The organism is Paenibacillus puerhi (assembly GCF_009846885.1).
Lineage (GTDB): Bacteria > Bacillota > Bacilli > Paenibacillales > NBRC-103111 > Paenibacillus_G > Paenibacillus_G puerhi.
This window is the reverse complement of sequence record NZ_WUWM01000012.1, coordinates 57672-173014: the sequence shown is the minus strand read 5'-3', so window position 1 is coordinate 173014 and position 115343 is coordinate 57672. Positions and strand designations below refer to the sequence as shown.

Annotated in this window: 112 protein-coding genes (2 of these 112 cut by a window edge); 33 read left to right on the top strand and 79 right to left on the bottom strand. The window is 55.1% G+C overall.

What is annotated here, in order from left to right:
- The 4 genes in view from GSF01_RS13335 to GSF01_RS13320 are tightly spaced (at most 28 nt apart) and all read left to right on the top strand, a layout consistent with a single transcriptional unit that may run on beyond the window.
- Positions 1–883: the 3' portion of a spore germination protein gene (locus tag GSF01_RS13335; protein WP_235941453.1), read on the top strand. It extends 731 nt beyond the left edge of the window; only the last 883 of its 1614 coding nucleotides appear in the window; its start codon lies off the left edge, out of view; the stop codon is at positions 881–883.
- Positions 883–2052, top strand: coding sequence for a Ger(x)C family spore germination protein (locus GSF01_RS13330; RefSeq protein WP_159884716.1), 1170 nt, complete (start codon positions 883–885; stop codon positions 2050–2052). Before GSF01_RS13335 ends, GSF01_RS13330 begins: the two co-directional genes overlap by 1 nt.
- Positions 2053–2054: 2 nt before the next feature.
- A complete protein-coding gene (locus tag GSF01_RS13325) occupies positions 2055–2291 on the top strand; it encodes a hypothetical protein (protein ID WP_159884714.1) in 237 nt (78 codons plus the stop codon).
- 28 nt (positions 2292–2319) lie between these two features.
- On the top strand, positions 2320–3735 hold the full coding sequence (locus GSF01_RS13320; RefSeq protein ID WP_159884712.1) for a GerAB/ArcD/ProY family transporter: 1416 nt from the start codon (positions 2320–2322) through the stop codon (positions 3733–3735).
- Positions 3736–3747: 12 nt separating this feature from the next.
- On the opposite strand, the gene GSF01_RS13315 is transcribed toward GSF01_RS13320, so the two are convergent.
- Positions 3748–4125 (bottom strand): hypothetical protein, encoded by a 378-nt coding sequence (locus tag GSF01_RS13315; protein WP_235941446.1) that lies wholly within the window; start codon positions 4123–4125, stop codon positions 3748–3750.
- A 115-nt stretch (positions 4126–4240) separates the two neighbouring features.
- Between GSF01_RS13315 and GSF01_RS13310 the strand changes: the two genes are divergently transcribed.
- From GSF01_RS13310 to GSF01_RS13300, 3 genes are all read left to right on the top strand, one after another.
- Complete coding sequence (locus GSF01_RS13310) at positions 4241–5245, top strand: M23 family metallopeptidase (protein WP_159884710.1); 1005 nt, start codon at positions 4241–4243, stop codon at positions 5243–5245.
- Positions 5242–5751 (top strand): bactofilin family protein, encoded by a 510-nt coding sequence (locus GSF01_RS13305; RefSeq protein ID WP_159884708.1) that lies wholly within the window; start codon positions 5242–5244, stop codon positions 5749–5751. The genes GSF01_RS13310 and GSF01_RS13305 overlap by 4 nt, the downstream gene beginning before the upstream one ends.
- Before the next feature lie 163 nt (positions 5752–5914).
- Positions 5915–6724 (top strand): HAD family hydrolase, encoded by an 810-nt coding sequence (locus GSF01_RS13300; RefSeq protein WP_159884706.1) that lies wholly within the window; start codon positions 5915–5917, stop codon positions 6722–6724.
- On the opposite strand, the gene GSF01_RS13295 is transcribed toward GSF01_RS13300, so the two are convergent.
- Together GSF01_RS13295 and GSF01_RS13290 are read right to left on the bottom strand one after the other, a co-directional pair.
- Positions 6670–8370, bottom strand: a complete 1701-nt coding sequence (locus GSF01_RS13295) for a DUF4153 domain-containing protein (protein WP_235941444.1) — start codon at positions 8368–8370, stop codon at positions 6670–6672. The two genes, GSF01_RS13300 and GSF01_RS13295, sit on opposite strands and share 55 nt — an antisense overlap.
- On the bottom strand, positions 8342–8776 hold the full coding sequence (locus tag GSF01_RS13290) for a hypothetical protein (RefSeq protein ID WP_159884704.1): 435 nt from the start codon (positions 8774–8776) through the stop codon (positions 8342–8344). Before GSF01_RS13290 ends, GSF01_RS13295 begins: the two co-directional genes overlap by 29 nt.
- Positions 8777–8928: 152 nt before the next feature.
- On the opposite strand from GSF01_RS13290, the gene GSF01_RS13285 reads away from it, so the two are divergent.
- From GSF01_RS13285 to GSF01_RS13260, 6 genes are all read left to right on the top strand, one after another.
- Positions 8929–10737 (top strand): ABC transporter substrate-binding protein, encoded by a 1809-nt coding sequence (locus GSF01_RS13285; RefSeq protein ID WP_159884702.1) that lies wholly within the window; start codon positions 8929–8931, stop codon positions 10735–10737.
- A 60-nt stretch (positions 10738–10797) separates the two neighbouring features.
- The gene (locus GSF01_RS13280; RefSeq protein ID WP_159884700.1) at positions 10798–11301 is read left to right on the top strand and encodes a hypothetical protein; all 504 of its coding nucleotides are present in this window, start codon (positions 10798–10800) and stop codon (positions 11299–11301) included.
- A 274-nt stretch (positions 11302–11575) separates the two neighbouring features.
- Positions 11576–13417 carry a PAS domain-containing sensor histidine kinase gene (locus GSF01_RS13275; protein WP_159884698.1) on the top strand — a complete coding sequence of 614 codons (1842 nt, stop codon included), beginning with the start codon at positions 11576–11578 and terminating at the stop codon, positions 13415–13417.
- 311 nt (positions 13418–13728) lie between these two features.
- Entirely contained in the window at positions 13729–15768 is a 2040-nt protein-coding gene (locus tag GSF01_RS13270) for a methyl-accepting chemotaxis protein (protein WP_159884696.1), read from the top strand.
- A 166-nt stretch (positions 15769–15934) separates the two neighbouring features.
- The gene (locus tag GSF01_RS13265) at positions 15935–16507 is read left to right on the top strand and encodes a thymidine kinase (RefSeq protein WP_159884694.1); all 573 of its coding nucleotides are present in this window, start codon (positions 15935–15937) and stop codon (positions 16505–16507) included.
- Between the two features lie 196 nt (positions 16508–16703).
- Positions 16704–18137 (top strand): hypothetical protein, encoded by a 1434-nt coding sequence (locus GSF01_RS13260; RefSeq protein ID WP_159884692.1) that lies wholly within the window; start codon positions 16704–16706, stop codon positions 18135–18137.
- 47 nt (positions 18138–18184) lie between these two features.
- Here GSF01_RS13260 and hisC read toward each other — a convergent pair whose 3' ends face one another.
- Positions 18185–19333 carry a histidinol-phosphate transaminase gene (gene hisC, locus GSF01_RS13255; protein WP_159884690.1) on the bottom strand — a complete coding sequence of 383 codons (1149 nt, stop codon included), beginning with the start codon at positions 19331–19333 and terminating at the stop codon, positions 18185–18187.
- 179 nt (positions 19334–19512) lie between these two features.
- Between hisC and GSF01_RS13250 the strand changes: the two genes are divergently transcribed.
- A complete protein-coding gene (locus GSF01_RS13250; protein ID WP_159884688.1) occupies positions 19513–20013 on the top strand; it encodes a hypothetical protein in 501 nt (166 codons plus the stop codon).
- A 477-nt stretch (positions 20014–20490) separates the two neighbouring features.
- Here the strand turns inward: GSF01_RS13250 and GSF01_RS13245 are convergent, their stop codons facing one another.
- A complete protein-coding gene (locus tag GSF01_RS13245) occupies positions 20491–20697 on the bottom strand; it encodes a hypothetical protein (RefSeq protein ID WP_159884686.1) in 207 nt (68 codons plus the stop codon).
- 219 nt (positions 20698–20916) lie between these two features.
- On the opposite strand from GSF01_RS13245, the gene GSF01_RS13240 reads away from it, so the two are divergent.
- Entirely contained in the window at positions 20917–22566 is a 1650-nt protein-coding gene (locus GSF01_RS13240) for a hydroxysqualene dehydroxylase (protein ID WP_159884684.1), read from the top strand.
- A gap of 6 nt (positions 22567–22572) precedes the next feature.
- On the opposite strand, the gene GSF01_RS13235 is transcribed toward GSF01_RS13240, so the two are convergent.
- The gene (locus GSF01_RS13235; protein ID WP_159884682.1) at positions 22573–23226 is read right to left on the bottom strand and encodes an HD domain-containing protein; all 654 of its coding nucleotides are present in this window, start codon (positions 23224–23226) and stop codon (positions 22573–22575) included.
- A gap of 210 nt (positions 23227–23436) precedes the next feature.
- On the opposite strand from GSF01_RS13235, the gene GSF01_RS13230 reads away from it, so the two are divergent.
- Positions 23437–23532 carry a YjcZ family sporulation protein gene (locus tag GSF01_RS13230; RefSeq protein ID WP_159884680.1) on the top strand — a complete coding sequence of 32 codons (96 nt, stop codon included), beginning with the start codon at positions 23437–23439 and terminating at the stop codon, positions 23530–23532.
- 94 nt (positions 23533–23626) lie between these two features.
- On the opposite strand, the gene GSF01_RS13225 is transcribed toward GSF01_RS13230, so the two are convergent.
- The 5 genes from GSF01_RS13225 to GSF01_RS13205 all read right to left on the bottom strand — a co-directional run bounded on the left by GSF01_RS13225 (position 23627) and on the right by GSF01_RS13205 (position 26586).
- The gene (locus GSF01_RS13225; protein ID WP_159884679.1) at positions 23627–24262 is read right to left on the bottom strand and encodes a stalk domain-containing protein; all 636 of its coding nucleotides are present in this window, start codon (positions 24260–24262) and stop codon (positions 23627–23629) included.
- A gap of 145 nt (positions 24263–24407) precedes the next feature.
- Positions 24408–24737, bottom strand: coding sequence for a DUF2325 domain-containing protein (locus GSF01_RS13220; protein WP_159884677.1), 330 nt, complete (start codon positions 24735–24737; stop codon positions 24408–24410).
- A gap of 306 nt (positions 24738–25043) precedes the next feature.
- Entirely contained in the window at positions 25044–25169 is a 126-nt protein-coding gene (locus GSF01_RS29650; protein ID WP_159884675.1) for a sporulation protein YjcZ, read from the bottom strand.
- A gap of 128 nt (positions 25170–25297) precedes the next feature.
- Positions 25298–26095: an undecaprenyl-diphosphate phosphatase gene (gene bacA / locus GSF01_RS13210; protein ID WP_159884673.1), complete on the bottom strand. Its 798-nt coding sequence runs from the start codon at positions 26093–26095 to the stop codon at positions 25298–25300.
- Between the two features lie 290 nt (positions 26096–26385).
- Complete coding sequence (locus GSF01_RS13205; protein ID WP_159884671.1) at positions 26386–26586, bottom strand: copper ion binding protein; 201 nt, start codon at positions 26584–26586, stop codon at positions 26386–26388.
- Positions 26587–27178: 592 nt separating this feature from the next.
- On the opposite strand from GSF01_RS13205, the gene GSF01_RS13200 reads away from it, so the two are divergent.
- A complete protein-coding gene (locus GSF01_RS13200; protein ID WP_159884669.1) occupies positions 27179–29749 on the top strand; it encodes an HAD family hydrolase in 2571 nt (856 codons plus the stop codon).
- 307 nt (positions 29750–30056) lie between these two features.
- On the opposite strand, the gene GSF01_RS13195 is transcribed toward GSF01_RS13200, so the two are convergent.
- The 11 genes from GSF01_RS13195 to GSF01_RS13145 all read right to left on the bottom strand — a co-directional run bounded on the left by GSF01_RS13195 (position 30057) and on the right by GSF01_RS13145 (position 44494).
- A complete protein-coding gene (locus tag GSF01_RS13195) occupies positions 30057–31580 on the bottom strand; it encodes a methyl-accepting chemotaxis protein (RefSeq protein WP_159884667.1) in 1524 nt (507 codons plus the stop codon).
- A gap of 289 nt (positions 31581–31869) precedes the next feature.
- Positions 31870–32487, bottom strand: coding sequence for a molybdenum cofactor guanylyltransferase (gene mobA / locus GSF01_RS13190; protein WP_159884665.1), 618 nt, complete (start codon positions 32485–32487; stop codon positions 31870–31872).
- On the bottom strand, positions 32484–33008 hold the full coding sequence (gene mobB, locus GSF01_RS13185) for a molybdopterin-guanine dinucleotide biosynthesis protein B (protein ID WP_159884663.1): 525 nt from the start codon (positions 33006–33008) through the stop codon (positions 32484–32486). Before mobB ends, mobA begins: the two co-directional genes overlap by 4 nt.
- Positions 33009–33027: 19 nt before the next feature.
- Positions 33028–34314 carry a molybdopterin molybdotransferase MoeA gene (locus tag GSF01_RS13180; RefSeq protein WP_159884661.1) on the bottom strand — a complete coding sequence of 429 codons (1287 nt, stop codon included), beginning with the start codon at positions 34312–34314 and terminating at the stop codon, positions 33028–33030.
- A gap of 160 nt (positions 34315–34474) precedes the next feature.
- On the bottom strand, positions 34475–36142 hold the full coding sequence (locus tag GSF01_RS13175; protein WP_159884659.1) for a glycerol-3-phosphate dehydrogenase/oxidase: 1668 nt from the start codon (positions 36140–36142) through the stop codon (positions 34475–34477).
- A 206-nt stretch (positions 36143–36348) separates the two neighbouring features.
- Positions 36349–37851, bottom strand: a complete 1503-nt coding sequence (gene glpK / locus GSF01_RS13170) for a glycerol kinase GlpK (protein WP_159884657.1) — start codon at positions 37849–37851, stop codon at positions 36349–36351.
- Between the two features lie 12 nt (positions 37852–37863).
- Positions 37864–38430, bottom strand: coding sequence for a glycerol-3-phosphate responsive antiterminator (locus tag GSF01_RS13165; RefSeq protein ID WP_159884655.1), 567 nt, complete (start codon positions 38428–38430; stop codon positions 37864–37866).
- A gap of 169 nt (positions 38431–38599) precedes the next feature.
- Positions 38600–39631: a FecCD family ABC transporter permease gene (locus GSF01_RS13160; protein WP_159884777.1), complete on the bottom strand. Its 1032-nt coding sequence runs from the start codon at positions 39629–39631 to the stop codon at positions 38600–38602.
- 8 nt (positions 39632–39639) lie between these two features.
- Positions 39640–40698 carry a FecCD family ABC transporter permease gene (locus GSF01_RS13155; RefSeq protein WP_159884653.1) on the bottom strand — a complete coding sequence of 353 codons (1059 nt, stop codon included), beginning with the start codon at positions 40696–40698 and terminating at the stop codon, positions 39640–39642.
- 908 nt (positions 40699–41606) lie between these two features.
- Complete coding sequence (locus tag GSF01_RS13150) at positions 41607–43082, bottom strand: (Fe-S)-binding protein (RefSeq protein WP_159884651.1); 1476 nt, start codon at positions 43080–43082, stop codon at positions 41607–41609.
- The gene (locus tag GSF01_RS13145; protein WP_159884649.1) at positions 43079–44494 is read right to left on the bottom strand and encodes an FAD-binding oxidoreductase; all 1416 of its coding nucleotides are present in this window, start codon (positions 44492–44494) and stop codon (positions 43079–43081) included. Before GSF01_RS13145 ends, GSF01_RS13150 begins: the two co-directional genes overlap by 4 nt.
- A gap of 145 nt (positions 44495–44639) precedes the next feature.
- Here GSF01_RS13145 and GSF01_RS13140 point away from each other — a divergent pair, with 145 nt between their 5' ends.
- Both GSF01_RS13140 and GSF01_RS13135 read left to right on the top strand, forming a co-directional pair.
- Complete coding sequence (locus tag GSF01_RS13140) at positions 44640–45359, top strand: FadR/GntR family transcriptional regulator (RefSeq protein WP_235941442.1); 720 nt, start codon at positions 44640–44642, stop codon at positions 45357–45359.
- A gap of 27 nt (positions 45360–45386) precedes the next feature.
- Entirely contained in the window at positions 45387–45686 is a 300-nt protein-coding gene (locus tag GSF01_RS13135) for a hypothetical protein (protein WP_159884647.1), read from the top strand.
- An 82-nt stretch (positions 45687–45768) separates the two neighbouring features.
- Here GSF01_RS13135 and GSF01_RS13130 read toward each other — a convergent pair whose 3' ends face one another.
- From GSF01_RS13130 to GSF01_RS13110, 5 genes are all read right to left on the bottom strand, one after another.
- A complete protein-coding gene (locus GSF01_RS13130) occupies positions 45769–46278 on the bottom strand; it encodes a metallophosphoesterase (protein ID WP_159884645.1) in 510 nt (169 codons plus the stop codon).
- A gap of 67 nt (positions 46279–46345) precedes the next feature.
- Positions 46346–46798, bottom strand: a complete 453-nt coding sequence (locus tag GSF01_RS13125) for a DUF1284 domain-containing protein (protein ID WP_159884643.1) — start codon at positions 46796–46798, stop codon at positions 46346–46348.
- A gap of 410 nt (positions 46799–47208) precedes the next feature.
- Positions 47209–47520, bottom strand: coding sequence for a hypothetical protein (locus GSF01_RS13120; protein ID WP_159884642.1), 312 nt, complete (start codon positions 47518–47520; stop codon positions 47209–47211).
- A gap of 114 nt (positions 47521–47634) precedes the next feature.
- Positions 47635–48408: a single stranded DNA-binding domain-containing protein gene (locus tag GSF01_RS13115; RefSeq protein WP_159884640.1), complete on the bottom strand. Its 774-nt coding sequence runs from the start codon at positions 48406–48408 to the stop codon at positions 47635–47637.
- A 222-nt stretch (positions 48409–48630) separates the two neighbouring features.
- Positions 48631–48927, bottom strand: coding sequence for a hypothetical protein (locus GSF01_RS13110; protein WP_235941441.1), 297 nt, complete (start codon positions 48925–48927; stop codon positions 48631–48633).
- A gap of 219 nt (positions 48928–49146) precedes the next feature.
- Between GSF01_RS13110 and GSF01_RS13105 the strand changes: the two genes are divergently transcribed.
- Both GSF01_RS13105 and GSF01_RS13100 read left to right on the top strand, forming a co-directional pair.
- Positions 49147–49578, top strand: a complete 432-nt coding sequence (locus tag GSF01_RS13105) for an SRPBCC family protein (protein ID WP_159884638.1) — start codon at positions 49147–49149, stop codon at positions 49576–49578.
- Positions 49579–49583: 5 nt separating this feature from the next.
- Positions 49584–49976 (top strand): ArsR/SmtB family transcription factor, encoded by a 393-nt coding sequence (locus tag GSF01_RS13100; protein WP_159884636.1) that lies wholly within the window; start codon positions 49584–49586, stop codon positions 49974–49976.
- Between the two features lie 158 nt (positions 49977–50134).
- Here the strand turns inward: GSF01_RS13100 and GSF01_RS13095 are convergent, their stop codons facing one another.
- Positions 50135–50440 carry an AzlD domain-containing protein gene (locus tag GSF01_RS13095; protein ID WP_235941439.1) on the bottom strand — a complete coding sequence of 102 codons (306 nt, stop codon included), beginning with the start codon at positions 50438–50440 and terminating at the stop codon, positions 50135–50137.
- Positions 50441–50451: 11 nt separating this feature from the next.
- Positions 50452–51195: an AzlC family ABC transporter permease gene (locus tag GSF01_RS13090; RefSeq protein WP_159884632.1), complete on the bottom strand. Its 744-nt coding sequence runs from the start codon at positions 51193–51195 to the stop codon at positions 50452–50454.
- A gap of 284 nt (positions 51196–51479) precedes the next feature.
- Here GSF01_RS13090 and GSF01_RS13085 point away from each other — a divergent pair, with 284 nt between their 5' ends.
- A complete protein-coding gene (locus GSF01_RS13085) occupies positions 51480–52229 on the top strand; it encodes an MgtC/SapB family protein (RefSeq protein ID WP_159884630.1) in 750 nt (249 codons plus the stop codon).
- Positions 52230–52391: 162 nt separating this feature from the next.
- On the opposite strand, the gene GSF01_RS13080 is transcribed toward GSF01_RS13085, so the two are convergent.
- Positions 52392–52805, bottom strand: a complete 414-nt coding sequence (locus GSF01_RS13080) for a hypothetical protein (protein WP_159884628.1) — start codon at positions 52803–52805, stop codon at positions 52392–52394.
- 36 nt (positions 52806–52841) lie between these two features.
- Complete coding sequence (locus GSF01_RS30045; RefSeq protein WP_268893711.1) at positions 52842–52964, bottom strand: hypothetical protein; 123 nt, start codon at positions 52962–52964, stop codon at positions 52842–52844.
- A gap of 258 nt (positions 52965–53222) precedes the next feature.
- Here GSF01_RS30045 and GSF01_RS13075 point away from each other — a divergent pair, with 258 nt between their 5' ends.
- The gene (locus GSF01_RS13075; protein WP_159884626.1) at positions 53223–53942 is read left to right on the top strand and encodes a 3-ketoacyl-ACP reductase; all 720 of its coding nucleotides are present in this window, start codon (positions 53223–53225) and stop codon (positions 53940–53942) included.
- Positions 53943–53989: 47 nt separating this feature from the next.
- The gene (locus GSF01_RS13070) at positions 53990–55003 is read left to right on the top strand and encodes an LLM class flavin-dependent oxidoreductase (RefSeq protein WP_159884624.1); all 1014 of its coding nucleotides are present in this window, start codon (positions 53990–53992) and stop codon (positions 55001–55003) included.
- 127 nt (positions 55004–55130) lie between these two features.
- Here the strand turns inward: GSF01_RS13070 and GSF01_RS13065 are convergent, their stop codons facing one another.
- The 16 genes from GSF01_RS13065 to GSF01_RS12990 all read right to left on the bottom strand — a co-directional run bounded on the left by GSF01_RS13065 (position 55131) and on the right by GSF01_RS12990 (position 73315).
- Positions 55131–55643: an SRPBCC family protein gene (locus GSF01_RS13065; RefSeq protein WP_159884622.1), complete on the bottom strand. Its 513-nt coding sequence runs from the start codon at positions 55641–55643 to the stop codon at positions 55131–55133.
- Positions 55644–55685: 42 nt separating this feature from the next.
- A complete protein-coding gene (locus tag GSF01_RS13060; RefSeq protein WP_159884771.1) occupies positions 55686–56024 on the bottom strand; it encodes a DUF1801 domain-containing protein in 339 nt (112 codons plus the stop codon).
- Between the two features lie 8 nt (positions 56025–56032).
- A complete protein-coding gene (locus tag GSF01_RS13055) occupies positions 56033–56647 on the bottom strand; it encodes a TetR/AcrR family transcriptional regulator (RefSeq protein WP_159884620.1) in 615 nt (204 codons plus the stop codon).
- A gap of 225 nt (positions 56648–56872) precedes the next feature.
- Positions 56873–58090, bottom strand: a complete 1218-nt coding sequence (locus GSF01_RS13050) for a WD40/YVTN/BNR-like repeat-containing protein (protein ID WP_159884618.1) — start codon at positions 58088–58090, stop codon at positions 56873–56875.
- A 242-nt stretch (positions 58091–58332) separates the two neighbouring features.
- Positions 58333–59715: an NADP-specific glutamate dehydrogenase gene (gdhA, locus tag GSF01_RS13045; RefSeq protein ID WP_159884616.1), complete on the bottom strand. Its 1383-nt coding sequence runs from the start codon at positions 59713–59715 to the stop codon at positions 58333–58335.
- Positions 59716–60554: 839 nt separating this feature from the next.
- The gene (locus GSF01_RS13040; protein ID WP_159884614.1) at positions 60555–61046 is read right to left on the bottom strand and encodes a DinB family protein; all 492 of its coding nucleotides are present in this window, start codon (positions 61044–61046) and stop codon (positions 60555–60557) included.
- Positions 61018–62226, bottom strand: coding sequence for a CaiB/BaiF CoA transferase family protein (locus tag GSF01_RS13035; RefSeq protein WP_159884612.1), 1209 nt, complete (start codon positions 62224–62226; stop codon positions 61018–61020). Before GSF01_RS13035 ends, GSF01_RS13040 begins: the two co-directional genes overlap by 29 nt.
- A gap of 43 nt (positions 62227–62269) precedes the next feature.
- Entirely contained in the window at positions 62270–62860 is a 591-nt protein-coding gene (locus GSF01_RS13030) for a cysteine dioxygenase family protein (protein ID WP_159884610.1), read from the bottom strand.
- 171 nt (positions 62861–63031) lie between these two features.
- Positions 63032–63889, bottom strand: a complete 858-nt coding sequence (locus GSF01_RS13025) for a CoA-transferase (protein WP_159884608.1) — start codon at positions 63887–63889, stop codon at positions 63032–63034.
- Positions 63886–64776: a CoA transferase subunit A gene (locus GSF01_RS13020; protein WP_159884607.1), complete on the bottom strand. Its 891-nt coding sequence runs from the start codon at positions 64774–64776 to the stop codon at positions 63886–63888. The genes GSF01_RS13025 and GSF01_RS13020 overlap by 4 nt, the downstream gene beginning before the upstream one ends.
- Complete coding sequence (locus tag GSF01_RS13015) at positions 64773–66155, bottom strand: LLM class flavin-dependent oxidoreductase (RefSeq protein WP_235941438.1); 1383 nt, start codon at positions 66153–66155, stop codon at positions 64773–64775. The genes GSF01_RS13020 and GSF01_RS13015 overlap by 4 nt, the downstream gene beginning before the upstream one ends.
- 18 nt (positions 66156–66173) lie before the next feature.
- Positions 66174–68225, bottom strand: coding sequence for an ABC transporter ATP-binding protein (locus tag GSF01_RS13010; RefSeq protein ID WP_159884605.1), 2052 nt, complete (start codon positions 68223–68225; stop codon positions 66174–66176).
- A gap of 162 nt (positions 68226–68387) precedes the next feature.
- Positions 68388–69323 carry an ABC transporter permease gene (locus GSF01_RS13005; protein WP_159884603.1) on the bottom strand — a complete coding sequence of 312 codons (936 nt, stop codon included), beginning with the start codon at positions 69321–69323 and terminating at the stop codon, positions 68388–68390.
- 20 nt (positions 69324–69343) lie between these two features.
- Positions 69344–70267, bottom strand: a complete 924-nt coding sequence (locus GSF01_RS13000) for an ABC transporter permease (protein WP_159884601.1) — start codon at positions 70265–70267, stop codon at positions 69344–69346.
- Between the two features lie 18 nt (positions 70268–70285).
- Complete coding sequence (locus tag GSF01_RS12995; protein ID WP_235941437.1) at positions 70286–71929, bottom strand: ABC transporter substrate-binding protein; 1644 nt, start codon at positions 71927–71929, stop codon at positions 70286–70288.
- 36 nt (positions 71930–71965) lie between these two features.
- Positions 71966–73315, bottom strand: a complete 1350-nt coding sequence (locus GSF01_RS12990) for an LLM class flavin-dependent oxidoreductase (RefSeq protein ID WP_159884599.1) — start codon at positions 73313–73315, stop codon at positions 71966–71968.
- Between the two features lie 287 nt (positions 73316–73602).
- Between GSF01_RS12990 and GSF01_RS12985 the strand changes: the two genes are divergently transcribed.
- Entirely contained in the window at positions 73603–74487 is an 885-nt protein-coding gene (locus GSF01_RS12985) for a LysR family transcriptional regulator (RefSeq protein WP_159884583.1), read from the top strand.
- Between the two features lie 31 nt (positions 74488–74518).
- Here the strand turns inward: GSF01_RS12985 and sbnA are convergent, their stop codons facing one another.
- A complete protein-coding gene (sbnA, locus tag GSF01_RS12980; protein WP_159884581.1) occupies positions 74519–75508 on the bottom strand; it encodes a 2,3-diaminopropionate biosynthesis protein SbnA in 990 nt (329 codons plus the stop codon).
- Positions 75505–76773, bottom strand: a complete 1269-nt coding sequence (locus GSF01_RS12975; RefSeq protein WP_235941436.1) for a phenylacetate--CoA ligase family protein — start codon at positions 76771–76773, stop codon at positions 75505–75507. Before GSF01_RS12975 ends, sbnA begins: the two co-directional genes overlap by 4 nt.
- A gap of 196 nt (positions 76774–76969) precedes the next feature.
- Between GSF01_RS12975 and GSF01_RS12970 the strand changes: the two genes are divergently transcribed.
- Both GSF01_RS12970 and GSF01_RS12965 read left to right on the top strand, forming a co-directional pair.
- Positions 76970–77770: a YheC/YheD family protein gene (locus tag GSF01_RS12970; protein ID WP_159884579.1), complete on the top strand. Its 801-nt coding sequence runs from the start codon at positions 76970–76972 to the stop codon at positions 77768–77770.
- Between the two features lie 162 nt (positions 77771–77932).
- Positions 77933–78694, top strand: a complete 762-nt coding sequence (locus GSF01_RS12965; protein ID WP_159884577.1) for a sugar phosphate isomerase/epimerase family protein — start codon at positions 77933–77935, stop codon at positions 78692–78694.
- Positions 78695–78952: 258 nt separating this feature from the next.
- On the opposite strand, the gene GSF01_RS12960 is transcribed toward GSF01_RS12965, so the two are convergent.
- From GSF01_RS12960 to GSF01_RS12920, 9 genes are all read right to left on the bottom strand, one after another.
- Positions 78953–79975, bottom strand: coding sequence for a leucine-rich repeat domain-containing protein (locus GSF01_RS12960; protein ID WP_159884763.1), 1023 nt, complete (start codon positions 79973–79975; stop codon positions 78953–78955).
- Positions 79976–80006: 31 nt separating this feature from the next.
- Positions 80007–80843, bottom strand: a complete 837-nt coding sequence (locus GSF01_RS12955) for an undecaprenyl-diphosphate phosphatase (protein ID WP_201305381.1) — start codon at positions 80841–80843, stop codon at positions 80007–80009.
- Between the two features lie 59 nt (positions 80844–80902).
- Positions 80903–81637, bottom strand: coding sequence for an ABC transporter permease (locus GSF01_RS12950; protein WP_159884575.1), 735 nt, complete (start codon positions 81635–81637; stop codon positions 80903–80905).
- On the bottom strand, positions 81630–82553 hold the full coding sequence (locus tag GSF01_RS12945; RefSeq protein WP_159884573.1) for an ABC transporter ATP-binding protein: 924 nt from the start codon (positions 82551–82553) through the stop codon (positions 81630–81632). Before GSF01_RS12945 ends, GSF01_RS12950 begins: the two co-directional genes overlap by 8 nt.
- Before the next feature lie 87 nt (positions 82554–82640).
- Positions 82641–83696, bottom strand: coding sequence for a sensor histidine kinase (locus GSF01_RS12940; protein WP_159884571.1), 1056 nt, complete (start codon positions 83694–83696; stop codon positions 82641–82643).
- Positions 83686–84402 (bottom strand): response regulator transcription factor, encoded by a 717-nt coding sequence (locus GSF01_RS12935; RefSeq protein ID WP_159884569.1) that lies wholly within the window; start codon positions 84400–84402, stop codon positions 83686–83688. Before GSF01_RS12935 ends, GSF01_RS12940 begins: the two co-directional genes overlap by 11 nt.
- Positions 84403–84648: 246 nt before the next feature.
- Positions 84649–84864, bottom strand: coding sequence for a hypothetical protein (locus tag GSF01_RS12930; RefSeq protein WP_159884567.1), 216 nt, complete (start codon positions 84862–84864; stop codon positions 84649–84651).
- 26 nt (positions 84865–84890) lie between these two features.
- On the bottom strand, positions 84891–85352 hold the full coding sequence (locus tag GSF01_RS12925; RefSeq protein WP_235941435.1) for an SRPBCC family protein: 462 nt from the start codon (positions 85350–85352) through the stop codon (positions 84891–84893).
- A 141-nt stretch (positions 85353–85493) separates the two neighbouring features.
- On the bottom strand, positions 85494–87131 hold the full coding sequence (locus tag GSF01_RS12920) for an S-layer homology domain-containing protein (RefSeq protein WP_159884565.1): 1638 nt from the start codon (positions 87129–87131) through the stop codon (positions 85494–85496).
- 229 nt (positions 87132–87360) lie between these two features.
- On the opposite strand from GSF01_RS12920, the gene GSF01_RS12915 reads away from it, so the two are divergent.
- The gene (locus GSF01_RS12915; protein WP_159884563.1) at positions 87361–87672 is read left to right on the top strand and encodes a hypothetical protein; all 312 of its coding nucleotides are present in this window, start codon (positions 87361–87363) and stop codon (positions 87670–87672) included.
- 214 nt (positions 87673–87886) lie between these two features.
- Positions 87887–88315: a hypothetical protein gene (locus GSF01_RS12910; RefSeq protein WP_235941434.1), complete on the top strand. Its 429-nt coding sequence runs from the start codon at positions 87887–87889 to the stop codon at positions 88313–88315.
- Positions 88316–88409: 94 nt separating this feature from the next.
- Here the strand turns inward: GSF01_RS12910 and GSF01_RS12905 are convergent, their stop codons facing one another.
- The 5 genes from GSF01_RS12905 to GSF01_RS12885 all read right to left on the bottom strand — a co-directional run bounded on the left by GSF01_RS12905 (position 88410) and on the right by GSF01_RS12885 (position 92108).
- Positions 88410–88721, bottom strand: coding sequence for a KGG domain-containing protein (locus tag GSF01_RS12905; RefSeq protein ID WP_159884561.1), 312 nt, complete (start codon positions 88719–88721; stop codon positions 88410–88412).
- Between the two features lie 80 nt (positions 88722–88801).
- Positions 88802–89728: an S-layer homology domain-containing protein gene (locus GSF01_RS12900; RefSeq protein WP_235941433.1), complete on the bottom strand. Its 927-nt coding sequence runs from the start codon at positions 89726–89728 to the stop codon at positions 88802–88804.
- 154 nt (positions 89729–89882) lie between these two features.
- Positions 89883–91100: a CynX/NimT family MFS transporter gene (locus GSF01_RS12895; RefSeq protein WP_159884753.1), complete on the bottom strand. Its 1218-nt coding sequence runs from the start codon at positions 91098–91100 to the stop codon at positions 89883–89885.
- Positions 91101–91105: 5 nt separating this feature from the next.
- A complete protein-coding gene (locus GSF01_RS12890; protein ID WP_159884559.1) occupies positions 91106–91795 on the bottom strand; it encodes a FadR/GntR family transcriptional regulator in 690 nt (229 codons plus the stop codon).
- Positions 91796–91928: 133 nt separating this feature from the next.
- Positions 91929–92108 (bottom strand): hypothetical protein, encoded by a 180-nt coding sequence (locus GSF01_RS12885; RefSeq protein WP_159884557.1) that lies wholly within the window; start codon positions 92106–92108, stop codon positions 91929–91931.
- A gap of 182 nt (positions 92109–92290) precedes the next feature.
- Here GSF01_RS12885 and GSF01_RS12880 point away from each other — a divergent pair, with 182 nt between their 5' ends.
- Together GSF01_RS12880 and ypfJ are read left to right on the top strand one after the other, a co-directional pair.
- Positions 92291–92701, top strand: a complete 411-nt coding sequence (locus GSF01_RS12880; protein WP_159884555.1) for a VOC family protein — start codon at positions 92291–92293, stop codon at positions 92699–92701.
- An 85-nt stretch (positions 92702–92786) separates the two neighbouring features.
- Positions 92787–93629 (top strand): KPN_02809 family neutral zinc metallopeptidase, encoded by an 843-nt coding sequence (ypfJ, locus tag GSF01_RS12875; RefSeq protein WP_159884553.1) that lies wholly within the window; start codon positions 92787–92789, stop codon positions 93627–93629.
- Positions 93630–93723: 94 nt separating this feature from the next.
- Here ypfJ and GSF01_RS12870 read toward each other — a convergent pair whose 3' ends face one another.
- The 6 genes from GSF01_RS12870 to GSF01_RS12845 form a co-directional block, all read right to left on the bottom strand.
- The gene (locus GSF01_RS12870; RefSeq protein ID WP_159884550.1) at positions 93724–94467 is read right to left on the bottom strand and encodes an ABC transporter ATP-binding protein; all 744 of its coding nucleotides are present in this window, start codon (positions 94465–94467) and stop codon (positions 93724–93726) included.
- A 25-nt stretch (positions 94468–94492) separates the two neighbouring features.
- Positions 94493–95152, bottom strand: a complete 660-nt coding sequence (locus tag GSF01_RS12865; protein WP_159884548.1) for a hypothetical protein — start codon at positions 95150–95152, stop codon at positions 94493–94495.
- Positions 95104–96156 carry a hypothetical protein gene (locus GSF01_RS12860; RefSeq protein WP_159884546.1) on the bottom strand — a complete coding sequence of 351 codons (1053 nt, stop codon included), beginning with the start codon at positions 96154–96156 and terminating at the stop codon, positions 95104–95106. The genes GSF01_RS12865 and GSF01_RS12860 overlap by 49 nt, the downstream gene beginning before the upstream one ends.
- Before the next feature lie 93 nt (positions 96157–96249).
- The gene (locus GSF01_RS12855) at positions 96250–97044 is read right to left on the bottom strand and encodes a hypothetical protein (protein WP_159884544.1); all 795 of its coding nucleotides are present in this window, start codon (positions 97042–97044) and stop codon (positions 96250–96252) included.
- Positions 97022–97582: an RNA polymerase sigma factor gene (locus tag GSF01_RS12850; protein ID WP_159884542.1), complete on the bottom strand. Its 561-nt coding sequence runs from the start codon at positions 97580–97582 to the stop codon at positions 97022–97024. Before GSF01_RS12850 ends, GSF01_RS12855 begins: the two co-directional genes overlap by 23 nt.
- 194 nt (positions 97583–97776) lie before the next feature.
- On the bottom strand, positions 97777–98613 hold the full coding sequence (locus GSF01_RS12845) for a helix-turn-helix transcriptional regulator (RefSeq protein WP_159884540.1): 837 nt from the start codon (positions 98611–98613) through the stop codon (positions 97777–97779).
- Between the two features lie 153 nt (positions 98614–98766).
- On the opposite strand from GSF01_RS12845, the gene GSF01_RS12840 reads away from it, so the two are divergent.
- On the top strand, positions 98767–99870 hold the full coding sequence (locus tag GSF01_RS12840) for a glycoside hydrolase family 88/105 protein (RefSeq protein ID WP_159884538.1): 1104 nt from the start codon (positions 98767–98769) through the stop codon (positions 99868–99870).
- Positions 99871–99925: 55 nt separating this feature from the next.
- Here GSF01_RS12840 and GSF01_RS12835 read toward each other — a convergent pair whose 3' ends face one another.
- The 6 genes from GSF01_RS12835 to GSF01_RS12810 all read right to left on the bottom strand — a co-directional run bounded on the left by GSF01_RS12835 (position 99926) and on the right by GSF01_RS12810 (position 108087).
- Positions 99926–100903 carry a glycosyl hydrolase gene (locus GSF01_RS12835; RefSeq protein WP_159884536.1) on the bottom strand — a complete coding sequence of 326 codons (978 nt, stop codon included), beginning with the start codon at positions 100901–100903 and terminating at the stop codon, positions 99926–99928.
- 97 nt (positions 100904–101000) lie between these two features.
- Positions 101001–102674, bottom strand: a complete 1674-nt coding sequence (locus GSF01_RS12830; RefSeq protein WP_159884534.1) for an ABC transporter substrate-binding protein — start codon at positions 102672–102674, stop codon at positions 101001–101003.
- A 66-nt stretch (positions 102675–102740) separates the two neighbouring features.
- Positions 102741–103643, bottom strand: a complete 903-nt coding sequence (locus GSF01_RS12825; RefSeq protein ID WP_407945762.1) for a carbohydrate ABC transporter permease — start codon at positions 103641–103643, stop codon at positions 102741–102743.
- A 15-nt stretch (positions 103644–103658) separates the two neighbouring features.
- Positions 103659–104600, bottom strand: coding sequence for an ABC transporter permease (locus tag GSF01_RS12820; RefSeq protein WP_159884749.1), 942 nt, complete (start codon positions 104598–104600; stop codon positions 103659–103661).
- Positions 104601–104645: 45 nt separating this feature from the next.
- Positions 104646–106823, bottom strand: coding sequence for an alpha-galactosidase (locus tag GSF01_RS12815; protein WP_235941449.1), 2178 nt, complete (start codon positions 106821–106823; stop codon positions 104646–104648).
- A 211-nt stretch (positions 106824–107034) separates the two neighbouring features.
- A complete protein-coding gene (locus GSF01_RS12810) occupies positions 107035–108087 on the bottom strand; it encodes a LacI family DNA-binding transcriptional regulator (RefSeq protein WP_159884532.1) in 1053 nt (350 codons plus the stop codon).
- A 359-nt stretch (positions 108088–108446) separates the two neighbouring features.
- On the opposite strand from GSF01_RS12810, the gene GSF01_RS12805 reads away from it, so the two are divergent.
- The gene (locus tag GSF01_RS12805) at positions 108447–110792 is read left to right on the top strand and encodes a glycosyl hydrolase (protein WP_159884530.1); all 2346 of its coding nucleotides are present in this window, start codon (positions 108447–108449) and stop codon (positions 110790–110792) included.
- A 216-nt stretch (positions 110793–111008) separates the two neighbouring features.
- On the opposite strand, the gene GSF01_RS12800 is transcribed toward GSF01_RS12805, so the two are convergent.
- From GSF01_RS12800 to GSF01_RS12785, 4 genes are all read right to left on the bottom strand, one after another.
- Positions 111009–112622 (bottom strand): extracellular solute-binding protein, encoded by a 1614-nt coding sequence (locus GSF01_RS12800; protein ID WP_159884528.1) that lies wholly within the window; start codon positions 112620–112622, stop codon positions 111009–111011.
- Positions 112623–112669: 47 nt separating this feature from the next.
- Positions 112670–113569 (bottom strand): carbohydrate ABC transporter permease, encoded by a 900-nt coding sequence (locus GSF01_RS12795; RefSeq protein ID WP_159884526.1) that lies wholly within the window; start codon positions 113567–113569, stop codon positions 112670–112672.
- Positions 113570–113584: 15 nt separating this feature from the next.
- Positions 113585–114469 (bottom strand): ABC transporter permease, encoded by an 885-nt coding sequence (locus tag GSF01_RS12790; protein WP_235941432.1) that lies wholly within the window; start codon positions 114467–114469, stop codon positions 113585–113587.
- A 370-nt stretch (positions 114470–114839) separates the two neighbouring features.
- Positions 114840–115343: the final stretch of a helix-turn-helix domain-containing protein gene (locus tag GSF01_RS12785; RefSeq protein ID WP_159884525.1), read on the bottom strand. 1767 nt of this gene lie beyond the right edge of the window; 504 of the gene's 2271 nt are visible here — the last part of the coding sequence; the start codon falls outside the window, past its right edge; its stop codon occupies positions 114840–114842.

Sequence of the window (115343 nt, the reverse complement as noted above, 5' to 3'; positions counted from 1 at the left end):
TATGGTCGCGGCCGCCTTGCTGCAAGGCCGCATAGGAATCATCGTGGACGGGACGCCTTTCGTTCTGCTGGTGCCCTTTGTCTTTACCGAAATCCTTCAGACCAGCGAGGATTACTACGAGCGCTTCCAGATCTCCACGCTGATCCGATGGCTGCGTTACCTGCTGCTCTTTTTATCCCTGCTCACGCCTGGCATGTATGTCGCCGTCACCACTTACCACCAGGATCTGCTGCCGACGTCCCTTCTTCTATCGATAGCAGCTGCCAGGGAAGCTATTCCTTTTCCCGCTGTTGTGGAGGTGCTGATCATGGAAATTACCTTCGAGGCGCTTCGCGAGGCCGGCATCCGGCTTCCCAAAACGATCGGCTCCGCCGTCTCCATTCTCGGAGCTCTCGTCGTCGGACAGGCGTCCGTGCAGGCCGGGATCGTGTCGGCCCCGATGGTTATCGTAGTTTCGATTACCGGGATCGCTTCATTTACGATCCCCCGGTTCAATGGAGCCATCGCGATCCGAATGCTGCGTTTCCCCATCATCATCGCGGCATCGCTGTTCGGCATCTATGGAATATTGACGGCTCTGATGCTGATCATCGGCCATATGGCCAGCCTGCGCTCATTCGGCATTCCTTACTTGTCCCCGCTTGCTCCGCTCACCGGATCAAATATGAACGATATCCTGATCCGCGCCCCGTTGTGGGCGCTGAAGGAGCGACCCGCTTTCATGCCGGTCCAGGAGCATACGAGGATGAGCAATGCTTTGCCGGACGAAATCATGCAGCAATCCGGTCAGCGCGGCATAACCATCTCTCATGACGATGATGGAGACAAGAAGAACCAACAGGATCATTCAGATAAGGATAAACAGGATAAGGAGGAATCTTGATGACGGCCATCAGGCGGCTAGGTCTGGCAGCGGCTGCACTGCTGCTGCTGTCCGGCTGTTGGGACCGGACAGAAATTAATGATTTGGCCTTTATTCTATCTACAGCGATCGATCTGGAGAAGGACGGCAGCGTCCGCTATACGGTGATGCTGCCGCTGCCCGGGTCCATGGGGGGAGCCTCGGGAGGCGGGGGCGGTACCGTTTCGGGCGGAAACAAAAGCTATTACCTGGATTCCGAAACCGGAAAAACCTTCCGGGAAGCTCAAGCCAAGCTGCAAAAACGGATGGCCCGCCGGATGACGCTGGCTCACCGCCGTACGGTGCTGGTCGGCGAAAGCGCAGCGCGGGAGAGAGGCGTGCTGGACATCTTCGATGGGACTCCGCGCTCTCCCGAAAGCCGGATGACGACCTATTTCATCATAACCAAGGGCAATGCCTATGAATTGCTGCAGGCCACTCCACAGTTCGAGCGGTTCCCCTCCGAGGCTATACGGGAACTGGCCAAATCGAGAATGGTCACGGATCTGAATCTGAAGGACTTTGCGCTCGCGCTAAGTATGCCGGGAAGCGATCCTGTCGCCATCCATATGGGGGTGAAGGAATCCTCCAAGGGACTCAAAAGCTCGAAGGAAATTGAGGTGCTGGGCTACGGTCAATTCAAGAGAGACAAGCTCGTCGGCATCTTCGAGGAACGGGAAGCTGCCGGGTTAACCTTGTTGAGGCCCGGCAGCATCAACCTCTCCACTATGCTGCAAACGGAAGGACAGTATTTCGATATAAAGATGTTCGACACCGACACTTCTATCAAGGCCAGACTGAAAGACGAGCAGCTTAGCTTCCATATCAACATTGAAACGAAAGCCAAGGTTTTGGAAAGCAGCAAATTTTACGACTTCAGTCAGCCCAGAAAAATTTCCGAAATCGAAGAGAAGCTATCCGCCTACATTCGGCAGTGCATCGAAGAAGCCTTTAAGCGCATGCAGGAAAAAGAAACGGATTCTGCACAGCTTGGCCAATATGTCCGGGATACCTACCCTCGACTTTGGAAAGAAAAATACGAAAAATCATGGCCGCAGCCCCTAAAAACGGCCAAGTTCGATATCAAGGTTCACAGCGAGCTGACCGAAACAGGTCTGATCTACAACAACATTACGAAAGCGATGGATTGACCATGAACACTAGCGAGTTTCTCATCTGCTTTATTCTGCTGGCCGTTCTGCTGATTTTCCTGAATATGAAGCATTGGAACGTCATGTCACGCAGCATCAGACGCTTCACTGTATTCCTGTATATCGTGACCTTCGTTCTGTATGCGGCTGTGGTGTTTGGCTATCAAGTCCCGATGCCGACCCGTTTTTTTATCGACAAGGTTTCGCCCTGGGTGTTCACTATTATTCACCCGGACTGACCCTGATCTCCAGGAAAGGAAGTGCACCGTGTCCGCCAACCTACAGATTATCAGCCACAAGCAGTTTGCCTGGCTCATCTGCTCGCTGCTCACAGGCGGAGGCTTGCTCAGCATTCAGCATGAGATGTTCCGGATCGCGAAGCTGAACGCTTGGATGACCTTCTTATTACCGGCCTTGTATGCCTTGCTGGTCGCCTGGGTTTTGACGAAGCTCGCTATCCGATTTCCGCGCAAGCATCTGTTCGAGATAACCAGCATCATCTTCGGCCGCTTCTTCGGCACCCTGATTAACCTGATTATCTTGGTACATATTTGGTTTATTCTGATGCGCAATCTCAAATCATTCAGCCAGTTTATCGGTACGACCTTGCTGCCCAATACGCCCCCTGGTATTTTGATCATGCTGTTCATGCTGCTCCTCATCTTCTACGGCAGGAGCAGCGTTGAGGTGGTCGCTCGGGTCAATGAGCTTTTTTTTCCGTTTTTCTTCCTGCAAATTATTTTATCGCCTATTGTTTTGTCCAATGAGATCGACCGCAGACTGATCACGCCCATCGTCACGCTTGATTTGACCAACTATTCCTTTGCCAGCCTGCTGGGGTTCGGATGGTTCGGAGATATTCTGGTGGCAGGCGCCTTTTTGCATACCTTATGGAGCGCCAGACAAGCCCGTTCGGCCCTGCGGCTGGGGATCATTACGTCCGCGGTCCTGCTGAGTCTCTCCATGTTCATGCAGTTGATCGTACTGGGTCCCATCATATCGGGCAACATGACCTATCCGAATTACAGCCTGGTACAGCATATTCATATTACCGATTTTCTGGATAGGATGGATCTGTTCATTCTCAGCATCTGGTATCCCATAAACGCGTGCAAGATCATTGCAGTCTATCTGGCCTTCCTTATCGGGTTAGCCAGTCTGTTCAAGCAGCGTGAATATACGCTGATCAATTCGCCTGCCAGCCTCTTTCTGCTGTTGACTACTACGCTCGCCTTCACCAGTACGACCGAGGTGCTAAGCTTCGAGAAATTCAGCACGCCTGTGATCGTAGCCTGCTACCAGCCTCTGCTGCTGATCGGCCTCATGATCGGAGCTCGGCGCTTCCCTCCGCCCAGGCAGGAAAGAGCGGGCGGCGGGGCGCATAGCCCGCCTGACGGTCACTCGGAGCAGGCGGATACCGGGCAAAAAGCCGAAGCAGGCAACCGGAGGAACGGGCGGCTATCCCGGGTACCGGCTTCCGTGTGGAAGCTTGTCGGTAACGGATTACTCCTGTTGTGCATCATCTTTTCGGCGACAGGCTTGTTCCTGGGTACGGACTATGCCAGCGTCGGGATCATATGCGGCTCCGGCTACGCGCTATGTCTGATAGCCGCTGCCGCCACCTCCCTGATCGAGCTGAAGAAGACGGACAAATTCAATCCAAGGCCTCCCTCCAGCAGGTAGCCGGCAGGCTAGCTATCCGACCTTCTCAAGACTAATCACCTGGCGGAAAGGAATGAGCATCCACAGCTCCTCCTCCTCCCCCTCGCGATTGACAAGCAGCTCGACAAAGTCAAGCCCGGTACGAACCAGCTTAGCCTCGAACAGGCCCGTATGTACGGTCCTCACTCGGGCATCCGAGCCCGTGCTCTTATGCGGGAGACCGAGCAGTACGATCTCCTGGACCCCACCGGGAACGAAATACTGATCGCTGACACGCATGAATCGCTTGCCTACCTTCTGCAGCACGCCGGGCCCCCCGGCGAAGCCTTGAGCCTGGATGGCCACCTCGTAGCCGATATGCTGGGCAAGCCGCTCTTCGAGCGTCATGCCGTTGGTACGTAAAAACGACATTGAAATTCCTCCCGTTCTTCATAGTCGGTTTGTAACCAATCTATGACGGGATAAGCAAATTCTTGACCATAGAAGAAGCAAAGCGAGAAAGAAAACTATAGAGAAGGGAGTCATCATGAATCTCAAGTGGTTTCACGACAAGCTGACGTTCCTCATTATTCCGGATGCGAACGCAAGCGTTGTTCGATTCAAGCTGTCCCGGGGAGCTGTCTGCTGCGCGGTTCTGGCCGCTCTCGCAGTTGCGGGCACAGCTGTCTGTCTGTATGCCAGGCAGCTGTACGCCACAGCGGCCACCTTCCACCGGACGCATGAGCTGGACGGGAAAACCGTGAGGCTGGAGCAGGCGCTGCTTAGCAAAAATCGCCGCATCGAAGAGCTGCAAAGCGAGGTACTCTCGTTATCCAAGCAAGCTGCACAGGTACGGAGCCGGGTGGAAGAAATGAAGAAGCTGGAGAAGGATCTGCAGCTGCTTGCTCCTCGCCCAAGCGGAGAAAAGGCCGGCTCCACATCCCCACCCCCATCTGTCCCGGCCTTCTTCGGTATGGGAGGACCGAGTTTTCCTGCCAAGCCCGAGGATATAAGGCGTCTGGCAGCCGACGCCGGCCGTACCTTTGCTTGGCTTGAGCTGGAGATGGATAGGCTAGCGGAAGGATGGACCGAGGCCAGAAGCAAGCTGCTGGAGAGGCAGGACCGGCTTCGCCGCACGCCAAGCCTGTGGCCGACGGTTTCCCGCGTTGTAACCTCTCCCTACGGTTACCGGAAGGACCCCTTTACGCGGAAGCTCAGCTTTCACCGCGGCATCGATATCGCCGGCAAGCTGGACGACCCGATATTTGCCGCAGCCGGCGGAACGGTATATACGGTAGGCTACGATAAGCTGCACGGCCATCACGTTATCATCGAGCATGCTGAGGGACTGCGCACCTGGTACATGCATCTGAACCATGTAGCCGTAGCCGAGGGACAGCAGCTAGACAAGGGACAAACGATCGGGGGACTAGGCACGACGGGCAGAAGCACAGGCCCTCATCTTCACTACGAGATTTTACGGGAAGGCAAGAGCACCGATCCGGGTAAGTATTTGCCGGGTGATAACACGGAAGGGAGCCTTGAATCATGATCGGACTCTGGAACCAAAACAGGCTGCGCGCAAGGGCAACCCGCACGGTGACTCTTATCGGCGAGGGCTGTCGCATACAAGGGAATCTGACTAGTGAAGCGGACCTTCGAATCGAAGGAGAGTTCGTAGGGACGATCCACGCGGCGGGGGAGGTTGCCATCGGCGAACGGGGAATCGTCCGCTGCCGAAAGCTGGAGGCGGCGGATGTGGTCGTGGCCGGCACGCTGGAAGGCTCCGTTCAGGCAGAAGGCATCGTTCGTATAACGCCTACCGGCCGGCTGGAAGGTCGGCTAGCGGCCGGTACGCTTATCATCGAGCAGGGCGCCGTGTTCGAAGGCCATAGCATGATGGCCGTTGATCGTTTGCCAGTCGACCCGCAAGCTAACGAAGGTCCCGACAGGCATAGTCTCGGGGAAGGGGAAATGATCGCGCCTACGGGAGAGGCTTCTCCCGCCGCTCTGCTGGCGGGTTCGCCGTCGCCGTCAAGCCTTCTAAAGGAGCTTTGATTTCACAGCTCGAAGCGGCCCTGCCTCTTCTGACCCGAGGCTTCTCCCGCATGTTTCCCGTCTTCGAAATACGGGTCTGCCTGCAGCCGGCATGCAGGCCCGTACGACAGCGTGGTATAATGAGGACAAACTGCGACAGCGCAAGCGACAGGAGACAAGCCCTATGATCAAACAAACGATTCTTTTCGATATGGACGATACCTTGATTTACTGCAACAAATTTTTTGATATGGTGATGGATCAGTTCGCCGATCAGATGGAGGCTTGGTTTCACGGCTACCATCTGTCGATTCAGGAAGTTAAGAAAAAACAGGCGGAGCTCGATCTGAGCCGTGTGCTCGTGAGCGGCTTCTCGCCCAGCCATTTCCCGGAATCCTTCGTGGAAACCTATGAATACTATTCCGATCTGACCGGACGGCAAAAGAGCTCTTCCGAGATCGAACGCCTGACGGAGCTCGGTTCCTCGGTTTACGGGCACAGCATCGAGCCCTACCCCTATATGGAGGAAACGCTGCTTGCTTTGGAGGGCGAAGGTCATGAGCTGCATTTATATACCGGCGGCGACCCTGCGGTTCAGATGCGCAAGGTCAAGGAAGCCGGATTGGAGCGGTTTTTTCACGACCGGATCCATGTCACCCGGCATAAAAACACAGAGTTTCTGGAGGGCATCCTGACCTCGCACAGTCTAGACCGCTCACGGACCTGGATGATCGGCAACTCGCTGCGGACCGATATCATTCCTGCACTCACCTGCGGCATTCATGCCATCTTCATGCCGGCGGAGCTGGAGTGGTCCTACAATCAAGTCGAGGTAAACGTGCAGCCTGCGGGCGCCTACTTCACGCTTTCCTCGCTGCACCTGATCCCCGAGACGATCCGTACCTATGTGGAAGCGAACTCACAGACGCCCGCATCACTTCACCTGTCTCCTGCTTCGGAAGACACCGATACGCCGGGCGGCGTCAAGGAATAACTTTTATTGTCTGCAAGCTTCTGTCGGGCTCTCCACTTGGACCAGTTGAATTCGGTCCAGGAAGGGGAGCTTTTCCGTTGCAGCTCGCTGCGGAATCTCGACAGCGCTTCATCCGGCAGATCGGGATGCTTCTCCTTTAAGGCCACGATATGCGGCACCGCCTCATATCCCAAGGAGCCCAGATAGGCGACATCCAGCTCCCCCGTCTTCTCATAGCGAGCCGCATTGTTCCTGACAATCATGGCATCGATGCCGATGTAATTCATCAGCACGTAAGCCATGACCGCTGCGATAAGATAGCTGCGCAGGAGCGGGAGACGATCGTTCCACAGCTTGACGAGCGCTATCGCAAAGAGCACCCCTAGGAAGATCATAAAAGCATGCACAAGCAGGCGGGTAGTCGTATAGCCATATGCCTCCTCATACATGGAAAGCCGCAAGTATGCGGAGCTTAGCATGATGCCCGTGCAGACGATCAGCAACGCCAGCAGCGCGCGCATCCCTGACCAGGCGGACGGAGATGGTCGTCTGACTCCGTACAAAGCCGCGACCAGTACCGACAGATTGATCACGGTGACGACGACCAGCTCCGCAAAGCCTTTCCTCGCATAGGCCGCATACGTCATACCGTCCGGAAGCTCGGCAGCCCCTCCTCCAAAGAAGTAAGAGAACTGTACGAAAGCAAACAGCAAATAGACGGCATTCAGCGCGATAAGAACCGTCGATGCTACGGTCGCGTCCAGCTTCGGCGGCGCCGTCTTCGGGCGAACATCGGCAGCGGGCAAGCCAGGGTCCCAGACAGGCTGCGCGGCCGGGGCAAGCTCCCCTTCCGTCTGCGATCCTCCGGGCGACGGGCCGACCTCGATCGGAGAGCCTTCCACCGCTCCGGCCGCTCTAGTATCCTGCAATCGAACGGAGGCAACCCCTCTGCCAGCCGCCTCCCTCTCCGCATAGGGCGGCGGCCATTCCTTCGGCTTTAGCAATCCGGCGATATAAGCGAATAAGCCTACCGCTACGAAGATCACCCATAAGCTGCGAACGATAGCCTCGAGTACATGGATGCCGTCCCATATATCCGGCAGCTGCGAGAGCGAGCGGTTAAACATCGCATCCGCCGAAGCCAGAAGACCTATGACGGCAGCCAGCAGGGGAGCCGCGATCAGCAAGCCGAGAGCCACCTTCCCCATTGTCCGAGAGCTGCCCTTGCCCAGCAAGGACGATAGCCAGCCGGCAGCCACCGTTATCGGCCTCGGCACATAGAGCAGACACTGTACGAGCGCTTGCTCGATCATGGTCCCCACTAGACCCAACCGGCTTTCCCGGCGGTAAGCCGCTGTGGTATGAAGCACCACAAGGAACGGAATCGCCAAAGCGTTCAATACGCCAAATACCGGGTTCGTGTACAGCGCATAGGTGAACGAAAGCAGCGCGATCGGAAGCAGCCAGATGGAGGCCGGGTTTGCACGCAGTTCCTTCATGCCGGTGCCGGCGATCCCGTAGAGCAGGACATAAAAAGCAAGCGCAAACAGCGGGAAGGAAACACCCGGGCTTTTGTCGTAAAAGAAAAAATGATGAAGCAAGCCTAGGCCAAGAGAGGCCATAAGCAGCTTCCGCTCGTTAAAGGAATCCGATAATGTCGACGCCACCGCGCTTCCCTCCTGTTCTACGCCGCGTAAGCCGGTCACGATGCGGCTTGACTTCCCCTAACCTTGTCAGCAGCAGCAGCCCCATCGCCCGCAACGTTCCCTTCCGAAGCGGCAGCTCGGGGAGCTCTCCCAGCCCAAGACGCGCTTCATACTGCGAGAGCGTCCTCAGATTCCGCAGCACCGGCGCTGGAATCCGGCCGACCGAAGCCCACCCGCGAAGCAGTTCCTCCGGTTCTGCCCCGATTCCGTCCAGCATCGGCTTCCCCTCCAGCTTCCCGTAGCCCAGCGTGACAAGCCACCAGACGGCATAGGCCGCCTCTTCCTTCGTGGACGCCGTAAGCAGTGCCTGCTCCGTCTCAAGCAGCAGCTGGTTTTCCCAAGATATCGTTAACGAAACAGCCGACATATGAATCTCCTCCCCGAATCGGTACTAGGATCCTGAACAGCTCAGATATAGGTTTTCGCCTATCCCCCCTTATTGTAGCTTGCAAAACAGGAATAAAAGGCGTAACTTTTAAAATATGAATTTCGTATTTTAAGAAGCGGGGAGGCCTTAGGATGAAATTAGCGTCGCATTATATGCGCCTGCGCGAGCTTTATCCTTACGCATCCGTGGATCAGGAGCTGACGGCAACGCTCGGCGAATTGGCGGAGGCTCTGCAGTGTACGCATCGCAACGCGCAGCTCTTGATGAGCAAAATGCAGCAGCTGGGCTGGGTGGACTGGAGGCCGAAGCGCGGCCGGGGCAACCGGTCATCGCTGATCTTTCGGATGCCTGTCGAAGACATCGCCCTATCCACGGCCAAGGAGCTGGTCGAGCGCAAGGACCTGCGGGGAGCGCTGGAGCAGCTTAGTCTCTTTTCTCCGGATAGCGCGGTCAAGGAATCATTCCACCGCTGGCTGAGCGGACAGTTCGGATACACCAGCGAGGTGCAAGGAAACAAGCGGCTGGATATTTTGCGCTTTCCGTTAACGCAACCCCTCCAGTCACTGGACCCCGCAACCATCCATTTCACCACGGAGTCTCATCTGGTGCATCAGCTCTTCGATCCGCTGGTCCGCTACAACCGGCTGACGCAAACGATCGAGCCGCATCTGGCCCACGCCTGGGAGGTGAGCGCCGATCGTACCGTCTGGACCTTTCACCTGCGCAAGGGGGTCCTGTTCCACCATGGCCGGGAGCTTGCTGCCGAGGACGTGACCTATACGTTCGAGAGGCTGCAGCGTCTGTCCGCCGGCGCCTTATACAGCTGGGCGCACCGCCAGATCGAGCGGGTAGACGCGGTCGATCCGATCACGGTCAGCGTTCGGCTGAAGGAGCCGAGCGAGCTGTTTCTGCAATTCGCCGGTACGAACCGGGCCTCGATCGTACCGGCCGACCGCTGTGCCGGCCAAGGCGAAGCCTTCGCCTTGGCTCCCGTAGGCACGGGACCGTTCCAGCTGACGCACCTGGACGATACGACGTGCGTGCTGGACGCGTTCGCGCCCTACTTTCAAGGACGTGCCCATCTGGACCGCGTGGAGCTATGGCATATTCCGAACCTGCAGAAGCAGGACTATGACCAGACGCTTGGCAGCTTCCAACTGCTCCATAACTACCGGCTGCCCGATGAGGCTTCGGACGCCTGGAAGCAGGTTCAGCAGAAGGGGGCGACCTGCCGGTTTCTTACCTTCAATCTGCTAAAGCAGGGTCCCCTGCTCGATCCGGGTGTGCGGGGGCTTGTCATGTCCGCACTCGACCGCGCCAGGCTGCTGGAGCGTATCGGCGGAGATGCGGTCGACATCGCAGACAGCTTCGTGGCTTCTGGGAGAACTCCGGGATCGTCCCCCGCCCCCGCCTCTTCGCCTTACCGGTACGGACCGGATCGCATCCGGCAGCTTGTCAAAGACAGCGCCGGCTATCAGGGAGAACGGCTCCGCCTCTGTACGATCACGCAGTATGAAGAAGATGCGAAGCATGTCCAGGCCCTGCTTCAGGAGGCCGGCTTCGCCTGCGAGGTCCGTCTGCTCTCCGCCCAGGAGTTCAAAAGCGAGCAGCGGCTCCACGCCGACCTGCTGTTGTTCTCCCTGATGCTCGATACGGATGCCGAGCTGCGCTTGTTCGATCTGTATACCAGCATGCAGCGGCATCTGGAGCCTTCCGTGAAGCGGGTCGTTTCTTCGCTGCTGCGGCAGATTCTGCTGGAGCCTTCCCAGAGCGGACGAGCCGAGCTGCTTCAGCGGGTCGAGTCTCATCTGACGGCAAGGCGAGTGCTCTGCTTTCTCTATGAAAAACGGTTGAAAACGATCTTTCACACCTCGGTGAAAGGCATTTCCCTGGACGCGCTTGATTGGGTGCAGTTCAAAAACATCTGGTTCCGGCCATAAGCCAGGCTCCTCGCGCATATGCATGAGAAGAGCATGCCGTGTGAAAAGGAGCGGAGAACGATGGCCAAGGCACCCCAGATGATTTATAAAAACGAGAAGTACGGCTTTACGCTGCGCTTTCCTTCCTGGTGGAGGCGCTACGTGGTGGTAAGCAAGCAGAGGCAAGATCCTGAAAGCGAGTATGAGGTGCATTTCCGCTTCAAGTATAAGGGAAAGGTCTATGACGATATCGTCGCGATTCTCGTGTACCGGATGACCAGGAAGGAATGGATACGGCTCGGTTACGAGGATTCTCCCTTAACCTATCTCGGGTCATACGATGGGCGCGTATTTGCAGCGCTCACCCCCGAGGAGCTGCCCGAGGCCTTTCTCGATAAGAAAACAGGCGACTACGACTACAAAAAATACGGCGTTCCGATCGGCCTGCTTAAACGTATGGTGAATCGGGATGTGCCGGTTGTGCTGCGCTCCATTGCATTTCCCCGCCGGCAGATAAGCATGAGATCACAGCCGTTCCGCTCCCGGCTTATATGCCGCTGCCGGACGAAACGTCCCAGGTCTTAGAGGAACCGGCCAAGATCAACTTGCTTGCCCGTCACTTGCCCTGGATCTGCGGATCACAGGGCCGCCGCTTTTCGGAAAGCCTCCTTTCGCATCGCGCTTCCTTTCAGACAAAGATCGACGAGATCCTTCTTTTTTCTCGATTCACGTCCCTTTCTTCGGCAGCTTCGCGCATCCTCCGCACAAAATTTGTAGCGAATCCTCGGCCTGGTTGCAGGGAATTGTAGATTTTTGACGAATAATATAGCATATAGTAAATAATGGAGGAGCTTCTGGCATGAATGACCGGATGCGTTCTGAACAAATCTCCGAACGGCTGCAGCGTGAAGATAGCGTCAGTCTGGAAGGGATTCTCGTCGAACTCGCACTCAAACATTTTACCTGCTCCCACGCGGGGGCCTTATTGCTTGATACAGAATGCAACCTGGTGATTGCCGGAGAATCCCTATCCAGACAACTGGGATATGGCCCGGACACGCTCCAGAAGATGAATCTTCAGACCCTGCTGCATCCGGGGGACTTGCTCATCAGCATGCATCATTTGAGTCAGCTGCTGAGCGGTCAGCTCACTAGGTACGAAGCCGAGATACGCTGGATCAGGGCCGACGGGGAAGTGATCTGGATGAGCGTCAATGCCTTCGGCTTAGTCGGCGGCAGCCAAGAGCTTGCGCCCGCTTACCTGTATATGCAGACGCAGGATATAACCGAACGCAAGGCGCTGGAGGAGCAGTCCCGCGCCGCTCTCTCCCGCATGAGCTCCCTCATGGAAATGTTAAATGATGCCTACATTATGTTCAATCGCCAAGGAGAGTTCGTCTATGTCAATAAAGTGGCGGAGACGCTGCTCGGGCATAACCGGGACGAGCTGCTTGGGCATAGCCTGCATACCGTGCTTCCGGAGTGGATTAATTCCGGCTTCTACAAGCAATGCACGCGCTCTCTCGAGGATGCCTCGCCGCTCTTCTTCCCGCACTACTTCCCGATGCTCAGCAAATGGATAGAGGTCTCTTGCTATCCCTCCAAGGCCGGACTCTCCATCTTTATGCGCGACATCTCCCAGATCCGGGAGCAGGAGGAGACCTTGAAAGCGGTCAGGCAGCAATTGAACTCTATGATCGAGCATACCGCCGACAATATCTCGATTCTGGATGCGGAATTCCGACTTGTCCGGGTCAATCAGGCCTTCGTGGAGACTTACGGGTATAGCGAGCAGGAAGTGCTAGGCGCCCGTCCTTTCAATGTACCCGAGCATCTTTGGATCGAATCTGAGCTTCTGTTTCGTCAGGGACTTCAAGGCAAGCAAATCTCCGGCTTTGAGACGAAGCGCCTGCATAAGGACGGCTCGCTGCTGGATATGAGCCTGACGATATCGCCGGTGGTCGGCTCCGACAACGAAATTACGGGCATCTGCATCATCGGGCGGGATATCACCGAGCGCAAGAAGACGGAGGAGTTGCTCCGCAACTCCGAGAAGCTGTCGGTGGCCGGCCAGCTTGCGGCCGGAGTCGCTCACGAAATCCGCAACCCGCTTACGGCGCTGAAGGGTTTCACTCAATTTATGAAGTCAGGCGCCCAGTACAAGGAGCAGTATCTGGATATCATGATCTCGGAGCTGGACCGCATAGAGCAAATCATCAACGAACTCCTCATCTTGGCCAAGCCTCAAGCCGTCACATTCCGGAAGCGTCCGCTTTCGCCCATTCTCCATCATGTTCTGTCGCTGCTTGAATCCCAAGCCAATATGACCAGCATCCAGTTTCATGCGGATATTCCCGCGGACCTGCCTGCCGTACACTGCGAGGAGAACCAACTGAAGCAGGTGTTTATCAATATTTTAAAAAATGCGATGGAAGCCGTCTGCTCCGGAGGCCGGATCGAGATCTCGGCCGGACAGTCCGGGCCCCGCGACATGACCGTGGTGTTTGCCGACAACGGCCCCGGTATTCCGCGCGAGGTGCTAAGCCGGCTCGGCGAACCTTTCTTCACGACCAAGCAGAGCGGATCGGGCCTCGGGCTTATGATCAGCCAAAAAATCATTACCGAGCACAATGGCCGGCTTGAGATCGAGAGCGAGCCGGGCGAGGGTACTGTCGTACGGATCACACTCCCCATCCTGTAGCTTCTTTCCCTGGGCAGGGCTGCTCGGCCTCGATCGCCTAAGAATAGCCGTCCGGTTACCTGAATTCCGGACGGTTATTTGAGTTGCGGCGTCCCGGCCGGCCCTCCTTGCTCCCACCTTCAGACCAACAGTAAGAATTTATCAAATTTTGATAAAAAACTGTGATTCCCTACGATTTTACTTCATAACCGCAGCCAATTTGTCGATATATGTCGTAGGTTTTGTTATCAATTTAATAGGAGTTGGGTGTATTGGGTTGGTTTAAAAATTTAAAGCTTGGGGCGAAATTGAGCATTACCGTGGGAGGTGTAATGATTCTCATTTTTGCGCTGCTGATCACCATGTCCTTGAAGCAGCTTCACACGGTTAGCGTCGCCAAGGGCGAGCTGGAAGCTCGTGACAAGGGAGAGACTTTCTTGATCGAGCTGCGGCAGGAGGTCTCCATGATCCAATCCGACTTGACGCTCATGTCTGAAATGCTCTTGATGGCGCGTGAACAAAAAAGCTGGACACGCGATCAAGTCGTCGAGCTGCTTCAACAGTACTTGTCCAACCAAACGGGCCTGATGGGCATCTATACCTTGTGGGAGCCGGACCAGTTCGACCGGCAAGACAAGGCTAACGCTCTTAAGCCTCTATATAATGATCCCTCGGGACGTTTCACGCCCTATGTATACCGTACCGGATCGTCGATACGGATCGAGCCGCTCCATGGCTTTGAGAAAGAAGGAAGCTATTACACGCTCGCCAAGAAAAGCAAAAAGTTCACTGTAATGGAACCTTATTTTTATCAAACGAACGGAGAGGACACGCTGTTAACTTCCCTCGTTGTGCCGATACTCGATAAGAACGGAGAGTTCCTCGGTATCGTCGGGGCCGACCTGACGCTGGATGCCCTTCAGCAGCGCGTAAAGCAAACGAGTAACGATACCGCTTATGTCACGATCTTCTCCGATAAAGGGACCTATATCGCGCACGGCATCGATGATAAGAAGGTCAACGTTCCATACGGCGACCGGCAGGAGAAGATCGATCTGTTCAACGGCGCCGTCAGTGGCATCATGCAGGCCTATTCCCTGAATCCGAATGGAGAGCCGGTGAATCGGACCTTCGAAAAGATCACCTTCCGGGGAAGCGACCAGTCCTGGTATGTGGAGACCGTCGTCCTCAAGAAAGAAGTCATGTCTACGTTTAACGAGGTGCTCCGCTCCTCCTTGCTGGTGGCCGTCGTATCGCTGATTTTGCTGGCTCTGCTGATTACGCTGGTCCTGCGGCTGCTCGTTACGCGCAACCTGAACGAGGCAAACCGCATGCTCGGGATTATGGCCTCGGGCGATTTCACGCAGCAGATGACCGTCCGAAGCCGCGACGAATTCGGCCAGATGGCCGAGCATTTCAATCATATGATCGATACGCAGAGAAAGGTGCTGCTCATGGTCTCGGAGCTGTCGACGTCGGCAGGGATGACAAGTCAGCAGCTCGCAGCCAGCGCCGAGCAGACGGGACAGGCCGCCGAAACGATCGCCGAATCCGTTCAGAACGTAGCGATCGGCGCCGAGCTGCAGGAGCAGCAGACGACCGAGGCGTCCCGGGCGATGACCGAAATGGCTGTCGGCGTAGGCCGCGTAGCGGAATCCTCATCGGGCGTTACCGAATCGATCCAGGACGTCGTCCAGCAAACGAAGGCGGGGAGCGAACGGATCCAACAGGCGATTGAGCAGATGAATGCCGTTCAGCAGACTTCCCGGCAATCGGAAGCGGCCATAGAGCGGCTGCAGGTCCGTTCGGTGGAAATCGGCTCCATCATGGAGCTGATCTCGCAGATCAGCATGCAGACCAACCTGCTGGCGCTGAACGCCGGCATCGAGGCTGCGCGTGCAGGCGAGCACGGACGGGGATTTGCCATCGTCGCCGGGGAGGTCCGCAAGCTGGCCGAGCAGACCAAAGATGCGGCGGCCAAGGTGGAGGAGCTGCTGGAGGAGATTCGCAACGAAACGGAGAAAGCGGCCGCAGCTGCCCGATCCGGCTCCGCAGAGGTCCGGATGGGAGTCGAATCCGTGACGGAGACCGGACATATCTTCACTGTCATTACCGCTGAGATGGGGACCGTTCAAAGTCAGATGGAAGAGGTTTCTGCCGCGGCCGAACAGATGTCGGCCGGCACCGAGCAGGTAACGGCTACAGTGGAGGAGCTGGCCCGGATTGCCCAGGAGGCCGCCAGTCATTCCCAGAGCGTGGCTGCCGCTTCGGAGGAACAGCTTGCATCCATGGAGGAGATTTCTACATCCTCCGCCTCGCTCAGCAGCATGGTGAAGGAACTGCTTAATCAGCTTAGCCGCTTCAAAGTGTAAGAGAGATCGCAGGGTAAGCCTGACCGCAAGCGGCATGATTCGCCCGGTCGGGCTTTTTGCCCTGTCCGGTATGCCCCGCGCCGCGAATTATGTTATGATATTTTTCGGATTCTAGCAATTCACCTACATGAACCTACATTAACCTACATGAACGGGGTGTTTTTCGATGGCCCAGCTCTACTTCCGATATGGGGCTATGAACAGCGGCAAATCCATAGAAATTTTGAAGGTTGCCCATAACTACGAAGAGCAGAATAAGGAAGTGCTGATCTTCACCTCCGCTATAGATGATCGCGATCAGGTGGGCTACGTATCGTCACGCATCGGCCTCCGCCGGGAAGCAACCCCGATCCACCCGGATACGGACGTGCTGGAGAAAGTCCGGCAGCATCCCAGGAAGGTATCCTGTATCCTCATCGATGAAGTGCAGTTTCTGCACAAGACGCAGATCCTCCAGCTTGCGCAAATCGTAGACGAGCTGCGAATCCCGGTTATGGGCTTCGGGCTGAAAAATGATTTCCAGAACGAGCTGTTCGAAGGCAGCAGGTATATGCTGCTGTATGCCGATAAGATTGAGGAAATGAAAACCATCTGCTGGTTTTGCGAGCGCAAAGCGACCATGAATCTGCGGGTCGACAGCGAGGGAAAACCTGTGTATACCGGCGAGCAGATCCATATCGGGGGGAATGACGAATACTACCCGGTGTGCCGCAAATGCCATGCCAGGCCCAAGCTTTAAGCAAACCGGCCTCCCGCTCCTTGATTAGCCTTCCTCCTCCTGGTGTATAAAGTACTAGAGGCGGGAGTTCCAATGCCTCGACTTCGAAGAGGAACGCGAATGCCCGATGCAAGACAGAGTAAGGCTCGCAGCTCTTCGCTGTCTGAGGGACTTTGAGAATGACCGCAGCCAAGAACAGAGCGAGGAGCGAGCTTGCATGGAGCGCACCCCTATCGAAGAGAAGCGGCTGAATGCCGCTTTATTTCAGTTCATTTTCCCCTTCTCCCTGAGCTCCGACTGCCAGAAGAATCTGGAACGCAAGCTGCTGGATGACGGATTTACGGTGTTCTCCCTGAACGAGCTAGAGCTGGAAGCAGCCTTCTATGGAGAGGAGTATCGGGTGTCGCATCGACGTCTGGAGCGCTACTTCCTGCCATTCGCCAAAGCTATGATCTTCCCACAGAACCCGAATCCCCAAGCCTTCCAGCGGTTCTCCAAGCGCCTGGATCAGGACGTCCGGATGACGTCTGCCCAGCTTGACTGGTCCTTCCGCGTACATGCCGTCGACGTGATATCCTGTCCGTTCGACATCGGGTTCCTCACGATGCGGGTCGAGCTGCAGCAGCCCCAGACGCTCTCCCTGGCGCTCGAGTTCGCCAGTCTGTTCCGTCGCCTGCAGAGCATGGAGGACGAGGAGAAGCCGGTTAGGCTCGCGACGGATGGGTACGAATGCACGGAGGTCGAACATTTTATATTCCAAGCGCTGGTCCCGATGCTGCATGACTTCATCGATGAGACCGACATGGATGAATCGGTCTTTGAGAGGCTGCCGTACTTCGTAGATGAGCGGATGTATGTGCAGATGCTGCTGGGCGGGGATGAGGATGAGCGGTTCACGGATGCCGACCTGTACCGGGCCGGGCGAGTCGACGGACTGGATGAACACGGACTTCCTCATATCAGCGCTGTGAGCCCGGATTATATCGACAGATTTTGCCGAGAGCACGTCTACGACCGCTGGAGTCCGGTCACCTCCTATGTGATCGACGAAACCTGCTTTGCCTGCCTGACGAATCGGGACGCCGAGCATCTGAAGCAGCTGGCCGGACATCTTTACGGCGAGTACTATTACGGCTTGCTGATCAATCTGTTTCACAAAATCGTGCTGCTTAAGCTGTCCAACCGCTACTCCCATGTCCAGCTTGAGCGGGATCCGGAGAAAATCGAGGCGCTGATCCGCGATATCACGACGTTCTCGGCCAAAAACTATTTCATGGAGGCCATCTCTCAAACCCAAGGCAAGGAAATGTATGGCCGGCTTCGCGAGGCGCTTTCCATTCAGCCGCAGTATGAGGATGTCAAACGGACATTGACGGATCTGTTCAAATACCAGGAAAATTTCTCATCACGGCGATCTGAATATTTGCTGCTGATCCTGACGATCTATTCGGTTATCAGCGGTATATTCGGAATGAACCTGGTCATCGAGGACCTGAAAGGCCCGGTAGCTTTCACCCGTTTCAGCGAATACTCTCTCTTTCAATACTTTACTCTGATCATCACGCTTTCAGGGATTTGCATCGCCCTGAGTCTCGGCATCAACGCTTTGATCCGCCTCGCGGCGGAATGGAGAAAAACCCGGCTGAAGTAAAGCCGGGCTGTTTGCATGCCTTCCGGCCTGACGAGCCGGCGTACCGATCATTTCGTCTCCTCAAGCACCCGGGTCAGACACTCGATAAAAAAAGCATTCTCCTCCTCCGTGCCGACCGACACGCGAATATGCTGCGGCAGCCCCCACACATCACCGTACCGGGTAATCACACCCTGAGCCATTAGGGCCTCATAGCGGCGCTTTGCCTCCTCGCCCAGCTCCACGAGTACAAAGTTGCTCATGCTGACCGCATACTCCAGCCCAAGGCGACTGAAGGCCGCATAGAGCTGCTCCCTCCCCTTGGCATTAACGTCGCAGGACGCTTTCAAATGGTCGATGTCGCCTACGGCGGCCGAGGCGGCGGCCTGTGCGAGGGCATTCACATTGAACGGCTCCTTCACCTGCAAGATCCGCCGGATTACGGCTTCCGGGGCAGCTCCGAATCCTACGCGGATACCGGCCAGCCCATACGCCTTGGAGAACGTCTGGAGGACGACCAGCGGCAGCCCGGCTCTTACGAATTCAAGCCCGTCGCTATAATCTTCAGCCGTCGCAAAATGCGAATACGCGGCATCGCAGACCACCATCGCCTGCGGCGGCAAGCCCAGAAGCAGGCGCTCCAGCTCCTTCCTGGGCATATAGGTGCCGGTCGGGTTATTCGGAGAGCATAGCCATACAAGCTTGGTTTTGTCCGTAACCGCAGCGAGCAAGGCATCCGCGTCGTACCGATAACCAGGAGACAACGGCACCGAAACAAGACGCGCATCCATCAGGCAGGCGCCAAACTCGTATTCGCTGAAGGTCGGAGAAGAGACGACAATCTCATCGCCCGGCTCCAGGAAGGTTTCGGAAAGCAGCGTAATCAGCTCATCCCCGCCGTTGGTTATGATCAATTGGCAGGGAGACAGCTCCAAAGCGTCGGCCAGCGTCTCCCGGAGCGCAGCCGCCTGGGCATCGGGATACCGGTGAATATCGGGAAGCGCCGCTTGAATCGCGGCAATCGCTTTGGGCGATGGGCCGAGCGGATTCTCGTTGGAGGCCAGCTTGACGACATGTTCAAGCCCGAGCTCGCGCTGGACCTCCCAGATGGGCTTGCCAGGCGAGTAAGGCTTAAGCTGCTCCAGGGCTTTTCGCGATCTGGGCCCGACTACTCGGTCTTCGGTACGATTCGAGCTCGTTTCTTCATGGATCGACATCGTTATCTTCTCCTTTCAAACTCTCGTTTACTTTAATGAGATAACAAGATAATACACTGATGCGTTAATAAAGTAAAGTATTATTATACCTTCTTCCGCCCCCCGTTGTTCGCTTATACCAACTGCATTCCTTGTACATATCTTGTACAAACAGGGTTCACCGGAAAGGAGTGGTTCGTATGAGCCCGAGGTTCTCGCCTGCCAACCCCAAAAGATGGATAAGCATTGTCACTACGCTTTACTTGCTTATCTGTTTTGCCGGTTGTTTTTGGATGGGTGCCATGCTCAGAAGCGGGGAGTTGACCCACCTGCTTATGATACCGCTGCTGCCCATCAAGACCTACGTTTACTGCGCTCTTTCAGGCGCGATCGGCGGAACCCTCTATGCCCTGCGCCTGGTTCATCAGTATTATGAACAGCTGGATGAACGCTGGATGTGGTGGTACATGCTGCGCCCAATTCAATGTGCGGGAGCGGCTGTCATGACAATTGTGCTTTTCCAGAGCGGCATTCTGCTGCTGCAGACCGGAGACAGTCTGTATGCCAAGGTAGGCACTTCCTTCCTGGTCGGATTCGGATACGGCAAGCTGATGGACAAGATCAAGTCGCTCACCGAAACCTTGTTCAACGGCTCAAGCTCCAAGAAGCAGCCCCCTGACGGCAAGCCCCCGCAAGAATAGCCTGGCTAGGCTGGGCTGCGGCCAGCCAGGCCCAGCTTCTGGAGGCGTCCTAACCAGCCCAGCGAGGTTGTCGATTCATTGTGAGTAACTGAGTTGAAACGTTCTGCTTTCGCTAACGGACCTCAGAGTCTCTATTTGCAGCATTTTCGCGATATTGAAAATCTAAACGGACTCAGATGACGCAATTTGGCGCATTTCCGCCCATTCTATGCGGTTTTGACGTAAGTAAGGTCGTCTGTGTCCGTTACAATTTGAACAGGCCCCATTTTTGTGAAATAGCGACTGTGGTGTCCGTTACGATCAGCCATTACTTAACTGCGCTGCCATCCACAATGAATCGACAGCCTCTCAGCGAGTGCTTGAAGTAACAGCCTGGGCTGAACGCCAAAAAGCAGCATCCTTCCTTCACGGAATACATGCTGCTTGTCTATATTCACCCATCTACCGCTTCCTAGGGTTAAGAAAGCGACCCTTCCCCTAGGCCCGTGTTACCACTTCATTCACGGCCCGCAGGGACAAGCCTGTATGACGGCAAATGTCCATCATATTCGCATGGGGATGCTTCGTCAGATAACTCTTCACTTGATGAGTTCGGTCCAGATGCTGCCTGAAGCAGTCTTTGCACAGCGATGGACTATGGCTCAACTGAAGCTTCCCACAGCTGCTGCAATTCGAAAGCTGCATGTCCTCCTCCTCTCCGACAAGCCGGGTGCCTATCTCGGTGACCTTTAGTAGTTCTATTTTACCTGTTGCCCTCTTCCCGCGGCCATCCATCCTTCCTCCTGTTTTTCGGGTATAGGCTTGATTATGTCTCTATTCATAGGTATTTTCTATTTTTTAATTCCTAAGACCTAGCAATCATGGTAACATAATCAAGGAAGATCTGGTAAAGGGAGAGAGTTAATGAGTGCGAAAGTTGTCATATTAGGCGGGGGCGTAGCCGGGATGAGCGCTGCGCAGGAGCTCGCTGAGCGTGGATTTGAAGTAGCCGTGTATGAAATGAAGTCTATTCCTGGAGGAAAGGCCCGATCGATGCCAGTCCCGGGAAGCGGTATCGATGGCCGCAAGGATTTGCCCGGCGAGCACGGGTTTCGGTTTTTTCCCCGTTTCTACAAGCATATTGTGGATACGATGGAACGGATACCTTACGGGATGAACGAGCGGGGAGTGGCTGATAATCTGGTGGAAGGCACGCGGCTTGGACTAGCCCGGACCGACGGTCCTCCCGTAGAGTTTCTGACGGAGTTCCCTCACTCCCTGAAAGACCTGCGCGACGCCTTCAAGTCGCTGTTCGACAATGGACTGAACTTGTCCGAGGAAGAGCTGGAACATTACCTGGAGCGGATCTGGCAGGTCATGACCAGCTGCGACGAGCGCCGGCAGCAGCAGTATCAGAACATCCCATGGTGGTCGTTCATCGATGCGGATGAGCAGTCGGCGGAATTCCGCCGCGTGTTCGCCGGGATGACGCGGATTCTCGTAGCCGCCAAGGCCCGGGATGCGAATACCGCTACGGTCGGGACCGTCGGCGCCCAGATCATGCTCGATATGGTGATGCCCGGAGGCAGCGCAGACCGGCTGCTGGATGGCCCGACCAATGAAGTATGGCTGCATCCTTGGCTGGACTACTTGCGGAGTCTTGGGGTCGATTATCATCTGGATGCCAAGGTGGAAAGCATCCGGTGCAAGGGAGGCTGGATTGCCGGCGCTACCGTCTCCGAGCACGGGCATGTGTATGAGGTGCATGGCGATTATTACATAGCGGCCTTTCCTGTCGAAGTCATGGCGAATTTTGTCACCGACGAAATTCTTCAGGCAGACCCTACGCTCGACGGTATTCGACAGCTTGCCGACGATGTCGATTGGATGAACGGCATTCAGTTTTATCTCAAAGCCGACCGGCCCATGATCCATGGACATATGATCTATATGGACTCGCCCTGGGCGCTGACCAGCGTCTCCCAGAAGCAATTCTGGCCGGACTTCGATCTAAGTGATTATGGGGACGGCACCGTACAAGGTATCCTCTCCGTCGATATTTCGGATTGGGAAGCGCCCGGCATCCTCTATGGCAAGCCGGCCAAGCAATGTACCCGGGAAGAAGTCATGGAGGAGGTATGGGCGCAGCTCAAGCAAAGCCTCAACGTAGAAGGGGCCGTCATCCTGGAGGACGATAATGTGCACTCCTGGTTTCTGGATGAAGATGTGCATTTTCCTAATCCCGACGGCGTAGCCGTGAATCTCGAGCCGCTGCTTGTCAATAAAGTGTACACCTGGAATCTGCGGCCCTATGCCTATACGGCGATACCGAATCTGTTCCTCGCCTCGGACTATGTCCGGACCAACACGGACCTGGCAACTATGGAGGGGGCCAATGAGGCGGCCCGCCGGGCGGTCAATGCCATCATCGAACGCTCCGGCTCCAGAGCCCCGCTATGCAAGATCTGGGACATGTACCAGTTCTCGCTTCTCTCGCTGTACCAGATGCATGACGAGTCCCGATTCAAAAAAGGTTTGCCCTGGGACGGCAAAATGTTCGCTTCGATCGGCTAGCTTCCGTTATTCCCGTACGAGCCCCAGCTCGCGGTAAAACTGGGCGAGGAACGCCTCCATGTAGCGGTGTCGCTCCTCGGCCAGCTCCCGGGCCGCCTCCGTGTTCATCAAATCCTTCAGCTTCAGCAGTTTCTCATAGAAATGATTAATCGCGGTGCTTTTCTCGTGTCGGTACTGCTCCTTGCTCATCTTCTCCCTGGGCGGAAGCTCTGGATCGAAGATAAGCTGTCCCTTCCAGCCGGAGTAGGCGAAGGTGCGGGCAATTCCCACGGCGCCCAGCGCATCCAGGCGGTCGGCGTCCTGGACTATGCGTCCTTCCAAGGTGGGCAGCGTTCCGCTTTGTCCGTCGCTGTATGACATATTGCCAATGATGGCCATCACATGCAGGCGGATGGACTCCTCGACCCTTTGTTCGCTCAGCCAGGATTCCACCTTCAGCAGCCCCGCTTCCTTGCTCGGATTCAGCTTCTCGTCAGCCACATCGTGCAGAATGGCGGCGAACTCACAGATAAACGCGTCGGCTCCCTCCCGCTGAGCCAGCTCGCAGGCTGTACGGGCTACGCGCGCCGTATGCTGCCAATCATGGCCGCTGCTGTCGCCTCCGAGCACCTCCCTTGCAAATGTCCGGGCTTCGGCCAAGATGATGCCGCTTCGATTCATGTCAAGATCCTCCTCCTAGATGGCATACGTATAACTCGACAGGCATCCTGCCTATTTTGGCAGGAAAAGGCTTACGCCCAGCCACATGATAGGGCGCAAGCATAGAATGCTATGTGTCAGGAGCTGAAGCTTCGACATGGATAACCGCCTTGACGAATGAATGTCGCGAGGCGGCCCAACTAAAATACAACTCCTAAGGAGGAATGAACAATGGGTGCAGTAAGTTGCGGTGGCTTCACAAGCACAGGCGCCATTCTGGTTCTTTTCATTCTGTTGGTCATCATCAGCAGCGCATTCATCATCTAATGGGGAGACGCACCACCGATTGCCCGACAAGCCGAGGTAACCCTCGGCTTGATTTTTTCCTGCAAGCAGACGCATACAGGCGCAGGGCGGGAAGTTATTCGTAAAGCGCTCCGCCGGTAGACCCGTCCGGGTATACGATCTGCGTGTAAATGTTCCGCACCCCGTTCGCTGCCGTCTTCACGTACCAGAGGTCGAAGCGATCCACCTGCCCCGCCGCGTTCCAGCCGATAAACAGCTGCGCCTCCAGCTCTCCGTCCTTCAGTCCCTGTACGTCGGTTTCATTCAGACTCCCGAATCGGTACCCAGGCTTCGCTCCGAAATCGAACCGCCAGGTTTGCTGATTGGAGCTGTCGACCCAAGTGACTTGGTCCGGATCGCCGAACAGCTGCTTCACGTCCTTACTCCCCATCCCCCGCTCCAGCCGATATTGAACGGACCAAACCTTTCTCTCCGCTTCCGTGCCGGACGCAGGCTCCCTTTCCACCGACACGGTCCGGGAATCCGGATCATACTTGGCCCCGGCGCCCAGCTGCTCCGCCATATACCGGAGCGGAACATACGTATGACCCTCGTAGTTCAATACTTGATAGCGAGGACCGATCTCACGGTTCACGCCATCGAATTGAAATTTGACCGGAAACAAAAGCGCCCATACGCCATCGGCCGCATATATAGTCGAAGTGGCGGCCAACGCTATCCCGCACAATAAACCTAACCCAAACTTTTTCACAAGACCTTCCCCCTTTTATCTGAAAGTGAGCGGACATCTCTATTATACAGGCAACCTCGCCTACTACATAATGAATATGCCCAAATGCCAAAAAAGACCATCCGGGATGCTTCCGGACAGTCTGTTCCAAGTGGTCAGTAACAGGTTAATGACGAACCGCTTCGCCGCTCTTGGCGTTCAGCCATTCGCAGGTATCCGCGCAATCGCAAAGCGCCTTCTTGACGGAACACCAGGATCGCTTGGCGTAGTAGATCGGCACTTCTTGTTCTTTAGCCTGCTGCTTGATGACTTTGGTCAAATTATGGTTCACATAATCGGTCAGCACGAGTACAGCGGCTACCTTCTCGGGTATGCCTTTGCGGACCATCTGGCATTTGCGGCCAGATACATGCATAACCTCGTCAAACCCGATCTCCGCCAGATGATCGGGCATATTGCCCAGATGATCGGCACCTACGACTAATATGGACGCCATGATTACATCTCCTTTAAGTATGTATTCACTTCCGCTAATCTAATTCACTTCCGCTAATCTTATTCACTTCCGCTTATCTGGAGGCCGCTTCCGGCTGCTTGATTCGTCTTGGAGCTTCGCGACCGGCTTCGTTAATGATAATCATTCTCATATAAACCTTTAAAGTAATGATAATCGTTCTCATATATAAAGTCAACCTCCGAAATCGCGATGACGATGGGAAGGGAATCCTGAGGTCCAACAAACAAGGCGCCCATAAAAAAAGCCGTACCGCGGATATGCGGTACGGCTCCTTGCCGTTATACCTTACACAAAGAAAAAGCCGCAAGATAAAATAATAACAAGCAGAATGTAGAGTACAAGGACTACGCCAGTGCTCGTGTGCAGGCCGCCTACTCCACAACCTACTCCTCCTACTCCTCCAACACCCATAGTGATCCACTCCTTATCGATACTTGAGCCCATAGACCCTAATCCCTTAAGCTCATGGTTCAGTATATGTAGCGGAGCTCAATCGGTATGGACGTTGGCCCGGCGCGTTGTAAATTACCCGAAGACGTCTACAGGAACAAGATGATGTAGAAGATAGCCGCCAATACAAAGCGATAATACGCAAACCAGGATAAGCTCAGACGCTTGATGATGTTCAGAAAGGTAACAACGGCGATCATGGCTACCACGAATGAAGCCACAAGCCCTGCTATAAAGATGCCCAGATCTTCCATCGCCAGCAAATCACGGCTCTTGTACAGATCCAGCCCCGTTGCTCCAAACATGACGGGAACGGATACGAGAAAGGTAAATTCCGCCGCGGCCTTCTGGCTGGTCCCGAGCAGCATCCCGCCGGAAATCGTGGACCCGGACCGGGAGAAGCCCGGCCATAAGGCCAAGCACTGGAACAACCCGATACCGAACGCCTGTTTATAGGAGATATCGTCCATCGTTTCAGCGGTAATCCGGACCTTCGCCTTGACAGCCACGAGGATTAGCACGCCGCCAACGACAAGACTGATCAGCACGGTTGCTGGGCCGAAGAGATGCTCCTTGATCCAGCCATGAATCGCCAGACCGACCACTACCGCCGGCAGCATAGCGAGCGCCATATGAATCAGATTAATTTTGCCGCGGCTGCGGAAGCTTTCCTTGAAGTTCAGGAAGCCGACGAATCTCCGCCAGTACAGCACGAGCACGGCGAGTACCGCGCCAAGCTGCACGACAATTTCGAATGTCTTCGCCTTCTCTCCCGTGAAGCCAAGCAGATGTCCGGTCAAAATCATATGTCCGGTGGAAGACACAGGCAAAAACTCGGTTAAACCTTCTACGATGCCCAAAATAATCGCCGACCAAAAGTCGCTCAATCCTCTCACACTCCCATGATCCATAATCTATTCTAGTTTCTACCTCTATTTTCTACCTCGTCTATTATAGAGGATTGTTTCGCAAGAGAGAAGCTCACCGAGATGAATTTATGTTTTTTTAAGAAAAGCCACGGCGGCTAACGGCCTAACAACCGAATTCAATCGGTCCTCCTTGGCCGTGCAGATCGTATGGACTTCTCTCAGCAACACGCAAAAAAACGGGCATCCGACAACGTGTCGAACCCCCGTCTTATATGGGGCCGGCCTCATTTCCTCCGGACCTTGCCCCTTTACTTCACGTCATAACCTTGCTCCTCGATCGTTTCTTTCAGAGCCTCCACCGTGAGCTTACTCTCATCATAGTGTACGGATACCGACTTGGCGGCCAGATCGACCTTACCCGAAGCTCCGATCGTCTGAAGCGCCCGCTCGATGGAATTAACGCAATGGTTGCATGACATGCCCTCTACCTGCAGCTGTACGGTTGCCATCCTACGCCCTCCTCTTCATCATAAAGCTTGCTTCATATGAAATAATACAGTACCCCCCTATTGTATGTCAAGGTAGGGGGCTGCTTCGAGGCTGCAAAAGTTGAGTTAATCATTGGAAAATTATTGAGACATCACCCCTAAGTTGAGATATGATTTAAATAGGATAAAAGATAAAAAATTACATTATAATGCAACGGGAGGAAATCCTCGATGGGTATTATCGTTATTTTAGTTGTAGGTTTCATCTGTGTAATTAGCTACCTGAGAGCGATACATATATCTTTACAGAATTTATTAGAAATGATGTCAAAGGATAAGAATTAAATATACGTTCGTGTGCCATATATCAAAAGATCGTCCTTTAAATTCAATTCCCAGCCTCAAATAGCTGCAGGGAGACCAAAACACTTGTGAATCCCAGCTTCACGAAGGAGCTTGCCGATTTTCAGCACACGAAAATCAGAGGAAAACGGGACTTTTCAGACAGGCAGCGATAGTGTACCATTAAGTTTACGCACCTTTCTTGTTACCAAACAAAGAAGGTGCTTTTCTGTTAGAATAAAAATCGACCATACTTTTTGGAGGCATCCGCGTGAGAGTTTCCGACGAAGGCCTTGATCTATGGAAATCCGATTATTACCTCCGTCCCGCAGTCCGTCAGATGGAGACGATTCGTTTGCTAAGCCTTGATGTCTTCGACACGCTGCTGCTGCGTGCCTGTGCACAGCCGAGCGACGTATTTCTGATGACCGCCCGGCGCGCCGCAAGAGCCGGCGTGCTCAGCCCGTCGGTATCCGCCCAGGAATTCCGCACCGCGCGGGAAGCAGCCGAACGGCGGGCGAGGGACAGCCGGCTTCAGCTAGCCGGGCATGACGAGGTGTCGCTGGAGGGCATCTACGACGAGCTGCCGGATTTCTTCGGACCTAAGTCTGCGCTCCTGGAGATCGAGCTCGCAGCCGAGCGCGAGGTCTGTTACTTGAATCCGCATATCGTGTCCTTGCTGGAGTGGTGCAGAGCGCGGGATGTGAAGATCGCTCTGCTCTCCGATATGTATCTGTCTTCCGAACAGCTGTACAGCATTTTAACAGCCGCCGGGCTGGATAGGATAGCCATCGATACGCTGCTGGTGTCGGGAGAGAACGGGATCAACAAGTCGACCGGGCGATTATTCGACCTGCTCCTGTCCTTGTATCCGGCGATCTCACGTCCGGAGGTGCTGCATATCGGAGACAACGAGCGCGCCGATGTGGAGGGGGCCGCTCTCGCAGACATCCCTTCGCTTCATTACGGCCTGATTCCCGAGTATGTCGATAGCCCTTATCACTGGGAAAGCGTGCTCCATCCCGGAGCGCTTCCTTCGCTCAAGTCGCTGCGCAAGCTTGCTGGCGCCTATATTCCCTCCCCCTCTTCCGTCATCGGAGATGATAGCCCCCAAGCGGCGGAAGAGCCGCCGGCCGGGAAGGAAGCGCCTGGGCAGGGGGAAGCTCTCTATTCCGGCGGCCCCGATGCTTACCGGAGCATCGGAGCCGGGCAGGCGGGGCCGTTCCTCACGGCATTATGCGACTGGGTGGTGGACATCTGCCTGAAGGAGCAGCGTACCGAAGTACACCCTTTGATGAGAGAAGCCGTCCTGCTGGGCCCTATGCTGGAGCAGGCCGCCCGTCTGAGAGGCGCGACGCTTCGTGTCGTCCCTCTCTATGTCTCCAGACAAGCCACGTATCTGGCCTCCCTGGAGCAGTTCGGCGAGGACGAGCTGGACCGCCTGCTCCGCGCTGGAAACGGCACCGTGCATGAGCTGCTGCTGACCTTGGGGATTCCCGGGCAGGCGCATCGCCTTCCGGTTCCCGTCGGCTGCTCGTTGCTGGAATGTAGCTCGTCTGCTGCGACGGATGGAAGGACCGCGCTGCAGGAGCTGCGCGATTGTCTGCTTCAGCCTGAGATGCTAGCTGAGGTAGACAAGGCCATCGCCGAAAGCCGCAAACTTCTGCACGCCTACGTGTCGCGCGTAACCTGCGGGGCCGATAAGCTCGTCACGGTCGATATCGGCTTTCACGGGACGATCCAACGGGCGCTGCACCGAGCATTGGGCTATGCGGAGAATGATAGCGGGGAATACAAGCGGGAAGGCCGGGAGCCCGTAGCTGCTCCTATTCATTTGCTCGCGGTCGGCGGTCCGGGGATCGGCGGACTGAAGCTTGAGCATCACCTGGACATTCGGTCGTTCCTCGGCAGCTCCGGGGAGAACGAGGACCTCGGCCGGGCCTTTATCCGCAGCCCCGCGTTTATCGAGGAGCTGACGATGGGCGAGTTTGGCTCTACCGAGCGTTATGCGCAGAACGACCGCGGCGAAGCCTTCCCGGTAGTCGCACCCTTGGATCTGACCCCCGAAGAGCTAGCCTGGAAAAGAGCTTTCCAGGAAGGAGCCCTTGCCTTCCAGCGCTATTATTATGCCTGGACCACGGGAACCCTTGCCGGGCGGCAAGCCCTGGCCGAGCCTCAAGAGGCCCGCGAATGGTTCAAGCCGCTGCACAGGCTGATCGATATGCCCACCCCGGAAGAGGCTGCCTTGCTGGGCCGCCTGCGCCATCGGGATCGTCATTTTGGAGCGGACAGCTTGATCTGCGAGCCTGTAGGCGAGCGGTGGTTCGGACAGGGAGCCCTTGCTTTCCTGGATGCATGCAGCTATGCCCCGTCTGTGATGAATGTATACTGGCCTCAAGGCGTTCTAACCCTTAGGCACCCGTACGAGCTGTATCTGCACCATCTCCGCCTGCGTGACGGTTATGGACGGCAAGCCTTGCTCTGGCGCATGTGCCGGCAGCTTCAGGAGCAGGTTTCCTCGCCGCTCCGCGAACCCGTGACCCTGGTCGGCTCGGGCTCCTTCGTCTCCGACGTAAAGCGGGCGGCGCTTCTGCACCGGATCAGGATCGCCGTGACCCTCGATCCGTACGAGGAGAAAGCCTGGAGGGCGGCGCTCGGGCGGATTGCACTTGAAGCTGCGGCAGGCAAGCCGCTCCCGGTCTTCTGGCTGGCATCGCTCGACGAAGAGCAGTCGACCTCCTGGAAGGAGCAGCTGGAGCTGGCCGCCCGCCAAGGCGAAGGAGTGAGTCCGGCTTTGGTCATCATTGATTCCTTCGATGCCTGGCCGGAACCCGCTGTCTGAACTCCCTGGGCTGCAATGCTCGCCGGCCATCGGCAAAGCAATTTGTAATGAATTTGAAACATAACTTTGATGTTGCCTTAACATTTAAGAGGTAAGATAGAAGCAACCCCCCTTTTTGAAATATAGCAAGTTTGGATGGCCCGCTGATCAGCGGGTCTTTTTCTTTGGGCGAGCCGTCGAGTAAGGTCGGTGGCAGGCCCTTACGGAATATCGGACTCTCGGGGAAGCCGTGGGGCGGGACAGAAGCTCATCAAACTAGAACAAAGGGCGGCCCAGGGCCGCCCTTTACGTCTTCGAAGTCGCGAGCTTAGGAAATCCGACGAAGCGATTCCTCCGCTTTCTCGATGTTTGCGAGACTTGTTTTGTTGCCGCTTAGCAGCGATTCGACCGTGGCAAGCAGCTCCTGCAGGGAGGCGCTCGTCTGCTCGCTGACTGCCGCCAGCTGACCGGTCGAGTCGTTAATGACATTCACCGCTTGCTCGACGGATTGCATCATCCGGTTATTATTATCCGCCAGCTCGTTGAGCCGCGTAATCGCTTGGCTGATGGCAGAGAAAGAAGCGCTGGTCCGTTCGGTGAGGCCAAAATTCCTGCCCATGCTGGAGGATACCTGCTCCATCCGCTGACGAGTCAAGCTCGACTGCTGCGACAGCTCCTGAAGCTGGACGGTAATCTGGTCGGCAGAGTTCGAGGTGATATCCGACAGCTTGCGGATTTCCGTAGCTACGACGGCGAAGCCCATTCCCTGCTCCCCGGCCCTGGCTGCTTCGATACTGGCATTGAGCGACAGCAAGCTCGTCTGATTAGCGATTTCCTTAATTGTCGTGCTAAATGCATTGGTCGTGCTCAGCTTGCCGATCAATTCGCTAATCTCGGATGTCATGGCTTCGATCTCCGCGTTGAATTGATCGAACGTTTCATTCAACAGACCGATGTCCCGAGTTCCTGAATCGGACAGCTCGCGCGTCGTGCCCGTTTCCTCCTGCAGCTGGCCCAGCGATGCCGACATCTGCTCCACCAGATGAAGCATGCTGCGCACGGATTCGTTAATTTCTAGCGTCGATTCCATCTGCGAATTCGATCCATTAGCAATTTCCTGGAAGGCCGCATTCATTTCCTGCAGAGCGGAGGTATTGTCTTTGGCTGCCAGGGTGATGGCGCTCATATTGCCCGTTACGGAGCCAATCAGCTGAAGGATCGCTTCCTTCTGCTGCTTTTGCTGAAGCATCAAGCTCTCAGCCTCTTCTCTCGATGCGGCCATCTGTTTATTCAAATGACTCGTCACCCGCAAAATGCAGAAAACGATAATATTAATAAGCAGGAAATAGATCAAATAGGTCGCTTCCGCCCCGGGAGCCAAGACGATCTGGTCCTTTTGACCAAACAGCATGTACAGAAGCTGTCCGAGGGCGAGCAGCTGAGTAAGGAGCGTGAGCTTGAAGTCCATATAGATCAAAGCCAGAAAGATTACATAATACATAGAAAATACGTTCGTACTATCCGGATTCATGGCGATTGTAACGAACGTTGTTACAGCCGAGCCGAGCACAGCTATATATGGAGTCTGCATGATCCATTTGCGTTTAAAATGAACGAAGGTTAGCGTAATCCACAGCAGCCCTACAAAGATCAGCAGCCATTTGTAATAGCCGTCCATCGCCGTCCCCGTAGATACAATACTTGTGAACGTAAGTAACGATACGAAGCTGATAGCTCCGTATACGATCGAAGTACGGCGCACCATATCCGCTTCCTTCGGGCTTAGCTTCGAATCGTCCGCTTTGAAACGTCCTAGTCCTTTAAGCCTGGGCTTCGCCGGATGAGTATCCATCAGTTCTCTACTCCTTTGATTGTAATAGTAGTTGCCTGCACGCGGTAAGCCCAGACGTCATAGGCTAGGCCGTACAGCGGCCTCCAGCTTCTAATCCATCCGCAGCCTTCCCTAAGGTCCTATTCTCTCTGTCTAACAAAATGGAACAGTCCACCTCGCTAGGTATATTTCACCATAATGACAGATATTTCGACATAATTTTCAAAATCCCTTCTTTTATTTCTGATAAAAAGTAAAAAAACCGTCTAATCGACGGTTTTCTAAAGACTTAAGGCTATCCTGTTTAGGTTTACTGCCAGTCCGCCTGCTCCAGGCAACGGGCATAGTCATGAGGATTGTTGAAGCTATCCACACAACGCACGGAAAGTCCCGCCTCGGTGAAATCCTTCTCAGTCGGCATGTCGGCCTCGATCCCGCCGAGCCAGCGGACCAGCCCCGTACGCGCCGTGTGCAGCGTTTGCTCCAGCGAAGGGAGACAGTCGCCCAGGTACACGCCATGAAGCGGATGGAGCTGTCCGCCGATCAGGGGAACGGCGGCCTTGGCCCCGCTCTTGTGCAAACGCTTCAGCATCCACTGCGCGACAGAGGCCGATATAAACGGCATATCGCTTCCTACCGCCCAGAAGAAGGAGCCATCCGACTGGGCCAAAGCGGCATGAAGTCCGCTCATCGGACCTTTGTGCGGAATCCGGTCGGCGATGACGGTAACCGCCTGCCCCACTACCGGAGTATAGGCCGCCGGATCGTTGGTCACCAGCAGCAGCTCGCCGCATGCTTCCCTCATCCTCTCTATCGTACGAAGAATCAGCGGCTCATCGGGGAAGGGCACTAAGCCCTTGATGCGGCCCATGCGGGTATTGAGTCCGCCCGCGATAATGACGCCCGTTAATTCGCCCCGCTGCCTCATGACCGGCCCAGCTGGCAGGCCACCGCCGCTGCGGCGGCCCGAAGCACCTGCTCCTTGTCATGGATGGATAGCACCTGGACGTCTTTCGCATAAGGACGCACTTCCTCGACCGGCAGCCAGGTGACGACCAGGATCGCCCCGGTTACCATCTCCAGCAAGGGCAGCTGTTCCCGCTCGCGGATAAGCACCAGCTTGGGGTACTTCTCCAGCTTAAACCCTTCGACCAGCACCACGTCGACAGAAGGCAGGCGCCTGAGAAGCTCGTCCAGTGCCAGCGCGCGTTCTTCGACGAGAAATGTCCGGTTCGCCTGCTCCGAGACCACTGCTACAACCTCCGCACCCGCTTCGCGGTGCTGCCAGCTGTCCTTGCCCTCCTGATCCAGCTCCAGCCTATGCCTGTCATGCTTCACGGTACCGACCGTGAAGCCATCGCTTCCGAGCTGCCGGATCAGTTCGCACATCAGCGTCGTTTTCCCGGAATTTTTATAGCCTACGACTTGCAAAACCGCTTGTATCGGCAACGCTCCATCCTCCTTTGCGCTAAAGCCTCTCCTCCCCGAAGAGCGACCGTCCTCCTCCGGTCAGCAGCACGTCCACCGTTTCGCCGGCCTGCAACCCATTACCGCCTGCCGGGACGATCAGCAGCGCCTTCGTATCTTTGATCGACCTCATGCTCCCCGACTTGACATGCGCCAGCGGATACACATATACCCTGCCTTCCCGGCATTCAAGCCGGCTGGGCAAAAAGCGGGGATACGCGTTGACTTTGCCGTAGTCCTGCCCGAGCAGCGCCTGCATGCGTGGCATTCCGGCATGAGGAGAGCCTAGAAGCCGATCCAGCGCCGGTCTGACGAATAGCTCGAATCCGACATAGCAGGCGCCCGGATTGCCCGACAGCGCAAAAATCGGCTTGCCTTCGAGAATTCCAGCGCTCGTCGGACTTCCGGGCCGCATCGCCACCTTATTAAATAAGGTGCTTCCCTCCCAGCTCGACAACCACTCGGCCAGTACATCGTAGTCGCCAACTGACACCCCGCCCGACGTGATGACCGCATCCGCCTCACGCCCTGCATCGCTCACGATCCGGCGGACCGTCTCCAGGTCGTCCTCAGCGGTCCCCAGCAGATGGGGAATGCCTCCTCCGCTGCGTACCAGGTCCGCCAGCATCCAGGCATTGCTGTTGCGGATACGTCCGGGCGACAATGCCGCCTCGGGGGGCAGCAGCTCGGAGCCGGTCGACAGAATAGCCACGACCGGTCTCCGATGCACACGCACGCTCGAGCAGCCGGAGGCGGCGAGCAGCGCCGTCTCGCCCGGGCCGATCAGGCTCCCGGCGCCGGCTAACAGCTCGCCCTCGGCGGCCTCCGAGCCGACAGGCGACACATTGACGCCGGCCTCGATGGGCCTCGCGATAAGCACATACGGGCGGCCTGCCCGCTCGGTGGATACGGTCATCTCGAGCATGATGACCGCATCCGCCCCTTCGGGCAGCATCGCGCCCGTCATGATCTTGGCCGCCTGCCCGCTGGCAAGCGGCTCCGGCGGCATATCGCCTGCAGCGATGCTTGCGGTTACCTCGAGCGCCACGGGCCCCTCCCGGCTGGCCTCGGTCACATCCGCCGCACGGATGGCATAGCCGTCCATCCCCGAGCGGCGAAAGTGAGGAAACGCATGGGGCGCATATAAGGACTGCGCCAGCCGCCTTCCATACGCCTCGCCCAAAGGGACCTCCTCGGCGTCCGTCGGGCGGATATGCGCCTGTATGCGCCGAACCGCCTCATCGACCGGCACCGCCGTCCGGTTATGCTTCTGGCCGTCTAATCCCATGACCCCTCACTCCTCTTGCCCAGCGCCGAGCACGCCTTTGTCTTTCTGTGTGCTTTATTATGAGGCTTGGCACCGAAAAAGGACAGTCCCTTCGTGAGGGTTGAGGCGGTTCCCCGATTTCTCCAGTGCCGAGAAGGCCGCTGGCCTCCCCGTACCGGACTTAATCGGAAGCAACCGGCGTCACCGCATGATGCAGATGCCGCTCCAGCTCGTCGGCGTACTCGCGCTCCTGCTCCGCCGTATAGCCCAAGAGCACGTTCATCGCCTGCAGGACGCCTTCCTTCCAGGTACGAACGGCATCTACATGGAAGAACAAGGCCCCTGTGCGGCGGATGAAAAAATCTGACGGCTTCGCGGCCATCTCCCGCTCGATACTATATCTCAGTGCGGCATAGACGGCCGCCGGAAGCCCATAGCGGCCCGCTTGCTCCCCAGCTTCGGGCAGCAGCGCGTACACGTCGCGGACGTTCGTGCCGTAACGCCGGACGAGCTGCTCGGCCTCGGCTGCGCTCAGTCCCAGCTTCATACCCTGCTCCGTCTGCGCGCGGACGAAGCTTCCGAACTTCGCCGAGCCGCCGACATCCCCGCCGGAGATCGCCAGCGTCTTTGTCGTACAGGACCGGAAAGGCCCCCGTCCTTCTGCCCGCAGCTCCGCGGCCAGCCTATCGGTGACGGTCTCGGCCATCTTGCGGTAGCCGGTCAGCTTGCCGCCGGCGATCGTGAAGAGGCCCGATTCGGAGCGGAATATCTCATCGCGCCGCGATACCTCGGAGGGCGACTTCCCCTCCTGATAGATCAGCGGCCGAAGCCCTGCCCAGCTCGACTCCACATCGCTGCCCGTCAGCTTGAGCTCGGGGAACATGAAGTTCGCGGCCTGGAGCACATAATCCCGGTCAGCCGCCGTCATGAGGGGATGGGCCGTGTCCCCGGTGAAGTCGGTATCGGTCGTACCCACATACGTCTTGCCCTCTCGTGGGATGGCAAATACCATCCGCTTGTCGGGCGTATCGAAGTAGATAGCCTGCTGCAGCGGAAACCGGGCTCCGTCGAACACCAGATGAATCCCTTTGGTCAGCCGCAGCGTCTTACCCTTCTTGGAGTTATCGAGCTCCCGCACTGTATCTACCCATGGGCCGGTCGCATTGACGACGCGACGCGCGCGGATGGTATAGGCGCCTCCTCCGATCCGGTCGACTGCCTGTACGCCCACCAGTTGGCCACCGTCATACAGCAGCCGCTCAGCTTTCGTATAATTGACCGCCAGGGCGCCCGCTTCAACGGCCCGCTTCATCACCTCAATCGTGAGACGGGCATCGTCGGTCCGATACTCCACGTAATAGCCGCCGCCCTTGAGACCGCTTTGCTTCAGCAGCGGCTCCTTGGCCAACGTCTCGCTGCGGCTCAGCATTTTCCGTCGTTCCGAGCGCTTCACTCCAGCCAAATAATCGTAGAGACGAAGACCTACCGAAGTGGTGAAAGCACCGAAGGTTCCCCCTTCATGGAAGGGCAGCAGCATCCACTCCGGCGTCGTCACATGAGGCCCGTTCTCGTAGACGACCGCCCGCTCCTTGCCTACCTCCGCCACCATCTTGACCTCGAGCTGCTTCAAATACCGCAATCCCCCGTGTACCAGCTTCGTAGACCTGCTGGAAGTACCCGCAGCGAAATCCTGCATCTCCACCAGCGCCGTGCTCATCCCCCGGGTCGCCGCATCCAGAGCGATCCCCGCCCCTGTAATGCCTCCCCCGATAATGAGCACATCGACCGTTTCTTTCTCCATCTGTTTTAATACCTCTTGCCGCCCTCTAGCGGAAAATCGTACGTCCATCTGCCATTCCTCCCGTTTCGCTGTCCTGAGCGCCCGGGGCGCGCGGAGAGTTTGTTTGCGATCCGCTGACCATGCAAAAAAACCACAGACAACCCAAACCTGCAGCTTCCTGCAAGCGGGTGTTGTGGTTTTCTCCGCATCTCCAACCGTCGTATTAACTTACCCTCAGTATACCAGCTTTCCTCTCCCATTCCCAGCCCTGCCGTTTATGAAAATGCCAGCGCCGCCTTTACCGCCTTTTGCCAGCCTGCGTATAGCTCTATCCGCTCGGCTTCAGCCATCGTGGACACGAAGGTCCTATCGGACTGCCAGCGCTCCGCAATTTCGCGCTTATCCTTCCAGTAACCGACGGCCAGCCCCGCCAAATAAGCCGCCCCTAGCGCCGTCGTTTCGTTGACGACCGGGCGCTCCACTTCCGTTCCGAGCAGATCGCTCTGGAACTGCATCAGGAAGTTGTTTCGGACAGCCCCTCCGTCTACGCGCAGCGTGCGCAAGGTCAGACCGGAGTCCTCCTCCATGACCTTCGTGACATCCTTGGTCTGATAGGCCAGCGCCTCCAGCGTCGCCCGGATGAAATGCTCCTTGCTCGTACCGCGCGTCAGGCCGAATACAGCGCCGCGCACATCGCTGTTCCAATACGGCGTGCCCAGCCCGACGAAGGCCGGCACGACATACACGCCCTCCGTCGAGGAGACGCGGCTGGCGTACGTTTCGCTGTCTGCAGCCGACTTGATCATCCGCAGCCCGTCGCGCAGCCACTGGAGCGCCGAGCCGGCGACGAAGATGCTGCCCTCCAGCGCGTATTCCACCCGGCCCCCGAGCCCCCAAGCAATCGTCGTCAGCAGCCCATGGCGGGAGGAGACGGCCTGCTCGCCTGTGTTCATCAGCATGAAGCAGCCCGTGCCGTAAGTGTTCTTAACCATCCCCTTCTCGAAGCAGGCCTGACCGAATAAGGCGGCCTGCTGGTCTCCCGCCATCCCAGCGATCGGCACCCTGCAGCCGAAAAAGTGATGCTCGACCGTATGGCTGTATACCTCCGAGGAGGAACGCACCTGGGGCAGCATCGCTCGCGGAATATCGAGCAGCCCGAGCAACTCGTCGTCCCAGTCCAGCTCGTGGATGTTATAGAGCAAGGTACGCGAAGCATTGGAATAATCCGTGACATGGGCCCTGCCGCCGCTCAGCTTCCAGACGAGCCAGCTGTCGATCGTACCGAAGAGCAGATCGCCCCGCTCCGCTTTTTCCCTGGCCCCGTCGACATGGTCCAGGATCCATTTGACCTTCGTTCCCGAGAAGTAGGGGTCGATCAGCAGACCCGTCTTGCTGCGGAACAGCTCCTCATGCCCTTGCAGCTTCAGCTCCTCGCAGATGCCGGCCGTCTGCCGGGATTGCCATACGATGGCATGGTAGATCGGATGCCCGGTGTGACGGTCCCAGACGACTGCGGTCTCCCGCTGATTCGTAATGCCGATCGCCGCGATCCGGTCAGCGCCGATCTCGGTCTCGCTCAGGACGGAGGCCAGCACGCCAAGGACGGACACCCAGATTTCGTTCGCGCTATGCTCCACCCATCCGGGATGCGGATAATATTGCTTGATCTCCTGCTGCGCCGTACCCACGATGTCTCCATCGCGGTCGAAAATGATCGCCCTGGTACTTGTCGTTCCCTGATCGACGGCTAATATATACATGTCCTGCTTTTCTTTCATCCGCTTTCCCCCCTATCCATCGACCTGATCGAAATGCTTCCATAGCTCGGCTCTCGATGTAGTGACCGCAGAGGCTCCCGCGGCAATCGCCTGCTCCACGTCCTGCACGGTACGAATCAGCCCTCCTGCAAATATCGGAATGCCGGAACGTTCATGCACCTCACGGATCATATGCGGCATAACGCCCGGAAGCACTTCAATATAATCGGGCTTCGTGCGCTCCAGCAGCGCGTAGCTTTTCTCCAGCGCATTCGTGTCCAGCAGGAACAGCCGCTGAATGGCAAGCAGCCCGTTCTGCTTCGTCTTGGCGATCACGCCGGCACGCGTCGAAATGAGACCGGCAGGCTTCACGACCTGGCATAAAAACTCAGCCGCGTACTCATCGTTCTTCAGGCCCTCGATCAAATCGGCATGAAGCAGCGCCTTTTTCCCGTGCGACTTGGCCAGATCGACAACGGATTTGATCTGGCTGATATGCGTATCCAAGATGACCAGATACTCGTAGGATAGCTTCATCAGCTTCTCCAGATCCTTCATCTGGCGGGCGGCCGGCAGGATCGTTTGCCGATGGAACGCCATGCGGTTCCCTCCTTTTTCTCCAGATGCCCGCGAAAGAAAAAGACCACGACGAATCCCATCCCGCTAAGAATGTCATTCGTGTGGTCTCCGTCTCTCCGTCACCTGCTATTAACTTGGTCTTATTATATCGGCAGCGGCTACCGCTAGTCAACGTTAAACCCGCAGCCCCTTAAGCCTTGGAGCGGGCCAACAGATATAGAAAGTAAGGGGCTCCGATCACAGCCACAACGATCCCTGTCGGAACCTCCGACGGCTGTATCATAACGCGGCCGATCAGATCCGCTACGATGACGAGCAGGCTGCCTACCAGCGCCGAGGCCGGGATCAGATACTGGTGTCTTGGACCGACTAGCTGCCGGGCCAAGTGGGGACCGATCAGCCCGACGAACCCGATAGCTCCGCCGACGGCTACGCAAGAGCCCGCCAGTGCGACGGCAGCCGCAAGCAGCAGCAGGCGTTCGCGGCTGACCCTCGTCCCGAGCCCGATCGCTGTGACATCGCCCATGTTCATTACATTGAGGGTACGCGCCTTGTACAGAACGAAGGGCAGCAGCACGACCAGCCACGGCAGCAGCGCCATGACGAATTTCCAGCTCGTCCCCAAGATGCTCCCTGCCAGCCAGACGGCCACGAATTGATACTGGTTCGGCTCCAGCTTGATAACAAGAATGATCATCGCAGCCGCTATCCCCGCGGCAACGGCTATCCCGGACAGCACCATCCGGATAGGAGAGATGCCCTTGTGCTTCTCGTAGGAGAGAGCAAAGATCAGAGCCGCCGTGGCCCCCGCTCCTAGTAAAGCCAGGAACGGCAGGAGGAAGACCGGGGCCGCCTGATTAATCGGAAAAAACGCGATGAAGAGCACGACCATCAGACCAGCCCCGGCATTGATGCCGAGGATTCCGGGATCGGCGAGCGCGTTGCGCGTTAGCGCCTGCAAGATACATCCGGACACGGCGAGCCCCGCTCCGAGCAGAACGGAGATGATGATGCGGGGCAGCCGGAATTCGAACAGGATCAGACTCTGCTTAGCCGTTCCCGCACCGAACAGCGTTTTTATGACCTCGACGGGCGACAGCCGGATAAAGCCCGTATTCATACTGAGTATAAAGGCAATTACGATCAGCGAAGCCAAAATGACAAAAACGGACACGGCCCGAATCCGTTTGCTGCGCTCTGCTTTCGATTCCAGATACGGCATAGAGGACATTACAGCTCCCTCCTTTGTTTGCGCACCAGGTACAGGAAGAACGGTACGCCCAGAACGGCAATCAACGCGCCAACAGGGGTTTCGAACGGCGGGTTGATCATCCGCGCCCCGATATCAGCCAGCACCATCAGCAGGCTTCCGAGGACGGCCGAGCAGGGAATAATCCAGCGGTAATCGACCCCTACCAGGGCTCTGGCGACATGCGGAATCAGCAGCCCGACGAAGCCGATCGCTCCGACCGCAGACACCGCCGCTCCCGCCAGCACAAGCACGACCAGCGTGCAGGCCAGCTTGATCAGACCCGTGCGGCCGCCAAGGCTCTTGGCGATATCCTCACCCAGGCTGAGCAGGGTAACCGATCTGGATAATATGAACGATAAGACCAGCGCTCCTCCGACCCAGGGAGCCATCAGCTTCACCTGCATCCATTTCACGCCGGCAACCCCTCCCGCATACCAGAAGGCCAGATCCTGGCCGATGCGGAAGAAGATCGCGATGCCTTCGCTCAGAGCGGACAGCAGCGCGGCGACGGCAGCCCCGGCCAGCGCCAGCCGTACCGGAGTCAGACCGCCCTTGGCCAGTGAGCCGATTCCGTAGACGATACCTACTCCGACGGCAGCGCCCAGGAAGGAATATAAGATCAAGTATTGAAACGGCAGCCCCGGCGCAAAGGCAAAGCATAGTGCCAGCACAAAGCCTGCTCCCGCATTGACCCCCAGCAGTCCCGGATCGGCGAGCGGATTCCGCGTCATGCCCTGCATGATGGCCCCGGCGACGGCGAAGCACGCCCCGATCATAGCGCCGGCCAAAGCCCGCGGCATCCGAAGCTCTTGAATAATCTGATGCTGGGTCAGATCAGGATCGAACCGGAATACCGCTTCCCAAACGGTAGCAAGACTGATATCGGCCGCTCCCAGCGAGATGGATGCGGCCAGCGAGAAAAGCAATAAGGCAATCCCGGCAACGAGAATAATAGAAGCGGCCAGCGGCCTGGTTTTCAATACCGGCGAGTCCTTGGGCGGGGTGGTGGCCGAGTAGGATTTCATGGATGAAGCCATGGATGCATACCTTCCTTGTCAGGCGAGACAAGCTGATGCTCGAGTCGAAGCAGCTTGACTACTTTTATTGTGATAACGATTATCATTTTCATTTTAGCAGACAGGGAATGCCGTCGCAACGCCTTTTTCTAGTCCCCCTACTATCGTCATGGCCAAATGCCCGTTGAGTTCCGCCGCTCGCTCCGTTTGGCTATACCGTCTGCGAGGGATCTGTCCGTTATCCAAAAAAGACCCGGCCCCACGATGAAAGGCATCGTCGGGCCGGGCGATCCCGGCTTCCTAGTAGAGCGATCTGAAAGTAAGGTACTCCCGGAGCAACCTAGGAGCGGTGGCGGTTACGGTTAACGGACATGTTCGATCAGCCATACGTGCCTCTTTATACGATTTTTCGTACAAAAACGGATCATTTTCACCTTAGGTGGGAATGTATGTACGATTTTTCATATAAAATGCAAGCTTCGAGCAACTACATGCGCCTCTTTATACGATTTTTCGTACAAAAATGGATCATTTTCACCTTAGGCCGGGATATATGTGCGATTTTTCGTATAAAACGCAAGCTTCGAGACTACATGCGCCTCTTTATACGATTTTTCGTACAAAAATGGATCATTTTCACCTTAGTCCGGGATATATGTGCGATTTTTCATATAAAACCGTTAGCGGTTGGGATGGACACGGATACGAATGTAAGGGACCTATTGGACCGGTAGAGCAAACAATTTCTTGGTTTTCCGGGCGTTGGAGACTGCTAAGAGTACGCCAGGTCCGTTAGCCGATCCCGATACCCATCCAGGGATCGGGACAAGTAACGTTCTACTAGCTTGCTCTTGCTCCTGCTCCTGCTCCTGCTCCTGCTCCTGCTCCTACTCCTACTCCTACTCCTGCCCCTGCCCCTGCTCCTGCTTCTACTCCTGCTCGGCAGCCGGCAGCAGCCGCTCATACAGATAGTCTACGACATGCTCCGCTTTCATCCGGCCGGTAAGCCCCTCCCGCTCGATGCCAAGCTGCATCTGCAGCAGGCAGCCGGGGTTGCTGGTCAGCACGACATGCGCCCTCGTTTCCTTCACATGCTCCATCTTGTGATCGAGCACCTGCATGGACATCTCCGGCTGCGTCAGGTTGTAGATACCGGCCGAGCCGCAGCACCGATCCGCCCCCTGCAGCTCGACGACGTTCACATTGCCCACGCGTCCGATCAGGTTGCGCGGGGCATTGCCCGCCTTCATCACATTGCGCAGATGGCAGGAATCCTGATACGTGACGGTTTCACGCCCAGCGCCGAGGGAAGGGAGAACGGGAGCCAAGCCGCTGCTGGTCGGCGTCTTCTCCTGAAGGGCAGCAGCCGCTTCCAAACCCGCGGAACTCGCGGCGCTCTCCGCATAGGCAGCCGCCGAATCGAAGCTCAGCCGGCTGGCCCGCTCAAGCAGCAGCTCGCTCACATCCTTTACGCGTCCGGCGAAATCAAGCGCCAATTCTGCATAGCTCGGGTCGTCATGCAGCAGATGGCCGTATTCGACCAACAGGGCTCCGCAGCCTCCCGCGTTCGATACGACCTTATCCACTTTCGCATCGAGGAAAGTGCGGATATTGCTCCGCGCCAGCTCGCGCGCCTGATCCAGCTCGCCGCCGTGCGCATGGAGCGCCCCGCAGCAATTTTGCGTCTCAGGGATGACAACGTCATAGCCGGCCTCGGACAGCAGGCGGGCCGTGCGGACGTTCGTCTCCGTATACAGGACGTCCATGATGCAGCCGCGGAATAAGCCGACCCGGCCGACCGGCGTTCCCTTCGCCGGGACGAAGACCCCGAGCTGCTCGATGACGCCGCTCCCCGAGGCCTCGGGGAGAATGCGCTCCATCTGCCGCATATGCGCAGGGAACAGGCTCATCAGGCCGGATGAGCGGACAAGCCCGCTCATCCCGGAGCGCTGATACAGCCGCAGCGCCTTGCCAAGCAGCTTCATTCGCTTCTGCTGCGGGAACAGGTGCTTGAACGTGATGCTGCGCAGCGCCTGAATCCACAGGCGATGGTCAGCGTGATGCTCGAGCGCTTCCTTCGTCTGCTCCAGCAGGGTGCCGTATTTTACATCGGCCGGACAGACCGGCTCGCAGGCACGGCAGCCCAGACAGAGGTCCATCTGCTCGCGGAACGACTGGTCCGGCTCCATCACATCGTCGACGACCGCCTTCATCAGCGCGATCCGCCCACGGGGCGAAGCCGCCTCAAGTCCGGTCTCGCGGAAGGTCGGACAGGCCGGCTGGCAGAAGCCGCAGCGCATACAGTTCGTCAGCTCGTCATAATCGAGCGACAGCTTCATCCGCTCAGCGAGCGGCGAGCCGCCTTCCCGCGCAAGCCGCTCTTTGATCGAAACGGAGCCGCTCATCGGTTCACCACCACCCGTTTGCGAGATTCCTTGGCAAACATTTTGCCGGGATTCATAATATTGTTCGGGTCGAAGGCCAGCTTGAGGCTGCGCATCAGCGCGATACCCGCTTCCCCAACCTTCCACTCCAGGTATGGCGCCTTGACCGTACCGACGCCATGCTCCCCGGTGATCGTCCCGCCGAAGCGGATAGCCGCTTCGAAAATCTCCTCGAACGCCAGCTCGACCCGGTGAATTTCTTCCGCGTCGCGGGCATCCGTCGTACAGGTCGGATGGAGATTGCCGTCTCCGGCATGTCCAAACGTACAAATCTGAAGGTCGTACTTCTTGGCGATCCGGTTGATCTCCAGCACCATATCGGCGATCTTCGAGCGCGGGACGGTCGCGTCTTCCAGGATCGTCGTCGGACGGATCCGGGACAGCGTCGACAGCGCGCTGCGCCGGGCCTTCATAAGCCGCTCGGCTTCGTCCGCATCGCGGGCCATCTGCACGCTTGCCGCTCCTTCTTCCCGGCAGATCCGGATCATCTCTTCCATATCCTTGGCCACCACGGATTCGTCGACGCCGTCCTGCTCGATCAGCAGCACCGCCTCCATATCAGTTGGCAGGCCGAGCTTATTGTAAGCCTCTACGACCCGAAGCGTCGGATTGTCGATGAATTCGAGCGTGGCCGGCACAATCCGGTTGCGGATAATGCTCGAAACGCTGCGCGCCGCCGCATGGATATCCGTATAGAGCGCAAGCATCGTTTTCTTGTACACGGGCGCAGCCAACAGCTTCACCGTAGCCTCTGTGATGATCGCAAGCGTCCCCTCCGAGCCGACCAGCAGCTTGGTCAGATCGTACCCGGCGACGTCCTTGTACAGCTTGCCTCCGGTCCGGATGACTTCGCCAGAGGGAAGCACCGCCTCCAGACCGATGACGTAATCCTTGGTCGTGCCGTACTTCAACCCCCGGAGGCCGCCGGCGCATTCCATGATGTTGCCGCCAAGCGTGGAGATGACCATGCTGCTCGGGTCCGGCGGATAGAACAAGCCCTTTGCCTCCACAGCCAGATGAAATTCCTTGGTATTAAGTCCCGGCTGGAACGTCGCCGTCAGGTTATCGGTATCGATCTCCAGCAGCTTGTTCATCCGGTTCATGACCATCACGATGCCGCCTTCCACCGCCACCGTCCCTCCGCAGAGATTGGTGCCGGAGCCGCGCCCTACGATAGGGATCCGGTGCTCATTGGCCAGCCTCAGGACGAAAGCGACCTCCTCGGTATTTGCAGGGAATACGACGCCGTCGGGCAAATGCTGCAGCATCGGAGTCGCATCGTAGGAATAGGAAACCAGCGTTTCCCGATCATCTCGGAAATAGGCGTCGCCCAGCCGCTGGCGCAAGCTTTGACGCACGTGTTCATTCAGCACAACCCATCCCTCTTTCTTCGGTTATATTCGGCTCTCCTCACCACTGACCCTCCCATTTGATCAGGTGATCTGATGACTTTTGTTCCATTATAGCTTATGCTTGAATGAGTTGTATACCTGATTTGTACGGAGGTTCGATATTCTCGTGACATTCAAACCGGTTCGGCCCCAGAAGGGCAGCGACATGGTCCTGCACCACCTCTCGGAGCAAATCCGCTCCGGCTATTATCCGCTCGGCTCCAAGCTCCCCACCGTCGTAGACCTTGCCGCCGGCTATGAGGTCGGCCGGTCCACCGTGCGAGAGGCATTAAGCGGATTGAAGGCGATGGGTCTTGTGGATATCCGGCACGGAGGAGGCACGTTCGTCTGCGAGGCGCTGCCTCCGGCTCCCGGCGAGCAGGACGCAGCGGACTTCTTCCGTCCGATCGAATCGCTGAAGGAAGTGCTGGAGGTGCGCAAGTATATCGAGTCCGGCTGCGCCGAGCTCGCCGCCCGGCGCCGGACCGATACCGATCTGTCCGCTATCGAGTCGGTGCTCGATAGGATGCGTCATACGCTTGGAGACGAGAAGCAGGCTGAGGAAGCGGATGTGGATTTTCATGTGCGGATCGCCGAAGCGTCTCATAACACCCTACTGCTGCAGATGATGCTGTCTCTTACCCAGCGGCTGCAGGAGAATATGTCCGATTCGCGGCGGCTGTGGTTTTTCGCGGAGCGCAGCTCCGTGGAGCTGCTGCTTGCCGAGCATACGGCGATCTATGAAGCGATCCGCGATCGGAATGGAGCCTTGGCCGGCGAGCGTATGGCTTCGCATATCGGCAAGGTAGACAGGATCGTGCAGAAGCTGTACAGCGAGGAAACATAAAACGGCAGCGAAAGGAAAACGACCGCTATGGCATTCGGCATCAGACGCGAGGAGCTTATGCTTTGGAAGGAAAAGGTCAGCAGGGGCGAGATCGCTTTTCTGACCCATTATTGGCTGGACGAGCGGTTCCCGGGGATGACTTCGGTGACCAAGGTAGGCTGCTGCGACCTGGATCGGCTCACCGCCTGGTGCGCCAGCCACGGCTTGAACCCGGCTTATATCCATCACCGTCCGCCCTATCCGCACTTTGATCTGATGGGACCTAAGCAGAAGGAAATTCTTCAGCGCCAAGGGCTTGACGAGCATATCGAGCGGTTCGGGCTATAGCCTGCAAAACAGGCACTGAGCGCTCCTTCGCCTCCCGCTGACCGTTTTGTCCGTTATGGCAAGAAAGAGTCTTGCAGCCGAGCTACTGCTCCTCAACGGGCACGACCAGCGCTCTAATCGCCTCGAAGGACACCGGCAAGTAGTCCCACTGCTCGACGCTGACATTTACGTACTGGTTCCCTTCGTACTTTTGTCCGTGGATGTGACCATGAATATTAACGTAAGGCATATGCTTGTTCATATACATCGGCTCATGAGACAAGAAGAAAAAGCCTCCATAGACAAGCGGATATTCGCTTACTTCGTCGAATCCCGCCTCCAGCCACCAGCTCCTGGGCCGTCCCCGGTCGTGATTGCCCAGCACCAGTGTCTTGTAGCCATGTAAACGCGAGACGATCGCCTTCGTTTTCTCCAGATTCAGAAACGAAAAGTCACCCAGATGAAAGACCCGGTCCTCCGGAGCAACCACTTCATTCCACTTGCCAATCATCGTCTCGTTCATTTCCAGACTGTCAGCGAACGGCCTCGACTCGAAGTCGATGATGCCGCTATGACCGAAGTGGTGGTCCGATGTCACATAAATGCGGCTCATACTCAGATCCCTCCTCTTTCTATGGCTACTTTACTTGTCCTTCCGACGCCATCCTGCGGCATTGTGATTAGCGCTCCGCAGCAGCTGCCGGCCCTCCAGACCGGCTCGGAGCCGGAGGCAGACTTTCTCCCCGGCGGATGATGTCTACGCCTTCCTTGCACACTCCATATGGCTCCCAGGGACAAGAGGCGCAGATCACTTGAATATCCCCCGGCTCGACATGATCGGCTACCTTAGCCGTTACTTGAGACCAGGGAACAGGCTTGCCCAGCTCCATCCCCAGTTTGTCCAGCACCCGTGCATCGCGGGTATATACGCTTGCGCCCTCGCAATGAGCATGCTGGTCCTTCGGATAATGTCCGCAGATGTCGTCGGGTCCCTCGATCATCACGATCTCCGTCTCCGGCTGGACACGCAGCCGCTCATAGATCGCGGTCATATTGATACAGAATTCGTCGGAGTATCCCATTCCCCGATACCCCAGCAGACATAGCAGATGATGACCCCGCAGCCGTATCATCGTCTCATCCTCCTTCTGCCCCGTATATGCATTGCGATTTTTCCCTGAACAACTCGTTAAACGGAAATAGATGCATTTTGGGGGGAATTTTATTTGATGGTCAACTATAAAACTAAAAAGAAGTGCAACCGCAGGTTGTTACGCATAGGACGGATTTTGCCCATGAAGATCTAGCCTAATGTTACCATCTTAAGTTCAGCCTATATAGATTCATCATAGTAGAGAATAAGACGCAATTCCACTTTTCTCGGCTCCATGCCCCTTCCATAGCCTTGCCATCGCTGCGGAGCAGGTTAAGGTAAAAGCAAAGGACCTTCGGCAAATCCACCCGGTCCGGGCGAAGCTTGCCAAAGGTCCTTGATCCTTACAGTAATGCGCCGCTATCGGCGTACCCGACGCGGCTGGCCAGGTTACCGATAGGAACGATTGCGATACGCATCGCTCGTGTACGAAGTAAAGAACAGCAGGATAGCCGTCAAAATATGCATAACCATGCCCACAAACGGAATCCATGCGATGAGCGAGGTCAGGATGCCAACGATGCTGCCGAGCTTGGGCCCTTGCTCTCTAAGCGCCAGCGCCAAGGTAATCACGTGAAGGATGAACATGATCCCGAGCGGGGAATAACCCATACTGATTACGATCGTCCCGCCCAAGAAAGGAATACCCAAAATGGCTTCCAGAATAGCGCTAATCAGTATAAACACTTGAGATATTTTCATGGAACCAGTCCTTTCCTTGTCGTATGCTTATGTCAAGTATAGGCTTTATTTCCCAGATACGCTATACCTAACTGGCCATTTTACAAAATAATGGGTCGCATACCTAACACTTCCTCATTGCTTAACGAATCGGTATGGGACGATCTCATGCTCATATTTACCTGTTAGAGAAAGGATGCCCGTGATCTCATAACGCATCCCCTCCTGGATGCCCGAGAAAGCTTCGGAATCGCCTGCAGCCAGACGAACGCGGACCGAATGGCCGGCACGGTCCGGAGCTGCCAAGCGATAGCGTCCTTGATCACTGCCCTCTTCCGAAGCAGGAACAACAACGCCGCTAATCGTAACCGCTGTCCCCTTCAACGAAGCCGGCAGCCCTTCCTTAGGCAGATCTTCCACCTTCAATGGCGCCGCGCGGGGTACGTCCTGCCCAGACTCCACAACCTGAATGCCGGAGTCGGTAGCCCGAACTTCCAGCACGCCCTGATTATCTCCTACTACGCCATCCACCCGCAGCCGATCACCCGGTTGCAGAGTCTCCGGCAGCTCGCCGGATACAAGAATGCCTCCGGTAGGATCCTGCAGTTGAACCCAAGGACGCCCTGTTCCGGCAGATCCCGGCTTGCTCATGACGATTCCTTCGACCGATACGTTCTGCTCCAGCATGTGTCTGGCTTCCAGCACGGACACAGAGGGATACACGACCATCCCCGGCTTAGGAAGCTCCGCGAAGGGAGCCGCAACTGCACGCCCCATGTTCTTCATCTGTTGAAAAACAGCAGCCGTATCGCGGATAACATGGTTCTGTATAGATAAGGGGAGAATGGAAACGATAAGCATCGTAAGCAGCAGCAGCCATAGAGCGTATACTTTTACTACCGGGTTCACTTGAATCGCCCCTTCCGGTTACCTTCTAGTTACTATTCATCATAAATGGCTGATGTTAAACGGAATCGCTGAAAATATTAAGTTCTTGTTAATTCGGAAAGGAAGCATCGGCGAGAAGCACGGCAGCAAAAAAAGACACAGACTTCACTTGCGTCTGTGTCAGAGTAAGGCTATATAGGGCGGCCGACGCGATACATGCAGTATCTCTAATTACCGGCTTCCTTATGCGGATTGCAAAATTTTCTCCATCAAATTCTCTTTGATCAGCTTGATCCGCTGCTTTACATAAAAATCGTAGCTGGCTCCCTTCAAATCACTGAGAGGCACCTGCAGATCGGTATGGTTGTCAATGATGGTCATCGAACCATTCTCATAAAATTTAAACGTATAGTCAACCCATGTCTTGCCGATCGAATCGAGAATCTTCTCCGTTTGCTGCTCGCTCATATGCTCGCTGTTCTCCAGCATAACTTTTCTGAAATAGTCCCGTTCAATAAATCTGACCTTAACCGTACCCATGATCTACACCCCTCTCAGATTAGGAACATTTGTTCTTATTTGTATATTACAACAAACAAAGAACCTTTGTCAACATTTTACAGAACATTTGTTCCTGTTTTTTTATCATGCGGCCTAGCTAAGGCTAACCCTCTTTCTCTTGACAGGCTATCTGCAGTTTTCTACAATATATGTAACCATTCGGTTTCATTTTAATTTTACAAGGGGGTCAATTACACGATGTCTAATTCTACCCATGAGCCTGTGCCGGACATTCGCAAGACCGCGCTCTTTAAAGCGCCTATTCAAAAAGTATGGGAGGCTGTCGCTACTTCGGAGGGGATCGCCGCCTGGTTTATGCCCAACAGCTTCGAACCAAAGCTAGGCTTCGAGTTTTCGCTGCAGTCTCCCTACGGCACTTCGCTGTGCCGGGTTGAGGAGCTTGATCCGCCGAATCGTCTCGTCTTCACTTGGGGGGATGAATGGATCGTTTCTTTTAACTTAGTCGAACGGGAGGGCCAGACCGAGTTTACGCTCACGCACTCCGGCTGGGGAGAAACCGAGGACGTTATCGCCCAGACCGGTCAGAAGCACGGCGAGGTCCGGAACCGCATGGATCAGGGCTGGGAGCAGATCGTTCAGGAGAGGCTGCGCAAGCACGTGGAGGGTTGATTCAGGTGGATGCTCCTTCACCCAGGCATGATGTTTTCCAAGCCATAGCAGACCCCACCCGCCGCAAGCTGCTCCGGCTGCTCGGCGAACAGGAGCTGCCGGTTAAAACCATCAGCAGCCACTTCCCGATGACCCGCACGGCGGTATCCAAGCACCTGCGCATTCTGTCCGATGCCGGGCTGGTCAGCGAACAGAAGGTAGGCAGGGAGAAGCGGTATAAGCTGCAGGCTGAGCCGCTTCTTGAGCTGAAACGCTGGCTTGCCTACTACGAGCGGTTCTGGGACAACCGGCTCGCCGCCCTCAAGCTGCTGGTAGAGTCGCCGGATTCGGAGCTGGAATGGAATCGGCCTGAGGGTGCCCGGTCAACCGAACCGGCTTTTGCTCCCCAAGACGAGTAGTCGGGAGATGGAGCAAAACCCTCAAGTCCATATGGATGCCAAAGGACCACCGGTGCGAAGTTGCTGCCGGTGGTCTCTCTATTGCACTTCTGCGGTCCATCTCATAGAGAGGGCCGCCCATTCGGTAGGGCTGGATCGGTCCGCCCAGATGCTGCATGTTACCGCAACCAGGCCAATATCGCCATAGAGGCCATCCCCGTCAGTACGGTCGCCAGCAAATGGCGGGTGAGGATGGCAACAGCCAACGTGGGGACAAGTGCGGCCAGCTTGAGGCTTTCCGCAGGAGCTGCCCACTCTCCGTCTGTCGTCAGCACCTCCTGTGCCAGCAAGGCGGTCATGACAGCGACCGGCACATAGTGCAAGTAGCGCAGCAGCCACCCCGGCAAGGATACCCGGCTCAGCACCGCAAGCGGAAGCACTCGCGGCAGCCAGGTAACTAGCGAAGCCCCTAGTAATATCCACAAAAATTCGCGGCTCACCTCCACCGTTCCACCACCATCCCTACACAAGGCGCTGCCAGGATCGCTAAGATGACCGCCGCATTGACGGGCATCACCTGCAGAGCGGCCACAAACAACATTACGGCCCCTACGGCCGTTAACAGCTCCGGCAGCTTGCGCTGCTGAGCGGCGATCTGCATCACAAGCAGCCCGGCGAACATGGCGGGCAGCGCATAAGGCAAGCCCACGGCATCCGGATCGGGAATCCAGGCCCCGAGGTAAGCACCGGCCCAGGTGGCAGCGATCCAGTTCAGCTGAGCCGTTATATTCAGCCCGAACATCCAGCGGTCGGTTCTCCCGTTCATCCCGCTGCGCAGACGATGAATGGCAACACCGAAGGTTTCATCGGTCAGCTGGGAGCCGATCAATACGTTTTTCCATGCGGGGTGATTGCGAAAATACGGCGATATGGCGGCGCTGAGCAATAAATGCCGCATGTTGACGAACAGCACCGTAAGCACGATCGAGGCAGCCGGAGCCCCTGCTGCAAACATGCCGGATACGACGAATTGCGCAGATCCCGCATACAGAAACGTAGACATCAGCACCACCTCGAGGCCGGAAAGACCGCTTGTCCGGCCTACGACACCAGCGGCAAAGCCGATGCTCAAGTAGCCGAGCAGCGTGGGCACGCAATCCTTCACCCCCAGCCAGAAGGAGCCCTCCGGAAGAGCCTCCGCGGAAGCGCGCTGCAAGGGTTCGGGTTTTAGAAGGGTCATGTTGTCACTCCTTAAAGCTTCGACAGAAACGGTATCTCTTCTGAAGCGCCTACTTCCGTTAGGAAGCTCGTTAACCACATGATAATCATAGAGAGCGATCATGTCCACTCTTGCGGCCCTCATAAAAACTGTCAAGAAAGTGGCAGTCGATGAATATATGAAGTATAGCGGGCTGACACGAATGCTGCAGTCAAATAGATTTCGCTGCCCCATTATAGGTGCTCGTCGCCAGAGGGCAGCATTGGTGCTCTCCGCTGCGACGGGTCCAAAGAAGGAGTTTTGCTATGAGCAGCGTCTGGCATCTTTCACATATCGACCTGACGATCCGCCTTCTGCTGGCGATGATCTTCGGGGGTCTGGTCGGGCTCGAAAGGGAATGGCATAATCACGCGGCTGGACTTCGAACGCATATCCTCGTTTGCCTCGGCTCCACCGCCATCATGCTGCTCTCGATCTACGGCTTCTCCTCCTTCATGGACGAACTCAATGTCCGTGCCGATCCCGCCCGGCTTGCCGCACAGGTCATCAGCGGGATCGGGTTTCTCGGCGCCGGTACGATCATGCGCACCGGCTTAACCGTATCCGGCCTGACGACGGCGGCTTCCATCTGGGTCGTCGCCGCGATCGGTCTCTGTATCGGAGCCGGCTTCTATTATGGCGCAGCCTTGACGACTTGCCTCGCGCTGCTCTCCCTATTCGTGCTGAACAAATGGGAGAGGGTACTGCTCCGCAGCCGAAAGACGCGCGAGGTCGTTATCCTGGCGGAGGACAAACCCGGCGCGCTCGGCTCGATCGCCTCCGCCTTCGGCGACCTTGGGATGGAGATCGTTCATATCAAGATCAACGCCGAGAAATCAAGCGCGACGACAGGCTCCATGGAGCCTGTCGTAAGTCTGTACTTCAGCCTCAAGCAAGGCTCCGAGGAGGAGTGGATCGCAGCTCTTGAGCGTATCTCCCGGCTCAGCCCTGTCATCTCCACCGACTCCAAGCTGCCTTCCGGCGACGGACGCGCCCGCGGTCCCCATACTCTATAGGCAGCCCCCCGCAGCTTGGCCCTGAACGTATCCGCTACAAGTATCGTTCGGCATTCACTTAACCAGACCAAAGACCTCTTCAGCTAACGCTAGCCGAAGAGGTCTTTGGTCTGGTTGCGAAAGACGCGGGAGGCCGGAGGTCGCTATCCCCTCCTGACCGTATTAGTCCTCCCGCGGAGCCAGGTTGCAGCCGGTTATCCGGGGATGGCTTCGGGAGCTGCGGGGCTGCCCGCCCGGCTTATCCTTACCGGACCGGGAACCGGCTGCGAGCATCCGGGAGGTCAGCTCCTCGAACCATTCCTTATCATGCGTGATCAGAGCCAGCTCAATCAGGCCGTCCCAATCCTCCTCGACCGCCGGACTGGAGTCCACCAGTTTTCTCAGCCGATGCTCCCTTGTCTGCACCAAGGTATTGATCAGCCGCTTGCGGTCGCACTGCGTGATCCGGACCAGTATCGCTCCCCCTTCCAGCTTTGGCGCGGAATCGACATAGCCGATAAATTTTTCGTCCCATACCGAGGTTCCGCTTACCCAGTCCCCTTCTCTGAAGAACTCCTGATTATTCGTGGCTGTCATTCTCCTCACCTCTTTCGTTGGTATACCTTTCCAATTCTACTGTTGCCCGTATGCATCCTGTGTATACTTCCAAGCGTACCGCTCATCCACTTCCGTCTCGACGATCGTTCTCTTCGGCTTTGCCAGCACCGCATGGAGACGGTCTTCTTCTGAAAGCACCGCTCACGGTCCTGTGCGCTTCGCCCTCCGCTTTGCCGACTTTCCCCGCTTTGCATTTGAAGACAGCAACTGTTATTATATTTATGACAGTTTTGAAAGTCACGCAGTCCTGTTCTTCTCAGTAGCAGGTATGTATGGGCTTCTGGGTCGTTAGGCTGCGGGCGGATCTGTCTGGCTGTTTGATTATATAATATACCAATATAGCCGAAATGAAACATTTTTGGGGCCCAAGCAGCCCCTCTACAGGAGTGGATAACCTTGGAATTGAAGCATAAAACCGCCATTATTACAGGGGCTGGCAAGGGGATTGGCAAAGCTGCCGCTCTCTCGCTTGCCAAGGAAGGAGTGCACCTGGGGCTGATCGCGCGTACTACGGCTGATCTGGAGGCGCTTCAGGCCCAGTTGACCGGCGAATACGGCGTCCAGGTCTATATCGCAGCGGCCGACATCTCCAGACGTGAAGAAGCCGAGCGGGCTTTAGGTCTGCTCATCCGGCAGCTCGGATCGCTGGATATTCTGATCAATAACGCGGGGATCGCCAGCTTCGGCAAGCTGGCCGAGATGGAGCCCGAGCAATGGGAAAGCATCATTCAGACGAACCTGATGGGCACCTACTATGTCACCCGGGCGGCGCTGCCGACTATGCTGGAGCAAAGCAGCGGCAGTATCATCAACATAGCCTCGACCGCCGGCGAGCGGGGCTTCGCAACCGGCTCAGCCTACTGTGCTTCGAAGTTCGCCGTACTGGGCATGACGGAAGCGCTGATGCAGGAGGTGCGCAAGTCTAATATCCGCGTTACCGCCCTTACTCCAAGCACAGTGAACACGGAGCTTGCCGTCAAGGCCGGGTTGCCGATCGGGGATGAAGACCGCATGATGCAGGCCGAGGATGTGGCGGAGCTGATTCTTACCGCATTGAAGCTCCCGCAGCGGGTGTTTTTGAAAACAGCAGGCATATGGACGACCAATCCGCAATAAACGGAAAGCATGCCGAACACATGTAGAACTGGAGGCGAATACTCAAAATGACTATTCCGATTTCCATACTGGACCTTGCTCCGATCGTGTCGGGCGGCACAGCGGCAGATTCCTTCCGGAACACGCTGGACTTGGCCCGCCACGCCGAGGAGTGGGGCTATAACCGCTACTGGCTGGCGGAGCATCATAATATGCCTGGCGTCGCCAGCTCGGCCACCTCGCTGCTGATCGGCTACGTAGCCGGAGGGACCCGCACCATACGCGTCGGCTCAGGCGGCATCATGCTGCCCAATCACGCGCCTCTGGTCATCGCCGAGCAATTCGGCACGCTCGAGTCGATGTACCCCGGCCGGATCGACCTGGGACTCGGCAGGGCTCCCGGTTCGGATCAACTGACCGCCCGCGCTCTGCGGCGCGGCACAGGCAGCGACGGGCATGATTTCCCGGAGCAGCTTAGCGAGCTTCGCGCTTACCTCAACCCCGAGCTTGACCCGGATTCGGACGCGCGTCCGATGGGTGTGCGCGCCGTACCCGGAGAGGGGCTGAACATTCCGATCTGGCTGCTAGGCTCGAGCGGCTTCAGCGCACGACTCGCCGGTCAGCTGGGACTGCCATTCTCCTTCGCTAGCCACTTTGCTCCCGAGTATTTGCTGCCGGCGCTGGAGCTGTACAGAAGCAGCTTCCGTCCATCGGAAGCATGGGAGAAGCCGTATGCCATGGTCGGTATCAACATCATCGTCGCCGATACCGATGAGGAAGCACGCAGGCTTGCTACGTCTCACGAGCAGCAATTCCTGAACATCATTCGCGGACGGACGGGACCTTTGCCCGCTCCGGTTGATTCCATGGACGCCCTGTGGACGCCCCAGGAGAAAATGATTGTCCGCGGCAAGCTGAGCTACTCGCTGGCTGGCAGGCCGGATACGATCCGGGAGAAGCTGCCGGCCATAATCAAGCAGACCGGAGCGGATGAACTCATCGTCACAGCCCCCGTCTACGATCATCAGGCGCGGCTGCGCTCTTATGAACTGCTGGCTGAGGTTGCTAAAAAATTAGACTGACGCGAAAAACGAAACAGCAGCGGCCATGGACGAGAAATTAAAGTCCAAGACTGCTGCTGTTTTATTGAAAAAGCGTTAAGGTTTTTGGCCGAATAACTTTTTATCGCATTCTACTTTTTATTGCATTCTACTTCAGAGAGACAAGATAGTCGGCAAGTTGATCGAAAGTACCTTCAAGACCTTGTTGAAGCATGGAAGCCATACCCTTGTAGGTTTCTTGTTCCTCAGCGGAAGCGTTCACAGGGCCACCCTTCAGCTTTAAAACAGTTTTACCTTCGTCATCTTCTAGCGTGATGATATTCATTATTTCAAGAGGCCAGCTCGGGCTAAAAGGCGCTCGGACCGTATTGCCTTGCTCATCGGAAAAGGATTGGATATAAGCCACTTTTTCTGGTTCAATAACCTCTTGGTAGGCAAATTTCCCCCACATAACGTGATTTCCGTCAGGAGACGTCTGAAAACCTAAAAACTCGCCACCTGATCGAGCGTCCATTTTAACGACTTCGAGGGCAAACCCCTTTGGTCCCCACCATTTCGCGAAATGCTCGAGCTCTGTCCATGCTTTAAATACGAGTTCGCGAGGGGCATCGAATACACGCGTAAATGAAATTTCGAACGAATCATTCAGATTGTTTTCCATGAACTTCCTCCTTTTTTTGAAGGGAACTATTCCCGTTCTTGGTTACAGAGTGCTTGAAGCCTGAAGCAGAAGATCGGCCAGGAGATCGTAATCGGGTGTATCCTCTTTACGGATTTTTAGCCATTTCCTCTCGTCTGGCCCTTCAAATCCTTTCGGAAACGTAAGGCCGGAAGAATTCATGATCATGAATGCAATGGAATCTTTCGAAGGGGATATAACCGCCGCATAGTGTCCATTTTTCAGGAAATGGGGCTTCTTGTACTGAATGCGTTCTTCGGCTTCCGGAATCACCTGATGGACCATCTGGCGTAGTTGGTTGCTGACATCGATTTGCCAGGGTTGACTAAGGTTCTCGATAAATGCGGAAACTTCCTGATTCATCATATGTTTTACCGCTCCTTTTCACAGCTTGTTTTGGAAAGAGTTAGAGATTGGACAAATATGTTCACGTTCTCTTGAATGAACTGATCGAGACTGATTCCAGGGTAATTGTTACCAGCTTCCAAATCATTAATGAATGCGCCATATTGAGCCATCAAAAATGTAAATGCCTGCATGGTGGGGTTCGGACAAACTATTTTTCCTTTTTCGGACATCGTTATAAAGTAATCTGTCAGATACGTCAATAGTTGGCGAGGATGTTGCAGGCGGCGTTCTTTAAAGCCGGGGATATGGACCTCATCTTTCAAGGCGATCAGAATCAGCTTTCGGTCTCGATTCATGATGTCATGATATTTTTTACTGATGGCCAGTAGGTCGACCTCTAACTCCCATACGATCTGCTCATTGAAGAGTACTCGCATCTCTTCGGCATACTGAAATCGTTCGAGGGCGGCTTCAAGCAAGTTTTGCTTGCTGCCGAAATGTCGAAAAAGCGTCTTTTCGCTTAATTCGGCAGATGAAGCGATTTCCTCCGTCGTGACGCCGTGGTAGCCTTTCTCCGAGATTAGGTCGATCGCAGCCCGTAATAATTTCTCCGTGCTCCCTTGCTTGGTTTGACGCATGATCAACTCCCTTTCTGTAGATTACGAAATGTCTGTCAGTGATGACTGACATTATATTATTACAGTTTTTCCCTCTCGTCAAGAGGACTGCACCTCGCTTGTAAGAAAAAAACCTCCCGCAAATCGTGCATCAAGCCCTTGTTGGCCCATGCATGAAGGACCCGGCGAACATTCGCCGGGTCCTTCATGCATGGTTTTATCCGCAGCAGCTCGCTGCTGCTCTGCCTATTTATCCTGCTCCGGCTCATCGAAGGTGTACGCCTTCGTCCAGCTTTGGCCGCCGTCGGAAGTCGTATACATCACCGAAGGATCGGTATGATCCGTCGTGATCCACCAGCCATGATCCGCATCTGCCATAGCGAGCAGCGACGGGCCATAACCGGTCAGCGCTTGCTTGCCGTTGGTCCAAGTCTTCCCTCCATCCTTGGTCCAGCCGATGGTGTTAGGCTTGTCGCAGGCCGGACATTGTCCGCCCATGAAAGCTACAGCAGGGCTGGCCACGTACAAGGGCCCGGGCCTCGAGCCCGTATTGGTCTTCCCTTGAGCTTGATCAGCGGGCAGTCCGGGAGCGGGTCCTCCGCCCGCCGTCGAATTGGCAATAACCGTCTGCCACTGCTTGCCTCCATCGCTGGAATGGAAGAGCGAATACGAGGTTTGCGTCATACCCGTGCCTCCGATTAATTCGATCCAGACGTCATCCTTGCCTGCGGATCGGATCTGCGCGTCTGTGGCCGGTACCACGCCAGCCATCTTCCCGATGGTCTGCCAGCTCCGGCCTTCATCGTTCGTTCGCTGTACTTGAATCTCATTCTGGCTCTGCGTAACCGCCCAGCCTATGCCCCCTTCGCGAAAGTAGGGGTCGCCCTTTATCCCCCCGGGCACGGCAAGCTTCGTCCAGGTATGACCGCCATCCATGGTTCGGGTGTCCGCGCTATAAGCTTCCGTCTTGGATACAAAATGCAAGAAGCCCGCATTCGGCACGGTTCCCGCATCCGCCCAGGTTTGTCCCCCATTCTCCGTACGGATCAACCGGAGCGGACCCTGCGAGTCGACCTTGTCGGCCAAGGTAGCCCAGGCTTCCCGGTCGTTCAAGGCAAACAGCTGGTTAACGATCCCCGCCCCCTGGTACTGCCCTGTCCAATGCTTGCCGCCGTCATCGGGCCGGGCAATCCAGCCGCTGCCCCCGACCCAGCCCTTCTGCGGATCCGCCAGCCGAACGGCTGTTATCTTGCCCATATAGAGAGCTTCCGGCGGCTGTACAGGACCAGGCTGCGGCTGCGGCTCCGGCTTCGGCACCTGATCCCGGCCGTCTACCGAGACGCTCGGCGGCTGTGTATCCACGGTGCCCGCACCTGGGCTGCTGCAGGCGGCAGGCAGCAAAAGCGGAAGCGCAAGGAGCATGATCCGAATAGGGAACTTTATACCTGACCTTTTCGCACTCATCTTCGGCGTTCCTCCCTCCAACCTATAAATGATTTGCAGTTCTTGGTAGAACCTAGTCTTTATTAGCCAATCCCGGTTCCTATCAATCGGGCGATGGGTTCGCCACTGTCCCTCGCAAACAGCTTATGATCGTTAGCCTCTCCTTCCTGATGGAGGATTATGTCATGATGCTCGGTATACCAAAAAAGCCTGACAGGGAAATATGCCTGTCAGGCTCGGAGAAGCTATGCTGCTTCTAATGCTTAGATGACGCCTTGCGCGATCGCAGCATCAGCTACCCGGATAAATCCGGCGATGTTGGCTCCGACAACAAGGTTGCCCGGATAGCCGTATTCCTCGGCAGCTTTGACGCTGTTCCGGTAAATATTGGTCATGATGATATGCAGCTTCGCATCGACTTCTTCAAAGGTCCAGGACAGTCTCATGCTGTTCTGAGCCATTTCAAGGGCAGATACGGCGACGCCACCGGCATTGGCCGCCTTAGCTGGTCCGAAGAGCACGCCGCTCTCCAGGAATACCTCGATAGCCTCCAGCGAAGATGGCATGTTGGCTCCCTCAGCGACTGCTTTAACCCCGTTGGCAACCAGCAGACGGGCTGACTCATCGTCAATCTCGTTCTGAGTCGCACAAGGCAGCGCAATGTCGCAAGGAATCGACCAGATGCCCGTACAGCCTTCATAATAAGAGGCCGTAGGATGCACCTTCACATACTCGCTGATCCGGCTTCTCTCCACTTCCTTCAATCTTTTGACGGTATCCAGGTTAATGCCTGCCGGGTCATACACATATCCGTTGGAATCGCTGCAAGCTACGACCTTGGCGCCCAGCTGGGACGCCTTCTCGATGGCATAGATCGAAACGTTGCCTGAGCCGGATACCACCACCGTGCTGCCGTCGAAGCTGAGACCGGCATCCTTCAGCATTTCCTGAACGAAATAAACCGTGCCGTAACCGGTAGCTTCCTTACGGGCGAGACTTCCGCCATATCCGATGCCCTTGCCTGTGAGAACGCCTGCTTCGAAGCCGCCGCGGATACGTTTGTACTGGCCGAACATATAACCGATCTCACGCGCTCCAACGCCGATATCGCCGGCCGGGACGTCCTCGTCCGGTCCGATATACTTACAAAGCTCAGTCATGAAGCTTTGCGTGAATCGCATGATTTCCCCGTCAGACTTGCCCTTGGGATCGAAGTCGGAGCCGCCTTTGCCTCCGCCGATCGGCTGCCCGGTCAGTGAGTTTTTAAAAGTTTGCTCAAAGCCGAGAAACTTGATGATGCTCGCGTTGACGGACGGATGGAACCGAAGACCGCCTTTGTACGGACCGAGACTGCTGTTGAATTGGACGCGGAAGCCGCGGTTGACCTGAACCTGGCCGCGATCGTCCACCCATGGAACCCGAAAAGTAATCAGCCGCTCCGGCTCGGAGATTCTTTCCAGAATGCCGTGTTTGATATAGGTAGGATACTTCGCGAAGACGGGCACGAGCGAATCGAAGATTTCCTTTACAGCCTGATGGAATTCACTTTCGTGAGGATTACGCTGGATTACCGCTTCGTACACCTGATGGACGTAGTCCTTAGCGACTTGAATCGAGTCTTGCGTGATTTCTTGTACGATGGACATCTGATCTTGTTCCTCTTTTCCATAGAATGTAATTAATGCAGAATAAGGGGTTGCCTGCAGCAGAGCGGATTACGAATTGGGGTGTCAAGAAAAGTCTCTTCAACGATACGAATGCAACCCAGAAAAACGTATTCGGTTAGAACCCTTTTCTTTTTTCTTATTACTTTACAGGAAATACAGCCAATTTGACAATCATTCTTGCTAAAATTCTCGAAATTGTTCGGATTTTAGCCGTATTTGCGAATGAAAGCGCATACTTCACCAGTATTTTGGCAGCTAAGTCTACATTATCTTTACAACAGGCTTCCATGACCGCGTAACCTGTTTGTAACTTTCTTACTTCTGTTCCGTTCCACGATCGTGGACATCAAGAGAGATAAAACCCTCAACCTCATCCATTTTTTAACATGACTATGGGCTATGTATATGGAAATCGGCCTGTCAGAATTCGCGCAAAAAAAGAGGCCGACTACACCTTGCAAGAGAGATTGGAACGAATGGCTTTATACAATGGAAATTCCGGACTCACCTCGGGGGCTTATAGGGAGGAGAACAACAGCATGGGCACCGAACGAAATCCCCTTGAGGACGCTTAAATGCAAGGAGAAGACAGGACGGTGTTCAAACCAAGCAGCCGACATCGATTTTACCGCAGATGAAATAGGTTTGCGCTATGGCGTCTCATTTAACAGCACTCGCGACAAGTATAGACAATGATTCCGGATATCGCAAGCTTTCTGCATAAATGAATAAGCCAAAAGCCCGACGCAGATTGCCGTCAGGCTAGGTTTAATGCCCGGGCCGTTTGCTCGATTAAGCAACTGGCCAAGGTAGCAAGACTAATTTGCCGCCCTGTAAGCGGCTAGCGTCCGCTCGATCTGGGCCACATGAATGTGTACATGGCGGATAAAGCTCTGGAACAGCTCCGCTAGGCTAACCTCATTGCCGTTATTTATGCCTGTAAGCTGCCAATCCTGAGGAGCCAGCCTTTGATACCACAGCAAGTTATAAGCCAATATAGCGTCGAAGGCCCCCAGAATATGCGATAGCGCAGCTTCATTGGCTCTGGCCGAGCTGACCCAGGCATCCTGCTCATACAGAAGGAACGGCGGAGTTCTCTCGGCCGCGATCTTTCGGATACGGACCGCATGTACCAGGCTGGAGTCCACCAAGTGCGAAATGATTTCCTTCACACTCCACTTGTCCGGAGAAGGCTTCCATTCCAGCTGCTCCTCGGCAAGGCCGGCTATGCTCTGCTTGATCAGGTCCGACGTCCCGCGATATTCGTTGATCGCATGGCCGCTAGCGAATTGAAGCGTTGTCTCGCTCATAAGTATTGACTCCCCATTCCTCGAATAATTCGTTTGTATGCTGCCCCTTCTGTGGCGGCCTGCGGTAGATGCCGAAGGCGTAGCCCGAAAGCTTCGCCGGGTACCCGACGGTGGTGGTGGCCGTCCCGTTCGGAAGCTCCAGCCGGTGCAAAAGCCCGCTGTCCGCGACGGCCGGATCGTTCAAGATATCCGCATACGTATTGATCGGCGCACATGGAACGCCCCGATTGTCGAACTCCTCCAGCCATTCGGCGGCCGTCCGCGTGCTGAATACGCGCTGAAGCAGCTCAGCGAGCTCCTTCTGATGCCGGGCTCTCAGCGTCTGCGTACGGAAGCGCGAGTCATCGGCCAAGGCGGGCAGACCTACGGCATCGCATACCTCGCGCCACAGCTTGTCATTGCCTGCAGCGATAACGAACGGCTGGTCGCTCCCCCGGTAGCCCTGGTAAGGGGCATTGCGGGGATGGGCGCTCCCGAGGCGCTTCGGCGCCGCCTGATTGCCATAGTACTCGCTGGTCTGCAGAGCGGATATACCCAGCACGCTGCCCAGCATCGGACAATCGATATAAGTGCCTTGTCCGGTGCGTTCCGCCGCCAGCACGGCAGCAGCTACGGAGTAAGCGGCATACAGACCGGCCGTAAAGTCGGCTACGGGAACCCCGCATTTTACCGGCTCGCCTTCTTCCTCCCCGGTGACGCTCATCAGGCCGCTGATCGCCTGGATCGTTACATCGAACGCCCCCTTATGCGCATTAGCCCCTTCTTGTCCATAGCCCGTGATCGAGCAATATACCAGCTTGGGATTCAACCGGGCTAATGTCTCGTAGCTCAAGCCGAACCTGGCGAGTACGCCCGGCCGGTAGTTCTCGATAATGACATCGGCCTTGGCGCAAAGCTCCTGCAGGCGGGCGACCTGCTCCGGCGATTTGAAGTCCACGGCGATACTGCGCTTATTCCGGTTCAGCGAGCTGAAGTTGGAGCTGAACGACTCTCCCTCCTCATTGGAGAAGAACGGCGGCCACTCCCGCATTCCGTCGCCTACATCCGGCCGCTCTACCTTGACCACATCCGCTCCCAGATCGGCGAATAACATCCCGGCGAACGGGCCGGCGGCGATTTGGCCGAATTCCAATACCCTGATGCCCGCCAGGGGCCCCGATACCTGTTTAGCCTCCGACATGAGTCTCTCGGCCCCTTTCTTATAAGGTGGTGGCACGACTCGCCTACGAACCGTAGATCGGCTCCTCGTTGTCATGCCGGGTGACGACATCCCGGTAACTCCCCGTTGCCACATCATGGATATGGCGGGGCTGCTTGCCTATATCGGTGCCGTAAATGTGCAAGGTGATCGCCGGTTCCCCGAACGGGTTGGATACCCCATGAATATCGTAATCCGGCGGATATACGAATGAAATATCGCCCTTGCGGGCAATCGCCTCTCCGACCTCGCGAACGGCATACCGCGGCTCGGCGGCTTCCCCGCGATCCTCACGACGGTACCGCTTCTCCACCACAGCGCCCTCATACAGCCCCACGAGCCCCCAGACTAGATGATCGTGCACAGGCGCAGCTTGTCCCGGCCCCCAGATGAAGGCAATGACGGAGAAGGCTTCATCTTCCGGCTTGTACAACAGATACTGGGCGTATTTGTCCGGGCGCGGCGTCCTGTATTCGGCCGGGATGAGGCTTTCATTCTGCAGCAGCTGCTTCAGCAGAGGCTTCACCCTGTCGATAATCGTGCGGTAATCTTCGGTTTCCTGCAGAATAGCTTCGATATCCTGCTCAAGCTGTTTCCATTCATAGTTGCCGCTCATCGGCATCCCTGCTTTCTTCTGATTTCTCGCCAGGCCTGCAGCTCATAACCTGCCAAAATACGACGGGAGAGCGGCCGGCCCAGCTTCATGCCAGGCTCCAACCTATAGCGAGCCCTTGATCCGCCGTCCCCTAGAGGGCTCCCTCGCCGGTGAACATCGACGGCTGCTGACTCAGCGGAGCGACTGTCTGGCGAAGATCGGGTAGATCCGCTCGAGCTGCGCACGGACAACGGTCCGCAGCAGCTCCAGCTCCAGCCCCGTCGGCGGCTCCAGCCTCTCTATCCCTAGCCCCGCCCGCTCGGCAGCATCCCCATCCATTCTTCCAGGGGCTTCAGCCCGATCTTCTCTCCCCCCGAAAGCGTGGAGCCCCAGATCGAAGCCGGTCTGCGCCTGAACCTCGGCCGGCTGCACCCCGGGGGCCACGGCGGCGAGCCGCAGCCTCGACTGTCGGCGACCGGCGGCACAGGTGCTGCCATCGGCAGCCAAGGCCGGAGGCTCTGCTGCGGCATCTGCCGGCCGCAGCACGCCAAGGGGAGTAAATACGCCCTCCACCCGCCCCCGCCGGAACATCTGAGGCGCAGAGTAAGCGGCCGAGCTAACAAAATCAAGCTTCTCCGGAAAGCCCTTCGGACCATGGTCCGTTTTGAAAAGCAGGATACGGCGGCATACGTAGGCCACGACGCCTGAGCCCGCGCCTCCCGGCAGCCGTACCTTCGGCCGATCATAATCGCCGATGACATGAAGATTGATATTGCCCCAAGCGTCGATCTGCGCCCCGCTCAGGAAAAACACATCGATGCCGCCACGCTGCATGCAATCGAAAAACTCCTTGGTCCCCTCGAAGGGCCAATCCGGCTGCCCGAGAATATAGGCCGTCGCCCCGGGTGCATGAAGCGCCTGAGCCAGCAGCGCTGCGGCGGCCGGTATCGGGGAATGGTTGCCCACCCCGATCACCTCCCCGTCCCGCAGCTGCCGGGCCAGCAGACAGATCAGCCATTCCTCCTGACCGTATACTTCCGGACTTGTCATCGGTCCGCCTCCTTCAGAGCCTGAGTCTTGCGAAGGCTCCGGCCGCAGGAAGCGTCTAGCTCGCCCTCATCTGGCGATCCCGCCGCATAGCGGGCCAAGTAGGCGGAGAACGCCTCCTCCGACCGAGCGGCCTCCATATACAGTCGAACATGCTCCTCGTGGATCCCGTAGTATCCCGGGCAAGCTGTCGGCCATGCGCCCCCAGGCGCAACGACCACTGCGCTCACATAGATCGAGGGAATGAACGAGCCTTGTACAAGGCGGAGCTCCTCCGGCGATACGAGCTCCTCCACCGAAGCGATCGTGAAGGCCGAGGCCTGGGCGAGCAGACGGTTGTTCTGGGAGGGGCTCGCGATCACATTCCCTAACGTATCCGCCTTATAGCCATGGAACAACGCCGCATCGGGGCGCAGAGCCGGCACGACGGCTATCTCTTCCTGCCCGACATACGGATTGGTTAGGACATGGAAATCGGAGCGGATTCGCATATAATCCGTACCGAGCAAGCCGCGCACCGGAATGAACGGAATCCCCATCGCCCCGGCCTGAAGCGCTGCGGCCAAAGATGGGCAAGCATGCTCCTTCCACGTGACGGAGCCCCGCTCGAAGGCGCGGCGGAAGTTTAAGCCGAAGCCGAATTCGCCCATCGCAATTTGCGAAAATTCAACCGAACTCACCAGCCCTGAGCCAATCAGCATATCGGCGTTCATAGCAGCCGCCCCTGAGCAGATCAAGGCGAGGTCATGCTTCCCCGCACGGATAACCTCCCTGATGAGCGCCATCGGGGACATCTCCATATTGCCGCTGACGGCCACACTCGCTCCATTCGGAATCCGGCCGACGGCCTCCGGCAGCGAAACGATCTTAGATGCCGCGCCCCTGCTCATATCCGCTCGCGTCCCTCGGCCAGAGCCGTTCCCTCTTCATTCTTCTCTTCGGAGAATCGATTGGCCGGCTGACTCAGCCCCAAATGCCCGCGCAGCGTTGTGCCCGTATACGCTTCCCGGAACACGCCCCGATTCTGCAGCTCCGGCACGACCCGCCCGCAAATATCGTCGAGACCGCCCGGCATATAGGGCGCCATCAGGTTAAAGCCGTCGCATGCCTCCCCCCGGAACCACTCGGTCATCCGGTCCGCGATCGTATCCGGCGTACCGACTACGACATGATGCGAGCGGCTCTGGATATACCACCTGGCGGTCTGGGCTAGGGTCAGGCCTTCCTCTCTGGCCTTGCGAAAGACGAACTGGAAGCGCCCCCGGCTGCCCCGGATCTCATGCTCGATATCCGGGAATGGAGCTTCCGGGTCATGCCGGGACAAATCATAATTCATACTGCCGGACATAAAGGCCAGTCCCGTATTCGTATCGATCAGCGATTGCAGATACCGCTCCTTCTCCCGCGCCTCGCGCTCCGTAGCGCCGACGATCAGCATCGTGCCCGGCAAAATCTTCACATCGCCGGGCGAGCGGCCATACTTCCCGGCACGGGCCTTGAAGTCCCGGTAGAAGCTCTGCGCGGATGCCAGGTTCGGCTGAGCCGTGAAGATCAGCTCGGCGTGACGCGCCGCCAATTCCCTGAACGTCTCCGACGATCCGGCCTGGATGAGCACCGGGTGCCCCTGCGGGGAGCGCTGCACATTCAGCGGCCCCTTGACGTCAAACCACGGACCGCGATGATGTACGTAGTGAATTTTGCGCTTATCGGCGAAGATGCCCCGCTCTTTATCCAGAACGAGCGCATCCGCCTCCCAGCTGTCCCATAGCGAGCGGACGACCTCGATAAACTCCAGCGCCCGTTCATAGCGGGTTCCATGATCGAGATGCTCCGCTTTGCTGAAATTACGCGCCTCCGCATCGCTTGTCGAGGTGACGACATTCCAGGCGACTCGCCCCTTGCTCAAATGATCCATCGTCGCGAACATCCGGGCGATATGGTAAGGCTCGTGATAGGTGGTGGAGGCCGTCGCGGCCAGACCGATATGTTTCGTGACGGCGCCGAGCGCCGAGATCAGCGTCAGCGGCTCCGCCGACAGCGCCGGGCGGTGGGTCACCGTCAGATCGAAGCTGCCGCCGTAATTATCGTCGATCGCCAGCTTGTCGGCGATGAACAGCATGTCCAGCTTGGCCAGCTCCGCCTGCCGGGCGATGGCCGCATAGAAATCCAGATCGAGCGGACTGCCCGTCTCGGCGTCCGGATGTCGCCAGCCGCCGGCATGATGGCCGTTAGCAGCGACGAAGAGTCCCAAATGCATCTGTTGGCTCATGTGGTTTACTCCTGCTTCCTATAAGGGATGATGGCATGCCGCCCAGTGTCCGGGACCGACCGCCGCCAGCTCCGGGGCCGCTTCCTTGCACAAAGCCGTGGCAGCCGGGCAGCGGGTGTGGAACCTGCAGCCGGGTGGAGGGTTAGCCGGTGACGGCATCTCCCCCTGGAGCGGCGCGTAGACCCTTCGCCGGTTCGGGTCCGGCACGGGAATAGCCGATAAGAGCGCATGCGTGTAGGGATGGGCCGGATGGCGGAACAGCTCGTCCGTAGGCGCCACCTCGACCAGCTTGCCGAGATACATCACGCCGATCCGATCAGAGATGTAGCGTACAATATTCAGCCCATGCGCAATGAACAGGTAGGTCAGCTGCAACTGCTGTTGAAGCTCCTGCATCAGGTTCACGACCTGGGACTGTACCGACACGTCCAAGGCCGACACAGCTTCATCGGCGAGCACAAACTTCGGATTCAGCGCGATGGCCCGGGCGATGCCGATCCGCTGGCGCTGGCCGCCCGAGAACTCATGGGGGAACCGGTCGTACCACGACGGGTTCAAACCGACGAGCTGCATCACCTGCTGCACCCTCTCGCGCTTGGCTGCTCCCCTCAGCGACTCATGCACCCAGAATGGCTCGCCGATAATATCGCCGACCTTCCAGCGAGGGTTAATGGAGCCGTACGGGTCCTGGAAGACCACCTGCATATCCCGCCGCAGCTCCTTCCCCTGACGGCTGCCCCGAGCGAGCAGATCCTGGCCTTCGAAGACGACGCGTCCCGCGGTTGCCTTCTCCAGCTGGAGCAGCACGCGGCCGAGCGTCGACTTGCCGCAGCCGGATTCGCCTACAAGCCCGAACGTTTCGCCCTTGCGGATATCGAAGGTGACATCATCCACCGCGCGGATAAAACCTTTGCCCCGCTGGAACAGTCCCCGATGAATGGGGAAATACTTCTTGACTCCCTGCACCTGCAACAGCACCTGACCCGATGCCTCCGGCGCCTTTCTTGCTCCGCTAACACTCGCGACAGCCGCCTCGTCCGCTGCCTCGTCCAGCGTACCGCCGAACATCTCGGCGGCCGCATGATCGAGCTTCTCCGCGTGCCAGCAGGCTACCTCGCGGCCATGAAGCTCGCGCAGCGGCGGATCCTCCGTCCGGCAGCGGTCCGTGGCATACGGGCAGCGGGGGTGGAAGCGGCAGCCGGCCGGCAGATCGGATAAGCTGGGGATCGAGCCCTTAATCGTGTACAAGCGCAGCCCCCGCACCTGATCGATCGTAACGATGGAATGAAGCAGCCCTTGCGTATAAGGGTGGGCCGGATTCTCGAACAGCTGCGGGGCGGTCGCCTGCTCCACCACCTTGCCCGCATACATGACGACGATCCGGTCCGCCATCTCGGCCGCTATGCCCAGGTCATGCGTGATGAGAAGAATGGACATGTTCAGCTCTTCCTTCAGCTCCCGAAGCAGCGCGAGAATCTGCGCTTGAATCGTGACGTCCAGCGCCGTCGTCGGCTCGTCGGCGATCAGCAGCTCCGGTCCGCAGGCGAGCGCCATGGCGATCATCGCCCGCTGGCGCATCCCGCCGGACAGCTCATACGGATACTGCTTCATCCGGATGTCCGGTTCAGGGATGCCGACCCGCCGCAGCAAGGTCACCGCCCTCTCCCACGCCTCCGCCTTGCCGATTCGCTCGTGCCGCAGCAGCACCTCGACAATTTGATCGCCGATGGTGAATACCGGATCGAGCGCCGTCATCGGCTCCTGGAACACCATCGCGATCTTTTTGCCGCGAAGCTCGCTAATCTGCCTCTGCGAAAGTCCGACAAGGCTCAGTCCGTCCAGCCTAATATCACCATGGGAGATCACGCCGTTGTCGTAGTCGATCAGACGCATGATGGAGAGCGAGGTGATCGTCTTCCCGCTGCCCGACTCGCCGACCAGACACACCGTCTCGCCCTTGCCGATCCGCAGGTTGACGCGATTGATGGCATTGAGCGAACCTCCCGGGGTACGGAAGTCCACGGATAATTGCTGGATATCCAGCAGTTGTTCCTGTTGTAGTTGTGCCATTTAGCTCCTCCTTCTTGGCCGGCCCTTCACCTTTCATCCGTTCCCTCGGCTGTACCGGCTATCGCCGAAAAAGTCCGGCAAGCCCGCTGAGCAGCAGTCCAGTCCGGAAAGGCCGCATTTTTTGCAGCCCTTCCCCTGCTTCCCATGCTCCCCCTCCAAACCTTAGGCCCGGCCCTTCTTCGGGTCCATCCGGTCGCGGATCTCATCGCCAAGCAGATTGACGACAACGACCAGCAAGGTGATCGCGAGCCCGGGGAAGGTAGCGACCCACCAGGCCACCGTCATATAGCTGCGTCCTTGCGACAGCATGTACCCCCAATCGGGGATTTCCTGCACAACGCCGAGTCCCAGGAAGCTGAGCCCCGTGCCGACAAGAATCGAACTGCCGACGCCGATCGTCATCATGACGAGCAGCGGAGAGAAGCAGTTCGGCAAAATATGACGAAACATGATCTCCAGATGCGAAGTGCCGACGGCCCGGGCCGCATCGATAAACGGACGGCTGCGGATGGAGATCACCTGACTGCGGATGACCCGGGCCTTGCCGGGGATGGAAGCCACGCTGATCGCGAGGATAACATTGAAGAAGCTCGGCCCGAGGGCCACTGAGATCGCAATGGCGAGCAGAATGCCCGGGATGGTCATCAGAATATCGTTCAGCCTCATGAATACCGAGTCCACCATCCCGCCCCAATACCCCGCAAGCAGGCCCAGCACCGTACCGACGAAGCCTCCGATTACGACGGACACGACACCCATCAATAAGGACTGCCGGCTGCCGTAGATCACCAGCGTCCACACATCACGGCCGAACTGGTCCGTGCCGAGCCAGTGGTCGAGACTTGGCGCCTGAAGCAGGCGGTCCGGCTTCATATCGGTAGGCGAATACGGCGCGATCCACTGCGGAACGAGGGCGCATAGGATCAGGAACAGAAGAATGGCGAGAGAGAAGCTCCATAGCAGGCTGGATAACCGGGGCGTACGAAACGGCCGGACGGCAGAGGACAGCTTCCATTTCCATCCCGATCTGCGGTCCTGCGGTTTGGCGTGCTGCGGCAGAACGGCTTCCGCCCTAGCCTCTATGGTCTTTGTCGGCATACCGGTAACCCCCTTACGGCCTAAGCAGATTTGCGGACGCGCGGGTCCACGTACGAATAGGAAACATCGACGAGCAGATTGACGAGTATATTGAAAACTCCTGTAAGTAAGATAGCGGCCTGAATAACCGGGATGTCCTTCTGATTGATCGCATCGACGACCAGCTTGCCCAGCCCTTGTCTCGAGAATACGGTTTCCGTCACGACGGCGCCTGACAGCATCTCGCCCACAAGCAGCCCCAGCACGGTCAGCGCGGGCAGCAGCGCGTTGCGCAGCACGTGCTTGTACAGCACCAGCCGCTCGGACAAGCCCTTCGCCCGCAGCGTGAGCACAAACTGCTCGTGGATCACCTCCAGCACGCTGTTGCGCACCATACGGGCCAGCATGCCGGCCCCGGTCACCCCGAGGGCGAAGGCCGGCAGGATCAGCTGCTTGAAGCTGCCGTTGCCGATCGCGGGAAGCAGCTTCAGGTGCACCGAGAAGATCAGGATCAGCAGAATGCCGAGCCAAAACTTCGGCATCGATACGCCGAGCAGGCTGACGACGCGGACGATATAGTCAAGCGCCCGGTTGCGGTAGACGGCAGACAAAATGCCGAGCAGCACCCCGAGGACGATAGCGAACAGAGTACTGACCGCCGTCAGCGCCAGCGTAGCCGGCAGCTGAGCGATCAGCCGATCCATCACCGGCATGCTGTTGGCGAAGGAGTAACCGAAGTCGCCTCTCACGCTATCCCACAAGTAGGAGAGATACTGCTGCCAGAGCGGCTGATCGAGGCCGAACTGCTGCCTGAGGAACTCCACCCTGTCGGGAGCTGCGTCATCTCCGGCGATCATCTGGGCCGGATCGCCCGGCAGCCAGTGGATGATCAGAAAGACGAGCGTCAACGAGCCCAGCAGAACTGGAACGGAGACCAGCAGCCTGTTCCATACATACTTCGCCATGAGCAGCTCTCCTTCGCGTTATTGTTGAATCCAGGCGTCATAAAATACCGGCCAGGCGGGATGGTCGAATGTAATGCCCTTGACTTCTTTGCCGGAAGCGACCGAATACTGGAAGACATATGTCGGAATGGAATAGACATTGTCGATGATATATTCCTGCGCTTCTCTATAAACCGCCTTCCGCTTCTCCGGGTCCTGCTCCAGATAGCCCTGCTCCAGCAGCTCATCCAGCTTCGGATCGTTAGCTCTGGCGATATTATTTTGCTTGGAAGGCCCCTTGGTCGAGAACAGCTGACGCAGCACATCCGGATCGCCGGAAAATTGGCTGGCCGCCACCAGATCGTAGTCGCCCTTGGTGCGGCGTTCCGAGTAGGTGCCTGCCGGCAGCGAGACGAGCTTCAGCTCGATGCCCGCCTGCTTCAGCTGCTGGGTGAAGATCGAGTTCAGATCGAGCCGCTTCTCGCGGTTGCCCTGCGTATCGATGAACTCGATCGTCAGCCGCTTGCCATCCTTGCTCCGGTAGCCGTCCGCCCCCTTCGCCCAGCCCAGCTCGTCGAGCGTTTTGTTCGCCCCGGCCAGGTCCGGCTTGTATGCATTTTCCCGGGAGGAAGAATAGGCGAACTGGTGCGGAGTGAGCGGAGACCAGCCCTGCTGGGAGGTGCCCAGGTAAATGGTTTTAATGGCCGCATCGAGATCGAGCGCGGAGCGAACGGCCTGTCTCGCCTTCAGATCGTTCCAGGGCGCGCGCTGCTGATTCAGATACAGCGAATAGTTGACCTGCAGCAGCTCCGTCTCCTGTACGTTGAACGACTTGTCGGCCTTCAGCGCGACGAGATTTTGCGGAGGAATGATATCCGCCACATGGACCTGCTTGCTTTGCAGCACGCTGACCCGGGTCGCCTCCTCCTCCACATACTTGACCGTCAGCTTATCGAGATAGGCGGGGCCTTGATGCTTCGCATTCGCCGGTCCCCAGTTGTAATCCGGGTTCTTCTCAAACTCAACCTGTGTGCTCGGCGTCAGCTTCTTCAGCTTGAACGGGCCGGTGCCCACCGGATTTTGCGGAAAGCTGTCTCCGTATTTCTTGACGGCTTCCGGAGACACCATGCCAAGATCCACCTTGGCCGCATTGCTGAGGAACGGCGCGAACGGCTTCTCGAAATGAATCTTGACCGTAAACTCGTCCACGACCTCCGTCTTCAAGTAAGGGCCGATTTCATTGAACGAGATGGAAGCCTTCGTCGCCGGGTCCTTGATCCGGTCAAAATTGAACTTCACCGCTTCGGCATTGAAGGGCGTGCCGTCATGGAACTTCACGTCCTTGCGGAGCTGGAACGTATACACTTTGCCGTCTGCGCTGACCTCCCAGGAGGTAGCCAGCCAAGGCTGGATCGAATGGTCGGGCAGCTCGACGACCAGACTGTCATAGATCGAGCGCATCACGCGCGTCGTCGGAGCGAACCCGGCCTTGTGCGCGTCCAGACTATCATTGGTGACTGTACCGGCCAGCGCCCAAACGAGCTCTCCGCCGGGCGTGACCGTCCCTCCGCCGACGGCTCCGGCCGCCGGGCTGTTACTGTCTCCATCGCCGCAGCCGGTCAGCAGCAAGGAGGCGGCCAGCATGAATCCTGTCAGGTGTACCCATGGTTTTCTCTTCTTCATCGTTCATCCCCATCTATGTTCGTAGTCATCGATCTTTCAGGCTTGGACCGCTTTCACCTGTGCTCGTTTTCTTGCCAGGGTGTGCCGGTTCCCCGGCACGGCCAGTCCGAGATGTCCGCGCAGCGTATCGCTGTCGTACTCCTCACGGAACAGTCCGCGCTCCTGCAGGATCGGCACGACCAGCTCGGTGAAATCCTGCAGCCCGCCCGGAATGCCGACTCCGATGATGAAGCCGTCGGACGCGCCCTCCTCTACCCAGCGCTGGATCGTATCCGCCACCTTCTCCGGCGTGCCTACGAAGCTGCCCTTCGGCGTTGCGAAGCGCAGAGCCACTTGACGCAGCGTCAGATTTTGTTCTTTGGCCAGACGCTTGATCTTCTCCGATCCGCCCTGCTGGCTGTTCACGCCCAGATCGCCCAGATCCGGGAACGGCTCATCCAGCGGATAGACGGAGAAATCATGATCGTTGAACGGTCGGCCGAGCGCAACGATCGCTTTCTCGATCGATACCAGATTGACGGTTTCCTGATACTTGCGCTCCGCCTCTTCCTCGGTTCGACCGATAATCGGATGGATACCCGGGAGAATGGATACCTCATCCGCCGAGCGCCCGAACGAAACAGCCCTCCGTTTGATGTCCTGATAGTAGAGCTTTGCTTCCTCGATCGTTTCGTGGCCAACGAAGATCGCATCCGCATTCCGGGCAGCGAAGCTGCGGCCATCCTCCGACGTACCCGCCTGGAAGATAACGGGCTGTCCCTGCTTGGACCGGGCGATGTTGAGCGGGCCTTGTACGGAGAAAAACTCGCCTTTATGATTCAACGTATGAAGCTTCTCGGGATCGAAGAAGACGCCCGTCGATTTATCCCGCACGAAGGCATCGTCCTCCCAGGAATCCCATAGCCCCTTGACGACATCCACATGCTCCTGAGCAATCCGGTAACGCTTCTCATGCGGCGGATGCTCTTCCTTGCTGTAATTATTGGCGCTGCCCGACAGCCAGGAGGTAACCACATTCCAGCCGGCTCGCCCGCCGCTGATATGATCCAGCGAGGCGAACTGCCGGGCTACCGTGAAGGGCTCGCTGTAGCTCACAGTCAGGGTGCCTACGAGTCCGATCCGGCTCGTCACGGCTGCCAGCGCAGAGAGGATCGTGATCGGCTCGAAGCGGTTCAAATAATGGGGACTGGAGTTCGGGGTAATATGTACACTGTCCGCGATAAAGGCAAAATCGAACTTGGCGGCCTCGGCCGTCTGTGCCTCGCGTTTATAAAACTCAAAGTTCACGCTCGCGTCCGTAATGGCATTGGGGTGTCTCCAGTCCTCCCAGCCTCCGCCTACCCCATGAATCATCGCGCCCAGTTTGATTTGCTTCGTACGTCCCATCCTTGCCGCCTCCCAATCTTAAATTTTATTATTCCTATATAATTAGTTGGTATGGATTTATCATAGGTCACCCTTTATTATTTGTAAAATTCAAATAATCGAAGGGTTTGTTCATGTTTTATGAACTATTTTCCACTGACAACCCATTCATTCAAAATGATAAAATATAGTATTCACCTTGGAATAGTTAGTTTTTGTGGTATGATACTTGTATCATTTTGTAAAAACGGAAAATCGGAATCATTCATTCTAGAGGGATGAACTCATCAAGGAGGGGCTTTTCGCCGATGGATATCCGTACCATAAAAACCTTTCAAACCATCATTAAGCTGGGGAGCTTTCATCGCGCAGCGGAGGAGCTTCAATATGGCCAGTCCACCGTGACCATGCATATTCAGAAGCTGGAGGGCGACCTTGGGGTAAAGCTGCTGGAAAGGGGGAAGAAGCTGAAGCTGACGGAAGCCGGGCGGCTTTTTCATCAAAATGCGGATCTGCTGCTAAAGGATTACGATTATCTGCAATCCTCGATGAACGAGCTGATCCAGGGCGAGGCGGGGAATGTTCGTCTTGGGGTGATGGAGCCTACGGCCAGCTACAGGCTGCCGCAAATTTTAAGTCCGTTCCTGCAGCAGCATCCGAAGCTCAAGGTAAGCATCCAGATCGGCAATACCTTCATCCTCAGCCAGATGCTGAACGAAGGCTTGATCGATCTGGCTATCTGCTCTACGCCCGAAACCGGACTGGAGCATACGTTCGAGCCGCTCTTCAACGAACGGCTTGCCCTGCTTATGCCGGCTTCGCACCGGCTGGCGTCGATGGATCTGATTTTCCTGCGCGACCTGCAGCATGAAAATATTCTGATCACCACCTCCGTCTGTCCTTACCGGCAGAAGCTGGAAAGCTCGCTGCTCGAAAAAGGCGGCAGCCCCTACTCCGGCATGGAGATCGGCAACATGGCGGCGCTCAAGTATTATGTTCAGGCCGGCTTCGGCATCGCGGTCGTTCCGGTTATTACAGCCGTCCCCTCTCCTCCTGGTACGATACTGAAAACCATCCACGATCTGGACTCCGGGCTCGTGACGGGGATGCTTCGCAAGCAGAACGGCAGCCACTTCAGTTCGGCCGCCGAAAAGCTGATCGCCATCCTGCGCAAAGAGCTGCAGACGATCTAGCCGAGCCTGCATGCGCCAGCCTTTATATAGATCATGGGGTGGTCTGCTCTCTGCCCAGCGACTCCGGCTCGACCTGCAGCTCGCGCCTGACCCAGTCGTCGTCGTAGACCGTATCCAAGTATCGCTCGCCCCGGTCCGGCAATATGACGGCGCAGAGCGAATCTGCCGGGATACTCCCGGCGAGCCGCCTAACGGCCGATACGACGCCGCCGGAGGAGGCTCCCGCGAGGATAGCTTCATACTTGACCAACTCCCGGCAGCCCCTCACGCAGTCGATATCCGTTACCCGTACGACGATATCCGCCGCCTCCTCGCGATGAAGCTCCGGGGTAATCCCCGCTCCGAGTCCCGGAAACCTCCGCTGACCGCGCTGGCCCCCGAAGATGACGCTGCCCTCGGCATCTACAGCTACGATCTGCGTCCTCCATCGATGCTCGCGGATATACTCCATGCAGCCGCGGATCGTCCCGCAGGAGCTGACTCCGCAGAACAAATAATCGACGGGACCGAGCTGCTCCGCAATCTCCGCCATGGTTGTCTCGGCATGGGCCCGGTAGTTATCCGGGTTGCCGTATTGATTGGTCCAGTAGGCATTCGGCACCGTGAGCAGCAGCTCATGCACTCGCCGGATACGGGCAGGCAGAAACTCGCCCGTCCGCGCGTCCGGCTCTGTGACCAGATCAATTTCTCCCCGTAGGCTGCGGATGATCCGTTTATGCTGCTCGGTGGTACGGGGATCGACCACGCAAATAAATCGCAGCCCCAATCGGCAGCAGAGCTGGGCCAGACTAATCGCCAGATTGCCCGAGCTGGACTCGATAATTACGCTTTCGCTCGTCAGCTCGCCTCGCCGGATCGCCTCCTTCAGCATATAAAGCGCGGGTCTGTCCTTGGCGCTGCCCCCGGGATTCATTCCCTCCAGCTTGCCGTACACCCGAAACGGATCATCGGCGAACAAGCGCTCCAGCCTGACCAGGGGCGTCCCTCCGATCCTATCCACCAGTCCACCCTCCAGCCTCATGCGTGTCCCTCCTCGTAGACGACCTTCTTACCTTTGATGTGTCCCCGATGCTGCGAATCTTCATACTCGTCCTCGATGACCTCGATGCGCTGCAGCAGACCCGAGCAGATCATTCTGCCGATCTCCGGAATTCTCTCCTCCAGCTCATCCCGGATCGACTGAAGCTGAGAGCCGGCTCCGGCCGGACTATAAATATGCAGCTGCAGCCGATTGCCCGCCACCTTAACCCGAATACTCGCGTCTCGCAGCCTTCGATATACGACTTCTTCGATATCGTACAGACTGATCTTCTCCCCATGCTTCAGATCGGGCCCGATCCGCTTCACGATGCTCTGGAAGCTCTGCCTGGGCGTCCCATCCACCAGAATCGGCCTCAGATCGCGCACGACATCATACGTCACATACCGCAGCGCCGGAAACGCCTCCCTTACCGCCGATGTCAGGACAAGCACCTGCTCCCCGGCTTCCAGCGGCTCTAAGTCCTCTCCCAGCTGCCCGCTGTTCACACCCTCCGCAGCGAGCCCGTCGGTCAGCAAGTACCTGCCGTACCGGTGAGAGTAGTAAGCAATCGTCCCGATCTCGATAGAGCCGTACGTATCCGTAACGCCTTCCAAGGGGAGTCCCAGGCGCTCCGCAACGCGTTTCCTCCACTCGGGCGAAGCCGTCTCTCCGACCAGTACGACATGGCGTATCCCATAGGCATCGGGTTTAGGAGAAGCCAGTAGAATGCGATCCAGAATTGACGGCATCGTATACAGCACCTCAGGCCGGAAGCTGGCCAGACGTTCAATATGGCGTTCAATCGGGAGCTGGAAGGACAGCGATTCGACCTCCATCCCGAGCTGGCGGAACACATCCACCGCGGTTGCCTCCGCGTGGCCGGTGCCCATATCGGCCATCGCCCTGCGGTACTCTCCCGTCCCCAGAATCGTCCGGAATGCCTCCAGTTTGATCCGCATATAAGCCTCTTCGTCTGACGGCGAATAATAGATGATCTTGCGTCGCCCCGAGCTCGTACCGGAGGTCCGGTAACGGTATAGGTGTTCCTGCCGCTCCATCGGATTGTCATCCGTATAGTAGTGGGCTTCGAGAGCGCTTGCCGTCAACAAGGGTATCCGATCCAGGCTCCTGCCTATGTCCTCAGCCGCATCATCCCGCTCGCCCAGACCGCTCCAGGACAAGTACCAGGGAAAATTTCGTCCTATCCGGTCTACAGCTTTCCTGAAAACCGGTTCCACGCATGCCCATTCCGCTTCCAGACTCATATCCGGCAGCACTCCTTTTCCGGCGAGCTCTTCGCCATCGGCTTGTGGCTTTGTTCGCTAGCACGCCTTAATCGTCCCTATTCTTTGTAGCCTATGCATATAGCAAGAGGGACGTTCACATCCGCCCGTACGTTTTCGTATGATGAGATATCTGGCCGAGACATGGGATAAAGCGGCGAGGAGAGAGGATAGCCCTATGGGAAGCAAGCTAAAATATATATCCAGCAAGCTATTGAAGACGCGCATCGTCTTGAGAGATCCTAGGCTGGCCCGGCATGTGCCGAGCACTGAACCTTTCACCAAGGAGAACTTGGCAGCGGCACTACGCCGCGACGGCATGGTATACGTCAAGCCCGATCACGGTTCTCTCGGCGTCGGGGTGATGAAGGTGGAACGACTGGAAGCCGGTTACCGGCTGCACAGCGGGGTAAAAGCTTCGACCTTCCCCACCATCCGGGGGCTGCAGCAATCGCTGCTTAAACGGATAGGTACCAAGCCGTATTTGGTCCAGCAGGGAATTCGCGTGCTTAGGTATGAGGGGAGGCCCTTCGACTTCCGGGTCATGATTCAGAAAAACCCGGCCGGCCGCTGGGAATGCACGGGCATCGCCGCGCGTGTCGCCCATCCGGGCAAAGCCGTCACCAACGGCAGTCAGGGAGGCACGATTTTCACCCCCTCCACGCTGCTTCTTCCGGCGGCAGGCCGCCACAAAACTGACCGGCTGCTGCGTCATATGAAACGCCTTGCCGCTCTGACGGCGGCCGTATTCAGCCGTACCTATCCCGCTATGCACGAGCTCGGCCTGGATATCGCCGTCGACCGCCGACTGAAGCCTTGGGTGCTGGAGGTAAACACACGTCCAGACCCTTGTCCGTTCACCAAGCTGGAGGACCGGACCCTGGTGAAAAAGATAGTCGCTTACGGCCAAGCTTACGGACGTCGCTACTGCTTGAATTGTACCAAGGCCAGGAAAGCGCCTCCAAAGAGCAGGCCATAGGATAGAGTAAGCAGCCTTCCCTCTGGGAGCCGCCCGGTTAGGATTAGGCAAGCACAGTTAAATAAACCCGCTTTTCCGTTAACCTCGGTAAAACCCCCATCCCGGAACCATGATACACTGAGGTAGAGAACGACTAGACTATGAGGAAAAGGTGATCCCGGGATGAAGCAAGCCAATATCGCAGTCCAGCTCTATACTTTGCGCGAATTTCTCAAAACACCGGAGGACATCGCGACGACACTGCGACGCGTGAAGGCCATCGGTTACGATGCGGTTCAGGTTTCGGGGATGGGGCCCATCGAGCCGGAGAAGCTCAAGCAGCTTGTTGACGAAATCGGCTTGACCATCTGTGCTACGCATATTTCCTACGATCGTCTGACGAAGGACCTGCCGGCCGTCATCCGCGAGCATCAGCTGTGGAATTGCAAGTACGTCGGACTTGGCTCCATGCCGGCAGACTACCGTACCGGCGAGGAAGGCTACGTCCGGCTGGCCGAGGAATTTTCGGCTATCGGTGCAGAGCTCGCTAGGCATGGGCTGCAGTTTGTTTATCACAACCACCGGTTCGAGTTCGCCAAGTTCGGCAGCCGCACCGGGATGGACGTGCTGCTCGAACAATCCGCCGATCCGGACTTCGGCTTCGAGCTGGATATGTACTGGGTACAGGCAGGCGGGGCAAGCCCGGTCGACTGGGTGAATAAAGTGAAGGGCCGGATGCAGGTCATCCACCTCAAGGATATGGAGATCGTCGAGGATCAGCAGGTGTTTGCGGAGATTGGCCGGGGCAACCTCAATTGGCCGGCGATCATCGAAGCGTGCCGCAATACAGGCGTGGAGTGGTACGTGGTCGAGCAGGATCAGTGCCGTCGGGACCCGTTCGAGAGCCTGACGATCAGCTATCATTATTTGAAGCAGCTGCTTTAAGAGATAAAGCCGCTTCAGCCCCTGTCAGCTGTCAGGGAAGCCCTATCATCCAAATAGCCTTGGACCGTGACTCATCGGACCAAGGCTATCTATTTCCGCTTACCATCTATCCAAGTTTTAACAATGCTAAACTTATTCTCCCCTAAATGTATCTCCCCTTCATATTTCTTCTTAACCCAATAAATAATACCGCTAATTAATTATCTTTTATCCTACAGGTTAATAGGATTAACCGTCGCTTGAAAGGCTGGTGTGCCATTACCTTATGCTCTCGCCATCCAGCGGATTCCCGTCGAACGACTTGTAGGTTAACTGGCGCAGCCGTCTCACCGTTTCATGCGGTACGGCCTCCAGCCGATTGCGGCTGAGGTCGAGATATTTCAACTGCTTGAGCTCTGCCAGCTCGGGCGGCAGTCTCCGCAGGCCCGTAGCGTTGATCCTCAAGCTCTCCAGCTTGGTCAGCCGTCCTATCTCCGCTGGCAGCTCCTGGAGGGTAACGTCTTCGATGGAAATCATCGGCTCCCCCGGCTGCGGACGATCATAGCTGCAGCAGCCGATGGTCAGATGAGTCAGATTCGTCAAACGGCCGATTTCGGGAGGGATCGCTTCCAGATCGGCGGTATAGATCGTCAGCTGCTCCAACTGCTCCAGATCGAACAAGCTGGCCGGCAGTCTGCGAATGTCCTGCTCGAAGATCTCCAGCAGCTTCAGCGTGGAGATGCGACCTACCCCATCAGGCACCTCTTGCAGCCGAAAGCCGCTCAAGTAAAGCCGGTCGGCGCCATGGTGCAAAGCATCTGCCAAGTATGGTTCGAGTTCTTGGTTAAACGCTCCCCGAAGAAAGACGCCCCGCAGCTCTTCGCGCAGCCTCGCGGCCTCTTCCTCGCCGGCCTGAAGCGATGCCATCCTCTCATGGGCGATGTTGACCAGCCAATCGCGCTCCTGCCCATCCCAGAAGCCGAGATCCTCCGGCAGCTTCGGGTGCTGCCAATCAAAAAGGCTGCCAGCCGCCGACTTCAACAGCTCGCCTACCTCCGGGCAGCAGCGGTATACGTAGATCGTATCTTCGTACGTATAACCGATGGCATTAGTCCCCATCACCACGCCGCTTTCATAGGTTTTGAGCAGATAGGGACGAAGCTTTCGCAGCAGCAGACCTACATCCCTATCCCTAGCGAGCTGTCCCCTCTCCGCCAGAACGAAGAAGGAGGCATGGGTTATGGCATAATCGATCAACCGGCGATAAGCTTCACCGCTCGGATTATTGTCTATTCGAAGCATAGCCAAACGGCACATCCTTTCTAATTTCTAGTTACAGAACTATGAAGTAAATGACAGCGGCTAATGCCAGTCGGTACAGCGCGAAGGGTACGAGCTTAATCCGGTGAACCAGCTTCAGGAAAAATCGAATGGAGATCAGCGCTACGACGAATGCACTGACAAAGCCAGTCGCCAGGAATGGAAGAACATCCGGCGTCAGATAGCTCCAATTTTTCAGCAGCGAGAAGAAGCTGACCCCCGCCATAATCGGCACGGCCATAATAAAGGTGAAATCGGCCGCCGCCCGGTGGCTCATCCCGAGCAGTACGCCTCCGGATATCGTCGACCCTGAGCGGGAGAAGCCCGGCCACATGGCTAGACATTGGAAGCAACCCACAAGGATCGCCTGCCGATACGTGATCTGATCGACTGTCTCCGTCTTCGGCTGACGAGGACGGAACCGGTCCGCCGCCATCATCAGTATGGCCCCGAGCACCAGTCCGATGACGACCGTCTCCGTGGAGAACAGGTAGCGGTCCACCCAGTCGTTCAGCAGCAGATACATCGCTCCCGCCGGTATAAGCCCTGCCACAACCTGTGTCAGCTTGAGCCGCCGCTCTCCCGTCTCCCCTCCTTGCCCTCCCTGAAGCCCGAGCAGATTCAAGAACCGTTCCCGCATCAGCACGACGACAGCAAGCACGGAACCCAATTGAATAACGATTTTGAAGGTAACCGCGACTTCCGCCGAGAACATCTCGGAGGTTCGGAACCAGAGATCATCGACAATAATCATATGCCCGGTTGAAGATACCGGGACGAACTCGGTAAGTCCCTCTACGCATCCCAGCATGAGGGCGGCGAACCATTCCCACAGACTCAATAACCTCATCCTCTCTTTCTCGCAAGGCAGCAAAGCTGCAAGCTTCTGTCCAGCACCCCGGACCAAGCCTATTGAATATCGATCCTCTTGAAATAAACGATGGTCGCCAGGAAGCTGGCTGCCGAAGCGGCCACTACCGCCGCCACGGAATAATAAAGCGGATACTCGGGCACGACGGTCCCGCTCGCGATGACGTGCACCGCCGACCACGGGAACAGCGCCTTGTATTCCTTATTGACAAGCGCTACATTGGCCATCGTGATCACAGCCGTGAAGATGATCGTCGGCACGTAGTTTCTGAACAGAAGACTGACGAACATGGTCGGGGTGGACAAAAGGAAGAGCAGGCCCCCTCCGAGCGCATATTCCTTCAAGGATTGGCCGATCACAGTCAGACTCAGCCCCTCTGCCTGTGCGATCAGGCCGTAGATAAGCGTCAGCGTCCAGGCTGTCAGCGTGAGCATCATTATCCATATCAGCAGCAGGATAAGCTTGCTTACGATCAATCCGGTCCGCGACACCGGGATCGTCAGCAGGCTTTTCAAGGTGTCCTCCGTGAACTCCCGGTTAATCAGATAGGCCGTAATGACCCCGTAGAGAAGCGTCCCGATCAGCAGCAGTACGTACAGGCTCGTCTCGGAGAACAGCTCGCTGAAGGTAACCATCTCTTCCGGCCGTCTGGCCTTCACATCCAGATACCCGATGAACACCATGGAAGGAGCCGCCGCCGCTCCGGCCAAACTAACCGGGAACATCTTGGCCCGCTTCAGCTTCAACAGCTCCGTGTAAACAAGATTAACCAATCGTTCCACCGCCTATCAGCTTAACGAAATAATCCTCCAACCGATCCTCGCTCAGAGCGATTCTGGTCACCTCGATGCCGTGCTCGACGAACAGCTTATTCAGCTGGCCCTGCTGGCCCAGATGCGAGTAGATGCGAATCTTCCCTTCGCTTCCTACCTCATAATCATGGATACCGAAATGCTTCTCGAGCAGCATAGCAGCCTTGTTGTCTTGAGATACTTGGAACTCCAGGTACCTGCGATTGCGGGTGCGCAGCTCTTCAAGCGAAATTTCCTCCAGCAGCTTCCCTTGATGGATGATGCCGATCTGATCGGCCAGCTGCTCCACTTCGGTCAAAATATGGCTGGAGATCAAGATGGTCATCTGCCGCTCCTTAGCCAGCGACTTGATCATGCCCCGTATTTCCTTGATCCCAATCGGGTCAAGACCATTGGTCGGCTCGTCGAGCACCAGCAGCTCCGGATGATGTACGATCGATCTGGCAATCCCGAGCCGTTGCTTCATGCCGAGGGAGTATTGGCCTACCTGCTTGCTTGTCTCCCCTTGGAGAGCCACAATCTCCAAGGCGTCCTCAATCGCCGTTTTCTTGTGAACCCCCATCAGCCTGGCGTTAATCTCCAGATTCTCTCTTGCCGTCAGGTTCTCATAGAAACCGGAAAACTCAACGATAGAGCCTATCCTGCGTAATATCTCCTTTTGCTTAGCGGGCATCGCCTCTCCGAATATCTCGATGCTTCCGGACGTCGGCCGGATGAGACCGAGCAGCATCCGGATCGTGGTCGTTTTGCCTGCGCCATTCTGCCCAAGGAAACCGTAAATTTGCCCTTGCTTCACGGTCATATTCAGCTCATCCACCGCTTTGCGGTCCCCATACTGCTTGGTAAGCCGGGTCGTCCTAATAACCGTGTCCGTCACGCTATCGCCTCCTGCTTCTTCTTAAGCGTTCTTGCCGCCCTTACTTGTAGAATAAGCAGTCGGCCTTACCTGACTCTTAACGAGTTCTTACATCTTTCTTAACTTCCTTCGGTTCGCATCCGCAGCCGGAAGGGTGAAGCCAAAGGCCGTCCGCACCTCCGGCTCGCTCTGCGCCCATATACGACCTCCTTGCTTATCCACCAGAGCCTTGGCAATAGCCAGCCCGAGCCCGCTTCCACCGTTGAGCGAGCCGCCGGAGCCGGATGCGCGGTAGGTCCGCTCGAATATATGAGGCAGCTCCTGTGCCGGGATGCCATGCCCCTTATCCCACACCACCAGCTCATAGTCCCCATCCTGCTCCCGGCGCCCCAGCTCGATCCCGAGCACATGTCCGTCATGCCCGTATTGCACGGCATTCTTGATCAGATTGGCGAGAATCCGCTGCAGCACCAGCGAATCCGCCTCGACCCGGCAAGGCTTGTCCGGCAGGTTAGCCTTCAGCTCGATCCCCTTGGCTTGCAGCTCGGGCAGCCAAGCTATGACCGCTTCTCTGGCCGCTTCGGCCAGATCCAGAGGCTCCGGCCGAAGGACGATATCGTCAGCGTCCAGTTTGGCGAGCTCGAACATGTCCTCGATCAAATCCTTCAATGAAGCTGCCTTGCGTGAAATAATATCCAGGTACGCCCGCCGTTCTTCCGCAGAAGCGGCCACCTCATCCTTCAAGGCATCCATGTACCCGATCATCGAGGTAAGCGGTGTCCGGATATCATGGGAGATCGCCGACAACAGCCGCTTACGCGCAGCCTCCGATCTGACAGACTGCTCCTGGACTGCAGCCAGCTGCTCGATTAAGGCATTGATCGCGAACACGGTCTCCAGATAGGCGCGATGCCCGTTACGGACAAGAATCCGGGTGTTCATATTGCCCTGTCCGACACGCTGGAGGTGAGTCACGATGTTCTCCAGTTCTCGAACCCAGCGAAGTCTGGCGGCGAGCAGCAGACCCGTAACCCCAAACAAAAGCACCCATAAGCCCGTGCCGAATATACCCGGGGGCTTATGCAGGATTTCCATCCCCGCGAGGATGGCCAGTGCCATCAACTGAAGCAGCAGCAGGAGCGGGACGTTCCCCTCACGCCTCATCGCGACCACCCGCGAACCGGTATCCGATTCCCCACACCGTCTGGATCAGCTTCGGGTCCGACGGATCTTCCTCTATCTTCTTCCGCAGCCTGCGGATATGGACCATGACCGTGTTGTCGTCTTCCAGATAATCGGACTTCCACACTTGACGGAACAGCTGCGTTTTGGTGAACACCTGCTCCGGATGAGTGGCGAAAAATTTTAATAATTCAAATTCCTTGGCCGTTAAGTCTACAAGCTCTCCCACCTTGCGGACAGTCATCTTCTTTAGGTCGATCACGAGTGTCCCGCAGGTAAGAAGCTGCTCCTGTGAAGGAGAAGGGGTGTCGCTGCCCAGCACAAGGAAGCGCCTGAGATGCGCTTTAATCCGAGCCGTAAGCTCATGGATGCTGAAGGGCTTGGTGATATAGTCGTCCGCTCCCATCCCGAGCCCAACGATCTTCTCCACCTCCTGATCCTTAGCCGTCAGCATGAGGATTGGAATATTGCTGTCCGCTCTGATCCTGCGGCACACCTCCGTACCGTCCACCTTGGGCATCATCAGATCCAGGAGAACCAGGTTGTACCTGTTCTCTCCGAACAGACGGAGCGCCTCCTCCCCATTCGCCGCCGTATCGACCCGGTACGTCTCGCGCTCCAGGTATATTTTCACCAAATCTCTAATTTCCTTCTCGTCATCGACTACCAGCACCCGAATCTCTGTCATAGGCTCACCCGCTTCTTCGTTCAGCTCCGAACGGAATTGTGCCCTAAAATTAACATAATCCGAAGGGCTTCTCAAGCAGCCGTCAGACAAAAATTAGCCAGGCTCCCATGTGCACATGAAAGCTTGGCTGAGCGCTTGCAGGTCATCGAAACGCCTTCTTCTCTCCAGTCCCTTTCCCACGGCAAAAAGGATACCGCGGTCGCGATATCCTTCATCAATCTTATTCCTTCTCTTCCATGGCTTCATTCAATACCCGCGTTTAAACTTCTTCTCACTGCCTGAGGAGTCCTTGGTTCGCTCCTTGTGCTTCTCATCCTGCAGCTCGATCTGCTTATCCTCCAGCGGGATGGGGTCGACCGTCCGCTCGCTTTCATACAGATCGAACAGACTGGGCTTATCTGACGGGATTTGCTCGGGATTTTCCTTTTTTCCGACGCTATCTACGTCCTTAGGCTTCTCCACTTGGCCTTCACCTCCAGGTAAGGTTCTCACTCTTTTCTTACCTGTTTGGGCCGGTTATCAAACAAAAGCGTGTTCATCTGCTGCTTCGCCCGTCTTTCGGCCTCGGCCTTGAGCTTGCGGTTGCGGTAGATGAGAAACGCCTCCATGTAGCTGCGCAGCACCACCCGCTCCGCCAGCCAGCCCAGAATGCCCAGCGGAGCCGAAAGCTCCAGCGTATCGGTCATCATGGTACGCTCGCCGCACACTTCGAAAGCGTGGGTATGCCGCAGCGTTCGAAATGCCCCGCTGATCATCTCATCAACAAACCGATAGGGAGCGACGTACTCCGTCACGCGGGCCGTCAGTCGCTGCCGGATCAGGAAATGGGTCGCTTCGAAGGTCACCAGGTCTCCGCCCTGCAGCAGACCGGTCGCCGGACCTGCGACGATGCTCTCGCGCGTATGCGGCCATACCGTCTCGGTATGCAGCCGCAAGTCGCAAGCCAGCATAAAGCACAGCTCGATCGGAGCGTCGATATCCGTGGTGGTTTGTACGGTAATGATGGGATCCCTCTTTCCGGGCCTCCAGGAATAAAGACAGCCTCCGCAGGAATTCTAGGCTCTGCAGAAGCTGTCTATTTCTGTGTAGGCTTACTCTACGCGTACATAAGTGACCGCACTTTCCCCACTAGGCAATACAGCGCCCAGCTCAAAGGAAGTTACGGTGCCTGATATCCGGACGATGCCGTCCTGACCGACTTCAACGCTGCCGCCGCCCTCGATGGCAGTCGCCGTAAACCCGACAGCCAGCGCAAAGTTATATTTCTTGATCTCGCTCTTCTCATACTTGATATCATAATTGTCGGTGATGCTCAGATCCATCGCTTCATACGCGTCGAATTGACTGGAAGCTGACAGGTCGTGATGATACGTCGTGCGGCCCGCCCGGATGATCTTGCCGACTACCCCGTCCGCTTTCACGACAACGGTAGCTTGCATCAGCTTATCGTCTCCGTCCAGCGCCTTGAACATGATGTTCAGCGTAGCCGTTCCCGCTTTGTTGCCGAGCACATAGCCGCGATTATCGGCGGATACGCCCACCTTGACGATGCTTGGGTCGGACGAGGTTATAGCTTTGATAATGCCTGGAACGGCCACGGCTTCGCCGCCTGATGTGACGTTGATCTTCACTTCCTTGGCAAACTTGCTGACCGTCGGGTCTTCCGCATTCGCCTTCGTCTCTAGTCCATTGCTGCCGCTAGCCACTTCCGTCAATCCACTGTCGATGACATTCGCTAACTCCAGCGTTTGCTTGATTTCGTAGCTTCCGCTGCCGGAAGAAACCGTAGCTTTAATGGTAAAGGAGCCAGTAGCCCGCTTGACCGCGGAAGCGTCCAGCCCGGTCAAGGTTACGGTGTAGTCACCCGCTGCGAGCGCGGCTGAGGCTGTCAGCGTCGCAGACTTTTTGTCGGCGGCCCATTGGGCGGAAGCCGGGACGACCGCTCCTCCCCGGGTCAGGGTAAGCGTCGCTTTGGCGGTATCGACTTCCTGATCCAGGGCTACTTGAACCTTAGCGTTATCGCTTGATGCTTGGACGGAAACGATCGAAACAGGTGCTGGGGAGGCCGGAGGATCCGCAGGCGCCGCTGGCGACTCCGTTTCCTTATCCACAAGCTTCTTGACCGCATAGGAGCTGGCGACCAGATCCGCACGGTCTGCCGCCGCATCGCCCGTTTTGCCTGTCGGATGGATCCCGAGGGCGGCAGCTTGCTTGACCGCATCCGCGAACCACGGAGTTCCCGTCGTATCTACCTGCTGCCCCAGCCCTTTGAGCAGGATCGTATCCAGTTGGCCTGCCGTCACCTGCTCTCCGGGAGCAAAGGTCGTCTCGGTGATGCCGTCGATCAATCCGGCCTTCTTGGCAGCCTCGATATAAGGGATAGCCCAGCCGTTGGCCGCATCCGTCGGCTGAACGTCGGAGAAGCTGGATGTGGTTACGCTCGAGTCTACAGACAGATCAAAGATCAGCGCGGCCACCTTGGCAAACTGGGCACGCGTCATATGGTCGCGAATACCGAATGTATCGGCGGATACGCCTTCGAAAACTTGGGCTGCCAGCATGGCGTCAATCTTAGCCTTCAGGCTGGCATCGATGCCTTGCAGATCCTTGAAGCTGTCAGCGGTCAGTGAAGCCGCTGAGGCCGCATCCGCCGGCTGTACAAGAGCAGTCGTCGAGTAGAAAGAAAGGGCCAAGGTTCCTGTCGCGAGCATTGCTACGAATTTTTTCATGATACCTCCAGAAAATAAATAATGGTTTGAATCCTTTGCAGGGACGAGTGACCTTGCCTGGAAAGTCTGCCACTTTCGAAACTGATTGTAATAGACTTACCTATACCTTGCAATAATTTTACTACCCTTGTCAAATTGTGGTCATTCCCGCCTGGTTAGCCGAATCGCACCGGATCGCGTTATAATAGGCTGATTAGAGGACAAGTGCCGATACGAGGAGGTACATGCTATGGATACAAAGGTAAGGCTGACACTGGACGCCGCGCTGCGCAATTGGACGTCCATGTCGGCGGCGGACGAAGAGGAGGCTGAGGGAACGGCCAATGAATTCGAGGCTTCCTTCTACCAATTCATCGATGCGTTCCGCGACTGGGTGAATGGCTTGGACCCCAGACCCGTGACCCTGGAGGAACTGCTGGAGCTGCCGGACGTGCAGACGATCACAGACCGTCTTCCCGCTCCGTTATACTTGAACTTCGAGACCGAGGCCGAGCTGATTGTGGACCGGTTCAGCCGCGTCGATGATGAGAAGTACGATTAGACTCCGGGCTAAAGGAGACGGACGCGGGAGACAGCCGCGCAGGCCCGTATGCTTCGACAACATGGAGCGCATTCTGCAACCTTTACGGTCAATCAGACGTATTGTAGGAATAGATTAATCTGGCCTATTTCATTGTCGATCATGGTCCTTTATAATGAGTTTAACTTCGAGGAGAGTCAGGTGAGGAAAGCTGGAGGAGGAATTATTCCGCCAGGTGGTCGATAGGCTGCTGCGCCGTTCGGGAAGCCGGATTGAGGTCAAGATCGAGCCCCGTTTCCCTGGAAACCGGCTGGTCGGCGGCAAATATCATATGGCCACACATCAAGTGTATATTTACAAGGAACCGATCAAGCAGCAGTGCTTTCAGCTCTTCGGCTCTCTGGATCGGTTAGAAGATTATATAGCGGTCGTCTGCGCCCACGAGCTTGGTCACTCGGAGGACGCGGAGCTAGTGCGACTGGCCGGAAGACTGGACGAGAAGATCACGGACCCCGAGCGCCGGTTCATCGCCCTGGAGATTGAAGAAAATGCATGGCGGTATGCCGAGTCCATTCTGCCCGACCTGGAACCGGCGTTCCTGGATACGATTATCCAGGCCTCGCTCGCTTCTTACCGGGAAGAGCTTCATTCGGATACTGCCTAGATTGCCTATATCCCGTAAAAAGGTCAGGAACCGCCTTCTTAAAGGCATTCCTGACCTTTTTATATTGCACGGTGTTACACAGCCGAATTAAGGCCTAGGAGTTGTCGCGTTGGCGCGCCCGGGCTTCCCCGCCCTTGCGTCCCGCCTCTTCGCGGCTCATCTTGCCGTCATCCTCGCTGCCCCTGCTATCGTTACGGTTTTGATTCCCGTTATTTCCTCTGGATTCGCCGCCTTTTTGACCGATCTCCTGGTAGAACTCGCGGTCATGGGTCCTCGAGGTTTCTTCGCCACCCTTTTGACCGATCTCCTGGTAGAACTCACGGTCATGGGTTCTCGAGGTTTCTTCGCCACCCTTACGTCCTGCTTCTTCGCGGCTCATTTTCCCATCGCGGTTGTTCTGTGCCATTCTGAATCACTCCTTATAGGGTATTGGTTGTTCCATCCATTATTACCCTTGTCCAAGAAGCTGAATCAGATGGGTATCGCTTAGAGCGCGGGCTCCGCAACGGCTTCATAGCCGGACGGGATGAACGTGGATACCTTGGCAGGCGTTATCACCTGGGGGTACATCTTATCCGGATCGGGCTCATGCAGCTTGTAAATGATGACCGCTTTGGCGCCCGCTTCAAATCGGATTCCGGTGATTTCCATCCCATAGCCCGGGTGCGGCCTTTGTTCCCAGGTTAACGTCACCTTGTTCACCTCATCGTTCACCTTCTCCAGGCTAACGTCAATTTTCGCCGCCTGCGCTGGTACTGGCGCCTGTGCCGGCGCGGGCTTTTGCGAATGGACCTCCATCACCCGAATCGCATTGTATACCCAAGCTGCCGCCTCACCGCGGGTCAGCTCGCTTTTCGGATGGAAGCGGCCTTCCTGATCGAGCTGGGCTATTTTGTACAACAACGCCCGTTGGATCGTGCCTTGAAGCTCCGGCTTCAGCTGATCCTCGTCCTGAATCTGGATAAACATTTTGATCAAAGGAAAATTGCCTTTCTTCTCAAGGGCCCGGACGAGCAAATCCCCGAACTGTTCGCGCGTGATCGCCGCATGAGGGTTGACATCCCGCGGAATGTCGAGCCCATGGTAGTGAGCTATAATAAAAGCGTCCGCGTACCAGGCGTCGTCAGGTACATTCGTATACGTGTCCGATGCGACAGGCTGCTTGATGAACTTCACCAAGTCCAGGTTGAGATCCATCGCCTTCACAATCATCTGCAGGCTTTGGGCATAGCTGATCTGACCTTTCGGCGCAAAATGCTCCTGATCGATCCCATTCACCACCCCACGATCCTTTAACGCCGTGACGGCCTCACGTTGACCTTCCTCGACATCGGTGAAGGCAAACGCTGAACTGAAGGTTACGCTGCTTAGAAGCAGGGCGGTTAGAGCCATGGATGTTTGTTTTCTCATCATCCTGATTCTCCTTTTCTTATGCAGTTTGTACACAACCTCGCGAGTTACTTACTTAACGCGATCTGCGCGAAGAAGGTTGCATAGACGCCATTATTCTTCCAGCGACCGGGCTTGTCCGCATGCCTTATACGGTGAACCCGGCTTTCCTGCACTTCTAATGACCGTCCTCGACATACCGGTTCCGGGCCGCCCCTATGCCGAATACCATCGTACAAAGACTGACCGCCAATAGGATGCACAAAGGTATCGTCCAGCCTCCGGTCGCATCGTGCAGATAGCCGAGCAGCACCGGACCGATAGCTGCCAGCAGATAGCCGACGGCCTGACACATCCCGGATAGCTCGGCAGCCGTATGAGAGGTCTTGGAGCGCAGCCCGTACAGCATCATCGCCAGGCTGAAGGTACAGCCTGCGCCGAGCCCGATAAAAAGCGTCCAAAGCACCACTAGACGTCCTCCCCCCAGAAGAAGCCCCCCGAAGCCAATAATGAAGAAGGATACGACGACGATCATCAGCGCAACCTGGCTTTTCATGCGGCCGGCCAGCACCGGTACCCCGAACGAAGCCGGAAGCACAGCAAGCTGCATCACGGAGAGCGTCCAGCCCGCGGCGCCAGGGCTCATCCCATAGGTGGTCAGTATATTAGGTATCCAGGTAATCATGACATAGAACAATAAGGACTGAGTTCCCATATACAAAGCAACCTGCCAGGCGAGCGAAGATTTCCATACGTTGACCCTAGGGGCCTGTGACGCCTCCGTCGTCTTGCCTGGGCGGCCTCTCCCGATACTCGCCTGAGGAAGCCAGATAGCAAGCGCAACGACAGCCAGCAGCGCCCATATGCCGAGCGCCCCCTTCCATCCGAGACCCAAGCCGATGGCAAGCGGCACGCTGACGCCCGAGGCTAGCGCACCGCTGATATTCATCGATACCGAGTAGACGCCGATCATCAGGCCCGTTCTCTGCGGGTATCGGTCTTTGATCAGACTCGGCATCAGAACGTTGCAGACCGATATCGCAAGCCCCAGTATAAGCGTTCCTGCGAGCAGCAGGCTTATGCTGGCAGAGGAGCGGATCAGTACCCCCGCCGCAAGCAAAAGCATCGCGAACCAGAGTACGCGGGATAGCCCGAAGCGGCGTGCCAGCATGGGGGCAACCGGGGACAGAAGGGCAAAGGCCAGTACGGGCAGCGTCGTGATCATGCCGGCCAGCGTACCCGAGATCGCCAGCTTCTCCTTTATGACTCCGATCAACGGACCGACTGATGTTAGGGGCGCCCGCAGATTGGCCGCTATAAAAATAATGCCTACCACAAGCAGCCAGCCTTCTGTAATAGAGCCTGCCCCTCCCTTGACCGATGCATGCATTTTCATAGATTTCACGTGATGTCATCCCTCTCTAAAGCTTGCTTCAGCTCCTCAATATCCCGCTGAACCGCCAACCCTGCCTTCTCTACGTCGCCCTCGATAATCGCCTTCACCAGCTGCTCATGCCTGCTTTTCGGCAGCCATTCCGACGCCTGCTTGTGCATGGTCATCCTTATCGACTCCCGTATGGCCTCGGTCATATGGCCGTATAGCTCGATGAGCATATGGTTCCCCGTCGATTCCACAATAGCCTGATGCAGCTTGAGATCGGTCTCTACATATTTTGCAATGTCGCGGCTTAACGCATACTCACTGCAAGCTTGATGATAATTACGGATTCGGGCCAGATCCTCTCCCGTTCGTCTGGCGGCGGACAGTCTGGCCGCCTCCTGCTCAAGCGCATGGCGAACCTCCAAAGTCTCCATCAAGCCGGAACGCTGCGCCCTGCGCTGAAGCGCAGCCCCAAGCGTACTGCTCGAGCATACATAGGTTCCGTCTCCCTGCTTCGTCACCAGCACACCGGCGTGACATAGAGCCTTAACGCCTTCGCGCAGCGTATTGCGGCTAACCTGCAGCCCCGCTATGAGCTCCGGCTCAGCCGGAATCTTCTCCCCTACCACCCATGCGCCGGATTCGATCATGCTCTCAATCTGCAGGATGACCTGATCCACAAGCGTAAGCCTTGTTGCTTTCTTGAGCATATACAAACCTCCAAACATCCTACCTTTACATCGCAAGTTTCCCCACTATAACATGGGTCTGCCTGCTTGTACAGACTTTCAGTCTTATCAGGGTCTTCGCCAATATCCACGCCTGTCCGGTCCCTGCTCCGCCTTATTCCTCTACCGCTTCCCAATCGATATGGATAAGCTTATCCGCCCAGCTGCGGATTTTGATCTCAATCGCCTGCTCGATCTCCTCGTCCGTCAACTCACCAAGCTTACTCTCAGCGATGACCAGTTCCTCTTCCTTTACCGCCTGTCCACCCACAGATAGTTGAACTTTAATTCGCATGATAACCCCTCTTTTCGTCATTGCATCCATCGGGCCTATTCTAGCATAAAACTACACGTTAGAGGTCTTTTCTTCGCCAGCCCAAACAGCGAAAACCTAGCAATTCCTAAGAAATCCGCAAGCAGACAGCATGTTATACTGGCTCTGCAAGCCTAACCCGACTAAGAGAGGATGGTGGCGTAATGGCTAAACCCAACACATATATCCGGTCGGAACATGCGCTGCTGCAGGCTGAGTTCTACATCCAGGCGCTCGGTGGAGAGCTGTTATCCGTTATCACGTACGGGCAGCTGCCGGATGCCCCGAAGAGCTGGGAAAACAAAGTGCTGCAAATCAGCTTTATCGCCGGCGAAATCCAATTCCTAATGTCCGACGTTGTCTTGGAGCCGCTCGTCCCGGGGAACGCGATCACGTTGGTCATGGAGTTTTCCACCGAAGCAGAGGCTCGCCAAGCCTTCGCCAACCTGGCATACGGGGGCAAGATCAGGCAACCGCTGGAGCCGGCCTTCGGGGGCTCTCTGTTCGGGGAAATTGAGGACAGGTTCGGCGTGCTGTGGATGATAACCACCGAGGCTAAGCCGGGGCTCCACTAACCGGATCAGCCGATCGGATTGATAGCCGCCTTTTCCGGGTATACAGCATTAGGACTTTCAACAGGCAACCGGGGAGGGAACCATCATGCAATGGAAAGGAAGACGTGGAAGCTCCAATGTAGAGGATCGGCGAGGTATGGGAGGCGGCAAGCTCGTGGGAGGCGGTATCGGCGGGGTGATCCTTGTGATTATCGTCATGCTGCTGGGCGGCAATCCAGGGGACATGCTCAATCAAATAACGACTCCGGGCTCCAGCACTTCCGCCCCCTACGAGCAAACGGCACAAGAGAAGGAGCTGGCTGAGTTTGTCTCGGTCGTTCTTGCGGATACGGAGGAGGTATGGACCCGGCTATTTCAGGAGAAAGGCCTGGCCTACGAAAAGCCTACACTCGTCTTATTCACGAACAGCGTCCAGTCCGCTTGCGGAACAGCCGGCTCCTCGACGGGACCCTTCTACTGCCCGGGGGACCATAAGCTGTACATCGATCTAAGCTTCTACGACGAGCTTCGCAGGGAGTTCAAGGCACCGGGGGACTTTGCCATGGCTTACGTGATCGCCCACGAGGTGGGGCATCATGTGCAAACTCTGCTCGGCACGACGAAGCAGCTCGCTCCTCTTCGCCAAAGCTTGAGTCAGACCGAGTACAATAAAATCCAGGTTCGCTTCGAGCTGCAGGCCGATTACCTGGCAGGCGTGTGGGCGCATCATGCCCAGGACATGAACCTGCTCGAAGAGGGCGATCTGGAGGAGGCTCTGACGGCGGCCAGCGCTGTCGGAGACGACAGCATTCAGAAAAAAGCCCAGGGCCATGTCGTCCCCGAAACCTTCACGCACGGCACCTCGGAGCAGCGAATGCGCTGGTTCCATAAAGGCTTCCAATCCGGAAGCATGGATGAAGGGGATACGTTTAATGCGAGCAATTTGTAGAAATCCAGGGGGATGGGCCTCCGGGCATCGTCCCCCTCTCTGCGCGCCGACTAAAGGTTGCAGGCATCCTTAACAAGGCTGCCATCCTTTATCGTCACGATCCGCCAAAAGAAGGCCCAGTGATTTCGCAAGCGAACTGCTGTAAAAAGTAGTCCTCCAGGGAGATATCGTTTTCAAGCAGAAACTCTAGCGACTCGCTCTCAACCATGCGACCTTCATGGATCAAGATGATTTCATCGCAAAATTTCTCGACTACGTCCAATTGATGGGTGGATAGTAAAACGCCATTTCCCTGGTCTGCATACTGCCGTATCGTGTCCTTGGCCCACTTCAGGTTGACAGGGTCCAGTCCCGAGAAATATTCATCCAGCAGAAGCAGCTTGGGCTGGATCAATTGACAGGCCAGCAGCGCTAGTTTTTTTCGCATGCCCAGCGAGTATACCGCTATCCTGTCTTCTAGCTTAAAATCGAGCTGCATCAGCCAGATGCTTTGTTTTAGCCGGGATCTCCCCTCTTCGACTTGAAATAGATCTACGTAAAATTCGAGATATTCCCAACCGCTTAATTCATCATACAGAATGGGGTTATCCGGTATATAGGCGATTTTCGATTTGGCCGCCACCCATTCCTCCGTCATGTCGATACCCTCTACACAAATACTCCCCGAGGTCGATAGCGTAAGTCCGGCCAAAATATTCAACATCGTTGTTTTTCCCGCGCCATTTAGCCCCAGTAAGCCCGTTATGCTTCCCGGCTGGATTCGAACATGGATATCCTGCAAAATTTGCTTGTGATCGATGACTTTGTTCAGTTGCTTTACTACTAGAATGGGTTCCATGTATAACTCCTATAAATCTTCGTAGTTAACGATCCAATCCTACATGATTTAGCGTATATTGCCCTTTTAATTTCCCTCGTATCACTTGAAGAACTAAAACGCTTCCCAAGATGTAGAGGAGAGGAACGATCACGAACTGTACGGCAATAATTCCGTTCCAAGAAATCCAATCTGCCAAATAAAAGGCACAAGGCAGCAAAGATAGAGGAATAAGGACAGAAGGGATCATCATGTTGACTGACTGATTGATAACCGCCTTGTCCGGAAACTCTTGAATCTGTTCTAAAGAAAGGAAGTCGAATCTCGGATATATCAGGCTCGACAGGTAACTAGCCAGCATAAATAGTAGCAAAGCGGGCACCGTTAATAGCAACGCATACAGGAGGGACACCATCCCCATCCCGCTAACTAAGAACAATACGAGTTCGCCCAGCACATACACCGGAAGCACAAGAAGGATAAAGAGCATAGCTTTTTGCTTGAAAACGTCCCATAGCGTTTGGCCCGCTTGGAAGTAAAGCCTGATGTTCCTGCCGTCGCTTTCCAAGGCCAATTGGCCCGCAAAGAAATGGGCGAATTCCGATACCAGAAAAAAAATAGCAAACAGGCTGCAAGCCACAATGAGGTAGTGAACCTTCAATAGATCAATATAACGGAGAAGGCCTGCAGAGAAGCCCACTTGCATCCAGAAAAAGTACTTCCACTCAGATGATTAAACCGAAATAGGACATAGCGGCTGCGAAAAAATACGGAAATTCTTGTTTTCATCAGATTTCGCTGATTTTTACGTGCAGCTGCACGACCAAGCTTTTGAAAAAAAGCTTCTAGACGATGGGGAGCACGGACGGCCCCACCGGAAGGATGCGCATCCCTGCTGCCCAATTTGATGATAAAAACCAAGACCGCGAGATAGATCAGAATCAACATGAAGGCTTCGAGCTTTGCAGAAAAAGCAGCCAGCCAGGAATGCGGCCATACTTTCAGCAATAATAGATTCATTATTTGTTCAAAGTAGCCCACCACCATGCTTTCGCCAAACTCAGACCATCCCAGATATTGATCCAAATCGGCGTGCCGGCTTACCAATGGGAATGCATTCATCCATGGCCCGGCGGCACTTCCTACCACATACAAGACTGCGATCAAAGCAAGCCGGAGAAGAACCGATTGGATGATGATATGGAACAGGTAGGAGCTTTTTTCTCTTAACCGTACCAGCTTGTTATGGATGCTCGATACAGCTATAGATTGAATCGCATAGGTCAGAAACATGATGGCAAGCGTAAGAAGTGTATGCAGCAGGGAATTGCCAGCCAGGTAGCTTAATGCTGCGGCCATCGGTAAGAAACCGATGATTCCATTCCTCAATTCCCATATGGCTTGCTCGCAAAAAACTAAAATTTTCTTCTCTCCTGGCAGGAGGACAAGATTGATCATAGACAGCTCAGACTTGCCATTCAACTCCCACTTGGAGGCTTTAATCCCCGAATAAACACTGCTGGCCAGCATCAGTACGTATATAAAATTCCACAAAACCAACGCTGTATCATAATGATGTAAAACGACCAGGGTTTTCAAGAAAACGCTTACCACAAAATTATCCGAACCTAATCCCTCAATAAGCTGCAGTAATTGATCGGATAACATACTGGCGAATAGGATATAGCTTACGACAAAGCCTACCGCCATACGGATTAAATCCAATCCAAGAATCAGCCCTATAAAAGGAAGAACATGATTCGATATCTTACGAAAGATAAAAAAACTTTTCCATTCATTTTTTTAGCTGCCTACATATGCCTTCGCAAGTGTAACCAAATCCTCCTGAGGCAGATTTCCTTGGAATTCCAAAGAAATGACTTTATTGTCGGCCGTTTTATACTTGACTAGCAATAGGTTCTTGCTGCCATCTTCCGTAAACATAGCCAGCGTATCATCCGTCACATTGACATTTCTCCAGGGAGCCTCATGAAAGGTCAGTGACATTGTTTTCCGATCTTGCAGCGCTTCCGTCATGGGGATGTCTAGGTCTTGTTTAACCACGATATCCTGCTGCTTCCACTGAAAGCGATCGTAAAACCCACCCAACCACCATTCGTCTGCTGTTTTCACACGGTAGCCTGCCTCCTTCGGAACGACACCAAACGATTTAACTAGCGTAAATTTACTTTCTTGCGGTCTCACTAGGCGAAAGGAAAATTGCTGCTCTGCTTCTTCTAGAGAAAGCGTCTTCCAGATGTCGGTCGACTTCGCTAATGCGGTTTCCAGCTTATCCGCGTAGGTTGGCCCATTCTTCACGGCAGGAACGGTCGCATTGCCATGATCGATACTAATTTCGATTCCATTCCAAGTCGATGTATAGAGAGCTGCAGCGCCAACCGATGCCGTTGCAACGACCAACGTGATACATGCCATGATCCAAGCCGGTCGGATTTTAAGACTCCGCTGCCTAGGTAGAGTCCGCTCCTTTTGGTAGGCATATACCTTTTGCATCACCTTACCGGTTATATCGACTTCGGGGACCGTTGTCTCCTTCATTTCGCGAATGAGATGATTAACATTCATATCGTTGTTCATTTAAAGCACCCTCCATTCGGTCTTTATTTCTTTTTAACTTCACCCTAAGACGTTCGAATCGCTTTCGCACGGTTGCGGAGCTGATTCCCAGAATAGCTGAAATTTCTTCAAAAGGTCGGTCTTCAATAACGCGTAACGCTATCATTTCCTTTTCTGCTGTCGTTAACCCCTCAAGCAAATGCAGAGGAATATACGCTTGATCGGAAAATGTCTGTTCAGCACTTTTCTCGTTATGATCGTTTTTAAATAGCGGCATCAGGAGATACCATCTCTTTTTTCTTTGGAGCAAGGTGCTGCAGTGGTTCGACGCTATCTTATATAACCACGCTAAAAATAAGTCATCTCCCTCATGGCGGTATCTCGCCAAATTCCGGTATGCTTTCAAAAAAACCTCTTGCGCCGCATCTTCCGCTTCCTGCCGATTTCCAAGCATGAAATAACAAAACGTATAGATCTTCCTTTGAAAATTACGTACAATCCCTTCGAATGCATCCGGATTGCCTTGAAGAACCTGATCGATGAGTTTCTTGATCTCCATGCTCGTAATCCTCCTTTCTGTTTTTTTGACGTCCTCACCCTATATAACTAACGAGCTAAGGTTTAATGTGACCCCTAGCTAATTTTCGTCGATGATCACAATGATATTAACGCGAAGAGCCCTAGCCCGGCATGATCCGGACTAAGGCACTTAAAGCCGCTGCTCGTTCCCGAGTAGGAATCTTATCCTAAGCGTTACTTTTCTTTTCGGTAATATAAGGGGGCGTAGCCCGTTACAGACTTGAACACCCTGCCAAAGTGCGTCACACTGCCGAAGCCGACCTTCTTGGAAATCAGGTTCACTTTCATGGACGACCGCTCCAGCAGCTTCTTCGCTTCCTTGATCCTGACGCTGTTCAAATACTCCACGAACGTAAAGCCGGTTGCTTCTTTAAAGAAACGGCTTAAATAATATGGGCTGATGTAAAATTTCTCGGCCAACAGATGAAGCGACAGCTCCTGCATATAATGGTTGTTGATATAGCGGGCAACCTCCGAGATTCTTTCATGCATGGGGCTTGGCGATTCCATCGGCTCTATGCTGTTTTGCTTGACATGCCGGCAGCAAATAATGAGCAGCTGCAATACCAAGGTCTGGGCAAACATCTCGAAGCCGGGCTTTTGATCCTGAATCTCCTCCATGATCCGGTTGGAAAGCGCCTCGATGGAGAGCCTGTCGTGCAGGGATAGGTTCACTACAAGATACTCCTTCTCAAACAACGGCTGCAGAATATCCATATAAGAGCCGTTTACCGAGGCCATATAGTTCTCATGAATATTGACGATGAGCCGCTCATGCCTCGGCTTCTCCGTATTGGTGGTCCGATGCAATATATTCGGAGAGATAATGATGACATCCCCCTCGTTAATCACCAGCGTCCGGTCCTTAATAAAAAACTCCCGTTTGCCGGACATCAGGTAGAAGATTTCATACGTACTGTGAAAATGGTTAGTTGGCATATGATGACTGAGCGCCTTCCGATGGGATACCGAGAAGGTGCCTTTCCCATTATCGAATTGAATACCTTCCATCCTCTGCCCGCCCCCTCTTCTTCCGCCTGTCCTTTCATTATACGCCTGTATTCTTTTATCGCAAGATATAAGAAGAATGATCATATCTCTGCAAAAAATGTACATATTATTGTGCTACGATAGGCTTAATGATAAGAAGGAGGAATAAATACGATGAATGCTGTAGAATCACTAACCCCCATTCAATGGGCGGAGAAGGCCTGCGAGGCGTTGATGTCCAAATTCCAGCCGGAATTGCTGCCGCCGGACCGGTTCCACTATCATCAAGGGGTCTTTTTGTCCGGTATGGAGAAATGCTGGCAGGAGACCCAGAAGCCTAAATATTATGACTATATCAAGCGCTGGGTGGACAGCCAGATTCTCCCGGACGGCAGCATCAAGAAGTACAACGCCGATGAATTGGATGATATTCAACCCGGCGTGCTTCTCTTTAACCTCTACGAGCAAACGGGCGACGAACGATATAAGAAAGCCTTGCACACGCTTGTGCCTTTGTTGAAGTCGTGGCGGACTAACCCATCGGGCGGGTTCTGGCATAAGGGGCGCTACCCGAATCAAATGTGGCTGGACGGGTTATACATGGCTGGGCCGATCGCCGTCCAATTCGGCAAAACCTTCGGCGAAAGCGAATACTTCGACATGATGACCTTCCAGGCGATCCTGATGGAGAAGCATACCAAGGACCCTAACACCGGCTTGCTGTACCACGGGTGGGATGAAACCAAAGAAGCGGCTTGGGCCGACCCTGTTACGGGCCTCGCTCCGGAGTTCTGGGGCCGCGCTATCGGCTGGTATCCTGTCGCCCTGCTGGAGATGTTCGAGCACCTTCCTGAAGATCATAAGGATAAAGCAGAGCTGACCGGCATCCTTCAAGACCTGCTCATCGCCCTGATCAACTACCAGGATAAGGCCACCGGCTTATGGTATCAGGTAGTCGACAAAGGTGACCGGCCGGATAATTGGCTGGAAAATTCCTGCACAGCCCTGTACGTCCATGCCATCGCCAAAGCAGTAAGATTCGGCTATCTGGACGCCAAGTATCTTGAATACGCCTGGAAGGGTTATCAAGGCGTGATTGATACGCTGAAGTTCGACGATAACGGCAACGTGGTCATCGGCCAGATCTGCATCGGGACAGGAATCGGCGACTACGCCCACTATATTGCCCGTCCTACCAGCGAAAATGATCTGCACGGCGCAGGCGCCTTTATTCTCATGTGCGTAGAAATGAGTCTGGCTCCGAAGCCGAGCCATTAAGCTCAAAAAGCTGCAGCCTCTAGCAGGCTGCAGCTTTTTTTACATAGCCGCTCGATTAATACAAACTAGGAAGCTTATCGAGTGTAATCGCATATTCATGATGGTAGGCCTGATGCAGTTCCTCCTCGGAAGTCCAGTCTGCCGTAGATCCGAAATCATTCGACCAGGTCATGTACCATACCCAGGGAATTCTTGAAATCGATAGTTGTTTGATACTTGGAAGCACGCCTATCTCGCCTAGCGCTACTAACTTCGGTGCAGATGTTATACGGACCAGTTCCTCATATTCGGACCTAAGGTCCGTATGATTATGCTTGGGAGGGTACAGGTCTCTTGAGATCACATCCGTTACGTCATCGCCCACATACCCTTCGGCCAAGGGAGAGTTCCAGACCCAGATGAGATTGTTCAGAGCATGAACGCGAGTATATCGCTCGTACATGATGCGGTATAGCCGCTTTGCAATCTCTGGGCCCTTATGCCCCCACCAGAACCAGTCCCCTTCGGCTTCGTGGAACGGTCTCCACAGAATCGGGATCCTCTTCTCGCAAAACGGTCTCAGGATACCGGCCATATGATCCATATCGGAAATCAAGGCCTTGTTTTCCTCCGTCCCTTCTATGACTGCCCTGGAGGCGTCAAACGTCGTGTTCTCCGAATAGAATCCTTTATCCTGGCTCCCGAAGGGGGAAAACCTATGCCAGGTAAACGTGATCAAGCCTTTGCGTTCGGCCCATTCCCAAGCCCGGTCCAGCGTGTTTCGGTTTTCTTCGATTTCAAGCAAACACTCCGGGCTGCTGTTCTCGTAATTAATATGAGGTGAGTAGCTTAACAGCTCGAAGCCGCAAAGTGCAGGCAGCTTTCCCGTAACCTTTTCTATGTATCTGAGTTCTTTTTGTACATTAGTCTGGGTATGCTGGCCGGTAATGATGGCTTTGCCGGATATATCGCCCAGATACCGGAGAACCGCCTTTACTTCGCTCAGAGCATTCGGATTACAAGGGGTTATATTTACGTTTTTTTGATTTTCCATAGGTCACACCTCCATTTGCATACGAGTTCGGTCGGATGGTCCGCGGGCCAGCCTGCTTTGCAAGCTGGCCGCGATATGGCAACATGTTATGATTTTGTTAATTCGTCCCCCAGAGCTTCATTCTTTCCTGCAACAGCCCTTCAAACTGCGCTTCCAGCTTATGCACGCCGGCTTTCTCCATATCTTGCTGGAAAGCATCCCAGATCGCATCAAATTGGTCTGGAGACTTCATAATCATCTCAGGGACACGCTTCCTCACAATTTCCTGCAGCTTCTTCACAATAACGGCACCGTCTGTATCTTGCGGAATGTTGATTTGCCATGCGGCTCCCCATGGTTTAACAGGGAACTCCGACGCTGTCGGGAATAAATCCCTCCACATCTTCGCATTATACTTGGACAGCACTTCCTTCTCCGGCGCGGTATAACTGTCCATAATTTGCTGTTCGCTCTTGATCGAATACGTTTGTCCTGTTGAGTCTTTCACGCCGTCACCGTAGTAAGGGAACGGATATCCGTATACGCCGATACCTGTTTTCTTGCCGAACTGCGGATCGTTGTTGCGAGCAGTCATGATCTCCTGCGGGATGACCCGTTTCCCGTTTTCGATGTTGTAATGAACTCCTTCAATGCCCCAGGAATTCAAAATTTGCGCCTCATCCGAACAGATCCAATCTAGAAATTTAATAAGGGCGACAGGGTCTTTAGCTGATTTCGATATGCTTATACCAAGGGCTGCCGAATAACCGGCATTTTGGAAATTACGATTCTTATACCTTTCATTCAAGGTTACAGGGTACACGCCGTACGTCAGTTCCGGTTTGCCCGCTTGTTTCAAAGCTTGCTCCGGCTCCGCATACTGCCACTTGGAATCAATAAGCGCGAGTACCCGTCCGGAAGCGATCTTCGCTTTATATTGATCGTATTTTTGCGTAAAGCTTTCCTGGTCCAACAGCCCTGTCGCGAACATATGATTCAGCCATCTAAAATATTCCTTTTCTTCTGGACGCGTAAAGTGGAAGACCGGCTTCTTCGTCTTATCGTCAATGTACCATTCGCCGTCATCGGAGCCGCCTGTGGCGAAAAGGGCCGGATTCGTCACACTTTGGGCGATTCTCCAATCTTCAGCAATCAGCGTGAGGCCGATTGTCGGTTGACCATTGACCGTCGGGTGCTTCTCTTTATACGATTTAATAGCGCTCTCAAAGTCCTTCAACGTCTTGATGCTCGGATAATTCAGTTCTTTCACAACTTGGTGTTGAAGCATAAATCCGTCTTTCGGCTCCCATTGCTGTTCATTCACCCCGTAGGTTCCCAGGTAATAGATGGAGGGATCCTCATTGCTCCACTTCAAACGTTCCAAGTAAGGACCGTACAGCTTCTTAATATTCGGACCGTATTTCTCGATGAGCGGTGCAAGATCGATAACCGCACCAGCATTGACAAGCATATTGACTTCATTTTTAGCAAAGATCAGATCCGGATACTCGCCGCTTGCTGCCATCAAAGCAATTTTTTCTTTCGGATCGCCTACAGGATAATCGATGCTCAATGTAACTCCAGTGAGCTCTGTAATCCTCTTCCCCACTGGACTTTGCATATGCTCATAGTTGGAATTCATATCTGCACTGAACATCGTGAATGTAACAGGTTTCTTTTCCCCTGCTGCCGTATCGTTTTTGCCATCCTCGGAGTTCTTGTCTGTACATGCGGTTGCCGTCATCATGGCCACCGCAAGAAGAGCGGCCCCCCACTTCCTCTTTATGCCCATTCGCATAACCTCCCTAATTTATTTTTGTATGCAGTAACAGAAAATCTCTGTTCATACCGGATTCGATTAGCTTTTTACAGCGCCAAGCGTCAAACCTTGGACGAAATATTTTTGCAGGAACGGGTATACAAGCAGGATAGGTAAAGTAGCTACGATCGTAATCGCTGCTCGAATAGACTCCGGCGATACTCGTGTCGACAAGGCCGGATTGCCGCTCCTTGCTAGATCGGCGCTGCTGCTTCCTGCCGACGTGTTCGCCAATATTTTCATAAGCTCGTATTGGAGCGTCGTTAACGAGGCTTTCCCGCTGTTGTACAAATAGGTGTCAAACCATGAATTCCACTGGCCTACGGCGATAAACAGCGCCACGGTAGCAAGTACGGGACTGCACAGAGGTAAGATGATGCGCAGAAAGATCGTCAAATCGTTAGCGCCATCTATTTTGGCAGATTCCTGCAAGCTGTAAGGCAATCCATCGATATACGAACGAACCACAAATATATTCCATGCACTCACGATCCCAGGCAAGATATATACCCAGAAGCTGTTCATCAAGTGTAAGTCACGTATCAGCATGTATCCCGGGATGAGACCGCCCGAAAAGTAGAGGGTGAGGACGAAAATGAGCGAAATCTGCTTTCTGGCAATAAAGTCCTTTCGGCTGAGCACGTAGGCGACTGTCGCGGAACTAAAGACGCCAAGCAGCGTACCGATCACCGTTCGTAGTACGGAGTTTTGGAAAGCGACTAGCAAATTGTTATACATGAAAATTTCTTTATAATTACTCAATGTGAAGGAACGCGGCCACAAATAGATGCCGCCCCTCACCGTATCCGTCGCATCGTTGAGCGATATCGCAAGTACATTCCAGAATGGATAAAGAGTAACGACTCCTACCGCTATCATGAATAAGTAGAGAAAGCTATCAAATACGATATCTTTCCATTGTCCGCTCATTCTAGTCCCCATGCTTACACCTCATTTTTAAAATACGCTTTCTTGAGTCCATCGCTTAAAGAGCCGGTTGGCCAGCAGCAGCAATGTAATGCTGACGATCGTATTAACGATACCGATAGCAGTGCCGTATGAGAACCTGCCTAACTTGATCCCGTAATTCAGCACATAGAGATCAAGTACTTGGGAATAATCTTGAACGATCGGATTGCCGAGCAGAAATTGTTTTTCAAACCCGATGCTGGTCAGCCAGCCGATGGACAAGATCATCATGATCATGATGGTAGATCGGATCCCGGGCAGCGTAATGTGGCGTATTCGCCTAATCCTCCCTGCACCGTCCACTTTGGCCGCATCGTATAGCTCCGGATCGATCCCGGAGATCGCAGCCAAATAAATGATCGAGCTCCAGCCCATTTCCTTCCATAGATCCGATAAGGTAACGATGCCCCAGAACCATTCCCCGATCGCCAAAAACTGTATCGGTTGATCGATAATATGGAAGTACAGCAGAATAGCGTTTACCGTTCCGCCGTCAACCGCCAGCATTTTCGTAATCAAGCCTGCAACGACGACCCAGGAAACAAAATGCGGCAAATAGGAGATGGTCTGCATCGTACGCTTGAACGCCATCAACCGAATTTCATTCAGCAGTATAGCGAATAGAATCGGGACGGTATAACCGGCTGCAAGTCCCATAAAACTCATAGCAAGCGTATTTCTTAAGACCAGATAAAATTGCGGATCCGAAAATAATTGAATAAAGTTATCCAACCCTACCCACTGCTGTTCGCTGAAAGGCACGCCCGGACGAAATTTCTGAAACGCCATCACCCAGCCCCAAAGCGGAAAGTAGCTAAAGACAATGATCCAGAACACAAAAGGCAGCGACATCAGAAACAAATATTTTTGTTCCAGAGCTTGCACCCATAGGGATCGCTTTTTTATTGTTTTTTTGGAAAATGTGATCATCGTTGAATCATCTGCCAACCATTTCAACCCCTTTCATGTGTGCTGTCATACTTCTAAGTGGATGCACATGCTTGCAAAGTCGCCTTTCAGACTAGGTATGGCAAGCCCCGCATGCATCAACCGGTCACCCCTGACCTTCTCATTCGTATCCGTCAGCTGATAGACATAATCCGGTTGCAGCCCTTGCAGCTTCAGCTTCGCGGGTGGCATATTCGCTTCCGCCAGCACGCGGAAATAGAATACCAACGCTTCCTTCCGATCTTCGGAGACGAACATCCAGGAAGTCGAGTTTCCTTCAAACGGGCTAAGAAGCCGGTAAAAGTCCCCTCTTTGCACTAACGAACGGTGTCGTTTGTAGCTTTCCACCTGGAATCTGACTATTTCCTTCTCTTCGTCCGTCAGCTTCGTCAAATCAAGCTCATATCCGAAGTTGCCGGACATCGCCGCGTGGCCTCTGGTAGCCAGCGGAGTAATGCGGTCCACCTGATGATTCGGCACAGCGGACACGTGGGCACCGATCGTACTGATAGGGTAAACGAGGCTGATCCCGTATTGTATTTTCAACCGTTCGACCGCATCCGTATTATCGCTCGTCCAAGTTTGCGGCATATAGTACAGCATTCCCGGATCGAATCGGCCGCCGCCGCTGGCGCAATTCTCAAAGAGGATGTGAGGGAAACGGGTGGTTAATCGCTCAAGCAGCTGATACAATCCCAAAACGTACCGATGAGCGGTCTCCTGCTGCCGCTCCGGCTCGAGACCTGCCGAACCGATCTCCGTCAGCCCGCGATTCATATCCCATTTCACATAAGTTACCTGTGCTCTGATGAATACGTCGCTTAATGCCTCGAAAATATAGTCCACTACGTCCTGTCTGGAGTAATCGAGTACGAGCTGCGTTCGCGCTTCCGTCCGGCGGCGCCCCTCAGCATGCAAACACCAGTCCGGGTGACTTCGATACAAATTGCTGTCAGGAGAAACCATCTCCGGTTCTACCCATAGTCCAAACTGCGGTATGTGCTTTTGAATTCGATTAGACAACTCCTCCAAGCCAAGAGGCAGCTTTTTGCTGTGCTCCACCCAGTCACCTAACGACGTTTTATCGTCATCGCGTTTGCCGAACCATCCGTCATCCAGAACGAAAAGCTCAATCCCCAGATCTCCTCCTGCCTTTGCGATTTCCTCCAATTTATCCGCATCAAAATTGAAGTACGTCGCTTCCCAGTTATTTACCAGGATCGGGCGGTTCTGATCGCGATGGGCTCCTCTGCAGAGTCGGGTTCTGTACAAGCGATGATAGGTTCTGGACATATCTCCAAGTCCCGCCCGGGAATAGGCCATAACGACTTCAGGCGTTTGAAACTGCTCCCCAGGCAGCAATTTCCAAGTAAAATCAAACGAATTCATCCCAACCGTTACACGTGTAGAATGCATGGAATCGACTTCGGCATCGATCGAAAAGTTGCCGCTGTATACTAGGCTGAATCCATAAACCTCACCGTAATTTTCATTAGCAGCAGGAGTGACAAGGGCGAGAAAAGGATTGAACTGATGGCTGCTCATGCCTCGGCGGCTTTCTATTCTTAGCGTGCCGGGGTTAAGCCTGCTGCGCTGCACGGACGCCTCTCTCGTCCATGCCCCCGACAAGTACACCGCATCATATTCCCCCCTAGGGAAATCAACGCTTGCACTGTGTGCGCTGAGAAGTTTAAGCGTTTTCACGCCTTTGTTGATAAAGCGCGCCGAACGGACAATGGCATCGAACTCTGCGAATACCGTATAAGAGAGCACGACGTTCAAGCCTGAATAAGAATCCTCTAGCTCAAGCTCCAAGGTCATCGCTTCGGAATCGTCTTCCACGTACGTTGCCGGCAGCCCTGTTAGCGGCTGCTTCCCATTGAACAGTCGAAATGTTTGGTAGGTTAGCTCGGTTATTCTACTCCCATCTTCGAGAAGCGCTTGATAAGCGGGATTTCTAAAGTCTCCCGAGCCGTACTGCGGATATTCCTGCGGAAGCCTATCCAAGTTCGTTTCTTCAGCAAAATTCGGCATGATCGCTTGAACTTCAATGGGACCTTGCAGCCTCGCTCCCCAATATACATGGAGCGGATATCCAAGAGGGTGTATTTGTAAAATATAACTGCTTTCCTTCGAATGGAGGTGAAACCAACCTTCCTTCTCATTCACGTCTATAAGATTGTTTAAGGTTTCCATGGTTTTCATCGTCTGCACGTCTTTACTCCTTTTAATAATCTTGATCGAACTTTTTCCACCCTCATTCTAACACCAGAACAACTAACTTGTAAATAACGTTTTGTTCAAATTATGTAATTTCGTTATGTATGTAACCTAACGATTAGATTACGGACAATATCACTCTTCTCCGGAAATAAAAAAGAGGCCTCGATCGGCCTCCCACACTTTCAATCCGTATCTATATTTTCCTGACAGACTGCCTGAGAAGTATATCCCCAGATATTAATACTTTTTCGAAAGGGCGATCCGGATGTTCAAGTCTTTGCCGAAGCATTTCTATCGCACGGACGCCCATTAATTGATTAGGCACATTCACTGTCGTCAACTGAGGAAAATCACCGATTTCCGCAGCATTATCGAATCCAGTGACGGAAATATGTTCAGGTACTTTCAAATTCCGTTGTTCTAAAATCCGAATCATCAAATTGGCAAAAAAGTCGTTTGCACAAACAAATACAGTCGGCAGCTCGCCGCGGGCAATCATAAGATCAACATGCTTCTCCAACCATTCGCCCGCATCTTCATCGTTGGCAATGAACGGATCTTCCGCTGGGGGCAGCTGCAGCCCATTCTCTTCCAAAATCATTCTGAATCCCAGCCATCTGTCATGAAAGCTTCGCGAATAGGCAGGGGGACCTACAAATCGCATACGAGTATGCCCCATCGTATACAGATGCGTTGTCAGCATCCGTAATGAGTCATAGTTATTCATAAGAACCGAATCACAGGGAACCAGCGGATCTTCGTGATCGACCAATACAATTGGAATTTCTGAATTCCGAATCTCCAATAACAACGGCCTTGCTATATACCCGATTCCGATTAGACCTAAAATAGCATCGGGGTTTATGATTTTCGTTAGCCCTTCGGCATTGTGTTCCGTCAGCATCATCATCCTTGTACCCAGCTTTTCCAGTTCAGAAGATACGCCGCCAATGATTTTACCCCAAAAGCCTGTTTTACTGTCTTGAAATCGGACGTTTGGCATCAGGATAATTACGGTATTCCGATCCCCTTTGCTGCTAGTATCGAATTCGTTATTCTGTTTTACTAGTTTATTGGCCGGCAGCAAATGAGTCCCCCGGTACCCTAGAGCCGAAGCCGTTTGAATAATTTTAGCCCGAGTTTCCTCGCTTACGCCGCTCTTTCCCGATAAAGCCTGGGATACTGCAAATTTGGAGACACCCAATTGATCCGCGATTAGTTGCATCGATACTTTTTTTGTCTTCACCTAGTATTCACTCCATCATAAGCTACTCCTCCTATATTAGCACAATGTCTCGGCATTTACCTAACAAATACGAAATAGTTATAAACTTTGATTTTAGCCTGCTACGGCTTTATCGCCTTCTGGTTTACGCGGCCGATAGCATATTCGCAATTGGTTTATCGAGAGGAAGGCAAGGACATTTGCAAGCCATCCACGGAAAACGTTATTCTTATTATAAAAACAATAAGATAACGAAATTAATTTATTTAGACAAAAAGTAGCTAACAAATATTGCAAACTGTAAGCGCTTGCTATATAATTCGGATGGCGATAAGGAATGATTTCCCTACCGCACATCATTATTTCGAGGAGGAATTAACGTGTTACATCGGCTGAAAAAGAAGATCTCAAGCATCACGATCCTTGTATCGTTAGTATCACTGCTTGTTCCGTTAGGTCCATTTTCCACAGCTCATGCTTCAGTAACGGCCCGAACACTTGATCCAAACGCTGACTTCATTGTGAAAGCACAGGATGCTGTCGTCCAAGGCTTCGGTGTAGAGAAACGCGGGGCAACACCGGAAGACGACGATACGCTTTATGACGGCGCGGGTTACGTTTCCTTCTTCTACACCCATGATGAATCACAGCCGGAAGGAACGGCGACGTTTACCGTAAATGTGCCCGAAGGCGGTTTGTACAATCTGAGCCTAGGGTACTATTTACCGACAGGATACGGGAACAAAAACGCCGGCCTGCAGGTTAACGGCGCCGGATCAGGCGAAGTCACTCTGGAAGCTCCGGCCGAGGGTAACGTTCGTGCTGAGAAACTTGCCGGCAAGGTGCTTCTGAATGCAGGAAATAACGAGGTAACGGTACTTAGGGGGTGGGGCTACTATGGCATTGAATACGTGCAAGTCGTTCCTGCCGCCCCGCCGGTGACGAGCAGCAAGCTTGAAGCAGAGAACGGCATTATGACCGGTAGCGTGTCCATCGACTCGTCGGGGACCGGTTACTCCGGCGACGGCTATGCATCGTTTAAGAACGACGGTTCGCTGACACTGACTTACCACGCAGCGACTGCCGGTATGTACGACATAGCGATTTCTTATAGCGCTCCGTCCGGGGATAAGAAAACACACCTGATTATAGGCGGCGCGACCTCCGAAATTTCCTTACCTTCTGCGAGTCATTTCGTCGAAATATCGGGCGGCAAAGCGATGCTCCAGGCCGGAGCCAACTCCATCGTCATCAAAGCGAATTGGGGTTGGTACCATATCGATTACGTTACATTGTCCGCCGCCGTCGCGACGGATGGTCATGACGTGACAAGCTCGCTCATCAACCCGAACGCAACCATGGAAACTCGAGCCCTGATGAACTACCTCGTCAGTCAATACGGGCAGAAAATTATTTCCGGTCAGCAGGAGCTCTCGAGCGTTGAGTGGATCTACCAGCAAACCGGGAAACTCCCTGCCATTTTCTCAACAGATTTGATGGATTATTCCCCTTCCCGCGTGCAATATGGAGCCACTTCAAACGAAGTCGAAAAGATGATCAACTGGTTCCAAAACGGAGGCATCGTAGCGCTTTGCTGGCATTGGAACGCTCCAGCAGGACTTTACAACGAACCGGAAAAAGAATGGTGGAGGGGCTTCTACACCGATTCCACATCCTTCGACGTAAAATACGCGCTCGACAATCCGGATTCGGAGGATAATAAACTTCTCATGCGGGATATCGATGCGATCGCCATACAATTAAAGCGTCTACAGGATGCGGGCGTGCCGATATTGTGGAGGCCGCTTCACGAAGCGGAAGGTGGCTGGTTCTGGTGGGGGGCCAAAGGTCCTGAAGCGACAAAACAACTGTGGCGACTTATGTACGATCGTCTGACGAACTACCACGGCTTGAACAATCTCATCTGGGTTTGGAATTCCGAGAAAGCTGATTGGTATCCGGGCAATGATGTTGTGGATATAGCTAGCATCGATATTTACAACCCTGCGGGAGATTATAACCCGATCATTGCGAATTTTGACAACCTCGTTTCCCTGGTTAAAGACAAGAAAATTATCGGACTCGCAGAGAACGGACCGATTCCGGATCCCGACCTTCTGCAAACCTACGGAGCAGACTGGAGCTTCTTCAATACATGGACAGGTAACTTCATCAATGATGGGGTAGTTAACACAACTGCCCATCTGAACAAGGTTTACAACCACGATTACATCATTACGCTCGACGAATTGCCCTCTGACCTGTACACCTCCTTCCGTTATGAAGCGGAGAAGGGCGAGCTTACGGGATTGGTGGTCGCCTCGGAGCCGAATGGATATTCTGGTAAAGGCTATGTAACTGGGTTTGATGCAGCTGGCGACAATCTACACATCGAAGCCGACGTAACAGCCGGCGATTATACGATCACGATTCGTTACAGGACATTAGGCGGGGATAAGACGAATAACATAACGATCAACGACGACCTGGTTTCGGAGCAAGTATTTGAGGACAGCACCCAATGGAACGACGCCGTTCTTGGACCCTACAAGTTCCAGAACGGCATTAATACGATCGACATTACAAACAACTGGGGCTGGATGGATATCGACTCTATAAAGCTCGACGCCGCTGCGGTTCCACCTGTGAGTCAGACATCAACAACGGTATCAGCACTACTGGGTACCATTTTGTGGTTACTTATTTCAATATCATTGCATATATAGTTGGTTTCACGCCTTGCCGAACGATGCACATTACGGCAGCCGCATGCGGTCCTTGCCTGGACATGGTTCCTTTGTTTAATGTAATGTCTTCGATGGTTATTTCTGCATAGCTCAATTTGGCTCCAAACAACTTCAGGCTGCGACGAAGGCCGCCCCTGGAGGGACGGCCTTATTCCTCTTATCCGAGTACTCTCTTCCTAGTAAAATCTTTCATCCTTAGCGGAATTGACCGGCATCGATCGCTTTTTTCTTCTCATCCAAAATCTCTTGGTAGCCGGCTTCGAGGAACTTCTTCTTAGCCTCCGCGTACACAGCATCGAACTTGTCTGTAGGGGCGAGGACCACCTTCAAATATTGCTCCTGGAAGAGGGCATTCAGGTCCGCTTTATACTCGCTCACCTTCTTGAGGACGACAGTGAACATCGCGTCCGGCGTACGATACTGACTGGTAGCATCCCAATTTTTCACGATCTGCTCGGCCAGCGGCTCGTATCCGGCTGGCGACCAGTTGAGCAGATTCGCTTTCCTCGTCAATTCCGGAGTCGAGAACTCCGCAATTTCGGTCACAAGCGCCCAGTAGTCTTTGTTGTTGTTCTGGGAAAGCTTCGACTCGCCCTTGAAGTCCGCTACTTTCTTCGGCAGACCATCGGAATCGAGCGTGTAGTTCTGGCTTTCGACGCCGTTCTGCAGGAAGAATAAGTTTTTCGGCTGGCTCATCCATTCCAGATACATCCAGACGGCTGCGCGTTCCTTGTCCGATGATTTGTGATTAATGCCCATGATGAGGCCGAACGGCCAGTCGGCGCGACCTTGCGGCTTGCGTCCTTCAGGCACGCCGGCTCCAGGAGGTAACACGGCAAATTGGGCTCCCGGGTTGTTCTTCAGCACAGCCGCGAATACGTCGGTATTGCTGGCCATGTAGAATCCGTATGTGCCCGTCTTGCCCGCAACGAACTCGGCCTTAATCTTGTTGTCATCGTCGCGGAGATAGAATTCCTTGTCAATCAGGCCGTTATTATATTGATAGTTCAAGTTGCGCAGCCAACGCTCGGTATCGGCCGTTGTGAAATCCGCAACGGCAAGATCGGAATAGAGCGCGCGGTACTTCGGATCGATCGGCCAATCCCGAAAAGCATAGCTATAATTGAACACGTTCCGGGTTAAGGATCCGCCGGCGACACCGAGTCCCGCCTGCTTCCATTTGACGAGCATCTCGTTGTACTTCTCGAGCGACGTCAGATCCTCCACCTTCATGCCGACCTTCTCGACCCAGTCTTTACGAATAATGTTGACAAAGTTGTTATAGTTCGGGCGTGAGGCGAAGGCGAACACTTTCTTTCCGTCAACGGTGCCGTATTGTTCGATAGTCTTGCTCATGTTTTTCCAGTAGGTCGGAGCATATTGAGCAATCTCGTCATGATTCAGCGGCTGCATGACGCCTTCGCTATAGTAGGCGAGCGCTTGAGGCATATCATAATGGAAAATAATATCCGGCGCCTTGTTAGCGGCAAGCAGTTGTTGGAAATCCCTGACTTCGTTATTCCGCGTAATCGGCACGTAATTGACTTTGATGTTATGTTTATCCCCAAATTCCTTCTGGACCCATCGCGTATAGTAGTTGTCGGCTACGTTCCAGCCTTCGAACGCACGTTCATAGACGGGAATATCGAGGTTGACTGTCTCTGTGAAGCCTTTCGAGTAGTCAGTCGGGCTCGAGCCCGGACTTGGCGAATTTCCCGCATTTTCCTTGGGGTCTCCCGTGCAGCCCGCGAGCAGGCCGACACTCATTACGGAAGCCATAAACAAAGGAACCCATTTCTTTTTGCTCATCGTATTTCCCCCATTTCAGTTAGTAGGTATGCCAAAGCCGATTCCGGTTATTCCTTGACGGCTCCAAGCAGTGTTCCTTGAACAAAATACTTCTGGATAAACGGATAGACGCAGATGATCGGCAGTGTCGCGAATACGACAACCGATGCCTTGAGCACCTCGGGATTGCTAAGCGATACGTTGGTAGCCTCGAGCTGGAAGGTTTCGCTTGCCTGGATCACCAGGTAATACAGCTTCAGCTGCAAAGGCCGCAGATCGGTATTCTGTTTGATGTAAAACAGCGCATCTTGGTAGGCATTCCACCGGTTTACCGCTAAGAAGAGGGATAACGTCGCAAGGATCGGCTTGCAGAGCGGAAGCACGACGCTGAACAGGATTCGGAAATGTCCGGCTCCGTCGATCCGCGCCGATTCCTCCAAGCTCACCGGAATGCTACCCGAAATCGAGCTTCGTAAGATCAGCATATAGAAGGCGCTGAACAAACCCGGCAGCACAAGCGACCATACCGTGTCGAGCATCCCCAGGCTGTTAACCAGCATGTAGTCGGGAATAATCCCGCCGCCGAAATACAAGGTGAACACAAAGATGAAGGTCAGTGCCGAACGTCCCTCGAGCTGCTTGCGCGATAGCGGATAGGCCGCGCAAATGGTGGCGATCATCCCCAGTACCGTGAACAGTACGGTTACGATAACGGATACGTAAAGGGACCTCATGATGCTGGCGTCGGCAAAAATCTTTTCGTAGGCCTCCAGGTTAAAGCCTGCTGGCCAGAGATATACTTTGTTAGCGATTACATAGGCGTCATCGCTAAGTGATTTGGCAGCGACATGAACGAATGGCAGCGTGCAAGCCAGGGAAGCGGCTATCAACACGAGGCGGATCAGCAAGTCCCAGACATCCAGTCGCCATCGACGCTGCACGGCATGGGCGCCAACAGTGGTTTTCATGGTTCGCCTCCTCTCCTAAATCAATCCGTCTTCGCCCAGTTTCTTGGCGACCCTGTCGGCGAGCAAGACGAGGACCATCCCGATGACGGCTTGAAACAAGCCGATTGCGGTTGCGCGGCTGAAGTTGCCGCTCTCAAGCCCCCAACGGAACACCAGTACCGGAATGGTGGTGGTGAACTCGGTCGTTGCCTTATTGGCTAAAGCAATGATTCGCTCGAAGGAGCCGCCCATCACATTGCCTAAACTCAAGATCAGCAAGGTCACAATCGTCATCCGGATCGAGGGCAGCGTGACGTTCCACACCTTCCTCCACCTGCCTGCGCCATCGACGACAGCTGCTTCGTATAACTCCGGGTTAATGCCGCTCATCGCAGCCAGATAGATGATCGTGCCCCAACCCATGCTTTGCCACACGCCGATCAGCAAATAACTGATCAGCCAATTGGTGTCCTCCTGCAAGAATGGGGTCCGTTCACCCCCTAGCTGCACAATGGCGTTATTGACCATGCCGTTGCCTTCCGCTAGAAGCTGATACGCGATGGCGCCGATAATAACCCAGGATAAGAAATGGGGCAAATAAAGCAGCGTTTGGTTGATACGCTTGAACAAGACGCCCTTGATTTCATTAATCAGTAAAGCGAGCACAATCGGCGCTGTAAAGCTAAACAGGAGATCCAAAATATTCAGCAGCAGCGTATTCCGAATCGCACGATAGAACTCAGGCTTGGAGAATAAGTCTTTGAACACTTCCAATCCAACCCATTCGCTTCCCCAAAAGCCTTTTGCGATCTTATAATCTTTAAAGGCTAGCGTGAGTCCGAACATGGGCGCATACTTAAAGACCAGCACCAACGCTAAAGGAATAATCAGCAAGAAGTAAAGCTGCCAATCTCGCCTCAAATAGTACAAGATCCCCTGTCTTTTGTTTTTCGAAGACGTTAAAGCGGTTTCATTTTTAGAATTAGAAGTAGTTATAGCTCTCACATACTCACCTCCTCTGTGAATGTGGCCCTGGCTCTGTCCTTGTTCGGATTTCCCAAGGCTGCGCTCTCATCTTACCGTTTCGTCTGAGGATCAGTAAATCGCCAGTATTGATATTCCTTCGCCATATTTGATTCCCTCCTCGCCGTTCCAGAGGTTTGACTAGCTAAAATAATCATTTTTGTACCCTGATGAGCAAAAATAAACTGCCTCCTTCAGTAAACCTACTGAAAAAGACAGCTTGAGTGAGGCTCTCGCTCATAAATAACGATGATTTACACTGGAACGCTTACGATGTCTGAGACTTAACCGTCCTGTAGCTGCTCGGAGTCATGCCTTCGAATTTACGGAAAAAGCGGTTGAAGCTTTTCACATTATAGTATCCAGCCTCGAGCGCAATCTGGGAAATGGTCAGCTTGGAATCCACAAGCAGTTGCTTCGCCTTCTCGATTCGCAGCTGATTCAGATAATCGATCAGGCTCATGCCTGTCATCTCATACACGATCTTACGCATGTACGAGTAGCTGATGCCAATTTCCTTAGCCATCTCCTCAAACACAATATCCTCTCGATAATGTTCATGTAAATATGCGATGACAGGTTTGCTATACTTATTGGTAACGTCCGAGGTACGCGCCATATACTGCACAATTTCTGCGTAAAACTTGTTCAGGTATTCCTCAAGCTCGTCTAACGTATCGAATGAAGCAAGGGCAGCGTAAATATTGCCCCTTCCCGCAAAAATTCGCGCCGTACTGACGTTATTCTCTCTAAGATGCTTAATGGTGACGCC

Excerpts from the sequence above, each read along its gene's own strand:
- GSF01_RS13330 (WP_159884716.1), top strand. The coding sequence starts at position 883 with ATGACGGCCATCAGGCGGCTAGGTCTGGCAGCGGCTGCACTGCTGCTG.
- GSF01_RS13325 (WP_159884714.1), top strand. The coding sequence starts at position 2,055 with ATGAACACTAGCGAGTTTCTCATCTGCTTTATTCTGCTGGCCGTTCTG.
- GSF01_RS13315 (WP_235941446.1), bottom strand. The coding sequence starts at position 4,125 with ATGTCGTTTTTACGTACCAACGGCATGACGCTCGAAGAGCGGCTTGCC.
- GSF01_RS13310 (WP_159884710.1), top strand. The coding sequence starts at position 4,241 with ATGAATCTCAAGTGGTTTCACGACAAGCTGACGTTCCTCATTATTCCG.
- GSF01_RS13305 (WP_159884708.1), top strand. The coding sequence starts at position 5,242 with ATGATCGGACTCTGGAACCAAAACAGGCTGCGCGCAAGGGCAACCCGC.
- GSF01_RS13300 (WP_159884706.1), top strand. The coding sequence starts at position 5,915 with ATGATCAAACAAACGATTCTTTTCGATATGGACGATACCTTGATTTAC.
- GSF01_RS13290 (WP_159884704.1), bottom strand. The coding sequence starts at position 8,776 with ATGTCGGCTGTTTCGTTAACGATATCTTGGGAAAACCAGCTGCTGCTT.
- GSF01_RS13285 (WP_159884702.1), top strand. The coding sequence starts at position 8,929 with ATGAAATTAGCGTCGCATTATATGCGCCTGCGCGAGCTTTATCCTTAC.
- GSF01_RS13280 (WP_159884700.1), top strand. The coding sequence starts at position 10,798 with ATGGCCAAGGCACCCCAGATGATTTATAAAAACGAGAAGTACGGCTTT.
- GSF01_RS13275 (WP_159884698.1), top strand. The coding sequence starts at position 11,576 with ATGAATGACCGGATGCGTTCTGAACAAATCTCCGAACGGCTGCAGCGT.
- GSF01_RS13270 (WP_159884696.1), top strand. The coding sequence starts at position 13,729 with ATGATTCTCATTTTTGCGCTGCTGATCACCATGTCCTTGAAGCAGCTT.
- GSF01_RS13265 (WP_159884694.1), top strand. The coding sequence starts at position 15,935 with ATGGCCCAGCTCTACTTCCGATATGGGGCTATGAACAGCGGCAAATCC.
- GSF01_RS13260 (WP_159884692.1), top strand. The coding sequence starts at position 16,704 with ATGGAGCGCACCCCTATCGAAGAGAAGCGGCTGAATGCCGCTTTATTT.
- hisC (WP_159884690.1), bottom strand. The coding sequence starts at position 19,333 with ATGTCGATCCATGAAGAAACGAGCTCGAATCGTACCGAAGACCGAGTA.
- GSF01_RS13250 (WP_159884688.1), top strand. The coding sequence starts at position 19,513 with ATGAGCCCGAGGTTCTCGCCTGCCAACCCCAAAAGATGGATAAGCATT.
- GSF01_RS13245 (WP_159884686.1), bottom strand. The coding sequence starts at position 20,697 with ATGCAGCTTTCGAATTGCAGCAGCTGTGGGAAGCTTCAGTTGAGCCAT.
- GSF01_RS13240 (WP_159884684.1), top strand. The coding sequence starts at position 20,917 with ATGAGTGCGAAAGTTGTCATATTAGGCGGGGGCGTAGCCGGGATGAGC.
- GSF01_RS13235 (WP_159884682.1), bottom strand. The coding sequence starts at position 23,226 with ATGAATCGAAGCGGCATCATCTTGGCCGAAGCCCGGACATTTGCAAGG.
- GSF01_RS13230 (WP_159884680.1), top strand. The coding sequence starts at position 23,437 with ATGGGTGCAGTAAGTTGCGGTGGCTTCACAAGCACAGGCGCCATTCTG.
- GSF01_RS13220 (WP_159884677.1), bottom strand. The coding sequence starts at position 24,737 with ATGGCGTCCATATTAGTCGTAGGTGCCGATCATCTGGGCAATATGCCC.
- GSF01_RS29650 (WP_159884675.1), bottom strand. The coding sequence starts at position 25,169 with ATGGGTGTTGGAGGAGTAGGAGGAGTAGGTTGTGGAGTAGGCGGCCTG.
- GSF01_RS13205 (WP_159884671.1), bottom strand. The coding sequence starts at position 26,586 with ATGGCAACCGTACAGCTGCAGGTAGAGGGCATGTCATGCAACCATTGC.
- GSF01_RS13195 (WP_159884667.1), bottom strand. The coding sequence starts at position 31,580 with ATGGATACTCATCCGGCGAAGCCCAGGCTTAAAGGACTAGGACGTTTC.
- mobA (WP_159884665.1), bottom strand. The coding sequence starts at position 32,487 with ATGAGGCAGCGGGGCGAATTAACGGGCGTCATTATCGCGGGCGGACTC.
- GSF01_RS13180 (WP_159884661.1), bottom strand. The coding sequence starts at position 34,314 with ATGGGATTAGACGGCCAGAAGCATAACCGGACGGCGGTGCCGGTCGAT.
- GSF01_RS13175 (WP_159884659.1), bottom strand. The coding sequence starts at position 36,142 with ATGGACGTACGATTTTCCGCTAGAGGGCGGCAAGAGGTATTAAAACAG.
- glpK (WP_159884657.1), bottom strand. The coding sequence starts at position 37,851 with ATGAAAGAAAAGCAGGACATGTATATATTAGCCGTCGATCAGGGAACG.
- GSF01_RS13165 (WP_159884655.1), bottom strand. The coding sequence starts at position 38,430 with ATGGCGTTCCATCGGCAAACGATCCTGCCGGCCGCCCGCCAGATGAAG.
- GSF01_RS13160 (WP_159884777.1), bottom strand. The coding sequence starts at position 39,631 with ATGCCGTATCTGGAATCGAAAGCAGAGCGCAGCAAACGGATTCGGGCC.
- GSF01_RS13155 (WP_159884653.1), bottom strand. The coding sequence starts at position 40,698 with ATGGCTTCATCCATGAAATCCTACTCGGCCACCACCCCGCCCAAGGAC.
- GSF01_RS13150 (WP_159884651.1), bottom strand. The coding sequence starts at position 43,082 with ATGAGCGGCTCCGTTTCGATCAAAGAGCGGCTTGCGCGGGAAGGCGGC.
- GSF01_RS13135 (WP_159884647.1), top strand. The coding sequence starts at position 45,387 with ATGGCATTCGGCATCAGACGCGAGGAGCTTATGCTTTGGAAGGAAAAG.
- GSF01_RS13130 (WP_159884645.1), bottom strand. The coding sequence starts at position 46,278 with ATGAGCCGCATTTATGTGACATCGGACCACCACTTCGGTCATAGCGGC.
- GSF01_RS13125 (WP_159884643.1), bottom strand. The coding sequence starts at position 46,798 with ATGATACGGCTGCGGGGTCATCATCTGCTATGTCTGCTGGGGTATCGG.
- GSF01_RS13120 (WP_159884642.1), bottom strand. The coding sequence starts at position 47,520 with ATGAAAATATCTCAAGTGTTTATACTGATTAGCGCTATTCTGGAAGCC.
- GSF01_RS13110 (WP_235941441.1), bottom strand. The coding sequence starts at position 48,927 with ATGGGTACGGTTAAGGTCAGATTTATTGAACGGGACTATTTCAGAAAA.
- GSF01_RS13105 (WP_159884638.1), top strand. The coding sequence starts at position 49,147 with ATGTCTAATTCTACCCATGAGCCTGTGCCGGACATTCGCAAGACCGCG.
- GSF01_RS13090 (WP_159884632.1), bottom strand. The coding sequence starts at position 51,195 with ATGACCCTTCTAAAACCCGAACCCTTGCAGCGCGCTTCCGCGGAGGCT.
- GSF01_RS13085 (WP_159884630.1), top strand. The coding sequence starts at position 51,480 with ATGAGCAGCGTCTGGCATCTTTCACATATCGACCTGACGATCCGCCTT.
- GSF01_RS13080 (WP_159884628.1), bottom strand. The coding sequence starts at position 52,805 with ATGACAGCCACGAATAATCAGGAGTTCTTCAGAGAAGGGGACTGGGTA.
- GSF01_RS13070 (WP_159884624.1), top strand. The coding sequence starts at position 53,990 with ATGACTATTCCGATTTCCATACTGGACCTTGCTCCGATCGTGTCGGGC.
- GSF01_RS13065 (WP_159884622.1), bottom strand. The coding sequence starts at position 55,643 with ATGGAAAACAATCTGAATGATTCGTTCGAAATTTCATTTACGCGTGTA.
- GSF01_RS13060 (WP_159884771.1), bottom strand. The coding sequence starts at position 56,024 with ATGAATCAGGAAGTTTCCGCATTTATCGAGAACCTTAGTCAACCCTGG.
- GSF01_RS13055 (WP_159884620.1), bottom strand. The coding sequence starts at position 56,647 with ATGCGTCAAACCAAGCAAGGGAGCACGGAGAAATTATTACGGGCTGCG.
- GSF01_RS13050 (WP_159884618.1), bottom strand. The coding sequence starts at position 58,090 with ATGAGTGCGAAAAGGTCAGGTATAAAGTTCCCTATTCGGATCATGCTC.
- gdhA (WP_159884616.1), bottom strand. The coding sequence starts at position 59,715 with ATGTCCATCGTACAAGAAATCACGCAAGACTCGATTCAAGTCGCTAAG.
- GSF01_RS13040 (WP_159884614.1), bottom strand. The coding sequence starts at position 61,046 with ATGAGCGAGACAACGCTTCAATTCGCTAGCGGCCATGCGATCAACGAA.
- GSF01_RS13035 (WP_159884612.1), bottom strand. The coding sequence starts at position 62,226 with ATGTCGGAGGCTAAACAGGTATCGGGGCCCCTGGCGGGCATCAGGGTA.
- GSF01_RS13030 (WP_159884610.1), bottom strand. The coding sequence starts at position 62,860 with ATGAGCGGCAACTATGAATGGAAACAGCTTGAGCAGGATATCGAAGCT.
- GSF01_RS13025 (WP_159884608.1), bottom strand. The coding sequence starts at position 63,889 with ATGACAAGTCCGGAAGTATACGGTCAGGAGGAATGGCTGATCTGTCTG.
- GSF01_RS13020 (WP_159884607.1), bottom strand. The coding sequence starts at position 64,776 with ATGAGCAGGGGCGCGGCATCTAAGATCGTTTCGCTGCCGGAGGCCGTC.
- GSF01_RS13015 (WP_235941438.1), bottom strand. The coding sequence starts at position 66,155 with ATGAGCCAACAGATGCATTTGGGACTCTTCGTCGCTGCTAACGGCCAT.
- GSF01_RS13010 (WP_159884605.1), bottom strand. The coding sequence starts at position 68,225 with ATGGCACAACTACAACAGGAACAACTGCTGGATATCCAGCAATTATCC.
- GSF01_RS13005 (WP_159884603.1), bottom strand. The coding sequence starts at position 69,323 with ATGCCGACAAAGACCATAGAGGCTAGGGCGGAAGCCGTTCTGCCGCAG.
- GSF01_RS13000 (WP_159884601.1), bottom strand. The coding sequence starts at position 70,267 with ATGGCGAAGTATGTATGGAACAGGCTGCTGGTCTCCGTTCCAGTTCTG.
- GSF01_RS12995 (WP_235941437.1), bottom strand. The coding sequence starts at position 71,929 with ATGAAGAAGAGAAAACCATGGGTACACCTGACAGGATTCATGCTGGCC.
- GSF01_RS12990 (WP_159884599.1), bottom strand. The coding sequence starts at position 73,315 with ATGGGACGTACGAAGCAAATCAAACTGGGCGCGATGATTCATGGGGTA.
- GSF01_RS12985 (WP_159884583.1), top strand. The coding sequence starts at position 73,603 with ATGGATATCCGTACCATAAAAACCTTTCAAACCATCATTAAGCTGGGG.
- sbnA (WP_159884581.1), bottom strand. The coding sequence starts at position 75,508 with ATGAGGCTGGAGGGTGGACTGGTGGATAGGATCGGAGGGACGCCCCTG.
- GSF01_RS12975 (WP_235941436.1), bottom strand. The coding sequence starts at position 76,773 with ATGAGTCTGGAAGCGGAATGGGCATGCGTGGAACCGGTTTTCAGGAAA.
- GSF01_RS12970 (WP_159884579.1), top strand. The coding sequence starts at position 76,970 with ATGGGAAGCAAGCTAAAATATATATCCAGCAAGCTATTGAAGACGCGC.
- GSF01_RS12965 (WP_159884577.1), top strand. The coding sequence starts at position 77,933 with ATGAAGCAAGCCAATATCGCAGTCCAGCTCTATACTTTGCGCGAATTT.
- GSF01_RS12960 (WP_159884763.1), bottom strand. The coding sequence starts at position 79,975 with ATGCTTCGAATAGACAATAATCCGAGCGGTGAAGCTTATCGCCGGTTG.
- GSF01_RS12955 (WP_201305381.1), bottom strand. The coding sequence starts at position 80,843 with ATGAGGTTATTGAGTCTGTGGGAATGGTTCGCCGCCCTCATGCTGGGA.
- GSF01_RS12940 (WP_159884571.1), bottom strand. The coding sequence starts at position 83,696 with ATGAGGCGTGAGGGGAACGTCCCGCTCCTGCTGCTGCTTCAGTTGATG.
- GSF01_RS12935 (WP_159884569.1), bottom strand. The coding sequence starts at position 84,402 with ATGACAGAGATTCGGGTGCTGGTAGTCGATGACGAGAAGGAAATTAGA.
- GSF01_RS12925 (WP_235941435.1), bottom strand. The coding sequence starts at position 85,352 with ATGCTGGCTTGCGACTTGCGGCTGCATACCGAGACGGTATGGCCGCAT.
- GSF01_RS12920 (WP_159884565.1), bottom strand. The coding sequence starts at position 87,131 with ATGAAAAAATTCGTAGCAATGCTCGCGACAGGAACCTTGGCCCTTTCT.
- GSF01_RS12915 (WP_159884563.1), top strand. The coding sequence starts at position 87,361 with ATGGATACAAAGGTAAGGCTGACACTGGACGCCGCGCTGCGCAATTGG.
- GSF01_RS12905 (WP_159884561.1), bottom strand. The coding sequence starts at position 88,721 with ATGGCACAGAACAACCGCGATGGGAAAATGAGCCGCGAAGAAGCAGGA.
- GSF01_RS12900 (WP_235941433.1), bottom strand. The coding sequence starts at position 89,728 with ATGATGAGAAAACAAACATCCATGGCTCTAACCGCCCTGCTTCTAAGC.
- GSF01_RS12895 (WP_159884753.1), bottom strand. The coding sequence starts at position 91,100 with ATGAAAATGCATGCATCGGTCAAGGGAGGGGCAGGCTCTATTACAGAA.
- GSF01_RS12890 (WP_159884559.1), bottom strand. The coding sequence starts at position 91,795 with ATGCTCAAGAAAGCAACAAGGCTTACGCTTGTGGATCAGGTCATCCTG.
- GSF01_RS12885 (WP_159884557.1), bottom strand. The coding sequence starts at position 92,108 with ATGCGAATTAAAGTTCAACTATCTGTGGGTGGACAGGCGGTAAAGGAA.
- GSF01_RS12880 (WP_159884555.1), top strand. The coding sequence starts at position 92,291 with ATGGCTAAACCCAACACATATATCCGGTCGGAACATGCGCTGCTGCAG.
- ypfJ (WP_159884553.1), top strand. The coding sequence starts at position 92,787 with ATGCAATGGAAAGGAAGACGTGGAAGCTCCAATGTAGAGGATCGGCGA.
- GSF01_RS12870 (WP_159884550.1), bottom strand. The coding sequence starts at position 94,467 with ATGGAACCCATTCTAGTAGTAAAGCAACTGAACAAAGTCATCGATCAC.
- GSF01_RS12865 (WP_159884548.1), bottom strand. The coding sequence starts at position 95,152 with ATGCAAGTGGGCTTCTCTGCAGGCCTTCTCCGTTATATTGATCTATTG.
- GSF01_RS12860 (WP_159884546.1), bottom strand. The coding sequence starts at position 96,156 with ATGGCGGTAGGCTTTGTCGTAAGCTATATCCTATTCGCCAGTATGTTA.
- GSF01_RS12855 (WP_159884544.1), bottom strand. The coding sequence starts at position 97,044 with ATGAACAACGATATGAATGTTAATCATCTCATTCGCGAAATGAAGGAG.
- GSF01_RS12850 (WP_159884542.1), bottom strand. The coding sequence starts at position 97,582 with ATGGAGATCAAGAAACTCATCGATCAGGTTCTTCAAGGCAATCCGGAT.
- GSF01_RS12845 (WP_159884540.1), bottom strand. The coding sequence starts at position 98,613 with ATGGAAGGTATTCAATTCGATAATGGGAAAGGCACCTTCTCGGTATCC.
- GSF01_RS12840 (WP_159884538.1), top strand. The coding sequence starts at position 98,767 with ATGAATGCTGTAGAATCACTAACCCCCATTCAATGGGCGGAGAAGGCC.
- GSF01_RS12835 (WP_159884536.1), bottom strand. The coding sequence starts at position 100,903 with ATGGAAAATCAAAAAAACGTAAATATAACCCCTTGTAATCCGAATGCT.
- GSF01_RS12830 (WP_159884534.1), bottom strand. The coding sequence starts at position 102,674 with ATGGGCATAAAGAGGAAGTGGGGGGCCGCTCTTCTTGCGGTGGCCATG.
- GSF01_RS12825 (WP_407945762.1), bottom strand. The coding sequence starts at position 103,643 with ATGGGGACTAGAATGAGCGGACAATGGAAAGATATCGTATTTGATAGC.
- GSF01_RS12820 (WP_159884749.1), bottom strand. The coding sequence starts at position 104,600 with ATGATCACATTTTCCAAAAAAACAATAAAAAAGCGATCCCTATGGGTG.
- GSF01_RS12815 (WP_235941449.1), bottom strand. The coding sequence starts at position 106,823 with ATGAAAACCATGGAAACCTTAAACAATCTTATAGACGTGAATGAGAAG.
- GSF01_RS12800 (WP_159884528.1), bottom strand. The coding sequence starts at position 112,622 with ATGAGCAAAAAGAAATGGGTTCCTTTGTTTATGGCTTCCGTAATGAGT.
- GSF01_RS12795 (WP_159884526.1), bottom strand. The coding sequence starts at position 113,569 with ATGAAAACCACTGTTGGCGCCCATGCCGTGCAGCGTCGATGGCGACTG.